Origin of the sequence: Haloferax denitrificans ATCC 35960, assembly GCF_000337795.1 — an archaeon.
Lineage (GTDB): Archaea > Halobacteriota > Halobacteria > Halobacteriales > Haloferacaceae > Haloferax > Haloferax denitrificans.
Genome location: NZ_AOLP01000017.1, coordinates 1 through 110,628 on the forward strand (window position 1 = coordinate 1; position 110,628 = coordinate 110,628).

Consider the following 110,628-nt stretch of genomic DNA (forward strand, 5'->3'; position numbering starts at 1 on the left):
GCGCCACGCGTCGGCGAACTCGGAGAGTCCCGCGGTCGGCGTCCCGCGGGCCCGGTCGGCGTGCGCGGCGAGCGAGGCCGAAAGCGGGTCGTCGCCGCCGCGCGCGGCGAACGCGCTGGCCCGCTCGACCGAGGGCTCGATGCGCATCCGAAGCGCGATGCGGCCGACGAGTTCCGGCGCGTTCCCGAGCGCCCGCGTCCGGCGGAGCGTCGCCAGCCAGACGGGAAGCGTGTGAACCGCGTGGGTCGCGCCGAGCGCGGCCGCGAGCGCGACGAAGACGACCGTGACGGTCGGAAGCCGGGCCACGAGGGCGACGAGTCCGCCGAGCAGTCCGGCCGGAAGCGCCGCGCCGTAGCCCGCGGCGACGACCGTCTCGGGGGCGAGTTCCGCGTCGAGAAACGCCAGCGAGCGGCGGAGCTCGTCGCTCGGCTCGGCGTCGACGGAGTCGGGCGAGAGCCGCGCGAGCGTCGTCGCGGCCGCGCGGGCCAACCGGGACGCATCGGAGTCAGCGCCCGCGCTCGTGGCCGTCTCTGTGTCCGGGTTCAGCATCCCGAATCACGCTCCGAGCGGGCCGCGGCGAGGTCGTCTGGAGCCGTCCGTTCCGTCTCGGCGAGCGAGTCGAGGTGGGCGGCGCGGGCGTCGAGCGCGTCGAGCACGTCGGCGTACGACTCTCCGGGGCGAGCGAGCGACTCGACCGCGAGGCTGTCGCCGCGCGCGACCGACCCCGTGGGTTCGAGGGCGCGCCCGTCGTGTTCGAACAGCGTCTCGAACGCCGCGTCGTCGCCGACGGGGCGGACCTCCTCGACGCGGGCGACGCGGTGTGCGTCCGCGTGCTCGCAGGTGACGACGAGGTCGGTGGCGGCGAACGACGACGCCGGGACGTCGAGGTCGGAGACGACGCGCTCGCGCACGTCGGCGGCTCCGTCGCCGTGGATGGTTCCGAGGACCGCGTTCGCGTTCGCGCCGACGCGCATCGCCTCGTAGAGGACGGCGGCCTCCTCGCCCCGGACTTCGCCGAGCGCGAGCGCGCCGTCGCCCAGTCGGAGCGCCGCGTGGAGCGCCTCCTGCGGCGTCGGCTCCGGGCCGCCGGTCGTGTCGGTTCGGAGCGTCTGCACGTCGCGGTCGGCGTCCAGCAGGCTCGACGCCGGAAGTTCCGGCGTGTCCTCGATGAGCACCGTGCGAACGTCGCGGGGGAGTTCCCACAGGAGCGAGCCGAGGAACGTCGTCTTGCCGGCCCCGCGGGAGCCGGCGACGAGGACCGAGGCCCCGCGTTCGACCGCGAGCGAGCAGAGCGACGCGGCGTCGGCCGACAGCGTCCCGTTGGCGACGAGCGCGGGGAGCGTCAGCGGCGTCTCGTCGTGGCGGCGGAACGCGAAACCGAGGCCGTCGCTGGCGGGCGCGGTCACGCCCGCGACCCGGACGGTCGCGCCGCCGGCCTCGACGACGGTGTCGAGCGTCGGGTCGGCGCGGGAGAACGACGCGCCGCTCACGCGGCGCAGGCGGGAGGCGAGCGACTCCGCGCCGCCGGGTGCGAGGCGGACGTTCGTCGGCATCGAGACGCCGTCGACGACGACGCGAATCGGGTTCTCCTCGGCGGGCGTCGAGACGTACACGTCCGAGACCGCGGGGTCAGAAAACAGGTCGTCGAGGACGCCGTTGCCCGTGGTGTGCTTCGCCAGAATCGCCGCGAGCGTCTCGACCGGGTCGTCCGCGTCCGCGACGAGGCGGACGGCGCGGCCCGGCGCGCGCGGCCCGGCGTCGACGGTGCCGCGGGCGAGTCGGTCGTGGGCGGCTTCGAGGGTCCGCGCGGCGCGGTGGCCGAGCGTCGATTCGGGCGGCGTGAGGTGGTAGACGGGACCGTTCGGGCGGTCGTAGCGGCGGGCGACCGCGCCGGTGTCGAGGTCGGTCGCCCCGACGAGTCGCCCGTCGGCCGGCGGGCGGGGGTCGACGCGGGAGCGCGCGAGCGTCGGCCCGACGACCGCCCGGAGCGCGTCGCCGTAGTCGGCGCTTCGAGACGCGCCCTCAGCGAGTCCTGTCTCGACGGCCGCGCGGCGGACGGGCCCGGCGCGACCCGTCGCCTCGTGGGCGGCCCCGAGCGGGTCCTCGCGGGCGCGGTCTGCGAGGCGGTCGTCGCGGAACCGGACGCGCTCTGCGAACCGGCCGGCGGCGACGAGCAGGCCGGTCGCGTCGGCGTCGTACCGGCGTTCGAGTCCGTCGGCGCGGACGACGAGCCGGTCGGCGTCGCGGGTTTCGAGCGCCTCGACGACCGCCGCGCGACAGGCGGCCGAGGTCGAAAGCGACCCGCGGTGCGGGCAGTCACCGGCGTCGACCGCGAGCGTCACGGTGTCGTCGTCGGGACGGTCAGTAGGCGTCGAGAAGGTGGGTTCACAGCCGCAGTCGGCGGCGGAATCGCGGGACGCGTTCCGACTGCCGGTCGCGTCGGCGAGTCGGTCGCCGAGCGCGTCCGGGAGCGCCGCGGCGACGGTTTCTGAGAGGGAGCCGATGGAAGGTGAGCCGAGGGGCATACGGGGGCGTGGTCCCGTCCGGGTATTTGAACCTACGCCGCCGACGAGTTGGCGGTCGCGGGGGCGATGACGACGACCGAACCGGCCGCGTCGGCTTCGAGCGTCAGTCTGAGCCGGTGTTCGCCCGGCCCGAGGACCGAGGCGGTCGCCGGCGACGCGAGTCCGAGGGCCGCCGACGCGACGGACGACGGTCGGGCCGCCGGCGACACCCGCCGCCAGTTCGACGCCGTCGCCGCCGCGAACCGTGAGGTTGGAGACACCGGCGGCCCGCCACGACCCCGGCGGGAACGTCGAGGACGACGTGCCGCCGCGCGCCCGCGACGCCGGCCGGCGTCGGGTCTTCCGCCGCCGCGAGCGCCGTCGCGGCGTGCGCGATTTCGTCGGCCATCGAGCCGACTTTCACGGTCGTCGCGTCCGCTCGGGCCGCGTCGGCCGCCGGGAAGACGACGCCCGCGATGGCGACCGCGAGCAGACACGTGAGGACGACGCGAATCACAGCGCGTCGCGGAGGCGAGCGGCCAGTCCGCGGTCGGCGGAGTCGCCGCGGGAATCGGTGGGTGCGCGAGAGTCGGTGGATGCCCGGGAATCGAGCGCGGCGCGAGACTCGGATGCGGGGCTGGCGGCGGTGCCGGTCCCCTCGGCGCGCTGGGAGTCACCGCCGTCTCCGCCATCCGACCGGCCGACGTGCGACGCCGCTTCCGTGGCGAGCGCGTCAGCCGACCGCGACCCCGCGGGCGACGCCGTCTCGTCGACGAGTTCCGATTCGAGCGACTCGGCCTTGGCGAGCGCGGCGTTCGCCCGGCGTTCGACGTCCTCGTTGACCGCGCGGACGCCGCCGAGGTAGCCGCGCATCGCCTGCGTCGCGGCGTCCATCTCGTCGAGGCGCTCGGTGAGCGACTCGACCGCCGATTCGAGTTCGGAGACCCGGCGCTCGACGGCCGCGAGGTCTTCGAGCGACGAGAAGTCGGCGTCGCCGTCGGTGATGGTGCGTTCGACCGCGTCGAGCCGCGCGGCGAGGTCGGCCGTGCGGTCGGCCGTGTGATCGGTTGTGCGGTCCGCCGCGGGCGGGGCGCTGGAAGCGGACGAACCGAGCGTGGCGTCGGCAACGGCGTCGGAGTGAGTCGGGTCGGGCGTCATGGGTCGGCGTGGTCCCGTTATCTGTCATAAAGCTCCGGGTCAACGGCCGGGTCGAACGCCCCGGTGAGTTAACAGTACTCATGTGAGGAATGTTCAAGGCGACCGAGCGAGTGAATCATGTATGAAAACCGTCCTGATTGGTGTGGGGCAGGCGGGTGGGAAGCTCGCGTCGGCTCTCCAGTCGTTCGACCGGCAGATGGGGTTCGGCGCGGTGCTCGACGCGGTCGCGGTGAACACCGCGAAGGCGGACCTCCAGTCGCTTCCCGTCGAGACCGTGCTCATCGGCCAAGACCGCGTCAACGGCCACGGCGTCGGCGGCGACAACGAACTCGGTGCCGCGGTCATGGAGTCGGACCAAACCGAGGTCATGTCCGCCCTCGACGGTCGCGTGACGGCCGAGGCGGAGTCGATTTTCGTCGTCGCCGGACTCGGCGGCGGCTCCGGCTCGGGCGGCGCGCCCGTCCTCGCGAAGGCGCTCACCCGCGTCTACGACGTGCCGGTGTACGTCCTCGGCATCCTGCCCGGGGAGGACGAGGGGGCGCTGTATCAGGTGAACGCCGGTCGGTCGCTCAAGACCGTCGCCCGCGAGGCCGACGCCGTCCTCCTCGTCGACAACGACGCGTTCCGCTCGGCCGGCGAGTCGATGAGCGAGGGCTACGACGCCATCAACGATGCCATCGCTCGCCGCGTCGGCCTGCTTCTCGCGGCCGGCGAGGCCACCGAGGGCGTCGGCGAGAGCGTCGTCGACACCTCCGAGGTTATCAACACCCTCCGTTCCGGCGGCATCGCCGCGCTCGGCTACGCGAGCGCCGAGGCCTCCCCGAACGCCGAAGACAACATCAACGCGGTCATGAGCACGACCCGCCGCGCCGTCCTGACGGGCACGAGCCTGCCCGACGCGAGCGACGCGGACTCCGCGCTGGTCGTCATCGCCGGGGAGCCGGACACCATCCCGCGGAAGGGCGTCGAGCGAGCGCGTCGCTGGGTCGAAGACGAGACCGGCAGTATGCAGGTCCGCGGCGGCGACTTCCCGCTGGAAAGCGGCCGGCTCGCGTCGCTCGTCCTCCTCGGCGGCGTCGAGCGCTCCGAGCGGGTCGAGTCGTTCATGGAGCGCGCCCGCGAGGCCGTCGACAAGGCGGAGACCGAACCCCGAGAGGACCCCAAAGAGATGTGGCACAGCGACGACCTCGACGACCTGCTGTGACAACCGACTGCGGCCGTTTGAGGTACGAACGACTAGCGAACGAGAACTTTTGAAAACGATTGTCCATCGATTCCGCGGCGACTATGCAGTCTGCGAATGTTTTTTCCGTCTCCCCGCCCACCCATGGTGTGTGTTAACAATGTTTTCTCACGGGGGAGCGAAACGATGCGTGTGAGACTATACTCGGCGCAACGCCGGGGTCGCCATGTCTGAGTCGACCTCGGGCCCGCTCCGGCGAAGTATCGAAGTCGAGTACTGGGTCGTCGAGGAGGACGGGTCGTTCACCGACCCGGGCGGGCTCGTCGACGCCTCGCCCGGGGCCGAACGGGAGTTCGTCGAGCCGGTGTTGGAGGTGAAGACGACGCCGTGCGACTCGGCCGCCGAGTTGCGAGAGGAGCTGTACGAACGGCTCGGCGACGTCCTCGCGCGGGCCGAGGAAGTCGGCAAGCGACTCGTCCCGCTCGCCACGCCGCTCAGCGAGGAGGCGGTGACGGAACTGGAGAGCGACCGGACGCGCATCCAGAACCGCGTCGTCGGGTCGGACTTCCAGTACGCGCGACACTGCGTGGGGACGCACGTCCACGTCGAACAGCGTCCCGGCCGCGAAATCGACCAGTACAACGCGCTCGTTGCGCTGGACCCCGCGCTGGCGCTCGTGAACTCCTCGCCGTACTACGACGGGAAGCGGTTGGCGGCGGGCGCGCGGTCGAAGCTGTACCGCCGGATGACCTACGACGACGTGCCGCATCAGGGTCGGCTGTGGCGCTACGCCGACGACACGCGGGAGTGGTCGCGCCGCCTCGAACGCCGGTTCGAGGAGTTCCTCGTGCGCGCCGAGGCGGAGGGCGTCGACCGGGCGACCATCGAGGCGAACTTCGACCCCGAGAGCGCGATCTGGACGCCGGTGCAACTCAGAGCCGAGTTCGGCACGGTCGAGTGGCGCTCGCCGGACTGTTCGCTCCCGAGCGACGTGGTCAGACTGGCGAACAGCGTCGCGGGCGTGGTGAAACACCTCGACGACGCGACTCTCAGAATCGACGGCGACAGCGGGCGCGTGACGGACGAACAGGTCGTCCTCCCCGAGTTCGACGCGGTGCTCCGGTACGTCAACGCCGCCATCGAGGACGGACTGGACTCCGCGGAGGTGCGGTCGTACCTCGACCGGATGGGCTTCGACGTGGACGCCTACAGCCCGGTGTCGCACGAAATCGACGGCCGCGAGACGGTCACGCCCGCCAACGCGCGCGAGCTACGACTGACTCACGCGGACCGGCTCGAACGGGACGTTCGGAGCGCAGTGCGACAATAAGAGGAGAGACCGCCGACCGCTTACTGCTGGATGAGGCTCGCGCCGTCGAGGTCGGTGCGGCTGTACTCGACGTCCATGAGGTCGAGGATGGTCGGGGCGATGTCGTAGAGGTCGGCGTCCTCGATGACCGCGCCGGGGTCGTCGACGTACAGCGTCGCGTTGTCGAACGAGTGCATCCCGTTGCGTGGGCCGACGCCGAACACGTCGTCGTGGCCCTTGAAGCCGGACTTCAGGTCGAAGCCGTGGTTCGGGATGACGACGAGGTCGGGGGCGATGTCGTCGTGGTCGCCGCGGAAGGCGTCTTCCTTGACGACGACGCGGTCTGCGACCTTGTTGCCGTCGGGGCCTTCGAGCGCTTCGAGTTCGGCCTTGAGTTCGTCGCGGACCGCCTCGTACTCCGACTGCGGGACCGACCCGCGGGGCTCGCGGCCTTCGAGGTTGACGAAGAACCGACCGGGGATGAGCGAGTACGCCTTCGAGTCCTCGTCGATGTCCGAAAGCGAGTCGTGGTCGTCGTCCTCGTAGGAGAGCCAGCCGTTCTCTTCGAGCCACGTGTTGCAGTGGACCTCGTAGTCGAGGGAGGTAAAGCCGTGGTCGGACGCGACGATGAGCGTCACGTCCTCGGGGAGGGCGTCGCGGATGCGGCCGAGGTAGTCGTCGACGGTGCGGTAGAACTCCATGAAGGCGTCTTTGTTCTTCCCGTCGCGCTCGTAGTCCTTGAACAGGAAGTGGTTGACGCGGTCGGTCGTCATGAAGACGCCGAAAAAGAGGTCCCAGTCGTCCTGGTCGATGTAGCGCTCGAACGCCTCGTAGCGCCGGTCGAGCGTCTTCCGGGCGTCCTCCATGAACGCGGTCTTGTCGTCGTCGTGACCGAGCTTCGCGTTCACGTCTATCTTGTAGTTCATCTCGGAGAGCGCGTCGCGGAAGTCGTCGGGGTAGGCGGCCTTGTCGACGCCGGGAGAGAGGAAGCCCGAGACCATGCGCTGGACGTTTCGCTGGGGCGGGAACGTCACGGGGACGTTCATCACGGTGGCCTTGCGGCCGGCGTCGGTGACGCGGTCCCAGACGCGGGTGGCCTGCACGTCGCGGCCCATCGGGACGTACGTGTCGTAGGAGCCGACCTCGCGGTCCTGGAAGCCGTAGACGCCGGTCTCGCCGGGATTGACGCCGGTCGTCAGCGCCGGCCAACACGCCGAGGACTCCGGCGGGACGATGCTGTCGATGTCGCCCGCAGAGCCCTCGTCGGCCAGCGCCGCGAAGTTGGGGAACTCGTCCGGATGCTCAGAGAGGAGAGTGAACGGGACCCCGTCGATGCCGATGAAGGCGACGCGGGGGTGGTCTTTGCCGCGGAGACGGTCGAACAAACCCATACCTCACGGTATCCAAGACGAACCATAAGAAGGTTCGTCTCTCCGCCGGAGTTTGCGACGAGAGACGACGGATACGCGGCCGCTGTCGGAGAAAGCGGCGAATCTCTCCGGGCGACCGCGCGACACTGGTCCGCCGATGACCTGTCAGGCGCGAATCAGGCCATCGACAGCCTGCGACTCCCCGCGAATGTCACACTCGCGGTTGCCCCGCGGAGAGCGGGCGCTCCCGCGCGACCGCGGTCCGACCGCTGGTCCGAAGCTCGCTCGCGGCGACGAACGCCAGCCCCCACGCGACGAGCGCGACGGCCCACATCGAACCCACGCTGGACACCTGCGTCGGGAAGGCGAGCGAGACCGCGCCGAAGTAGACGGCGAGACCGCCGGTCAGCCACGCGACGACGCGGTGGCCGGGCGCGCCGGCGGCCGCGACGAGGCCGAGCAGTAACAGCCCGATAGCCATCGCCGCCATCTCCATGTAGTGGCCGGCGACGGCGTGAACGTCACCGGTCGCCTGCAGGCCGAACTGGTTGCCCGCGAACGCGAGCACCGGGAGCGCCGCGCCCGCGACGAGGCCGAGGAGCGCCGGGCTGTAGTCGTCACCGACCGAGACGACGTCGCGGCCCGCGGGGTGGAACAGCATCATCAGCCCGGTGAGCACGAAGAAGGGGACGACCTCCTCGACCGGCCCGCCGCCGACGATAGTCCCGATGAGCACGAGCGTCGTCACCGCGAAGGCGACCTGCATGAGCGCGACGCGCTTCAGCGGCCGGTACAGTTGGCTCGCGACACCGAGGACCAGTATCCAGACGTTCGCCGCGATGACCATCAGGTGCAGGCGGTGCTCGGCGAGCACGTCGCCGCCCGCGCCCCAGCCGACGACGGCGAACGACAGGAGTTCGCTGACGAAGACCGCCGCCATCACCAGCGTCACGACCGCGAGCAGGTAGAACGCGTACAGCCGGGCCCGACCGAACGCGGTCGCCGCGTCTCCGGAAGCGCCCGAAGCGTCGCCACTACTGTGTGTATTGGTGTCAATTGACATAGTTCGTGTGAGAGTACGACGGCCGAGAGAATAACCGTTATTCGGGGGTTTCAGACCTGTTTCTCGGTGGGACGCTCAGTCCGGCGAGGAGTTTGCACCGCGTCGGGCGAAGGAGCGAAGTGCCGCGCGGGACAACGACAGGGCGTGAAGGAGTTCGAGCGTAAACAGCTCTTGGAGCGCGTCAATCGGGAGGGTGCGACCGTCGGTGCACAGATTCCCGACCGCATCGAGGTCCAAGGCGAGGAGATAGACCTCAGGGAGTTCGTCTTCGAGATAAAGCGCCGCGACACCGTTCCGTCGGGCGAGAAAGAGCGCGTCGACCAGGCGAAGCGGAACCTCCGCCGCGAGCGCCTCGAACGGCTCCAACGAATCGAGGACAACGAGGTGAGCTACGACGAGGGGCGGCGGCTGGCAGAGGATATCGTCGGCATCGACCGGGCGCTGAACGCCCTCGAACAGCTTCGGCCGGTCGACCTCGAACAGGAGGAGAGCCACCAGAACGCCGCGGACCAGAAGCGCTGGATGAACTTCCTGAAGAAGGCGCTGGGCCGCGACGGCGGCAAGGGCAAACGGGGCGGTCGATGAGCCGAAACGACGAGATAGCGACCCTGCTGGAGGAGTTCGCCGACCTGCTGGAGGCGAAAGACGTGGCCTACAAGCCGTCGAGCTACCGCCGCGCCGCCGAGAACGTCCGCGAGTATCCGAAACCGGTCGAGGAACTCGCCGCGGAGGGCGAAGACGCGGTGCAGGAGATCGACCGCGTCGGCGACGCCATCGCCTCGAAAATCGTCGAGTACGTCGAGACGGGCCGCATCGAGGAGTTGGCGGAACTCCGCGAGGAGTTGCCGGTCGACATGGCCGGGCTGACGAGCGTCGAGGGCGTCGGCCCGAAGACGGTCGGCAAACTGTACGAGGCGCTCGGCGTCGCCGACCTCGACGACCTCGAAGCGGCCGCCCGCGAGGGGCAGATACAGGAGGTCAAGGGGTTCGGCGCGAAGACGGAGGCGAACATCCTCGACGGCATCGAGTTCGCCCGCGAGGCGACCGGTCGCGAACTGCTCGGGAGGGCGCGACCCGTCGCCGACGACCTGCTCGCGTACCTCGGCGACCACGACGCCGTCGGGCGGGTCGAACCCGCGGGGTCGATGCGGCGGTGGCGCGAGACGGTCGGCGACATCGACGTGCTCGCCGAGAGCGCCGACGCCGCGGCCGTCATCGACCGCTTCCTCGCGTGGGACCTCGTCGGCGACACCATCGAGGCGGGCGAGCAGAAGGCGAGCGTCCGGGTGAACGGGATGCGGGTCGACCTCCGCGTCGTCGACCCCGCGGAGTACGGCGCGGCGCTCCAGTACTTCACCGGGAGCAAGGACCACAACGTCCACCTCCGCAACATCGCCATCGACCGCGGCCTCAAGATGAACGAGTACGGGATGTTCGACATCTCGGACATGGCCGACCCCGACGACGGCCCGCGGGCCGGAACGCGCGTCGCCGGCGACACCGAGGAGTCGATGTACGCCGCGCTCGACCTCCCGCTGGTCCCGCCGGAGATGCGCGAGGACACCGGCGAAATCGAGCGCGCCGCCGACGGCGACCTGCCGGACCTCGTCGCGGAGGGCGATCTCCGCGGCGACCTCCACACCCACACGGACTGGTCCGACGGCGACAACACGGTCGCCGAGATGGTCGCGGCCGCCGCGGAGCGCGGCTACGACTACCACGCCGTCACCGACCACGCCACCGGTCCCGGAATGGTCGGCGGCGTCGGCGTCGAGGACGACGACCTGCTCGACCAGATTGACGAGGTCCGCGCCGTCGCCGACGACGCCGACATCGCGGTGTTCACCGGCGTCGAGGCCAACATCGACGCCGAGGGCGGCATCTCCGTCGCCGACGACGTGCTCGACCGACTCGACGTGGTCGTCGCCTCGCCCCACAGCGCGCTCGACCAGGACCGCGAGACGGCCACCGAGCGACTCGTCACCGCGATGGAACACCCCGCGGTGAACGTCCTCGGCCACCCGACCGGCCGACTCATCAACCAGCGGCCCGGCCTGCCGCTCGACTACGAGCGACTCGCCGAGGCCGCCGTCGACAACGGCGTCGCGCTCGAACTCAACGCCAGCCCGTACCGCCTCGACCTGAACGGCGAGGCGCTCAAAATCGCCGTCGAGGCGGGCGCGACGGTCGCAATCGACACCGACGCCCACCGACCGGGCGAACTCGACCACGCCCGCTACGGGGTCCACACGGCCCGTCGCGGCTGGGTCGAGACCGCGGACGTGCTGAACGCGCGGTCGGTCGAGGAACTGACCGACTTCCTCGCGTGACCGACGACGTTGGGGCCGACCACCCCGGTACGGTCGCCTCGGGCGTCGACCACGCCGTTCCCGACGACACCGCGCTCCTCTTGGACGTGATGCTCGGCAAACTCGCCACGTACCTGCGGATGTGCGGCTACGACGCCGAATACGCCCTCGACGGCGGGGACGAAACAGAAGACGGAGCGGACGGCGCGCGCGACGCCCGAGCCGACCCCGGCGACGACGGCCTGCTCGCGCGGGCGAACGCCGAGGGACGCGTCCTCCTCACCCGCGACGTGCGACTGGCCGAGCGAGCGCCGCGGAGCGTTCTCCTCGCCGAACGGGAGCCAATCGCGCAACTCCGCGAACTCGAATCGGTCGGCTTCGCGGTGTCGCTGGACGAGGAGCCGTCGCGCTGTGGCGTCTGTAACGGCCGCGTGGAGGCCGTCAGTCGCGGCGAGTCGGTTCCCGACTACGCGCCCGATCCGGCGGAGACGGCGCTGTGTCGGTGTCGGGACTGCGGACAGGTGTTCTGGCGCGGGAGCCACTGGCGCGACGTGGAAGCGAGATTGAACGGCGAAGAACAGTAATCGGAAACGGTCGTCGGAGTCAATCGGTCGGCGGCGGGACTACTCGCGGCGACGCGGGAACCACTCGTCGCAGGCTTCCATGTCCTGCATCATCTCGTCGTGGGCCGAGCAGTAGGGCTTGAGTCCGTCCGAGGTTCGGACGTACTCGAAGTACGTGCAGTTGCCGCAGTAGCGGTCGCCGACGGTGGCGTTCGCCGGGCGGTCCGCGTCGGGGTGGTCGGCCGCGCCGGCCGGCGAGCGCGCGGACTCGCTGGACTGGACGGTGTCGACGCCGGAGCGGTTCGTCGCCGCGCCCGTCGAACCGGCCGACTGAGTCGCCTCCGCCCCGTCGGACGAGGTCGACGCCGAGGGTTCGACGTCGAGCGGGGTGATGTCCTGCGTCGACGCGCCGCCGTCGGTCGCGCCGGCGCTCGCGGTCGCCCCCGACCCGGCGGTCGAGGTCGACTGGTTCGTCTGCGTCTGGACGTCGCCGTCGGGCGTGCCGCCGAGGAAGCCGATACCGCCGAGGCCGCCGCCGCCGGAGTTCTCGACTTCGACGACGCGGGTCTCGCCCTTCTTCGTCACCTGCACCGTGGCGGTGCCGCCGGGGTCGTTCCGCGTCTTGAAGTTGGCGACGCCGACGAACAGACACCAGAACGTCGTGACCGTGCCGAAGAAGTAGACGGCGACGGTTTCGAGCGTGAGGTCGGTGAGGCCGGCCCCGCAGGTCGCGCCGGTCCACTGGCACGGGTACGCGTGCGAGAAGAGCGCGACGCCGAGGACGGCGATGCTCGCGCCGATGAGCGACGCGGCGCGGGTTCGACGGCTCGCGGGGAGGACCGCGAGGACGCCGAGGAAGACGGCGGGAACGCCGATGCCACCGAGGATGCCCCCGAGTTCGCGCGCTTCGCCGAGGGTCGCCCCGCCGGACGTGTACACGTCGGTGGTCGCGACGACGATGCCCGCGACGACCAACAGCACGCCGAGGAGGAACCCCCCGAAGCCCAGGGACAGCCGTCGGAGACTCGGCCCGCCCCGGCCACCGTGGTACGCCTCCGAAAGACTAGTCATGGCCCCGACTACGAAACCAGTCCCTAAAACGATGCGTCAGACGAGTATCTACTTCTCGACACGTCGCAGGCCGTCGACGCGCGCACGGCGACCCGATACGCCGCCGGCGGCGCGACGGCGACACATGCGAATCTCGAAGGGATTATCATGCGCGGTGGCTAATCCTCGCGCATGGCTGACGAGGAAGCAGACGAGGCACCCGCCGTCGAACTCGGTACGGGCGCGTCCGTCGAAGGTGCGCCCCTCGCGCGCGTCGCCTCCCGACTGACGTGGCCCCAAGAAAAGAGCAGTATCCTGAACAAAGAAGGCGACGCGGTCATCCGCACGCCCGACGGCCCCCAGAGCCTCGAAGACGTGCTCGCCGAGGCCGACGAGACGTACTTCGAGACGCGACAGGCCTTCGTCGACGACGTGCTCGACATCGTCGGCCGCGACCCGGTCCAGACGGAATAACGGTGTTACGCCGCCGGCTCGCCGGTCTCCCGTGGCTCTACCGCGCCCTCATCGTCGGGGGCGTCGTCGGGGCCGCGTGGAGTCTCTGGCCGCTTCCCGCCGGCGACCTCACCTACCGCGCGGTCCACGACGCCCTCCTGTTCATCCTCGTACCCGGAGCGCTCGCGCTCGCTCACGGCCGCAACCTCGGCTGGAACGTCGACCGCGCGGCGCTCCGAAACACGCTTTTGCTCGCGCTGTTCGTCCTCCCCTTCTACCTCGTCGGGTCGAGCCTGCCGTCGATTCGGGCGTACTACCCGATGTGGCACACCTCGACCGCGCTCGCGGACTTCCTCCCGCACGCCGCCCAGCAACTGCTCGTCGTCGTCGCGGCCGAGACGTACTACCGCGGCCTACTCTGCGTCGGCGTCCGCGAAATCGGTCGGAAGAGCGCGCTCATCAGTCCGGTTCTCTACGCCTTTCACCACGTCGGCAAGCCGCCGATAGAGATTCTCCTGTCGGCCCCGACGGACGTGCTGTTCGGCCTCGTCGACTACGAGAGCGACTCGATTCTCCCCTCCATCGTCGCCCACGGCGGCGGGCTCATCCTCTTGGACTGGCTCGTGCTCCACCCGCCGCTGTTGCCCCCCGACCGGGTCGCCGCGGCGCTCCAGTGGCTCCCGATTCCGCTATGAGCGACGACGATCGCAAGGACCGGTCCGCGGAGGACGCCGAGCCGTCTCCATCGCTCGGTCTCGCCCGCGGCACCGTCGAACTCGTCGCGCACGACCCGCGCTGGCGCGAGGCGTACGAGCGCGAGGTCGAGCGCCTGCGGCCGCGACTCTGTGCCACCGCCGAGAACGGCGTCCGGTTCGAACACGTCGGGAGCACCGCGGTTCCGGGGCTGGCCGCGAAACCCATCGTCGACCTACTCGTCCTCGTCTCCGACCGCGACGACGCCGGCGACATCGCGCGGACACTCGGAGCCGCGGGCTACGAGGAACGTCCCGACGACGTTCCCGACCGCCGGTTTTTCGTCCGCGGCCCGCCCGACCGGCGAACTCACTACCTCTCTCTGACCGAAGTCGGAAGCGACTGCCACCGCGAACAGGTCGCCTTCCGCGACGCCCTTCGCGCGGACGACGACCTCGCGGCCGAGTACGAGCGACGCAAGCGCAGACTGGCCGAGGCGCACCCGGACGAGCGGAGTCAATACACGGCCGCGAAGTCATCGTTCGTCGAATCGGTGCTCGGCGACGTGCTGTACTCGGGTGACGGCGACTCGCTCGTGTAGGGTGAGCACACTACCATAGCTTTTCCCCGCCGGAGAGTCAAGGGAGGAACATGGCACTCCCAATCGACCCCAGCGCCATCAAACCGGAAGACATCGGCGAGGAACGCGTCGTCCTCGAGATGGAACACGAAGCGGCAATCGAGCGCGTCCGCGAGGCGTTCACCGACGCCGGGTTCGGTGTCGCCACCGAATTTTCGCCCTCCGAGATGCTCAACGAGAAGGTCGACGCCGGCCGCGACCCCTACTACGTCCTCGGCGCGTGTAACCCGAACATGGCGGACCGCGCGCTCGACGCCACCGACAAGAAGATGGGCGGGCTGTTCCCGTGCAACGTGGTCATCTGGGAGGAAGAGCCGGGCAAGCAGGTCGTCTACCACCTGAGCATCATGCGCGTCGCCCGACTCATCGGCATCGCGCCCGATAACGACGAGATGGCCGACATCATCGCCGACACGGGCGAACTCGTCCAGCAGGCGCTCGCCAACCTCGACGCGGCCGAGGCGTAGGCGAGATATCGAGCGGACGCAGTCGTCTCGGCTTACAACCCGTCTCGCGCGTCGAGCGCGTCCGCGATGCGCTTCACGTCGCCGCGAATCTTGTACAGCAGGTAGAGCGCGACGAGCGCCGCGACCACGGGGAGGAGCGCGAAAATGCCGTAGATGAGGATGATGATGAGCAGTTCGGGACCGCCGGGGACCTGTAACGGGAGCATACGCGGACGTATTACTCGGCTGTCAGAAATACGTTTCTCAGGCGAAGTCGAAGATGTCGGTCTGGAGACCGGCGGCCATCGTCGACTTCCGGCGGAGGTCCGCGATCGACACCGGGAGGTACTCCGCCACGTCGCGGACGGCGTCGCCGAACGTCTCGGCGTCGGCCGTCTCGCCCTCGAAGGCGTGGCGGATGGACTCGCGTATCTGCCAGACGCCGACCGGCCCCCAGTAGTCGTCGGAGACGTGTCTGATGACGAGCGCCTTCGCCTGTCGCTCGCGCTCTTTGAGGTGTTCGAGGACGCCGAGCCGGGAGGCGTGGTACGCGCCGGCCGTCTCGTTCACGTAGCCGGTCCGCCCCTCGTAGCCCTCGCGGTCGGCCGCGAGGTACATCCCCGCCTCGGGGTCGGGGTTCCAGACGCTCCCCGGCGCTTTCAGCTCGATGAGTTCGAACTCCCAGCGCCCCGGCGCGAGGATGACCCAAAAGGCGTTGCCGATGAACTCGTTGCGGTAGATTTCGACGCCGTCGACGCTCTCCGCGTGTTTGACCTGCCCGCGGAGGTACTGCCCGAGCGTGTCGTCGACGGCGGTGATGGACCACCGCGTCGGGACGAGTCGGCGCTGTTCGGTCTGGCCGAGCGCGCCCGCAGAGAGGATGGTGTTGATGTCGTACACGTCGAAGCCGCGGCGGTAGAGATACGTCATCGCGCCCTCGGCGTTCCAGTCGTCGTCTTCGAGCGTCTTTTGCACCAGTTTGGGGACGTGCGGGTTCTCCGCGAGGTCGGCCGAACGGGCGCGGGCCCGCGGGCCGACGGGCGTCGCCACGTCGTCGGCGCGGGCGTCGAGGTCGAGCGAGGGCTTCCCGTCGAGGCCGATTTCGACCGTCACGGGGCGGTCGGCGATGGCGACCTCGCGTTGCGTCCCGAGGAAGCCGTCCCACGAGTCGGCGACGTTCGTCACCTTCGTCCCGCGATTCGAGTTCAGAAGCGAGGTGCGCCGCTGGAACACGTCGTCGATGCTCACGCCCTCGTCGTACCACGCGGCGCTCGTCTCGAAGGAGGCGGCGTCCTCGTCGTGACCGACCGGCGAGAGGATGCCCGTCGAGACGTTCGGGTAGTTCGACCGGCCGACGAAGATAGACGGGGAGACGCCGCCGTACAGCGAGTCCCCCTGCACCGTCTCCTCGAACCGGTCTTGGAACGTCTCGAGGTGGTCGAGGATGCCGTAGGACTTCTCCTCGGCGAGTCGCCGCCGCTCGGCGCGCTCGTCCCGCTCGATGTCCATGTACTCGTCGAGCCGCATTCACCGGATGTGGGTCGCCCGCGGGTATGAACCTTCGGCGACGCGTCCGGTCAAAACGAGATGCGACTCGTGCGGACGGGCTTCAGGTGTGGATGCCCATCGCTTCGATCTGTTCTTGGTAGCGGTTCCGGATGGTGACTTCCGTCACCTGCGCGACCTCGGCGACCTCGCGCTGGGTCTTCTTTTCATTGCAGAGAAGCGACGCGGCGTAGATTGCGGCGGCCGCGAAGCCGGTCGGCGACTTCCCGGAGAGAAGCCCCTGTTCCGCGGTCGTCTCGATAATCTCGTTGGCCTTCGACTGGACCTCCTTCGAGAGGTCGAGTTCGGACGAAAACCGCGGGACGTACTTCTTCGGGTCCACCGGCCGCATCTCCAGCCCGAGTTCCTGCGAGATGTAGCGGTACGTGCGCCCGATTTCCTTGCGCTCGACGCGCGACACCTCGGAAATCTCTTCGAGCGAGCGCGGAATACCCTCCTTCCGACAGGCGGCGTACAGCGCCGAGGTGGCGACGCCCTCGATGGAGCGGCCGCGAATCAGGTCCTCGCTGAGCGCCCGGCGGTAGATGACCGAGGCGACTTCCCGAACCGACCGCGGGACGCCGAGCGCCGAGGCCATGCGGTCGATTTCGCTGAGGGCGAACTGGAGGTTGCGCTCGCCGGCGTCCTTGGTTCGAATGCGCTCTTGCCACTTGCGCAGGCGGTGCATCTGCGACCGCTTCTTCGAGGAGATAGAGCGGCCGTAGGCGTCTTTGTCCTTCCAGTCGATGGTCGTCGTCAGCCCCTTGTCGTGCATCGTCTGCGTGGTCGGCGCGCCCACGCGCGACTTCGACTGGCGCTCGGAGTGGTTGAACGCCCGCCACTCCGGGCCGGGGTCGATGCGCTCTTCTTCGATGATGATGCCGGTCTCCTCGTGAATCAACTCGCCGTCGCCGGTCCGAACGACTTCCTCGGGGTCGAGGTCGTCGAGGTCCAACTCCTCTTCGGATGTCTCGTCGTCCTGTGACTCGTCTCCCCATCGAGTCCGGTCGTGCTCACGCTCCCGCTGGCGGGTAGGCCGTTTCATCGCATTTATATATTGTCTATTTCCTTGCACTTCAACCTTTGGCGGCGTTCGTCGGAGTGTCACCGCGGCCGCAACGACGAACGGAGCGCCTTTACCGAATCACCGGTGAGGTGACGGTATGCCGACCGTCGAGTGCGACCCCGACGAAGCCCGACGACGACTCGAAGCCGCGGGCGTGTCCGTCTCGCCCGGAAACACCGACCACGAGCGCTGGCGCGCCGAACACGGCGACGCCAGCGCGGTCGCCTACGACGGGAAGGTCGTCGTGCAGGGGTCGAGACCGACCGACCTGCTCGCGCTCATCCGGCCGACGGGCGGCCGCGCGCACGTCTACTTCGACGGCGCGAGCCGGGGAAATCCCGGCCCCGCCGCCATCGGGTGGGCCATCGTGACGAGCGACGGCATCGTCGCCGAGGGCTCACAGCGAATCGGCGAGACGACCAACAACCGCGCGGAGTACGAGGCGCTCGTGGAGGCGCTGTCGGTCGCAGAGGAGTACGGCTACGACGAGGTGGACGTCCGCGGCGACTCGCAGTTAATCGTCAAGCAGGTCCGCGGCGAGTGGAACACCAACGACCCCGGCCTCAAGGAGCGCCGCGTGAAGGCCCGAGAGCTCCTGTCGGCGTTCGACCGCTGGTCGCTGGAACACGTACCGCGAGAGATAAACGACCGCGCCGACTCCCTAGCCAACGAGGCCCTCGACGATGCCTGAGTCAGAACTCCCCGAAGACGTGCTTTCCGAAGCCGAGCGGCTGACGCGACTGGCCCGCGACGCCGTCGACCCCGACGAGGCGGAGGCGTATCGGTCCGCCCGCGACGACATCGTAAGCGAGTACGAGTTCCGCGCGCGACACCGCGAAGAGGACGACGTGTTGGTGCTCCACCCCGACGAGTGGGTCGACGACGACGGGGTCGTCGACCCCACGGAGATAGACGACGTCGACCGCGGAATCGAACGCCCCCTGTCGGGGGCCGGAGAGGACCACGAGTGGGGCGCGGTCGAAGAGCACAACGCGGCGTACGTCGCGGCCGTCGCGGAGGAACACGGCGCGGACCACGCGGCGAACGCCCGGGCGTTCGCGGACTACCTCGGGAATCACTACGTCCGGCGAATCGAGATGGCTGGCGCTCCCGAAGTGCGCGAGTTCGTCGAAGAATATTATCCACGCAACGCGTGGCCGACCGCTGAACAGCGGTCGTTGTTACCGGAGTCGCTCGAGTTGCTCTTCGACGCCGCAGACGCCGAAGTGCCCGAATACAGCTGAGCGAACCCCGCGGTTCGTGCGGTGTGTTCTGCCGATTACAGCTTGCCTTCGACGAGCTCCGAGACCATCTCGGCGCGCTCGTCGTCGGTGACGAACTTCGAGAGCATCCAGTCGAAGCGGTCGAGGACCGCCTGGAGGCCGTCGTCGGTCAGTTCGTACTGGTTCGTCCGCTTGTCGAGTTCGCTTTTCTCGACGAGACCCATCTCGACGAGGTCGTCGAGGTTGGGGTACAGACGCCCGTGGTTGACCTCGGTGTCGTAGTACGATTCGAGGTGACGCTTGATAGCCAGGCCGTACATCGGCTCCTCGGCGAGAATGACGAGGATATTCTGTTGGAACGCGGTGAGGTCCCGAGCCGCACCGGATTTGTTGCCAATTGTTTGTGCCTCTGACATGCATATGGAAATGTCATCGGCCTATTTAAACTTTGTCAACGCGCAGTCTGTTTCGTCGCCGAATGTAGGGGCACGATACGATGAATTTGGGGCGGAGCGGACACGAGTGTCGGGAATTGCACAGAGCCGAGTCGTGGCGACGAACGAAAGACAGTGGGCGGTGTCCAAGCGGGCATATCTGGGGAATATCTCACACGCATAGCAGGAGTGTCGTGGGATTCGGGGGAGAATACCTCTACATATAGAGGGGTTCAAAGTGGCCGACGAGGCCCGAGTAGTATCCGTAGGAGACCAATCCCGAAAGGACTTTTGCCCGCATCGAGGATGGATTCGGTATGGTGAACCTCTGGGAAGACATGGAGACCGGACCGGACGCACCGGACGAAATCTACGCAGTCGTCGAGTGTCTCAAAGGCGAGCGCAACAAATACGAGTACGACAAGGACATCCCCGGCGTCGTCCTCGACCGCGTGCTTCACTCCAACGTCCACTACCCGTCGGACTACGGCTTCATGCCGCAGACGTACTACGACGACGAGGACCCCTTCGACGTGCTCGTCCTCGTCGAGGACCAGACGTTCCCCGGCTGTGTCATCGAGGCCCGCCCGGTCGCGCTCATGAAGATGGACGACGACGGCGAGCAGGACGACAAGGTCATCGCCGTTCCCATCGAGGACCCCCGCTACGACCACATCGAGGACCTCGAAGACATCCCCCAGCAGACGCTCGACGAGATTGACGAGTTCTTCTCGACCTACAAGAACCTCGAGGCCGGCAAGGAAGTCGAGACGCTGGGCTGGGAGGACAAGCAGGCCGCCAAGGACGCCATCGAACACGCGATGGACCTCTACGAAGAGAACTTCGCGTAAGCGACTTCACCGCGCGTTTTTTCGGACGCCGAACTAACCCACAGTGTCGACCACGGCGACGACGCCGGAACTGCGACCGCCCCGAAACCGACCGCCGCCGGCGACACGGATACCCGACAGTTATCGCCGACGCGCCCGCCGATGAATTATGCGCATGGGTAATTTTTAGTCCCTCTGTCCGGTAGCTTGAGACACGAATGGCAGCCAAGCAACCCCGCCTCGGGCTTCAGCACCCGACCGTCGTTCCCACGAACTTCACGCCCGCCGACGAGGCGGACGAAGACGCCGAGGACGCGACCGACGACGCGTAACGCCGTATTCTCGCGCGACGACCGCCGAGAGCGACAGCGCCGTCCGGACTGACGAGGGTCCCGCACCGACCTCCGGACGGACAGGACCCGACCGACTGAACCGTGAGAGACCCCGCCGTCGGCCTCGTGTTTTCGTTCCGTGTTCACACACCACATTCATGAGGGAACCCCTTTTTATCTCGCCGCTGTAAGGCGTTGGTAATGCCTATCTGCGACGTGTGCGGCAAAGACGAGAGTCTGCCGTACCGCTGTTCGCGGTGTGGCGGGACGTTCTGTTCCGAACACCGCCTCCCCGAGAACCACGACTGCGCGGGGCTCTCCGACTGGGACGACCCCGCCGGCGTCTTCGATAGCTCCTTCGACGACTCCGTGAACAATCAGGGCGGCCGCGGCGGCGGACTGCTGAGTTCGCTCACGGGCGCTGGCGGCGTGCTCGGCTACTTCCGCGGGAACGTCGCGTACCTGTTCCTCGCGCTGATGTGGCTCACGTTCTTCGCCCAGCTCGTCTTAGAGCAGTTTCTCGGACTGCCCAACCTCTCGATTAGCGCCTTCTATCTCACGAGCATCCACCCCGAGTACGTCTGGACGTGGGTCACCTCGATATTCGCCCACGGCGGCTTCTATCACATCGTCGGTAACTCCATCGTGCTGTTCTTCTTCGGCCCGCTGGTGGAGCGCTACGTCGGCTCGCGGAAGTTCGCGGCGCTGTTCCTCGTCAGCGGGATGCTCGCCGGGCTGGCGCAGGTCGGCTCGTCGATGCTCCTGTCTCCCGGAAGCCTGAGCGCCGTCGTCGGCGCGAGCGGTGCCATCATGGCCGTTCTCGGCGTCCTGACCGTCCTCAACCCGGGGCTCCGAATCTATCTGTACTTCATCATCCCCGTGCCGCTGTGGCTGTTCACGCTCGGCTTCGCCGGCATCTCGGTGTTCTTCTTCGTCAGCCAGAGCGCCGACGGCATCGCCCACTTCGCGCACCTCATCGGCCTCGTCATCGGCCTCGCCTACGGCCAGCACGTGAAGGGCCGCCGGAGCGTCCCCTCCCAGCTCTCGCTCGGCGGGCGCGGTCCGGGTGGCCCGGGCGGTCCCGGCCGCGGCCGGTTCTGAGATGCGACCGGCCCGCCCCGACCTCGCGCCGCGCCCCGGGCTCTCGCGCGACGAGATGGAGTCGCTCCAGCGTCGCGTCGCCGAGGCCGCCGTCTTCGAGGACGACCTCCCGTTCGACCCGACGCGCGTCTCGCTCGACACCCCGGAAACGGGGAACCAGACGCTCACGGGCGCTGTCGCACCCGGCGGAGACACCGACACCGACGGCGACGCCGACACCGACACCAACTCCCCGCCGCTCGTCGCCGGCATCGACCAGTCGTTTCTGGACGACCGCGCGCTGAGCGCCGTCGTCGTCCTCCGCGGCGGCGAGGTGGTCGAGCGCGTCCACGCCGTCTCCGACCTCGATTTGCCGTACATTCCCGGCCTGCTGTCGTTCCGGGAGGGCGGCCCCATCCTCGACGCGCTCGCCGAACTCGACTGCGACCCCGACCTGCTCGTCTTCGACGGCTCCGGGCGCATCCACTTCCGACAGGCGGGCCTCGCCACGCACCTCGGCGTCGTCTGCGACGCGCCGAGCATCGGCGTCGCCAAGTCCCTCCTCTGCGGGACGCCGGACGAGGACGTGGACGGCCGACCGGAGGGCTGGCGAACCCCGATTCGCGCCGACGACTCGGTCGACCCCGTCGGCGGCCATCCCGACGGCCCGGAGACGACAATCGGCTACGCCTTCCAGTCGCGGCAGTACGACTCGCGCCCTATCGTGAACCCGCTGTACGTCAGCCCCGGCCACCGCCTCTCGGCGGCGACGGCCGTCGACCTCGTCTCCCGGCTCTCGGGGTCGTACAAACTCCCCGAGCCGACCCGGCTGGCCGACGCCTACGCCGACGAGGCGAAGGCCCAGTACGAGGACTGAGAAGGGCTGAGCGCGACCCAATCGTGGCGAACCGCGTACACTTAACAGCGCGCGGTTCGACCTACCGACGTGCATCAAAAGACGGTCCTCATCACCGGTTGCTCCTCGGGAATCGGGCGCGCGACGGCGCTCGACTTCCTCGACGAGGAGTGGGAGGTCTACGCCACCGCCCGGAACCCGGCCGACATCGAGACGCTGGGGGAACGCGGCGCGAACATCGCGACGCTCGACGTGACCGACCAGGGGGACGTCGACCGCGTCGTCGACCGCATCGCCGACGAGCAGGGGCGCATCGACTGTCTCGTCAACAACGCCGGCTACGGCCAGATGGGCCCCGTCGAGGACGTGCCGACCGAGAAGGTCCACGACCAGTTCGACGTGAACGTCTACGGCCCACACCGACTCATTCGGGCCGTGTTGCCCCACATGCGCTCGCAGGGCGACGGCACCATCGTCAACGTCTCCAGCGTCGTCGGCCGCGTCGCCTTCCCCGGAACCGGCGTCTACGCCGGCTCGAAGTTCGCCCTCGAAGCGATGACCGACGCGCTCCGCACCGAGGTCGAGGAGTACGGTATCGACGCCGTCCTCATCGAGCCGGGCCCGGTCGAGACGCAGTTCTCGAATCGCGTCGAAGCCGAGGTCAACGGCAACGGCGACGAGGCCGACGGCCTCGACCGCTCCGGCGCGTACGAGAAACTCTACAAGCTGTTCGACGACTCGCAGGCGCTCGGCGGGGGCGGCCCCGGCGCGATTCCGCCCGAGCGGGTCGCAGAAGACATCGTCGACGCCGCGAGTTCGACCAAGCCGCGGGCGCGCTACCAGCCCGGCACGGTCGCCCGCGTCGGCGTCCTCGCCCGGTTCCTGCCCGACGCGTGGCGCGACGCGCTCTACGGCTTCGCACGCAAGCTTCCCTGAGACGCGCCGTCGCGGTCGGCCTTCGAAAGCGGTCGTCTCGACGCTAGTCGAGACAGGTCGCGACGACCCGAAGGGCGTCTTCGCCCTGTACCTGTTCTGCGAGCAGTGGCACCCGTTTCACGTCGCGGCCGCGGAAGAGATTCGTCGCCGAGCGGAGCGCGTCCTGCTGGACCTGCCAGCGACGCTGACAGAAGCCGCAGTTCTCCAAATCCGGCGACTCTATCCACTTGGGGTCCACGTTTGCCACGTCCTCGACGGACTCCATGACGCGGTTGACGACGAGCGTCTGGACGGGGATGCCGAACTCGTCGAGCCGCGAGACGAGTCGCTTGGACTCCACGACGCTCATCTCCTCGGGAATCATGACGACGCGGAAGTCGGTCCGCGTCGGGTCCCGGAGGACCGCGCGCAGGCGCTCGATGCGCTCGCGGAGGTCGTCGAGGTCCGCCATTCCGGCCTGCGGGTCGTCGGGGCCGCCGCCGAACATCCCCTTGAGGTTGTCCATCATCCCGGAGAAGCGCTGGCGCATGCGGGCGATGCGGCCGAGCATGGAGTCCATCAGCTCGGGGAGTTCGAGCAGGCGGAGCGTGTGGCCGGTGGGCGCGGTGTCGACGACGACGCGGTCGAACCGCGGGTCGTCCATGTATTCGAGGAGCTGTTGCATCGCCGCGGCCTCGTCCGCGCCGGGCATCGGCCCGCCCATCCCCATCGGCCCGTCGCCGCCGAGGAGTTCTTCGAAGCCGCCCATGTCACCGCCCATACCGCCGAACGGGGAGTCAGCGTCACCCGAGCCACCGCCGGCGAAGGGGTTGTCGTCGTCGTACTCGCCGGTCTCGAAGTCGGTCTCGTCGTCGAACTCCTCGCCCGCGCCGTCGCCGCCCGCGAACGGCCCTTCCATGACCGAGTCGGGGTCGATTTCGGCCGCGTAGAGGGGAATCTCCTCGCGGATGCGACTCGGCTTGTCCGGGACCGGCACGCCGAGCGTGTCGGACAGGGAGTGTGCGGGGTCCGTGGAGACGACGAGCGTCGCGGTGCCGTCGGCCGCGCTGGCGAGCGCCGTCGCCGCGGCCATCGTGGTCTTTCCGACGCCGCCTTTCCCGCCGTAGAGGACGTAGTCGGGCGCGTCGATGCCATCAGGGAGGCCCTCGGTGTCGGTCGAGGTGACCTCGTCGGGGTCGGTGACCTCCACCTCGATTTCGGCCGGCCCGTCGTCGCCGGCGTCGTCGTCTTCGTCGGCGTCGGGTCGCTCCGTCGGCTCAACGTCGATGTCCATGTCGGACCCGACACCGCGGGGCTTTGTGTACTTCTCGGTCTCGGAACCGCCGGTGGACTTTTGCCCGGTCGCGTCGGTGCCGGCCGCGGCCCGACCGCTCGGTGCCGCCCCAGACCGCTTTTGTCCCGACCGCCCGTGGTCGGTCGTATGCGCGAGTTCGCATCCGACCCGCCCGAGGAGGTCCGCGTCGGCGACGCCCTCCGCGAGGCGGGCCACACCGTCGCCGTCGCGGAGTCCTGTACCGGCGGCCTCATCGGGTCGCTCCTGACCGACGTGCCCGGCTCCAGCGACTACTTCGACCGCTCGCTCGTCACCTACTCCTACGACGCCAAGCGCCACGAACTGGCGGTCTCCCGGGAGTCGCTGGACGAACACGGAGCCGTCTCCGAGCCGGTCGCCCGCGAGATGGCCGCCGGCGTCCGGGACGTGGCCGACGCGACGTGGGGGGTGGCGACGACGGGCATCGCCGGGCCCGAGGGCGGCCTCCCCGGCAAGCCGGTCGGCACCGTCTTCGTCGGCGTCGCCTTCGCCGCGCCGTGGGGGTCCGGCGACTCGTACGCCCGCGTCGAGCGCTTCGAGTACGACGGGTCGCGGACGCAGGTGAAAGAACAGATTGCGCGCGGGGCGCTGGCGCTCCTCCGCGGGGAAATCGAGTCCACCACGTCCGACTGAATCGGCCGGACGGTCGCCGTCTGCCGGTTCCGTGGGAAAGCTTTGTATCCCGCCGGGCCAGTCTGCATCCATGAACAAGAAGGGACACGTGCTCAACGCCATCCTGTTGGCGCTCGGGCTCGGCGTCATCCTCACCGTGGACCCCCGGTCGTTCGAACCGACGGCCGACTCGGCGTTCCTCCTCGCCCAGAAAATCGGCCAGCTATCGCTTCCGGTCGTGCTCGGCGCGCTGTTTCCCGACGTCGACACCGCCTTCGGCAAGCACCGTAAGACCCTCCACAACCTCCCGGTGTTGGCGATATTCCTCGTGTTCCCGCTCGTCTTCGGCAACCTCCAGTTCGTCTGGATTGGCGTCGCCACCCACTACGTCCTCGACATGGTCGGCTCGAAGCGCGGCATCGCGCTGTTCTACCCGCTTTCGCCGCAGGAGTACGACCTGCCGACCGGCGTGGCGACGAGTTCGAAACACGCCGACGCGGTGACCGTCGTCGTCACGGTCGCCGAACTCGGCGTCCTCGCGGGCATCCACTACTACCTCTTTTCGCTCGACGTGTCCCTCGCGGACGCCGCGGCGTCGTTCACCGCGGTGGTCTGAGGGCCGGGCGGCCGCGATGCTGACGCGTTCTAGCGTGCTCGGAACACCGCTCCGCGAAACTCAGTAGACGCTCAGTAGACGCTCACGTCGTCGAACCGGCCGTCGTAGGCGATGTGGCTCGGGTGCGTCGGCTCCATCCCCGAAAGCAGGAGTCGGTCGACCTTCCCCCACGAGTTCTCGTAGCCGAGGTGGGCGAACTCGACCGCGCCGCGGAACGCGTGGGAGACCCCGGTGCGGCGGACGACCCGGCGGTCCGCCCCCTCGCGGAGCGCGGCGACGAGGTCGGCCTCGGAGTCGATGTCGCGGTCGAACTCGGTCCACGCCTCGCCGACGGTGCCGCGGAGGTGCGCGTAGGACGACGCGAACCCCGGCAGTCCCGCCTCGCGGGCGATGTCGCGGCCGCGGCGGTTGCCCCGCGGGAGCGCCTTCGTGTTGTACGTCTCGACGGCGTCGATGTCGTCGCGGCGGGCGACCACGTCCTCGGCGGTGAGGCTCACCGTCAGGAACTCGGGGTGGGGGACGAGCGTCGCCGCGCCCTGCCGGTCGAACTCCGCGAAGGCCCCGTCGAGGGTGATGAAGTCGGGGACCGGCTCCGAGAGACCGACCGCGAGGACGTGTTTCCGGTCGCGCCACGACCCCGTGAACACCTCGCGGGCGGGGACGACGAGCAGGTCGTCGTCGGAGAATCGCGCCGCGCGGGCGCGGGCGTCGGGCAGGCGGACGAAGTGCGGCGCGTAGACGAGCACGTCGATGCCGCGGGCTTTCGCGCGCGAGACCACCCGCTCGTCGAGAATCTTCACGTGCATATCGACCCGCGTCGTCGTGGTCGCGCTCACACGATACGGTCGGGCCAGCCACCAGTTAGTGGTTGCTATTTGTCGAACGGCGGCCGGTCGAAGAAACGGTTTTGTGGCTCACGGCCGTCGGTGGGAACATGTCCCGGTGGAAGTGCGGAATCGAAGGGTGTGACGGTCGGTTCGAAGACGTGGAAAGCGCGGTCATCCACCAGACGGTGGACCACGAGCGCCACGAGTGCAAAGTGTGTGGGACCGTCGTTCCGGAGGGCTACTTCGCGATTCGACACGCCTTCGACGAGCACACCCGCGCCGAGTTCGTCCGCGCGTACGACGCCGATTCCTCGGCGGTCCGCATCCGCGAGGACGTGAAAGACGCCGTCGAGGCGGACGCGGACCTCAACAGCGTCGTCGAGACGCTCCGCGAACAGGGCGCGCTGTAGGCCCACGCGAGACGGGGGGTCGCAGTCGCGATGGGGCGCGACGCGGCTCGCCCGAGACGGCGCTCCTCGGGGACTGTCGGGGGACATGGGAGTCACCGAGGGCGCGCGGCTCGTCGCGCGCGTCGAGTCGAGTCGAAACTGAGAGAGAAGAAACCCTCGTCGGGGCGGACGCTTACCGCTCTTCGGAGTCGAGGACGCGAATCTGGTCGCCGCGGACGGTGACCGGAATCGGGACCGTCGCCTCGTAGAGTTCGACGGTGACCTGGTCTTTCGTCTCGTCGATGCGCTGGACGCGCGCCTTCTCGCCTTTGAACGGGCCGGCGATGAGTTCGACGATGTCGCCCTCCGCGATGCCCTCCACGTCCGGCGTCGGCGAGAGGAAGTGCTCGACTTCGGCCATGCTGGAGGTGCCGACCGCGCCGCCGCTCTCGACGAGGCCGCGAGCGTGGGGAATCTCTTCGAGGACGCGCGTGACGATGCCGTCGTCGTCGGCCTCGACCATCACGTAACTCGTGAGCGAGTCGGGCGCGAGGACGGCGTGAATCTCGGCGAACTCCTTCGTCGCGATCATGTCCGCAACCGTCTGTTCTTGACGAGCGGTGGTCTTCACGGCGAAGATGGGCATCTCAGACTCCTCCGGGGAGGAAGCTCATAACCGCGAAGATGATGAAACCGAGCAGTCCGACGAGGAAGATACCCGCGCCGGCGATTTTGGAGATCTGGGAGAACTCCTGCCACGACGGGGTGCTCGCGAGTTTCAACACGCGAACGTAGCTGTTCAGGTCGTACTTAACGTCCATGTTGCTGGAGGCTAAGGCGTCGGGCTTTTTCTATCTATTGATGCACCGACGGGCCGAGCGGGCGCTCGCGAACGGGGCGACCCGACGAGTTCGACCCGGTGCCGCCGCTCGATAACGGGCGGGACGCGAGACGTGGCGGGCCATCGAACCGGAGCGGATGCGGGAGCGAAAGCGAGTCCCCGCGGCCGACGGGGCGGCGACGCCGACTACTCGACGTAGTCGATGTCTTCGAGACGCTCTTCTGCCTGCGCCTGCGCCTCGCCGTTGCGACCGTAGATTTGGGGCGACTCGACGCCGGTGACGACGATCATCGTCCGCATCATACCTTCGAGTTCGTCGTCGACGGAGGTCCCCCAGATGATGCGCGCGTCGGGGTCGATGCGGTCGTAAATCTCCTCGACGACGCCCTCGGCTTCCTCGATGCTCATGTCGGAGCCGCCGGTGACGTTGACGAGCGCGGAGTTCGCGCCGGAGATGTCCACGTCGAGAAGCGGCGACCGGAGGGCGGACTTGACGGACTCTTGGGCCTTGGACTCGGAGTCGGACTCGCCGAGACCGATCATGGCGACGCCGCCGCGCTCCATGACGGTCTTCACGTCGGCGAAGTCGAGGTTGACCAGTCCGGGCTTGGTGATGAGTTCGGTGATGCCCTTGACCGAGCGCATCAGCACCTCGTCGGAGACCTTGAACGCCTGCCGGACGGGGAGCTTGCCCACGGCGTCGAGCAGGCGGTCGTTCGGGACGACGATGACCGTGTCAGAAACGTCTCGGAGCCGTTCGAGCCCGGCCTCGGCGTTCGTTCGTCGCACCTCGCCTTCGGCCGTAAAGGGCGTCGTGACGATGGCGATGGTGAGCGCGCCCGACTCGCGGGCGGCCTTGGCGACCACGGGGGCCGAGCCGGTGCCGGTGCCGCCGCCGAGACCGGCGGTGACGAACACCATGTCGGAGCCCTCGATGGCGTCGTAAATCTCCTCTTGGGACTCGAGGGCGGCCTCCTCGCCGACCTGCGGGAGCGAGCCCGCGCCGCGGCCCTGGGTCTTCTGTTCGCCCATGAGAATCTTCGTGTCGGCCCCGATTTCCACGAGGTGTTGCACGTCGGTGTTGGCGGCGACGAGCTTCGCCCCCTTGATTCCCTCCTCGTGCATCCGGTTGACGGTGTTGCCGCCGGCACCGCCGCACCCGACCACCGTGATGTTGGTCTGGAGGTCTTTGAGAACCGCTTTCAGTTCGTCGTCAGTCATCGTCCCGGACCGGTTGATGTTGGTCGAGCCGTCGACCTGAGCCGACCCATCCCCCACGTCCTCGGCCTCGGCCTCGTCAATTGCGTCGCCGACGATAGAGTCCATATTTATGGAGACGGTTTACGGAGGACGACTAATTATCTTTCCCCCTTCCGTCAGACATCTGTCTGACGAGCCGCCGATTCGTGCCGAAACGTGACATGTGAGCCCGCGGCACAGGCCGTCTCTCGGGGCGAAATCGGTCGGTCGCGTCCCGATGACGACTACACCGTGAACTCGACGAGTCGCTCTTTCGACACGTCTTCGGGCGCGACGGCCTCGCCGTCGACTTCGACCGACTGCCCGGCCGAGAGCTTGCCGAACGCCGGGCCCTCGGGGACGCCGAACTCGCGTGCGGCGGCGGGGTCGAAGGCGCGCGTCGCCGCCGTGACCGCCCCGTCGTCGCGGACGACGCTGTCGTATTTCTCGCGCAGTACGTCGCAGAGCCGCGACACGAGTTCGTCGTAGCCGTCGCCCGCGACGGCCGCGCGACCCACCGCGCGCGTCCCGCCTTCGGTCGTGTGGAAGGCGACGGTGGTCTCGCGGACGGCGTCGAGCGCGGCGTCGAGGTCGATGCCCTGCGCCTCGCCGAGCAGGCCGTCTGGGAGCGAGACGACCTCGTAGTCGTCGGCGTCGATTCGCGCGCCGAATCGGAGGCCCTCTTCGATAGTCGTGACGGCGGCTTCGAGGGCGGCGACGCGGTCGAGGGGGACGCCCGAGGTCTCGCGGACCCACGTCTCGGAGACGACCCGGAACCCCTCAGCTTCGAGGGCGGCCGCGAGGTCGCTCCGGTCGCCGTCGACCAACGCGAGGTCGGCCGCGGAGGCCTCGAACGCCCGCCGGAGCACGTCGCGGTTGTTCCCGGGCGCGCCCATCGCCTTGAGTTGCCAGTCGGCGGCGATGTGGCCGACGCGCCAGTCGGTCTCGCGGAGGACGCGCTCGAACCGCGGAGCGTAGTGGCCGCCGCCGAAGCCGACGAGTTGGCGGTCCGCGTCGGGCGCGACCCCCTCGATGTCGAGGACGGCCGCCGCGACCGCGCGGGCTCCCTCGGGGTCGTCCCACTGCTCGTCGTCGCTCCCGAGTTCGACGAACATCGAGGGGACCGTCGGCTCGGTCGGGCCGTGGTGGGTCGCCTCGATGCCGACCTCGTAGCCGTCGGGCGCGCGCTCGCGGAGCGCCTCGACGACGGCGCGCTGGGCGTTGGGACACGCGCGGGCGAACCGCCCCGGCTCGCCGCCGTAGTCGGCGGGACCGAAGTTCCCGGTGAAGTGCGCGGTCAGGAGCGCGCCGGTCTCGCCGGAGTGCCGGGAGACGACGACGAGAAAGTCGAGGTCGGCGTCGAACGCCGCGGCCGGGTCGTCGAGGTCGATGTGCAGGTCGTCGAACTCGCGGAGTTCGAAGCCGTCGCGGAAGAAGACGGTGCCGCCGCCGTCGGCGTCGGGTCGGTCCCCGTCGGTCCGTTCGTCCCAGTCGGCGAGTTCGAGCAGGCGCTCGCCGATGTGAACCGATGCGCTGTCGGCGCGGCTGACGACGATTCCAATCACGATACGAGGGTCGCCGAGGCCGGCGAAAAGGGCGTCGGAAGCGGCGAGGGGAGCCGGTCAGTCCTCGACCGCGGCCGGGACCTCGGTCGCGCCGTGGTCGCCGCGGACGCGCCGGACCGAGAGCTTGGCGACCGCGGCGAGTTGCCTGCGCCGCCGGACGAAAAGCGCCGTTCCGACGACCAGATAGACGACCGAGAAGCCGACGAGCGAGGTCGGACCGTCGAAGGTGACCGCGCCGAGGCCCGGAACCGGGAGCGTGAGCGCCAGTCCGGTCACGGAGTAGACGAACTGGGCCAAAAACAGGCCGAGGAGGGCGACCGCCTCGCGGAGGCTGATGGAGAACGTGACGAGGATGGCGATGGCGAAGTAGCTCTGGGCGGCCGTCAACCAGAGTTCGCCCATCTGGTGCGTGTCGAGCGGGAGCGGGGCGTAGGAGCCGACAGAGAGGCTGTAGACGAGGACGAGCGTCCCGATGAGGAGCGTCCACTGGTTGAGCTTCGAGGAGATGAGCGCGTTGAAGCCGGCGGTCGCCCGCGCCTTGTTGACGAGGTAGGCCACGACGATGAGTTCGGGGCTCTCGCTCGCCAGCGGCGCGACCCACTGAATCATCAGAAAGGAGGGAATGCCGACCGACTTCCCGAGGGCTTCGAGGCCGTGGGCGAACGGCTCGACGGCGGCGAGGATGACCGCGCCCGAGAAGACGAACAGCGCGAGCGTCGTGGCGATGCGCTTTGGTTTCCGATACGACTGGAGGTACGCGGGCACGCCGATTTGCTCTTCGTCCTCGTGCGGCGAGTTCATCGCCACGAAGATGTAGGCGACGTAGAGGCCGACGAGGACGAACATATCGACCGCGCCGATGCCCGCGCCGAGCGGGACGAAGAAGGCGAACACGGTCGCGGCGAAGAGGAACAGAATCTCGGTGGCGATGCCGTGGTCGAGACGGACCACGTCCGCGAGGAAGCCGGGTCGGGACTCGACCGCCTCGTCGCCGGTGTCGCGGGCGCGGTAGACGGTGAAGAGGGCGATTGCGGACCAGCCGATGCCGATGAGGATGCGGTTCGCCCCGGTCATGTTGGCGACCGCGAGGCTCGCGGCCTCGGCCGACTCGGGAGAGCCGGGGTTGATGCCTGCCTCCCACGCGTAGAGCGCGTCCACCGCGTACTCGGGGGCGACCGCGAGCACCGCGAGGATGGCGAGCGCGAACGCCCGCGGCACGTCGGCCTCGGCAGTCTCGGCGCCCCACGCGAGGAGGAACGAGGCGCCGAGGACGGCGATGCCGCTGAGGGCGACGGTGACGCCGGTCGTGAGGTCAACGCCGAGCGCCGTGTGGAGGGCCAGCCACGGGACCGTCAGGAACGCGGCCCCGAACACCGCTGTCAGCGGGTGACCGAGTTGTCGTACCATCGTCACTACAAGCGCGAAGCCGAAGCCGGTAGCTCTTGTGCTTCGGAATCGGCCAGCGACGGGCGCGAGAGACGGTCGAAAGCGCCCGGCGGGTGCGTCAGGGGAGAATCAGCCAGAAGAACACGAGATAGCCGGTGACGAGGATGCCGCCGTCGAGCCGGGACACGTCGCGGTTGCGGAGCATCAGCGCGATGACCCCAAAGGTGAACACGAGAAGCGCCGGGAAGTCCAGCGAGATGGTGCTCGCGGGGACGTTCACGGGGACCATGATGGCGAGGATGCCGAGGACGGCGACGACGTTGTAGATGTTCGAGCCGACGACGTTGCCGATGCTGAACTCCGACTCGCCGCGGACCGCGCTGATGACCGACGCCGCGAGTTCGGGCAGTGAGGTGCCGAACGCGAGGACCGTCAGCCCGATGAACCGCGGACCGAACCCGAAGGATTCGAGCAGTCCCTGTCCGCCCTGAATGAGCCAGTTCGAGCCGACGAACAGGAGGAGGAGGCCGAGACCGAGGTAGACCACGTCCCTGAGTTGCGCCGACACCTCGTCTTCGTCCTCGATGTCGATCTCGTCCGTGCCGAGGGCGTCGGCCTTCGCCGAGCGCGCGCGGTACAGGAGGTAGCCCGTGAACGCGACGAGGATGACCAAGAGGACGCCGCCGTCGACGGCGCTGAGGTTTCCGTCCATCCCGAGCGCGACGAGCGCGACCGCCGCGGCAATCATGAACGGGACGTGTCGGCGGAGCGTCGTCGTCGAGACGCCCATCGGCTGGATGAGCGCCGAGATTCCGAGGACGAGACCGATGTTGGCGATGTTCGAGCCGACGATAGCGCCGAGTCCGAGGTCGGAGCTGTAGCCCAACCCGCTCAGCACCGCGACGAACAGTTCAGGAGTGGTCGTCGCGAACGCGACGATGGTCACACCGACGATGGCCGCCCGGAGGCCGAGACCGATGGCGAGCCGAGACGCGCCCTCGACGAGCGCCTCGGCCCCGAGATAGAGCGCGACGATACCCGCCACGAGGAGCGCGGTATCGAAGGAAAGCAGGGTTGCGAGTGCCGACATACGCGGGAGTAGACCAACGGGAGACCAAAAGCGCGCCGGTACACCGCGAGTCCGCGAGGACCGACGCGGGAGCGCGAGGCGGGGCGAACCGCCCCCGACGGCGGCTGTCGGGTCCCGGCGGAATCCGACGCTGGCGGGCGAGTTATATCGCCGGCAGGTCACCACCCGCCCATGCAAGTTTACGGTCTGGTCGGGAATCCAGTCGGCCACTCGCTGTCGCCGCCGATGCACGAGGCGGCCTACGGGGAAACCGGTCTCGACGCGCGGTACGTCACGTTCGAACCCGCCCGCGACGACATCGCGGCGGCCGTCGACGGCGCGGACGCCCTCGGCGTCTCGGGGCTGAACGTCACCATCCCGTTCAAACGGGACGTGCTCGAACTGGTCGACCCCGACCCGCTTGCCGAGCGCATCGGCGCGGTCAACACCATCGACTTCGGCGCGGAGACGCCGACGGGCTACAACACCGACGCGGCGGGCGTCACGCGGTCGTTCGACCGCCACGGTGTCGACCTCGACGGAGCGGACGCCGTGGTCGTCGGTGCCGGCGGGGCGGGTCGCGCCGCCGCGTTCGCCCTCGCCGACGCCGGCGCGTCGGTCCACGTCGCCAACCGGACCGCCGAGAGCGCGGTCGAACTCGCCGCGGCCGTCCCCGGCGCGACCGGCGGCGGACTCGACACGCTCGACCGGATTCGGGAGGCGGACGTCCTCGTCAACGCGACGAGCGTCGGGATGGAATCGCCCGACGAGACGCCCGTCTCCGCGGAGTACCTCCACGGCGGCCTCGCCGTGCTCGACGCGGTCTACACGCCGCTTGAGACCCGACTGCTCCGCGAGGCGGCCGCGACCGGCGCGACCACCATCGACGGCGCGTGGATGCTCCTCCTGCAGGGCGTCGAGGCGTTCGAGCTGTGGACCGGCCGCGACGCGCCCGTCGAGGCGATGAACGCCGCGCTCCGAAGCCACCTCGAAAGCGACTGAGGCCGCTGGTTTTTAAATAACGGGATTGCATAGGAGAAGGTAACATGGGCTTGCTTGACACTATTTCGTCGTTCTTGAAATCCCTCGTTGGTGGCGACTCGTCGTCTTCCTCGACGGACGGACGTGACGACACGGCGACCGTTACGGTCGAACGCGACACCAGAACCGAACGGGAGGAACCGAACGTCGAGACCGAGGCCGCGGTGAAGGAACCCGTCGACGAGGCGGAATCGGCGGCCGACGATGCGGTCGAACCCGAGGCCGACGCCGAGTCCCACGCGGACGACGAGGACGCCCGCGACGACACCGAGGTGGCGGCCGACGCCATCGAGGAGGCCGAGCCGGAGGCCGAAGAAACCGAATCGGAGCCTGAGTCCGAGCCCGAACCCGAGGTCGAGGTCGAGGACGAAACCGGCGAACCCGAGGGCGAACCCGAACTCGAAGACGAAGCCGAAGACGAGGACGAGGACGAGGACGAGGACGAGGGTACCGACGAGTCTGAATCCGCCGACTCCGACGAAGACGAAGCCGAAGACGAGGACGAAGAAGAGGTCGAAGAGGAAGACGCGACCGAGGACGAGGGCTCCGATGAGGCGGAGGTCGAAGACGAAGAACCCGACGACGAAACGGCCGACGAGCCGGCCGCCGACGCCGACGCGCCGACCGTCGACACGATTCGCGGCATCGGTCCGGCGTACGCCGAGCGCCTCTCGGAAATCGGCATCGAGACCATCGCGGACCTCGCCGCGGCCGACGCCGACGAGGTCGGCGACGAAATCGACGTGTCGCCGAAGCGGGTCCAGCGCTGGATCGACCGCGCCGGTGACGCGTAACTGACGCGCGCGCCGGACGACCGAGACGGTTTTTCACCGGCCGGCGACCGCTTCCGACACCACGTAGATGCGTCGCGAAACCGTTTACTCGGCGGACGGACTGGTGTGGGTAATGACCGCACCGACCGTCGTCACCGACCGCGACGACTTTCGCGCGGCCGCCTCGGTCGCGCCCGCCGGCGCGCGGGTCCCCGTCGAGGTCCGCGTCGCCGTCTCGGACCCCTTCGACGCCTATCGACGCGCCCGCCGGGACGCGGGTGGCTTCTTCTACGAGACGACCGGCGGGCAACCCGGCTGGGGTGCCTTCGGCGTCGACCCCGCGGAGCGCCTGACCGCTGACGGCCCGACCGACGACGACTGGGGCGACCCCGGCGACGACCCCGCGCCGAGCCTCGCGGCGCTCGAATCGCTCGTCGACTCGGAGACGCTCGTCCGCGGCGACTGCGACGTGCCGTACCCCTGCGGCCTGTTCGGCTGGCTCTCGTACGACGCGGCCCGCGAGCTCGAATCGCTCCCCGAGCAGACGACCGACGACCGGGGGCTTCCGCACCTGCAACTCGGCCTGTACGACCTCGTGGCGTCGTGGGAGGAACCACGCCCCGACGACGGCGAGACGACGCTCCGCGTCACCTGCTGTCCCGCCGTCGAGGCCGACGCTGACCTCGACGCCGTCTACGACGAAGCGCGGGCGCGGGCGACCGACCTCGCCGTCGAAGCTGTCGAGGGCGACCCCGCGCCCGTCTCCGCGCCCGTCGAGACCGACGAGGCGACGTTCGAGAGCGCCTGCGGCCGCGAGGCGTTCGCCGGCCGCGTCCGCGCCGCGAAGCGGTACGTCCGCGATGGCGACACCTTTCAGGCGAACCTCTCACAGCGACTCGTCGCGCCCGCCGCGGTCCACCCGGTGGACGCCTACGCGGCGCTCCGAGAGGTTAACCCCGCGCCGTACTCGGGATTGCTCGAACTCCCCGGCGTCGACCTCGTGAGCGCCAGTCCCGAACTCCTCTTGCGCGTCGAGGGCGACCGCCTCGTCACCGAACCCATCGCCGGCACCCGCCCGCGGGGGGCGACGCCCGAGGAGGACGACGCGCTGGAGGCCGACCTGACGACCGACGAGAAGGAGCGCGCCGAGCACGCGATGCTCGTCGACCTCGAACGCAACGACCTCGGGAAGGTCTCCGAATACGGCTCGGTCGAGGTGACGGAGTACCGCCGCGTGGACCGCTACTCGGAGGTGATGCACCTCGTCTCGCTGGTCGAAGGGACCCGGCGCGAGGGGACCAGCCTCGCCGACGCCGTCGCCGCGGTGTTCCCCGGCGGGACCATCACGGGCGCGCCGAAGCCCCGGACGATGGAGATTATCGACGAACTCGAAGCCACCCGGCGCGGCCCCTACACCGGGAGCATGTTCGCCGTCGGCTTCGACGACCGCGCGGTGCTGAACATCGTCATCCGGACGCTCGTCCGCTTCGGGGACGAGTACCACCTCCGCGTCGGCGCGGGCATCGTCCACGATTCGGACCCCGACAGCGAGTACGACGAGACGCTGGCGAAGGCGCGGGCGCTCGTCACCGCCATCGACGAGGCGCTCGGCGAGCGCGCGAACATGGCCGTGGGGGCAGAGCGATGACGCGCATCCTCGTCGTCGACAACTACGACTCGTTCGCCTACAACCTCGTGCAGTACGTCGGCGAGGCGGTCGCGGAGGCGCGGGATGGAGACGAGAGCGCGGACGAGTGGGTGGACGGAGACGCATCGGACGACGTGCTCGTCTACCGCAACGACGCGGTCTCGGTCGACGACGTGCGCGACATCGACCCGGACGGCATCGTCGTCTCGCCCGGCCCCGGAACCCCCGCGGAGGCCGGCGTCTCGGTGTCGGTCTTCCGCGACCTCGACTACCCTACGCTCGGCGTCTGTCTCGGCCACCAGTCGCTGTGTGCCGCCCTCGGAAGCCCCGTCGGCCACGCGCCCCACGTCGTCCACGGGAAGCCCTCGCTCGTCGAACACGACGGCGCAGGGGTCTTTTCCGGCCTCCCCGACCGAATCGAGGTCGGTCGTTACCACTCGCTCGCGGTCGAACACGACGACGTACCCCCCGAGTTGGCGGTGACGGCCTACACGGTCGCAGAAGGGTCCGAACCCGGCGGTCCCGATACTGACGAGGGCGACGAACCCGCGGTCGTGATGGGCGTTCGCCACCGCGAGAAGCCCCACGTCGGCGTCCAGTTCCACCCCGAGAGCATCCTCACCGACTCGGGGAAAGACATCGTCCGCAACTTCGTCGCGCTCGCCGCGGGCGACGGCCCGGCGGCAGAGGCGTGGGAGGGTGAGCAATGAGCGACCACGAGGTCGGAGTCGGAGACGGCGACGGCGATACCGGTGGGCGGTCGCTTCGCTACCACGTCGATGGCGAACTCGTCCCCGCCGAGTCGGCGTCGATTCCGGTCACGGACCGCGGCTTTCTCTACGGCGACGCGGCCTTCGAGACGCTCCGCGCCTACGGCGGCGAGGTGTTCCACTGGGACGCTCACGCCGACCGGCTCGCCGAGACGTGCGACGCGCTCGGGATGGACCACGGCCTGTCCGACGCCGACCTCCGCGCGCGAATAGACGAGACGCTGGCGGCGAACGGCCTCGACGAGGCGTACGTCAGGCTCTCGGTCACCCGCGGCAGTCAGGGCGGCCGCCTCACGCCAGCCGAGGCGGTGGACCCCCGCGTCGTCGTCATCGTGGAACCGCTCGCCCGCGGCGGCCGCGGCTCCGACCCCGTGTGGGACGGCCCCGCGACGGTCCAGACGGTCAAGACCCGGCGCGTGCCGGACCGCTCGCTCCCCGCGCGGGCGAAGACGCACAACTACCTCAACGGCATTCTCGCCCGCGTCGAACTCCGGGTCACCGGCGCGGACGAGGCGCTCATGCTCGACGCCGACGGCTACGTCACCGAGGGCGCGACGAGCAACCTCTTTTTCGTCGACGACGACGCGCTCTGCACGCCGAGTCTCGACGGCCCGGTCCTTCCGGGAATCACCCGCCGCGTCGTCCTCGACCTCGCCCGACAGGAGGGAATCCCGATTCGGGAGCGACGCTTCACGCCCGACGACGTGCGCGACGCGAACGAGGCGTTCCTCACGAACTCGACGTGGGAACTCCGGCCTGTGGAGACGGTCGACGGCATCCAAGTGGGCGACGGCCCGGTGACGAAACTGCTCTCGCGGCTCTACGACGACTACGTGGAGCGACGCCACTACGGCGGCGGCTCCGGTGGCGACGACGGCGACGAGAACTGAGTCGTTCCGCCGCGCTCGGCCTCAGAACTCGACGTTCGAACTCGAACTCCGGTCGGCGGGGTCGGTCTCGATTTCGCCCTGCCCGACGTAGTCGTACTCGTCGTCCGCGAGGAAGACGTGGTCGCCGTCGACCGTGATTTCGAGGTCGTCGAGCACCGCGCCCTCGCAGGGGCCGTAGTTGCAGTAGCCCGTGTCGGCCTCGAAGTACGCGCCGTGGTTCTGGCAGATGACCTCGCCGTTGCGCATCGGCGCGCCCGAGCCCTTGTCGAGTTTGATGTGCGTCAGGTGCATGCAGTAGTTCAGCCACCCTTGGACGCCGTCGTCGGTGCGCACGAGGATGGCCTCGCGCTCCTCGGCGTCGGCGTCGTCGGCCGCGCGGACCCGAAAGAGAAAGGTCGTGTCGTCGGGCACGTCGCCGACCGCGCAGATTCGTTCGAGGTCGCTCATTGTGCTCTCGTTGGGTCGGGGTCGAAAATCTCCTTCGAAAGCGGTCAACTGGTGGGCGGTCGCTCTTGCTGTGAGAACGGGAGGTAGAGTTGAACCACGCGAATCTCGCTTCGCTCGATTCTCTGGTTCAAACCTACTGAGCTATGAGGCTGACCTCGTGGGTCGCGCCGAGCCGAGACTCGGCGCTCAGGAGTTGAGGTCAGCAAAACCATAGCGGGAGGTAGATTTGAACTACCGATCTCCGGGTTATGAGCCCGGCGGAATCTCCTGGCTATCCCATCCCGCTGAATCAACAAACGAGTCTGCTATTGTTAAGACTTCTGTTTCGGGAGCCGTGTGTCAATTTTCACCGTGAGTCGCGCTGACTCGAACGGGTCGCGACGCGCCACGTGAACAGGCTCTCTGCGACGTAGTTCAGGAGCATCGACGCGCCGATAGCGAGGGGGAGCGGGATGAGTTCCCAGAGGTCGAGCCCGGCGACCGGAATCGACAGCGGCACCTCGCCGAGCGCCCGGACGACGAGCACCTGTACGAGCAGGCCGCCGCTCCGCACGAGGTTGGACTTCACGAAGCGCCGGACCTTCGCGGTGAGCAGGTCCGAACCGGCCCCCGCGAACGTCCAGCGGTCGTTGATGACGAACATGACGATGATTGCGAGCTCCGCGCCCGCGAGCTTCGCGAGTTCGTTGGCGACGCCGAAAAAGACGATGAGGAGACTGCTCAGAGAGAGGTCGAACACCGCGCCGACCGCGCCCACGGAGGCGAACTTGCCGAACCGGACGCCGGACGCGAGTTCCGAGAGGCGGTCAGTCATCCGTGACCTCCGCCGAGAACCGCTCGACGAGGCTCCGCTCGTCGCTCCGAGCGTCGAGGAGTTCGTGGAGGCGGTCCTCGCGGATCGTCCGGGCGCGGTGGCGCGACCGGAGGAGCCCGCGGGCCATCTTGAGCGTCGTGTCGACCGGCGAGACCGTCGAGTTGGGCTGGTCCTCCCAGACGACCGGCACCTCGGCCACGCGGTGGCCGAACGCGCCCGAGACGGCGATGAGTTCGATGTCCCACGCGAACCCCGACTCGTACAGGTGGGTCCGAACGTCGTTCCACGCCGCGGCGGTGACGGCCTTCGCGCCGCACTGGTAGTCGTACAGCGGGACCTCGGTCAGGTGGCGGGCCAGCCACGCGAAGCCGTCGCCGAGGTAGCGCCGCGCGACCGTCTGGTGGGAGGCGACGGTCGCGTTCGGGTGCCGGCGCGACCCCACGGCGAGGTCGGCACCGTCGCGGACGGCGGCGACGACGTCGGCCATCGATTCGGCCGGCGTGCTCCCGTCGGCGTCGGCGAACGCGAGGACGTCCGTGCGGAGCGACTCGAACCCGGCGGTGATGGCCGCGCCCTTGCCGCGGCGGGCGTCGACGGCGTTCACGTCGGCGACGGCGGGGAGGTCGTCGAGGGCGTCGAGCGTCTCTGAACGCGGCGCGTCGAGTTCGACGCGAACCGCATCGGGGTCCAGCGCCTCGACGAGGGCGTGGACGTAGGGGACCAGACGCTCGGGGTCGGGCCGATAGGCGGGGACCACCACCCCGACAGACTGCGACATGCACGACCATTCACTCAATGGGGTAAAAAGCAAACCGCTCTGTGGCGCACCGGCCATCACAAAACGTATTGCATCCGCGGCGCAGTCATCGGACAGATGGAGTACGCCCTCGTTGTCCGGTGGTTACTGCTGTTCGCGGCCCTCTGGGCGGTCGGTCTCCCCCTCTCGGCCCGCCTGTTCCGACGACTTCCGGGCCGCGGTGCCGGGTTCGCCCTCCCCGTCTCGCTCGTCGTCTTGACCCTCCCGGCCTACTACGTCGGCCACTTCTCGTTCGGCCCCGCCGCCCTCGTCGCCGGCGTCGGGACGCTCCTCGTCGCCTCGGCGGTCGCGGGTCTCGACCTCGGCGCGCTCCGCCGCGGCGACCTCCGACTCGCGCCGGGCCTCGACATCGACCGGCGCGCCGTCGCCGACGCGGCCGCGGTGTTCCTCGTCGCCTTCCTGTTCGCCGTGGCGCTCCGGGCGCTCGACCCGGCGGTCCACGCCGGCGGCGGCGAGAAGTTCCTCGACTTCGGCCTCCTCCAGTCGCTCGCCCGCGCGTCGGTCCTCCCGCCGGAGGACATGTGGTTCGCCGGCGAGCCGGTCCGCTACTACTACGGCGGCCACCTCGTGTCGATTCTCCTCGCGCGGCTCACCGCTACCGACCCGTCGTTCGCCTACAACCTCGCGCTCGCCGGCTTCTTCGGCCTCCTCGTCACCGCGGCGTTCGAACTCGGACGGGGCGTCGCGACCGCCGCGGGCGCGAACGGCCGGCTCGCCGGCCTGCTTTCGGCGTTCTTCGTCGGCTTCGCCAGCAACCTCGTCACCGCGGGGCGCTTCCTCCTCGCCGCGCTCCCCGAGGGGCTCCGCCGCCCCGTCGCGCAGGCCGTCGCCGAGCGCTCGCAGTACACCGTCTCGCAGGTGCTCGCGGGCACGTCGAGCTTCTCGTACTGGGACGCGAGCCGCGTGATTCCGGGCACCATCAACGAGTTCCCGCTTTTCGCGTGGCTCAACGGCGACCTCCACGCCCACATGATGGGCACGCCGTTCCTCCTCCTCGCGGCCGGCCTCGCCTTCGCGTACTTCCGGACGCCGGAGGAGGCGGTCGGCGAGCGCCGACTCCTCGTCGCCGCGACGACGCTCGTCGGCGCGCTCCAAGTCATCGTCGACACGTGGAGCTTCCCGTCGGTGTTCGGCGTGCTGTTCCTCGGGACGGTCTTCGCGCCCGCACGCCCGTGGACGTTATTTCCCGGTCGGGAGCGCGTTCGCTCGGTCGTCGGCGACAGCCCAGTCGCCGGTGAAGTGGCCCGCCTCGTCGGCGCGGCCGCGGCGGTCGGGCTCGCGGGCGTCGCCGCCGCCGGCCTCGCCAGTCCGTTCCTCCTCGGCGCGGTCGCGGGCGGGGGAAGCGCCCGGACGGTCGAGCTTCTGTCGCCCGACCAGCGAAGCGGGTTCGGCGCGCTGGCGCTCGTCCACGGGGCGTTCCTCGCGGCGTTCGCGGGCTACTACGTCCGCCGCCTCGGGGGGCAGAACGGACTCGGCGGGCGCGAGTGGGCCGTCCTCATCGGGAGCGTCGCGGCGCTGACCGTCGTCGCGGCCGCCCAGTCGTTTGCCGCGCTCGCGCTCGTCGCGCCCCTCGTCGCCGTCGGCTGGGTGCTCCTCCGGTTCGCCGACGACCCGCGGTTCGAGACGGTGCTCGTCGTCGCCGGCGCGGGCCTCGTGACGCTCGTCGAACTCGTCTACGTGAACGAGCAGGCCGGCCCCGGTCGGATGAACACGGTGTTCAAGACGTACATGCAGGTCTGGGTGCTCTGGGGGAGCGCGATGGGAGCCGTGTTGGCCGGCTTCGTCGGCGACGCGGTCGCCGCGAGCGACGTGTCGCTCCCGAGGGTCGACCTCGGCGTCCGCGGGGGCGCGGTCAGCGCCGTCGGCGTCGGCTTCGTCGTCCTCCTCGTCGCCTCCACGTCGGTGTACGGGGGGCTGGCCGTCGCCGACCACACCGGCTCGCCCAGAGAGGAGGAGACGCTGGACGCGACGGCCTTCGCGGAGTGGCGGCACGGAAACGAGTCGACGGCCATCGCGTGGCTCGACGAGACCGTCGAGGGCAACCCGACGATGCTCACCGCGCCGGGGACGACGTGGTCCGAGACGGTGACAGACGAGCGCGAGACCGTCATGTACGGCTGGCGCGGGAACCCCGAATCGAGCCTGACGGGCGTGCCGACGGTCGCCGGCTGGGCGCACGAAGTCGGCTACCGCGGCCCCGAGGCGTACTACGACCGCGTGCGCGACGTGGACGCGATGTACGTCGGAAACGAGTCGACGCGGGCGCGGCTCATCGAGCAGTACGACGTGCAGTACGTGTGGGTCGGACCGGGCGAGCGCGCCCGCTACGGGGAGATAGAGACGGACGTGGCGTGGCTGACGCCGGTCCACCGGTCGGGGTCGGTCGCGGTCTACGAGGTAGAAGAAGCGAGACTACCTTAGGCCGCGCCGCGCTCGCGGACGACCTCGACGGCCTCGGCGTCGACGCCCTCGGTTTCGAGCCAGTGCGGGACGAACTCGCGCTTTTCGAACGCCTCGCGCTCGTCTTCGGTGCCGACGGTGCACCACAGCTGGACGCGGTCGGGACCGTGCCAGTCGCCCTGTCGGTCGACGGAAAACAGGACGTACTCCTCGCCGTCGTGCTCGATGACGCCGTCGCGCCGGACGCCGGGGTCGCCGTGGATGATGAGCTTCTTCATGTGCCGGGATTGGCACAGTCACCGCTTAATCGCTTCGGCTTCGGACGTGCCCCGCGAGACGGGGGCGTCGCGGTCGTCCCTCTCCGTGGCCTGCCCACACGTAACACGGTGAACGCCCGGTCGCGGCGGGTTCAGGCGCCGCGTCGAACCAAACGGGTTTTAACGGGCCACACCAAAACCCACCACAAGGTCGATATCTATGCAGATGCCACGCCGTTTCAACACGTACTGCCCGAACTGCAAGGGACACCACGAACACGAAGTGGAGAAAGTCCGGACGGGACGCCCGACCGGGATGAAGTGGAACGCCCGTCAGACGCGACGCGGCAAGGCCACTATCGGTAACGCCGGTAAGTTCTCCAAGGTCCCCGGTGGCGACAAGCCGACGAAGAAGACCCACCTGAAGTACATCTGCTCCGACTGCGGCAAGGCCCACATGCGCGAGGGCTGGCGCGCCGGTCGCCTGGAGTTCCAGGAGTAAATCATGGCAGGAAACTTCTACAAGGTCGCGTGTAGCGACTGCGAGAACGAACAGGTCGTCTTCGGAAAGGCCTCCTCGGTCGTCAACTGCGCCGTCTGCGGGACGACCCTCGCCACGCCGACCGGCGGCAACGCCGAGTTCCACGGCGAGGTCGTCGAGACGGTCGAGCGTCGCGACAGCGACGAACTTGAGGCGTAACTCCCTGGAGGACCTCGTATGAAGTACAGCGGATGGCCTGACCCCGGCGAACTCGTCGTCGGAAAGGTAGACGATATCGCGGACTTCGGCGTCTTCGTCGACCTCGAAGAGTACGAAGACAAACGCGGCCTCTGCCACATCAGCGAGGTCGCCAGCGGATGGATCAAGAACGTTCGCGACCACGTCCGCGAGGGACAGACAGTCGTCGCTAAAGTGCTCGAAGTCAACGAGAGTTCCCAGCAGATAGACCTCTCGATCAAGGACGTCAACGAGCACCAGCGCAAAGAGAAGATTCAGGAGTGGAAAAACGAGCAGAAGGCCGACAAGTGGATGGCGCTGGCGTTCGGCGAGGACATCGCCGACGACCGCTACCAGTCCATCGCCGACGCCCTGCTCGCCGAGTTCGAGTCGCTCTACGACGGCTTCGAGCAGGCCGCGATTCACGGTATCGAGGCGCTCGAAGGCGTCGAACTCGACGACGACGAACTCGAAGCCATCGTCGACACCGCGCGTCAGAACGTGTCGGTGCCCTACGTCAACGTCACCGGCTACGTCGACCTGCGCTCGCCCGCGGGCGACGGCGTCGACGACGTGAAAGAGGCCCTGAAGGCCGCCGAGGGCGACGGCGAAATCGGCGACGAAATCGAGCTGTCTGTCACGTACGTCGGCGCTCCCGAGTACCGCGTCAAGGTCAAAGCGCCCGACTACAAGACCGCCGAGACGGAGCTCGAATCGAGCGTCGCTCGCGCCCGCGAGGTCATCGAGGCCGCGGGCGGGACCGCGGAGTACCACCGCGAACGTAGCGGCGACGAAGAGTAATCGCATGAAATCGGACATCCGGGTGTGTAGCGCGTGGCGCGACCGCCACAACCGCCCGGTGTACTCGCTTTCTGAGACCTGTCCGGAGTGCGGCGCACCCACGGAGAACAGCGCGCCCGCCCCGTACAACCCCGAAGACCCCTACGGCGGGTATCGCCGCGCGCGGAAGCGCCGTCTCGCCGAGGAGTCGGAGTAGCCGGCTCCGGCTACCGACGCTCTCTTAACCGGCGCGTCCGCCACTACGTGCATGGACGACATCGAAATCGAGGCTGTCGAGGAGGTCGACCTCACCGACCCCGTGCTCATCGAGGGGCTACCGGGCGTCGGGAACGTCGGCAAACTCGCCGTCGAGCACCTGCTGGAGGAGTTCGAGGAGGCCACGCTGGTCCGCCGCGTCTACGCCGACGTGTTCCCGCCGCAGGTGACCATCGACGAGGGCGTCGCCGAGCTGACTCACGTCGCGATTCACGCCGTCGAGACGCCCGGCGAGGGGCCGGACCTCCTCCTTCTCACCGGCGACCACCAGGCCCAGTCGAACGAGGGGCACTACCACCTCACCGACGCCTTCCTCGACATCGCCGAGGAGTTCGGCGTCGAGCGCCTGTTCGCGCTGGGCGGCGTCCCGACCGGCGAACTCGTCGACGAGCCGTCGGTCCTCGGGGCCGTCGCCGACGAGTCCCGCCTCGACGAACTCGAGGACGCGGGCGTCGAGTTCCGCGAGGACGAACCCGCCGGCGGCGTCGTCGGCGTCTCCGGGTTGCTTCTCGGCCTCGGCGGTCGCCGCGGGCTCGACGCGACCTGCCTGATGGGCGAGACGAGCGGCTACCTCGTCGACCCCCAGAGCGCGCAGGTCGTCATCGAAGTCTTACAGGACCTCCTCGACTTCAGCGTCGACTTCGAGTCGCTCGAAGAACGCGCGGAGGAGATGAAGGAGGTCGCCGCGAAGATTCAGGAGATGCAACAGCAACAGCAGGGAACCATCGCCAGCGACGACGACCTCCGGTACATCGGCTAAGGCCGCGCCGGCGTCGCGGGCCGTCGTCTCTCGTCTCGACGCTTCCTCTTCTCTTCGCGTCTCGTCTCGTTTTCGAACTGAAGTCTCAGGCTTCGATGATGTCGTCGTCTGCGAACTCCGGAACGACGATTTCGCCGTCGAGCGACTGCACCGCCCGGCCGCCGACGCGAATCTCCGCGCCGACCCGCACGCGGACGGTTCCCGGGCGGTCCACGAAGTGGCCCTGTTCGATGCGGAGTTCGTCCGGCACGGAGTCGAACGCGCCGACTTGCCGGAGGTACGCGCCGCAGGCACCGGCGGCGGTGCCGGTCGCGGGGTCCTCGGAGATGCCGATGCCGGGCGCGAAACACCGCGCGTGGAGCGTGGAGTCGCCGTCGATGGCGTCGAAGGTGTAGGCGTAGACGCCCGCCGCGTCGTGTTCGGCGGCGAGGGCGGCGATGGCGGCGTCGTCGGGGTCCGCACCCGAGAGGTGTTCGAGGAAGTTGACCGGGACGACGAGGAAGGGAAGCCCGGTGGAGGCGACCGCGACGGGGAGGTCCGCGCCCACGTCGCGGAGGGCGGCGTCGTCGACGCCGAGCGCCGCCGCGAGGCGGTCGTAGTCGAGTTCGAGCGGGCGCACCGTCGGCGCGTCCTGGGTCATCCACACCTCGCCGAGGTCGCCGAGTTCGATGTCGAGGGTGCCGACGTTCGTCTCCAGCGTGTGCGTGCCCGGTTCGAGTTCGCGCTCGGCCGCGAGGTGGGCGTGAGCCGCGATAGTCGCGTGCCCGCAGAGGTCGACTTCCTGTTGCGGCGTGAAATAGCGGATGCGGCGGTCCGCGGCGGCCGACGAGCAGACGAACGCCGTCTCGCTCGCGCCGAGTTCGGCGGCGACGGCGCGCATCTGTTCCGCGTCGAGGCCGTCGGCGTCGGGGACGACCCCGGCCGCGTTGCCGGACAGCGGTTCGGTCGTGAAAGCGTCGAGGAGGAGGGCGCGTCGGCTATCCATGGAAAGGCGCACTGCACGGCGATGTATCAAACCAGCGGGTCGGCGGTCGAGTCGTGTGAGAAGGGAGGAGGGCGGTACGAGCGGGCGCGGTTCGGGCGCGAGTTGGTCGACCGCGACCGATTCACGCGCGGGTCCACCGGACGCGGCCGCTCGTTTGAGCCGCGCCGTCGCCCTGCATCACTTCGCGCATGTTCATACAGCCGGGACACCCGACGACCTCGTCCATGTCGTTGCCGAAGACGCGGACGAAGTCGCGGGAGACGAACTCACCACAGTTACCACACGTGTGCATTCCTGTTTCACCTACAAATCCGCATACTCCTGCGCTCGATATAACTATGCCCCTTGTTAACATGCGTTAGTGTCCGCCTGAACGACGGATTTCCCGGTTAGTTGTTGAATAACGCCGGTTCGAGCGGTTTTGGCACGCCGACACACGGGCGGGGCGAGTCGTACAGATTAAAGGGCGTCAGGCGCGGCAGTACGCACGGTGAACGGAAGATATGGGCGACCTCCCCGACGAGTTTAACTGTACTATCACGAACTGGGAGTACATCTACGGCCTCTGCCGCGACGTTTCGGACGAGGTCAAGACATCCGAGTTCGAACCCGACGTCATCGTCGCGTTGGCCCGCGGCGGCTGGTTCGCGGGCCGGTGTATCTGTGACTTCCTCGGGCTGGACGACCTGACGAGCCTGAAGATGGAACACTACGTCGGGACGGCCCAGAAGTCGAACGAGCCGGAGGTCCGCTACCCGATGCCGGAAGGGAGCGTCGAGGGCAAAGACGTGCTCATCATCGACGACATCGCCGACACCGGCGGCTCCATCAAGCGCGCACACGAGTACGTCAACGAGCGCAACGCGGGCGAGGTCCGGACCGCGACGCTCCAACTCCTCCAGACCAGCGAGTTCGAACCCGACTACGTCGGCGAGCGCCTCGAAGCGTGGGCGTGGGTCGTCTACCCGTGGAACTTCATCGAAGACATGATAGACCTCACCTCGGGCGTCATGGCGAAAGCCGACGACGACACGTTCGAACTCGAAGACGTCCGCCACTACCTCGCGGAGTTCCACGACGTGGACCGCATCGAGATGGAGATCGCCCAACCCGACCGGATGCCGGAAGTCATGTCCGAGATGGAGCGCCGCGGCTACGTCGAGTCCACCGGCGACGGCGCGTGGCGACTCCTCGAAAACGACGGCGTCGGAGCCTGAACGCGGGGTCGCTCGCTCGCTCCGGCCTCGTTCGACTGCTTCGACGCTGTTGAATTCTCTTGAGGTCGACAGGGCGAGTGTGACTCAGACGGCGGATGTAGTGCGCAGTTGCGACCGCCCGTAGAGACGCCGTCGCGGCTCACGGGCGAAAACAGGACCGGATGTCGGGCGAAGCGGCCGTCGAATCGTACGGACGTCCGGCGGTCGGTCGCTCAGGCACCCATGTTCGCCACTTTCTCGGCGAACTCGGCGTGGAGGTCGGCGTGGTGATGGACGACCTTCCAGTCGCCTTTCTCCTTCCGGTAGACGTTGGTCGTCCGGCCCTCCAGAGACATCGGTTCACCCGCAAACGTCCACGACACCGACTCAGTACAGAGTTCGTACGCGGCGTCGCCGATGACGCGGATGGCCTGGTCCGACCGGGTGACCGTGCCATCCGAACTCGCCGATGCGACGCCGGCGAAGGACCCGGAGACGGCCTCCCATCCCGTTTCCCGCCCACCGATTGGATGCATGGTCGTCACGTCGTCCTCGTGTGACCAGATGTCCGCCATGGAGTCGGCGTTCCCGTTCGCCATCGCTTCTAGTGCCCCGTAGAACTGGTCGGATGCGGCTCGGACGTCGTCTTCGGCTGCTACGCGTTTTGTAGACATTACAAACCTCACCGTAACGACGACTCCTGAGCATATATACTAAATCGATGATATTTCGTACGGTCAGCTATTTCGGACGTTTAGCCGGTTCGACTCCGACGGCTCGTTTCGGCAAGAACGAGACAGAGAGGCTGTACACGCCGGTAGCAGACTGTTCGCACGGACACTGGACACAAGACTCGCACCGGGAATTCAGCACAGCCTCGATAAGCTATCATCAGACGAGAATTTCAACAGGACCACGTATCCGGCCGCTTCGACCGTCTGCTTCGACGTCCCTCCGACCCCTCACAGTCGCCCACCGCCCGGTCTCGCCCGAAGCGAAACGTTCGTTTGCGTGACGCTCGTCGGCACGCGCATGTCGCTGTTTTCTATCTTCGTCAGCGCGCTTCTCCCGATTCTCGCCATCGGCGCGGTCGGCTTTCTCCTCGGCCGCGTCCGCGACGTGGACCCCGAGCCGCTCAACACGGTCACGGTGTACGTCCTCGCGCCGGTGCTCGTGTTCTACAGCCTCGCGACGACCGAACTCGCCGGAGAGACGCTGGCGACCATCACCGCCGGCGTCGTCGCCTACCACGTCGCCATGCTCCTCGTCGCGGGCGGCGTCGCCCGGCTCGCGGGCGTCTCCGAGCCCCTCCTCGGCGCGCTCGTTCTCGTCGCCGCCTTTCCGAACTCGGGGAACTACGGCATCCCCGTCAGTTCGTTCGCCTTCGGCGACACCGGCCGCTCGACGGCCGTCGTCTACCTCGCCGTCCAGAGCGTCCTCATCTACACGTTAGGCGTGTACATCGCCGGTCGCGGGGCCGACCGCGACGGCGGCGCGCCGGGGTGGCGCGTCGGCCTCGAACGCATCGTCCGCATCCCGCTCGTCTACGCCGTCGTCGCCGCGCTCGCGGCCCGCTGGCTCGGCGTCGTCCCGCCGACGGGCGTCCCCGCGATGGAGACGCTCAGGCTCGTCGGCGACTCGTCGATTCCGATGATGCTTCTCATCCTCGGCATCCAGCTCGCGGGAGCCGACCTCGGCTCGACGCTCTCGGAGGTCGGCGTCGTCGCCGCGCTCAAGATAGTCGTCGCCCCCGCGGTCGCGGTCGGCGTCGCGCTCGTCGCCGGCTTCGGCGACCCGACGGTCGCGCGGACGTTCGTCCTCGAATCCGCGATGCCCGCCGCGGTCACGCCGCTCATCCTCGTCGCGGAGTTCGGCGACGCCTCGGGGACCGGCTCGGCCACCTCGCTCGCGGAGTTCGTCTCCGCGGCCGTCTTCGCGACGACGCTTCTCAGCGTGCCCGCGCTGTCGGTGCTCATCTACCTGTTGAACCACGGCGTCGTGGTGTAGCCCCGGATTCGCCACGATTTTGTGCGCTCTGCCCGACCTTCGAGTATGAAAATCGGATTCATCGGTGGCAGTGGTATCTACGAGGCGCTCCCGCTGGAGAACACCCGCGAAGAACCCGTCGAGACGCCGTTCGGCGAGCCCTCGACGACGCCCGTCGTCGGCGAGTTCGGCGACACCGGCCGCGAGGTCGTCTTCCTCCCGCGACACGGCCCGGACCACCAGCACTCGCCGACGACGCTTCCCTACCGCGCGAACATCTTCGCGCTCAAGAAACTCGGCGTCACCCACGTCCTCGCCAGCAACGCCGTCGGGAGCCTCAAAGAAGACCTGCCGCCCCAGACGCTCGTCGTCCCCGACCAGATTTACGACCGCACGAAACACCGCCCGCTTACGTTCTTCGACGAGGGCATCGTCGTCCACCAGCCCTTCGCGATGCCGTACGACGAGGAACTCGTCTCCATCCTCGCCGAGGCCGCCGCGGAGGCGACCGACGCGCAGGTCCAAGAAGGCGGCACCTACGTCTGCATCGAGGGGCCGTCGTACTCCACGAAGGCCGAAAGCGAGCACTACCGCGCGCAGGGCTGGGACGTCATCGGCATGACGACCATCCCGGAAGCCAAACTCGCCCGCGAGGCCGAGATGGCCTACGCGACCATCACCGGCGTCACCGACTACGACGTCTGGAAGGAAGACAGCGAAGTCACCCTCGACGAGGTGCTGAAGAACGCCGCCGCCAACGAGGAGGCCATCAAGGAGACCGTCGAGGCCGCCATCCGCAAGATTCCCGACGGCCACGAGACCGACAGCCACTCCGCGCTCGACGGGACCATCAACACGCCCGACGACGCCATCCCCGCCGAGACGAAAGAAAAGCTCGCGCCGCTCATCGACCAGTACGTCGACTGAGCCGGCCTCAGTCGTTCAGTTCTGCGGATTCCCCCGAGTCGTCCTCCGACTCCGCGACCTCGGTTTCGCCACGCGCCGCCTCGTCGGTCGGCGAGAACTCGACCGCGTGACAGCCCGCGCAGTACTCGTTTTCGCCGCTGTCGGTCGTCGCGAGCGGGACGCCCGCGACGACGAACTGCGTGCTGAACTCCCGGACGACGCCTCGGTCGTCGGCCTCGCCGCAGACGACGCACTCGCGGACCGACCCCGGCGACGTGACCACCTCGCGGACGCGACCGAACGAGGTCGGACTGTACGAGACGTAGCCGGGGACGTAGCAGTGCAACCAGAAGATGGGAAAGAAAAACAGGAGCGCCCACGTCCAGATAGCCGACTGGGGGAACAAGATAGCCGCCGCGAGCGCCGCGAACAGCGTCGACGTGATAAGCGAGACCGCGACCGTCAGCCGTCTGAGCGTGCTGGAGAGCAGGGTCGGATGGGGCACGACCGAGACTGACGGCTGGTCGGATAAAATAGCTAGTCGTCCGCGATGGCCTCGGCTTCGAGTTCGGGGTCGTCGGCGTCGTCACCGTCGTCGGCGGCGGCGTCGGGACCGCGGTCGACCGCCTCCGGGTCCGCTCTGTCGGCGTCCGCCGCGTCCGAATCGACCTCCGACCCCGCGCCGGGGTCGGCGTCGAACACCTCGGGGTTCCGAATCCAGAGGTCGCCGAACAGGTCGTCCTGCTTGAGGTAGACCGTGCCCCGGTGGGACAGAAACAGGAGCGCGAGGTAGGTCGTCATCACGGTGTCGGCCACGTCGCGTATCTCGGCGAACAGCACCTCGTCGCGGCCCTTCTCGTAGTGGGTGGCGAGCACGTCGCCGACCGCTTCGACGACCGCCTCGATGTCCTCGTTGTGGGCGGTCCCCGTCACGTCGTCTTCGGTGGGTTCGCCCGCGCCGCGCATCTCGCCGGGCGTGTGGTAGTCGAGCGTCTGCGTTCCGCGGGAGAAGCCGCGCGGCGACTCGGAGGTGTCGTACTCGCGGCGGCGCTTCCACCACGACCCGCGTTCGACCTCCCGGAGTTCGCGGACGAGTTCGTCCAGCGTCTCCGGCGACCCGCGGGCGTTCTTGCGTTCGAGCCGACGGTCCATCTCGTCTTCCAGCGCGTCGATGGGGTCGAAGCCGGGTTGCCCGCCGCCGTCGCCGGGGTCGCCGGGGTGGCCCTCGTCGCCGCCCTGTAGCGCGAGTTCCCACGGTTCGAGTTCCTCCTCGTCGGGTTCGTCCGGCGCGAGGAGTTCGTCGGACTTCATCCGAAGGAGAACGCTCGCGTAGAACAGCGCCCGGCCGGTCGTTCGGAGGTCCATCGCGTCGAGGCGATTCAGGAAGGCGTCCGTGACCTCCACGATGTCGATGTCCCACGGGTCGATAGTCCCCTCCTTGGCGAGTTGGACGAGGAGTTCGACCGGTTCGACCTCGTCGTCGTCGGTCTCCGAGACGTCCTCGGGAAGCACCTCGTCCATCGCGTCGGGTTCGGCGGGGGCGGGAGAGCCGTCAGGGGCGGCGTCCGAAGCGGCGTCGTCGCCGGCGAACGAGAAGACCGCGTCGTCGTCGCTGTCGCTCGCGTCGCGTTCGCCGCGCCCGCGGGAGAGGTTCAGTTCGGGAATGTCGTCAGTCATCCGCCGGAACCTCCGCTTCCACGTCGGCGTCGGCCTCGCCGTCGTCACCACCGTCCGCGTCATCGGAGTCGTCGCCGCCGCTGTCGTCGCCGCCCGACCCGTCCGCGTCGCTTCCGTCGCTTCCGGCCTCGTCGCCGCCGAACTGGATGCCCGTGACGGCGCTGACGTTGTCGCCCTGCATCGTCACGCCGATGGCGCGCTCGGCGCGTTCGAGGAGCGCGGAGCGGTGCGAGACGACGACGAACTGCGCGTCGCCCGCGAGGTCGTCGACCATCTGACCGACGCGCTCGGCGTTCGCGGCGTCGAGGAAGGCGTCCACCTCGTCGAGCGCGTAGAACGGCGCGGGATTGTGCCGCTGGATGGCGAAAATGAAGGCGAGCGCCGTCAGCGACTTCTCGCCGCCGGACATGGCGTCGAGGCGCTGGATGGGCTTGTCGCCCGGTTGGGCCTTCATCGTCAAGCCCTCCTCGAAGGGGTCTTCGGGGTTCTCCAACTGGAGGTGGCCCGTCCCGTTCGACAGGCGCTCGAAGATGTCGGTGAAGTTCTCGGCGATGGCGTCGAACGACTCCATGAACGTCGCCTTCTTCTGGGACTCGTACTGGTCGATGCGGTCGGCGATGGCGTCGCGCTCTTCGACCAGCACGTCGCGGCGCTCCCGGAGGTCTTCGAGGTCGGCTTTCACGTCGTCGTACTCGTCGATTGCGAGCATGTTGACGGGTTCGAGCGCCTCCATCTCCTCGGTGAGGCGCTCGATTTCGGATTCGACGGTGTCGTGGTCGGGAATCTCCTCGGGGTCGTAGTCGCCGACCTGCGACTGGAGTTCGTCGATTTCCCACTCGAGGCGCTCGGCGGCCGAGCGCATGCTTTCGAGCTTCGATTCGACCGCGTTCACCCGGTCTTTCTTCTCGTCGCGGGCGCTCCGGGCCTCGCGGAGGTCGTCCTGTAGCTCCGTGCGGTCCTCCTTGAGGTCGACCAGTTCCTCCTCGAGTTCGGCGACCGCCTCGCGCTTGGCTTCGAGGTCGCCCTCGCGCTCCTCGATTTTCGACTCCGCCTCGGAGATGGAGTTTCGGGCCTCAGCCTTGCGGTTCTGGGCGGCCTCGACCGTGTCGTGGAGGTCGTCGACCGCGTCTTCCGCGTACTGCTTTTCGAGCTGAACCTCGTTGAGCCGGCCGTCGAGCGTGGACATCCGGTCTTCGAGGTCGTCGATGTCCGCGCGAATCTCGTCGGCGCGGGCGGTGAGCTTCGGAATCTCGGAGTCCGCGAGCTCGGTCTCGATGTCCTCGATTGCGGCCTCGACCGTCTCGATTTCGTCGTCGAGGTCGGCGATTTCGTCGTCGAGGTCGGACATCTGTTCGTCCACCGACTCGCGTTCGGACTGGAGTTCGTCGAGGCGGTCGTTCAGCCGGTCGATTTCTGCTTCGGCGTCCTCGATATCGCCTTCTGCGTCCTCGATTTCGCGCTCGATTGTCCGGACGCGGTCGGCGGCGTCGGAGGCCCGCCCGCGGGCGTCGTCGAGGTCGTCGTCGATGTCCCGAATCTCCTCGTTGAGCGAGCGACGGCGGTCTTCGAGCTTGGTAATCTCCTTGGCGAGGCGTTCGAGTTTGCCCTCGCCGGACTTCGAAAACGAGTAGCGAGAGCCGCCGCCGGAGCCGCCGGTCATCGCGCCGGAGCGCTCCACGAGGTCGCCGTCGAGGGTGACCATGCGGTAGTCGCCCATCAGGTCGCGGGCGGTCTCCATGTCCTCGACGACGAGCGTCGACCCGAGGACGTACGAGAAAATCGACTCGTACTGCGAATCGTAGTCGACGAGGTTGCGCGCGAAGTCCACGACGCCGGGGCGGTTCGGCTTGCGCGGGAGGCCCCGGTTGTCCATCTTCGTGATGGGCAGGAACGTCGCGCGACCCGCGTTGCGGGACTTCAGGTGGTCGATACAGGACGACCCGACGCCGTCGTCGTCGACGACGACGTTGGCGAGGCGACCGCCGGCGGCCGTCTCGCAGGCTTTCGCGTACTCGCCGTCGACCGAGCCGAGTTGGCCGACCGCGCCGTGGACGCCGGAGATTCCGGCGTTGAGGATGGTCGTGACGGCGCGGGGCCACGAGTTGTCGCCGTCTTTGCCGGCGCGGGCTTCGAGGCGGGCGTACTCGGACTGCTTGGTCTGGAGTTCGTCCGTGACCTCCGAAAGCTCGTCGTTCAGGTCGGCCTTCTCGGCCTGCAGGTCCTCGATGACGCCGTCTATCTTCGCCTTGTTCTTCTCGGCGGTGTCGAGTTCGCTGTGCAGGTCGGAGATTGTCGCTTTCAGTTCGGGGACGCGCTCGCGGGCGCGTTCGAGTTCGTCCCGCGTCTCCGAAATCTGGTTCGAGCGGCGGCGCGCGTCGTCGAGCAGGCGGTCCTTGGCGCGCTGGCGGTCGTTCTTCTCGTCTTTGAGCTCGTCGAGCGTCTCCTTTCTCGCCGCGAGTTCGGACTTCAGCTCGTCGAACTCGGTGTCGACCGAGTCGATTTCGGCCTGCACCTCGGAGAGTTCGACCCGCTTCGACTGGATGTCGCTTTTGACCGACGCCTTCTCGACTTTGACCTCGCGGACGTCGTCTTCGAGGTCGTCTATCTGCTCTTGCTTGCGGTCGATGTCGATAAACGCCTTGCGGCGCTCGGCCTCGGCGTCGTCGCGCTTTTCCTCGGCCGCTTCGATGGCGTTCTCCAGCCGGGAGATGTCGCCTTTTATCTCCTCCATCTCCGACTTGATGCGGAGCTGTTCGTCCTCGCCTTTCCGCTCGATTTCGCGGGTGAGGTCTTCGAGGTCCTCTTCGAGGCGGGTGACCTTCCCCTGTCGCTCGTCGAGTTCGGCCTGCAACTCTTCGAGGTCGGCCTCGGTGGACTCGATGCGCGATTCGGTCCGCGAGAGGTCGTCGCGCTTGTCTTCGAGTTCCGCGGCCTTCAGGTAGCCCTCGTACTCCCCTTTCTCCTCGCGGAGTCCCTTGTAGGTGAGCGCGGTCTCGCGCTCGTCGGCGAGCTGGTCGAGGCGCGTCTCCTTTTCCTCGATGCGGAGGTCCGCCTCGTCGACGCGCTCTTCGACCGCCTCCAACTCCTCGAAGGCGGCGTCTTTCTTCTCGTCGAACTCGGCGACGCCCGCGATTTCGTCGATGATGCCCCGTCGCTGGTAGGGCGTCATGTTGATGATTTCGGTCACGTCGCCCTGCATGACGACGTTGTAGCCCTCGGGGGTGATGCCCGCCTGCGCGAGCAGGTCCTTGATGTCCGAGAGGTTGACCGAGCGCTCGTTGAGGTAGTAGTACGAGTAGTAGTTGTCCGGCGTCTCCTTGACGCGGCGCTTGATGGTTATCTCCTCGGCGTTTCCGACCTTGTCGGTCCCGGCGGCGTTGACGACCTGCGAGCGGTCGAGCGTCCCCTCGGAGTTGTCGAGGACGACCGTGACGCTGGCCTCTTTGGGCTGTTTCGCGGCCTCGTCGCTCCCGTCGGCGTGACCGGGGTTGTAGATGAGGTCCGTCAGCTTCTCGGCGCGAATCCCGCGGGTTCGGGCGAGGCCGAGCGCGAAGAGGACGCCGTCGATGATGTTCGATTTTCCGGAACCGTTCGGGCCCGTAACGACCGTGAAATCCTCGTAGAACGGGATGCGAGTCGGCCGCCCGAAGCTCTTGAAACCGTCAAGGACGAGCTCTTTGATGTGCATGGGTTGGTGTTCGCGCGGGCGACGCCCGCAGGTGGAGCGCGCCGCATGAACACGGGGCGCGCTCGCTCGGACGGCGCGCCCGATTACGCGACGATGATGTCGTCGTCGGGCGTCTCGCCGTCGCCTTCGTCAGTCTCGTCGGCCTCGTCGGGTTTAGTCTCATCGCCGTCGGCCGACGCCACCTCGTCGGCTTCGGCGGTCTCCGCAGTGGCGTCCGCGGCGGAGTCGTCTTCGGTCTCCCAGTCGCCGCGACGGGTCGCGGCCCGCGAGGGGACCTCCACGTCGTTGGCGTCTTCGAGCTGTCGAAGCCGTTCTTTGGTCTCGACGAGTTCCTCGGTGAGCCCGTTCACGGCGGCCTGCAGTTCTGCGACTTTGGATTCGAGTTCGTCCACCCGGTTACTCATGGGTAACATAGCCCCGCGCGTGAGACATAAATGTGCGTCAGACAATCACCGAAAATGTGATACGTGTGCGGGTGGGGACGCCCCCGGACCCGCGTCGTCGGTCGCTCTGGGCGTCGCCGGCCTGCCGTCGGCGGGCGCTCAGTCGCGGTACGATTCGGTCGTCGTCGCCCGGAGCGACCGGACCGCGTCGAGGTACTCCTCGCGGCCGCGCTTTTCGGCTTTCGCCTCGCGGACCGCCGCCATCGCCTCGTGGCTGGTGAGCAGGTCGACCAGCGTGCAGGCGGTGAGTTTCGCGGGGATGACGTAGGCCATCTCCTCGTCGACGACGCGGAAGTCGCGGGCGTGGACCGCGCCCTCGAAGCCGCCGGTCCACGGGTGGATGCCGGGGACGAGTTGCGTGATGTCGCCCATGTCGGTCGACCCCGAGAGGTGCGGCGACCCCTCCGTGACCGCGTCGGGGCCGACGATGTCGCGGGCGTTCTCGTCGTAGAACGCGACTATCGTCTCGTCGGTCCGAAGCGGCATGTAGCCGGGGTAGTCCTCGATTTCCACGTCGCCGCCGACGCCCATCGCGCCGGCGGCGAGCGCCCGGTTGACCGACTCGTTGGCGTCCGCGACCGCTTCGACCGAGGCCGCGCGGACGTACGACTCCATCGTCACCTCGGCGGGGACGACGTTGACGCCGTCGCCGCCGCGGGTGATGATGGGGTGGACGCGGACGTGGTCCTCGTCGCGGAAGCGCTCGCGCTGGGCGTGGACCGCGTTCATCCCGAGCATCGCGGCGTTGAGCGCGTTGACGCCCTCTTCGGGGGCCGCGCCGGCGTGCGCCTCGGTCCCGCGGTAGGTGACGAACTTGCCGACGAAGCCGTTGGTCGAGAAGTCGCTCGTAATCGTCCGCTCGGGCGTGTCACTGCCGGCGTGCATCATCGCGGCGGCGTCCCAGTCGTCGACGTAGCCGCGGCGGATGAGTTCCTGCTTGCCGCCGAAGAACTCGATGTCGCCGGCTTCGAGCAGGTCGCGCCGGTAGTCGAGGTCGAGGTACTCCTCGGCCGGGACGGCGACGAATTCGACCGCGCCGTCGAGGTCGTCGACGACGCCGCTTCCGACGAGGCCGAAGGCGGTGCCCACGAGGTTTGCGAGTTGGGCGTTGTGGCCGCAGGCGTGGACCGCGCCGGTCTCGGGGTCCGCGAGCGGGTGGTCCGGGTTGACGAGCGCGTCGAGTTCGCCGAGGACGGCCGCGACGAAGTCACCGGAGCCGGCGCGGGCGCGAGCGCCGGTAATCGCCAGCTCCGTCTCCACGTCGAGGTCGAGGTCTTCGAACAGCGAGACGACCTTCTCGGTGGTCTTCACCTCCTTGTAGCCGAGTTCCGGTTCGGCCTGCACGTCCTTCGCGAAGGCGATAATCTCGTCCGCGCGGTCGTCGATGGCGTCGCAGACGCGGGCTTTGAGGGCCGCGGTTCGGTCGTCGCCGGTCATCGCGTCTCACTCCGGCGCGCGCGGCGGTCGGTCGCGGAGGTTGTGGGGGTTGCGAGGGTCACGGACGTTGCGGGGGTCGCCATCAGATAATCCCCTGTGCGGAGAGCACGGCCTGCGAGATGAGCGCGGAGCCGAAGAACGTCCCGAAGAAGACGAACACGGCCACGAGGACGAGCTTCCAGCTGACCTCCTTCATCTTCCCGGTCTGGAGCCCGATAGACAGGCCCGCGTAGGCGAGAATCGGCGTCGTCGTCGCGAGGAAGTCGACCTCGCCGACGGCGGCGAGAAACGGCGCTTGCACCGGCGAAAACGGCAGTGCGAGCGCGAACGCGAGAATCATCGCGTAGGCGAACGCCGGCAGGTCGAGCGGAATCAGCCGCCCCATGAGCAGGGCGACGAGACCGATGAGGACGATGAGCGCCATGCCGGGGAGCGCGGCGACGAAGCCGGTGCCGGTGGCGATGAAGTTAGCCGTCAGCGTCAGGAACGCGACCACGAGCAACATCTTCAGCGACTCGACGGAGAACTCCGGGGTGGACATCGACATCTCACTCACCTCCGTCGGTCGCGGCGGTGTCGCGACCGAACACGGGCGCGAGGACCGCGTACAGGCGCGTGATGACCGGGAGACCGACGAGGATGACCATGTAGAGTCCCGTGATGCCGGTCAGGAGGTTGCTCGTCGCGGCGAAGCTCAGAATCTGGTCCTCGGCGACGCCCGCGCCGCCGGCGGCCGCCGCCAGCGACGTGGAACAGGCGGTCATCATGCTCGCCGACCCCATGCCGCAGGCCATCGACAGCGCGAGCGGGTGGAGTCCCGTCGCGGGGGCGAAGCCGCCGAGCAGGCCGAAGAAGACGGTTCCGAGGACCGTTCCGGTCATGTAGGTGCCGAGGACGCCGCGACCCTCGGGCGACTCGATGCCGTACTTGTCGGTGATGACGCCGAGGGTCGGTTCGCGGGCGATGCTGACCGCCGCGCCGATGGACTCGCGTTTGAGGCCCAACAGCAAGGCGAGCGGGAGCGCGATGAGAATCGTGCCGAGGTTGCCGAACTCCTGTAAGACGAACGCCGGCCCGGCCGCCACGAGGTCGTAGAACGACGGCGCGACGAGCGTCCCGTACTTGACGCCGAGCGGCATCAGCGCGATGACGAGAAGCGGCGAGGCGATGCGGCTCACGTCCTCGTCGACGACCGACCGGAGGGGTTCGATGACCGACCCGAGGACGCTGTAACTGAGGCCGAGGCCGAGGACGACCGCGTACAGAAGCGGCAGGAGCACGACCTGTCCCGGTCCGAGCGGGAACGTTATCGTGCCGATGAGTTCCGCGACGACGACGATGAGAAGGACCGTCAGATGCGTCCGGAGATGCGCCGAGAGCCGACCGGCGGTCCGAATCGGTGCCCATCTATCAGCAGTGGTATCGTTTGTCATATGTGAACAAAGTCTGTGAATCGTGGAGATGAAACGCCGGTATATAAAACCCCGTTAGTGATTGTCTGTCGGATATGACGGCCGCGCGCCGGGACGCCGCCCGCGGCCGAGCGGCTCTGCGGCCAGTCCCGTTAGTCTTTAGCCCACCGCCGTCGAAGCGCGGCCAATGACTGCGCAAGCGCTCGAACAGCGCGAACTCGCGGTCGTCATCGGGTTGGAGGTCCACGTCCAACTCGAGACGGCCACGAAGATTTTCTGTAGCTGTTCGACCGAGCCTGCCGAGGACGAGGAGCCGAACACCCGCGTGTGCCCCGTCTGCCTCGGGCTACCGGGCGCGCTCCCGGTGCTCAACGAGGCGGCGGTGGAGTCGGCGGTCAAAATCGGCAAGGCGCTGAACGCCGACATCGCCGAGGACACCCGGTTCCACCGGAAGAACTACTACTACCCCGACCTGCCCAAGAACTTCCAGATCACCCAGTACGACGCGCCCATCTGCGCCGACGGGACGCTCGAGGTGTCCGTCGAGGGCACCCGCCGCGACATCGGCATCACCCGCGCCCACCTCGAAGAGGACCCGGGAAGCCTCCAGCACAAAGGCGGCAGTATCGACACGGCGGACTACACGCTCGTCAACTACAACCGCGCCGGCACGCCGCTGGTCGAAATCGTCACCGAGCCCGACTTCCGGAGCCCCCAAGAGACCCGCGCGTTCCTCGCCAAACTCGAAGAGGTGCTCGAATACCTCGGCGTGTTCGACGCCACCCGCGACGGCTCGCTCCGCATCGACGCCAACATCTCGCTCGTCCCCGCCGACGAGGTCGACGACGACGGCGCGATTTCCGACGAGGCGCTCGAAGCGGCCAACCGCACCGAGGTCAAGAACATCTCCAGCCACAAGGGCGCAGAGAAGGCGCTGGCCTACGAGGTCACCCGCCAGAAGAACGCCATCAAGCGCGGCCGCGCCGTCGAACAGGAGACGCGCCACTGGGACGAGTCCCGCGGAATCACGGTCTCGATGCGCTCGAAGGAAGAAGAAAAGGACTACCGCTACTTCCGCGAGGCCGACCTCCCGCCGCTCCAGGTCGCCCACTGGAAAGAGGAGATTCCGATTCCGGAGCTTCCCGACGCCCGCCGCGAGCGCTTCCACACCGAGTACGGCATCGACGAGGAGTCCGCCTCGAAGCTCACCTCGACCAAGGAGGTCGCGGACTTCTTCGAGGACGTGGCCGCCGAGTTCGACGCCGACCTCGCCGCGACGTGGGTCGCCGACAACCTCCTCGGCGAACTCAACTACCGCGACATGCACATCACGGACGTGTCGGACCGCCTCGACGAGTTCACGCGGCTCGTCGAACTCGTCGCCGCCGACGAGGTGACGACGAAGAACGCCGAGGAAATCGTCCTCCGCGAGATGCTCGACGAGGGCAAAGACCCCGACACCATCGTCGACGAGGAGGGTCTCGGCAAGGCCGACGACGACGAAATCGGCGGCTTCGTCCAAGAGGCAATCGACGAGAACCCCGACGCCGTCGAGGACTACCACGACGGCGAGGGCGGCGCGCTGAACTTCCTCGTCGGACAGGTCATGCAGAAGTCCAAGGGGAGCGCCGACCCCGGCACGGTGAACCAGTTGCTCCGCGAGCGACTGGACGAGTAACGCGACCGACCGCAGAAAGCGACGCCGCACCGACGCGGCGCGCGTCAGGTTCGCTCTGTCCTTCGACCCTCGATTCGTCGCGCCGCTCAGCCGAGCACGTGGTTCACGTACTGGTCGAACCGAACGAACTCCGTCGAGTCGCAGGCGGCGCACTGGTCGGGGGCACTGTAGTGGTACATCCCTTCCTCGTGCCTCACCGACCCGGCGTAGACCGCGTGGCAGTCGGTGCAGACGTATCGGTCCGGTAACTCAGGCGTGTGAGCCATAGCTCTCTATTGTACCCGGTCATACATGATTCTACCTTGCCAAAAGGCGACGGCCGTGGCTACGACCCGTCGGCGTCGCGCGGGGAGCCGAGAGTAGTCGAAGGCGGCCGAGGCTAATCGTCGCCCGCCGACGGCGTCGCCCCGCGGTCGAGGACGCCCTCGCGCCACGTGCCGAGTCGGAACCACGCGACGGCGACCGCGAAGGAGGCGACAGCGCCGATAACGTAGGCCCACCAGAGGCCTTCGACGCCCCGCGCGAGGCCGGAGACGGGACCGATTCCGGGAACTGTGACGGTCCACGCGAACGCGACCGCGAGGGCGACCGGCACGCGGAAGATCCACCGCGAGAGGAACGACAGCGCCATCGCGGCCTTCGTGACGCCCGCGCCGCGGAACGCCCCCTGAATCACCATCACGCCGCCGAAGAACGCCCACGACGGGGCGACGATGCGGAGGAACGTCACGCCCTCGTCGACGACGGCCTGTTCGCCGATAAACAGGCGCATCGCCTCGGCCGGGAAGGCCACGACGAGCGCCGCGGCCGCAAAGAGCAGTCCCATCGTCCCCGCCATCGCGGTCCACGTGACCGAGGCGGCCCGGTCGGGCGTCCGCGCGCCGAGGTTCTGCCCGACGCCGGTCGCCGTCGCCTGCCCGACCGCGCCGGAGACGGTCCACGAGACGGACATGAGGCGGACGCCGATACCGTAGGCCGCGGTCGGCGTCGGCCCGAACCGGGCGACGAACGCGGCCATCACGACCGCCGAAAAGCTCCGCGCCCAGCCGTCGAGGGTCGCGGGATAGCCGATATCGACCAGCTTTCTGAGGCGTTCCGGGTCGGGTCGGAGGTCGGCGAGTCGGAGCCTGACGCCCCAGTCGCCGCGCAGGAGGATGTAGACGCCGGCGGCCGTGGCGAACAGTCGGGCGATGAGCGTCGCAATCGCCGCGCCGCGGGTTCCCATCCCCGCGAGCGGTCCCCAGCCGAGGATGAGAATCGGGTCGAGAACGACGTTGAGGCCGGCGGAGGCGACCATGAGCCACATCGCGGTCTTCGTGTCGCCCGCGCCCTGGAGCGCCGCCCGGAACGCGAAAAACAGGAACGTGAGCGGCAGTGCGAGGAAGACGACCTCGATGTAGGCGAGCGCCTCGGTGAACACGGCACCCTCCGCGCCGATGAGTTCCAAAAGCGGATATCTGAGCGCGAAGCCGCCGACGGCGAGGACGATCGAGACGGCGAGGGTGAGAAGCACCGTCTGGCCGACGACGCGGTCGGCCTCGCGGTCGTCGCCCGCGCCGACGTGTTGCGAGACGAGGGCGATGGTCGCGGCGGTGATGCCCATCGCGGTCGAGACGAACATCCAGCTCGTCGGGAACATGAGCGAGACGGCGGCGACGGCGTCCGCGCCGACGCGGCCGACCCAGAACACGTCCGCGAGGTTGTACAGCGTCTGGAGGAGGTTCCCCGCGACGAGCGGCCACGAGAGCGAGAGCAGTTTGGGGGCGATTTTCCCCTCGGTCATGTCGATTCGCGAATCACCCGACACGGTCTCAGGTTCGGCGGGCAGGGGTTATCGGTTCTGGTGTCGCGGGCACGTTCGGGTGTCGCAGTCGTCTCGGGTGTCGTCGTCGGTCCCAGCGACGAGTCGGCAGAGCGAATCGGCGAAATCCGCCGGGAGACGCGGCGTGTCGCGGACGCGTCGGCAGACACACACCTTCGCGCGCGAGGGCGCTCACCCGCACGCCCGTATCCGCGCGCGTTGAGGCCGCTACTGCACGAATTCGGCACGAAAGGTTTAGGACAACCCCCGACATATCGCCGCTCAATGAGCAGGGGTCCGGAACTCATCATCACGGAGAAGGACAACGCCGCGAGGCGCATCGCCGACATCCTGAGCGGCGAGACCGCCTCCGCGGAACGGATGAACGGCGTGAACGTCTACAAGTGGGGCGGCAAGCGCTGTATCGGGCTGTCGGGCCACGTCGTCGGCGTGGACTTCCCGCCGGAGTACAACGACTGGCGCGACGTGGAGCCGGTCGAACTCATCGGCGCGCCCGTCGAGAAACATCCCACGCAGGAGAACATCGTCGCCGCGCTCCGCCGGCTCGCCCGCCGCGCGGGGAAGGTCACCATCGCGACCGACTACGACCGCGAGGGCGAACTCATCGGCAAGGAGGCGTACGAACTCGTCCGCGACGTGAACGAGGACGTGCCCGTCGACCGCGTGCGGTTTTCCTCCATCACGAAACGCGAGGTGACGGAGGCGTTCGAGAACCCCGACGACCTCGACTTCAACCTCGCCGCCGCGGGCGAGGCCAGACAGATTATCGACCTCGTCTGGGGCGCGGCGCTCACGCGCTTCCTCTCGCTTTCGGCCCGTCAGCTCGGCAACGACTTCATCTCGGTCGGCCGCGTGCAGGGGCCGACGCTGAAGCTCATCGTCGACCGCGAGCGCGAAATCGAGGCGTTCGACCCCGAGGACTACTGGGAGCTGTTCTCCAAGCTGACGAAGGACGCCGACGGCGACGCCGAGTCCTTCGAGGCGCAGTACTTCTACCTCGACGACGACGGCACCGAAGCCGAGCGCATCTGGGACGAGGAGTCCGCCGAGTCGGCCTATCAGACGCTCCTCGGCGTCGAGGCCGCGGAAGTCGCGTCGGTCAACCGCCGCACGCGGACCGACACGCCGCCCGCGCCGTTCAACACCACGCAGTTCATCCGCGCCGCCGGCTCTATCGGCTACTCCGCCCAGCGGGCGATGAGCATCGCCGAGGACCTCTACACGGCCGGTTACATCACCTACCCGCGGACCGACAACACGGTGTACCCCGACGACCTCGACCCCCGCGAACTGCTCGGCGCGTTCGAGGGCGACCGCCGGTTCAAGGAGGACGCCGAATCCCTCCTCGAACAGGAGGAAATCGAACCCACCGAGGGCGACAACGAGACGACCGACCACCCGCCGATTCACCCGACCGGCGAGCTCCCCTCCGCGTCCGACCTCACAGACGACGAGTGGGACGTGTACGAACTCGTCGTCCGGCGCTTCTTCGCCACCGTCGCCGAGGACGCCGTCTGGGAGCACCTCCGCGTCGTCGCCGAGGTCGAGGGGCTCTCGCTGAAGGCCAACGGCAAGCGCCTGCTCGAAGCCGGCTACCACGACGTCTACCCGTACTTCAACTCCACCGAGTCGTTCGTGCCCGACGTCGAGGAAGGCGAGTCGCTCGTGCTGTCCGACACGCACCTCGACGCAAAGCAGACCCAGCCCCCGCGGCGCTACGGCCAGTCGCGGCTCATCGAGACGATGGAACAGATGGGCATCGGGACGAAGGCGACCCGCCACGACGTGATTCAGAAGCTCTACGACCGCGGCTACATCGAGAGCGACCCGCCGCGGCCGACCCGGCTCGCGCGGGCCGTCGTGGAGGCCTCCGAGGACTTCGCGAAGCTCATCGTCAGCGAGGAGATGACCTCGCAACTCGAATCCGACATGCTGGCTATCGCCCGCGGCGAGGCCACCCTCGAAGACGTGACCGAGGAGTCCAAAGAGATGCTCGGAGACGTGTTCGAGGGGCTGATGGAGTCCCGCGAGGAGCTCGGCAAACAGCTCCAGGACTCGCTGAAGGCCGACAAGACCGTCGGCACCTGCCCCGACTGCGGCGGCGACCTCGTCGTCAGAAAGAGCCGTCGCGGCTCGTACTTCATCGGCTGTGACTCCTACCCCGACTGCACCTACACGCTCCCGCTTCCCTCCACGGGCAAGCCGCTCATCATGGAGGACTCCTGCGAGGACCACGACCTCCACCACATCAAGATGCTCGCCGGCCGCAAGACGTTCGTCCACGGCTGTCCGCTCTGTAAGGCCGAGGAGGCCGACGAGGAAGACGACCTCGTCATCGGGACGTGTCCCGAGTGCGGGGAGGAAGAAGGCGGAGAGCTAGCTATCAAGCGGCTCCGCTCCGGATCCCGGCTCGTCGGCTGTACCCGGTACCCCGACTGCGACTACTCGCTTCCGCTCCCCCGTCGCGGCGACATCGAGGTGACAGACGAGTCCTGCGAGGAACACGACCTCCCGGAACTCCGGATTACCTACGAGGGCGACCGCGAGCCGTGGGAACTCGGCTGTCCCATCTGCAACTACCGCGAGTACCAAGCCCAGCAGAACGGCGAGGGGGGCTCCGAGTTAGAGAGCATCAGCGGTATCGGCGCGAAGACCGCCGAGAAACTGAAAGACGCCGGTATCGAGGACGTGAAGACGCTGAAGGCGTCCGAGCCCGACGACATCGCGGCGAAAGTCGAAGGCGTGGGTGCGGATACGGTTCGGAAGTGGCAGACGGCGGCGGACTAACTCTCGATCCAGACGTAGCGTTTTTCGCGGCCGTTTTCGACCGAGACTTCGGGGAGTCGGGCGAGCCAAACGCCGACTGAACTCGCCCGGCGTTTCGCACTACTCCGCGATAGCTCCGACTCGGACGCGATGAAATCAACGAGCTCGCCGTGTCCGAGTGACCCCGACTCCGAGAGCGGGTGCGCGAGCCGCTCGATTATCTCCGCGTTTCGAATCCCGTCGAGAAGGAGGGGTTCGGCCTCATCAGTGAGTTCCGCCGTTCGATAGGCGACGTATCGAGCGCCGCTTCGGGTGAGCGACCAGCGGCGCTGTCTGTGGGTGCCCTCGTCGGGCCACTCTTGATGAACGAACCCGAGAATCCAGCCCGCAATCGCGTACAGGTCCGCGTGGCGGGGCGACACGCCCGCGGACGCGACGATATCGTCTTTTTCGCCGCGGGAGTCACCGATGGACAAGAGAACCGTGTCGAGGGTTTCGAACGAATTGGCGAGTGGGATTCGTTTCGACGGAATCGGACCCGTCTCGTCGGCCTCCCCGAACAGGTTCCAGAACTCTTCGTCGGGTTCGAACTGAGTACTCTGCCGGCGAACGCCGACGCGAAGGTCGACCATCGACTCGAACAGCTCGGGGCCGTCCACCAAGTGTATCCCCGCTCGTTCGGCGCTTTCGGCGGCTGGTGTGGTAAACGAACTCGTCGTGACGACCGTCCCGGTGTCGCATCCCCTATCGGCCAGTGCACCCTGAAATCGCTGTATTGCGGGCGAACCGACCGTGTTGCGTGGGTCGTACTGCTTCGCCTGAACGCCGAGCGAAACGTCCAAAAGCGAGTTTCTGATGCGTCCATCGATGTCGATACCGCCGTCCTGACGGAACGCGGTGACCGAGAACCGCGCCGGGGGAAGCGACTCTGAGAGCACCGACTCGCAGAGTAGCTCGAACTCCTCTGCGGACAGGGCCATCGCTCGGCGTTCGACGTACTCAGTCGCCGCGACAGCGTCCATCGTACACCGCATTTGGTGACAGGTAGGTTAAAATTCACCCTTGGCCGTATGTACGTCCAATTCATCCGCACGCTTTTTACGCCCCCTCAAGCATAGAGCGACCAATGAGCTATCCGTGGGAAGACTGGGACCATATCACCAAAATCGACCCTGACAAGGACCTCGTCGACGGCGAGACGTTCGAAGACGTGTGTGAGACGGGCACCGACGCCCTCGAAATCGGCGGCACGCTCGACATCACAGAAGAGAAGATGGAGCGCGTCATCGAGGCGACCTCGAAGTACGACGTGCCCATCTATCAGGAGCCGTCGAACCCCGGCGTCGTCATCGACGACGACGCGCTGGACGGCTACCTCATCCCGACGGTGTTCAACGCGAGCGACTCGTTTTGGATTACCGGCGCGCACAAGGAGTGGGTCCGCATCGAAGACGGCCTCGACTGGGACCGCACCCACACCGAGGCGTACATCGTGTTGAACCCCGAGTCGTCCGTCGCCGAGTACACCGACGCCGACACCGACCAGTCCGCCGATGACGTGGCCTCGTTCGCCCGCGTCGCCGAGAAGATGTTCGGCCAGAAAATCATCTACGTCGAGTACTCGGGCACCTACGGCGACCCCGAGAAGGTCGGCGCGGCCCACGACGCGCTCGACGACGCGACGCTGTTCTACGGCGGCGGCATCCACGACTACGAGTCGGCCTACGAGATGGGCCAGCACGCCGACGCGGTCGTCGTCGGCAATCTCCTGCACGACGAGGGCGTCGACGCGGTGCGCGAGACGGTCGAGGGCGCGAAGGACGCGACGGCCGAGCTCGTCGCCGAGTAATCCCCACGGGCGCGGGTTCTGTTTCTACGCCGACGCTACCGACTCCGCTGACTCTGTCGACTCCACCGACTCCGCTGACTCCGCCGACATCATCGATTCCGCAGACTCCGCCGACTCCGCGTTCACGCCGTCGGCGTGCGACTCGCGAGCCGCGTCGACGCCGGGCGACGGCGCATCCGGCGCGCCGCGACCGAGGAGCGTCGCCGACACGACGAGAAAGAGGAACGACGCGGTCGCGGCGAGGAGGGCTCCGGCGACCGGCACCGCGGCGCAGAGGGCGACGAGTAGACGGGCCACGAAGACGACGAGCGCGACGGCCGAGGCGACGCGGACGAACGAGCGGTCGAACGCGAGGGTGCGCGTGACCGGAATCGCCGCGGCGAGCGACCCCTCGCGGGCGAGGGCGACCGCCGCCGCAAGCGAGAGATACGAACCCGCCAGCGAGGCGAGGCCGGCCGCGACGAGTCCGGCGGTGTCGAGCGCGGTGAGGCCGAGAAGCCCGAGCATCTCCGGGTGGGTCGCGTACGAGAGCATCGCAATCGACGGCCCCGACCCCGGAAGGGCGGCGGTCGCGAGGGCGAGCGCGGGGAGTTGGAGCGCGACGAGCGCGGCCGAGAGGCGAGCGCCGTCGACGGCCATGCCGGCGAGGTCGTCGAACGACGGGAGCGCGGCCGCCTCGCGGTCGCCGGCGCGAACGAGGCGGACGACGTAGCCCGCAAGCAAGATGCCCGCGAGCGGCGTGGCGAGCGACGCGAGCGTCGAGAGGACGCCGATGACGGCCGTGTCGACCGAGGTGTCTTCGGCGAGCGGGAGTGCGAACGCGGCTTCGAGGTCTGAAACGTCCATGTCCGAGGCGAGATGGTCGCGGGTTCGTATATAAATCTCAGCGCCGGAGCCGTCGCCGTGACCCGGCGCGCGGCCGGTTCACTCCTCGTCGGTCGGTTCGCCGTCCCAGTAGCCGACTTCGGCGTCTCGCGGGAAGTAGCCGTGGAGCGTTCGGGCGGTCTTGTCACCGCCCGGCGGCGCGCCGCAGAACACCCCGACTTTGTCGGAGTCGGGGTAGACGGTCACGTCGGGGTGGTTCATCGTCGAGAGCGCGAGGTACCGGAGCGGTTCGTCGCCGTCGTTCTCGATTTGTCTGACGTAGTCGGCCCCCGCGGGGAGCGCGACGTAGGTGTCCGGTTCGAGGTCGAGGTCGGCCGCGCCCTCGCGCGTCAGGAGCGTGCCCGACCCCGAGAGCACGTACAGCGCCTCCTCGTTACCCTCGTGGTAGTGCGTCGGCCACGGCCGCTTGCCGGGCGGGACTTCGTAGAGCGAACAGCCGAGGTCGCGGCCGCCGGCGCGGTCGGCGAGTCGCTTCCGGCGGAACGCGAAGCGGTCGCCGCGTTCGCTTGCGGACCAGTCGAGGTCGGCGGCGCGGGCGGCGGTCGGTGCCGGGTCGGACTCCGAGGGCGCGTCGCCGTCGTCGGCGTCGGCGTCGGTGTCAGCATCGTCGTCGGTGCGCGGTTCGTCCGCCGGCGCGTCGGATGAGTCGGGAGCCATACCGGGGCGACGCGCGCCGCGGACTAAGTACCGCGGGAGCGACTGCCACGAGAAGTCGTGTCTCGCGTTCGACTCAGCGGGCGAGAGAGTGGACGGTCGAACGCCTCCGAGCGAGGCGAAGACACGATGTTTAAGACGAACGGTCGGGAACCACGTCGTATGCGAAACCGAACGTACACGGCCGACGCCGAGCCCGGTGACACGGTCACCGTCGCCGGCTGGGTCCACGAAATCCGTGACCTCGGCGGCATCGCGTTTCTGATTCTCCGGGACACCTCCGGCAAGATTCAGGTCAAGTTCGAGAAAGACGAGATGGACGACGACCTCGTCGAGACGGGTCTCGGCGTCCACCGCGAGAGCGTCATCTCCGTGACCGGCGAGGTCGCCGAAGAGCCGCGCGCGCCGACGGGCGTCGAGGTCACGCCCGAGAGCCTCGACGTCATCGCCGAGGCCGAGGCACAGCTCCCGCTCGACCCCTCCGGCAAGGTCGACGCCGAGCTCTCGACGCGCCTCGACAACCGCACGCTCGACCTCCGCAAGGACGAAGTGAAGGCCATCTTCGAGATTCGCGCCGAGGTCCAGCGCGCCGTCCGCGAGCAGTTCCGCGACCTCCGCGCGACCGAGATCAACACGCCGAAAATCGTCGCCACGGGGACCGAAGGCGGCACCGAACTCTTCCCCATCACGTACTTCGGCAAAGAGGCGTTCATGAACCAGTCGCCCCAGCTGTTCAAACAGCTGATGGTCGGCTCCGGTCTGGAGCGCGTCTTCGAGGTCGGCCCCATCTTCCGCGCCGAAGAGCACAACACGCCCCGCCACCTCAACGAGGCGACCTCCATCGACTTCGAGTCGGCGTTCATCGACCACACGGAAGCGATGGACGTGTGTGAGGCCGTCGTCACGGCCGCCTACGAGGCCGTCGAGGAGAACTGTCAGGACGAGCTCGAAGCGCTCGGTCTCGAAGACGAGTTCGAAGCGCCGTCCGGCGAGTTCCCGCGGCTCACCTACGAGGAGGCCATCCAGCGCATCAACGCCACGGGCGAACTCGACGAACAGCTCGTCTGGGGCGACGACCTCCCGACCGAGGGCGAGAAGGCGCTCGGCGAGGACGTCGGCGAGCACTACTTCATCACCGACTGGCCCAGCGAGATCAAGCCGTTCTACATCAAGGACCACGACGACGACGAGACGCTCTCGACGGGCTTCGACATGATGCACCCGAACATGGAGCTCGTCTCGGGCGGCCAGCGTGAACACCGCTTCGACCACCTCGTCGCCGGCTTCGAACAGCAGGGTCTCGACCCCGACGCGTTCGAGTACTACACGAAGATGTTCAAGTACGGCATGCCCCCGCACGCCGGGTTCGGCCTCGGCGGCGAGCGGCTCATCATGACGATGCTCGGACTGGAGAACATCCGAGAGGCTGTGCTGTTCCCGCGCGACCGGCAGCGCCTGTCGCCCTAGGCGACGGCGCAACACGAGCGCGGGAGCAACGAGCAAATCTTCGATTTGCGAGTGAGTTCCCGCGAGACAGACAACGCCTGAGTCCGTAGACGAAGGCGTTTCTGCGAGTGGGTGCTCGTCGGACGAACGACGTGAGTCCGACGGTGTTCCCGCGAGACCGCCAGCGTCTCTCTCCGTAGAGACGCACCTGACGAGTGGGAACAGGGAGCAACGCCGCGCGTTGCGAGTGAGTTCCCGCGCGACCGCCAGCGCCTGAGCCCATAGGGCGAAGACCTGACGGACCAACGAGACGAGCGCACGCGAGTCTCGTCAGCCCGCCAGCGCCTGTCGCCCGAGGCGACGGCGTATCCGACGACGCGCCCCGTTTTTTGCGAAACAGTCGTTATCTCCCGGACACGTTAGAGCACCATGCACGACCGTCGTCGCGGGGGAGACCGATGACCGACTCGAAGCGAATCGTCGACGACGCCGGCGACGACGAGGACTCGGCGCTCGAACAGTTGGTCGCCGGTGCCGTCATGGCGCTCATCTTTCTGGTCGGCTTCGGCCTGCTCGCGCTCGGGGAGCCGTGGTTCTGGGTCGTCTTCCCGGTCGGCTTCGCGGGCGTGCTCCCCGCCGCGATAGCCCTCGTGCGCATCTACGAGTCCCGCCGCGGCGACGACGCGGACGAGTCGATGACGACCGAGACCGAAGACGCGCTCGAAACGCTCCGGCGGCGCTACGCGACCGGCGAACTCTCAGAAGAGGAGTTCGAGGCGAAAGTCGAGCGGCTGTTGGAGACCGAGACGGTCGCTGACGCTCGGGAGTCGGCCACGGCGCGCCGGCGCGAGGGCGAATCGAGCGAGGCGGAGCGGGAGACGGAGTTCGACCGCGATTGAGTGCGAACCGCGAACGAGGCGGGTTCGACTCGGACGCGACGAAACGCAACACCGTTAACCGACCCCCGTCGTAGAAACACCGATGAGCGACGACGCGACGGCGTTCGTGCCCGGCCACGTGACGGGGTTTTTCAGCGCCCACCCCGCCGACGACCCGGCGGTCGCCGGCTCTCGCGGCGCGGGGCTGACGCTCTCCCACGGCGTCACCGTGACGGTCGAACCGGCGCAGGAGACCACCGTCAGCCTCGACGGCGAGGCGGTCGAGATGCCGCCCGTCGCGGACGTGCTTCGAGCGCTCGGTGTGACCGCCGCCGTCGACGCCGAAAGCGACCTCCCGCTGGGCGCGGGCTTCGGCGTCTCGGGCGCGATGGCGCTCGGGACGGCGCTCGCGGCGAACGCCGTCTTCGGGTGTGGCCGGTCGGAGAACGAACTCGTCACCCTCGCGCACGTGGCCGAGGTCCGCGCGGGGACCGGACTGGGCGACGTGGTCGCGCAGGCCCGCGGCGGGATGCCCGTCCGGGTCGAACCGGGCGCGCCGGACTACGGCCGGATGGACGGCATCCCCGCGCGACCCGAAATCGAGTACGTGGCGTTCGGCGGCCTCTCGACGGCCGACGTGCTGTCCGGGGACACGACTGCGCTCACCGCCGCCGGCGAGACGGCGCTCGAAGCGCTCCGCGCCGAACCGACGCTCGACCGGTTCGTCGCCGAGTCGCGGCGGTTCGCCCGCGACGCAGACTTGCTCACCGACCGGGTCGAAGCCGCCATCGAGGACGTGCGCGCGGCCGGCGGCGACGGCTCGATGGCGATGCTCGGCGAGACGGTGTTCGCGGTCGGGTCGGGGCTGTCGGACGCCGGCTACGACCCGGAGCGCTGTCGCGTCCACCCCGCCGGCTCGACGCTTCGGAGCGAGTAGGCGGCGACCGGGCCGCTCGCGGGACGACCGGGGCGGTGGCGGACGACGGGAGTCTGCCCGCCCGTCCCGATGAGAAAACGTGTTACTCCCGCGGCGACGACCCACCACCAATGAGCGACATCGAGATTCCCGAGAGCCACCCGAGATACCAGTCGCTTCTCACCCGCCACCGCATCGAGGAGGGCGTCGAGAAGGGTATCACGAGCCGGCAGGGACTCATCGCGCAGGGGCGCGGCGAGGCGTTCGACTACCTCCTCGGCGAGCGGACGATTCCGAGCGCGGACGAGGCGGCGCGGGCGGCCGCGGCGCACCTCCTGCTCGCGGACCGGCCGGTCATCTCCGTCAACGGGAACGTCGCGGCGCTCTGCCCCGGCGAAATCGTCGACCTCGCCGCGGCCGTCGACGCCGACATCGAGGTGAACCTGTTCAACCGCACCGACGAGCGCATGCGGGCCATCGCCGACCACCTGCGCGACCACGGCGCGGACGAGGTCAAGGGACTCACCGCCGACGGGCGGATTCCGGGCATCGACCACGAGCGCGCGAAGGTCGACGCCGACGGCATCGGGAGCGCCGACGTCGTCGTCGTCCCGCTGGAGGACGGCGACCGGGCCGAGGCGCTCGGCGCGATGGACAAAGTCGAAATCGTCGTCGACCTCAACCCGATGTCGCGGTCGGCGCGGGTCGCCACGGTCCCCATCGTGGACAACATCATGCGCGCGGTGCCGAACATCGCGGCTCACGCGCGCGACTTGCGGGACGCCGGCGCGACACGCGAAGAACTAGAAGCCATCGTCGCCGAGTTCGACGCGGCGGAGGCGCTCGAAGCGGCCGAGCGGGCGATTCGGAGCGGAAGCGACGAGTGAGGGGTGGGGACCCGACCGGTCGCAAAGCTATTTCTGAGCGATACGAGACGTGTCGATATGGACCGTCAGCGAACGCTCGCAGTCGTGATGTCGGTCGTCGGTTTCGGAGCCGTCGTCGCCGGAATCTATCAGGAACTGCTCCACGTCGCACCGGGATACGTCGGGACGATAACGACGGGGTGGGGTGGCCGACTCAACCACGAGGAGTACCTGCTGGCGCGGCTCGGGGGCATCGGCGTCGTCGGGGCGCTGGTCGCACTCCGGTGGAAGTACGCCGCGGTCCTCCCCGTCGCGGTCGGCGGTGTCGAAATCGGCTATGCGCTCGTAGCCGTGTCTCACTACGTCCGGGAGCCGGGACTCTACACCACGGTCCAGACGTTCGACGGGACGACGCGACTCGTTCTCGGGGCGGAGCCGTTCTTACTCGTCGCCGGCGGCCTCCTGTTCCTCGGTGCCGGCTTCGTCGCGTGGCGAACTCACGGTGAGCGCGCCGCGACTGGACGAGAGTTCACCGACGCGAGACGCGAACAGCATCTCGCGGGATTCCGCGATGAGTGATAGCCAGCGACCCCGCCCACAGAAAACATTTCCACGGTGACATTCATAGCGACCAGTATGCCCTCCACCGATTCGAGCGCGCCCGACGAAGGCGAGGCGACGAACGCACAGGACGCGTCGACCGACGACGCCACCGACGAGGGCGACGAGCGCGAAAAGTCGATTCTGGACCGCCTCGTCGACGTGCTGTGGATTCTCCCGTGGTGAGGTGAGCCGCTATCCGAACCCGCTCACTAGCACCGCGAGCCACTGCGCCGGGTCGCGTCGCCGACGGACCTCGACCGTCTCGACCCACTTGACCCACTGGAACCCGCGGCGGTTCGGCGCGACCAGTCGGAGCGGCGCGCCGTGGCCGTGAGAGAGCGGGTCGCCGCCGACGTGCGTCGCCAACAGCATCTCGCGGGCCTCCGCGATGGGGAACGACCACCGAAAGCCCGTCACCGACCGGACCGTTACCCACCGCGCCGACGAGTGAACACCGGCGGCATCGAGCGCGTCGCCGAGTCTCACGCCGGTCCAGTTCTGCTCGGTGTACCACCCGCTCGTGCAGTCCAAGAGGGCCGACCGCGTCTCGGCGGGCGCGAGGTCGCTCCGGTCGAGTTCGAGCGGGCGGTCGACCAGCCCCGTGACCGAAAGCGACCAGTCGGCTGGGTCGACGGGGTCGGGGTCGTCGGCGACCCAGCTCGTCACCGGAAAGGCGTCGTTGCCCTCGCCGGGCGGGAGCGGCCGCGACCCGGTGAACCGGCGGCCGACGCCCCGGAGCGACCCCGCCGTCTCGGTCGCCCGGTAGGTCGCCGCGCCGAAGACGAGTATCGCGCCGTACTGGAGCGCCCGGCGACGCGCCGCGAAGTCGACCCGGCGGGGCGGGCGGAAGCGCGCTCGAAGGTGGACGAACAGAATCGGGACCACGAGCAGGCCGAGGCCGATGTGGACGTTGAGAAGCGTCCAGAAGGCGATTCGGACCTCGACGCCGAGTACCCACGCGACGCCGGTGCCGAGGGCCGCGAGCGCGACGACCGCGAGGAGGACAGAGAGCGCGGAGTGGCGGTCGCGGAGCCGCGAGTCGAGCACGCGGTGGCGGACCCGGTAGAGTTTGAAGCCGACGAGCGCGACGAGCGAGAGACCGGCGACGCCGTGGGCGACGAACAGGAGCCCGTTTGCCGGGTGGCCGGCCCCGAGGCTCAACACGCCCGAGAGCGTCTCGAAGACGACGAGCGCGAAGATTGACCAGTCGACCGCCCGCGGCGGCGGTTCGAACCGCCGGAGGGCGCGAGCCGCGCGGCTTGCCATGAGAAGTGATAGCATTTCGAACGCCAATAGGGTGTCGAGGGGGACGGCGAGAATGGAGACGAGAACGAAACGGAGCGCCGGCTCAGTCGTCGGCTCAGTCGTCGGCCGTCAGCGCCGGTGGGAGGTCCGCGTCGAATCGGTCTCTGTCGTGCGGTTCGGAGAAGTCGAGGTCGGGGCCGACGCCGTAGATGCGCTTGGGGTTGATGTCGCCGTGGCTGACGAAGTAGTGCCGGACGATGTGGTCCATGTTGACCGTCTTCTCGATGCCGGGGAGTTGGTAGAACTCCTTCGTGTAGTTCCAGAGGTTGTCGTACTCGTGGATGGCCTTCTTGTTGCACTTGAAGTGCGTGTGGTAGACGTGGTCGAAGCGAATCAGCGTCGCGAACATCGCGATGTCCGCCTCGGTGAGCACGTCGCCCGCGAGGAACCGCCGGTCGTCGAGCACCTCGTCCCAGTGGTCGAGCGCGTCGAACAGCTCCTCGACGGCTTCTTCGTAGGCCTCCTGCGTCGTCGCGAACCCGGCGCGGTAGACGCCGTTGTTGACCGGCTCGTAAATCTCGTCGATGAGGCGGTCGACCGCCTCCTCGTAGCCGTCGGGGTTGAGGTCCACGTCGTTGTCGGCGAGGGGGGCGAACGCCTCGTCGAGCATCCGCATTATCTCGCGGGACTCGTTGTTGACGATGGTCTCGCGCTGTTTGTCCCACAGCACGGGGACGGTGACGCGCCCGGTGAACTCGTCGTCGGCGCGGAGGTAGATATCGCGGAGGAACTCCTCGCCGTACAGCGGGTCCGGGAGGTCCTCGGAGAACTCCCAGCCGTCGTCGATGCGGACGGGTTCGACGAGCGACAGCGAAACCGCGTCTTCGAGGCCCTTCAGCGCGCGCGTCATCGCGGTGCGGTGGGCCCACGGACACGCGCGGCAGATGTAGAGGTGGTACCGGCCGGCCTCGACCGGGAACCGCTCGTCTTCGCCGACCCAGTTGCGGAAGTCGGTCGTCTGGCGCTCGAACTCGCCGTCCTCGTTGTTGGCGACGAACTTGTCGGTTCGCCACTCGCCTTCGTAGAGCATGTTCATGCGACCACGACCTGGAGTGCTTGCATAGCCGTCCGTTGGGACGTGAGCACCAAAAGTTGGGAGGCGACATCGGTGTAACCGGTCGTCGAACGGGGTCGCCATCGCGCGGTCGCCATCTCGTGACAGTAATATGTTAGGATTGCCCCGGTTCGACGTGGTTCGGTTACACAGTCGTCGCCGCCTGACTAACCCAGTGGCTGTCAGTTTGAGTAAAAGTCATCATAGTTCATGGTAATTGTTGGGACGTCACATGGTGGTACTAGACATCGAGACGGAGGATGGACAGCGCGAGGCGCTTCGCCGGATGCTCACGATTCGGGCGTTCGACACGAAGGCGGCCGACCTATTCAGCGACGGCGAACTCCCCGGGTTCGTCCACCTCTACGTCGGTGAGGAAGCGGTCGGGGTCGGCGCGTGTTCGGCCCTCGAATCGGACGACTACATCACGAGCACCCACAGGGGACACGGCCACTGTATTGCGAAGGGACTCGACCCGGACCTGATGATGGCCGAGCTGTTCGGCAAGGCCAACGGCTACTGTAACGGCAAAGGCGGGTCGATGCACATCGCGGACGTCGACGCGGGGATGCTCGGGGCGAACGGCATCGTCGGCGCGGGGCCGCCGCTGGCGACGGGTGCCGCGCTCACCTCGCACCTGAAGGGCGAAGACACCGTCGCGCTGGCGTTCTTCGGCGACGGCGCGGTCGCACAGGGACAGGTCCACGAGGCCATCAACCTCGCGGCGACGTGGGACCTGCCGGCGGTGTTCCTCGTCGAGAACAACCAGTACGGCGAGGCGACGCCGGTCGAGAAACAGCACAACGTCCAGAACCTCAGCGAGACCGCGGAGGCGTACAACATCCCCGGCTTCACCGTCGACGGGATGGACATCACCGCCGTCTACGAGGCCGTCAAAGAGGCGCGCAAGCGGGCCGCAGACGGCGAGGGACCGACGTTCATCGAGGCCGAGACGTATCGCTACCACGGCCACTTCGAGGGCGACCAACAGCCGTATCGGACCGAGGAGGACGTGGCCATCTGGAAGGACCGCGACGCCATCGAGACGTTCAAGCGACGGCTCGTGGACGCGGGGACGATAACCGAAGACGAGTTCGACGAGATGAAAGCCGAAATCGACCAGCAGATCGAAGACGCCGTCGGGAAGGCGAAGGACGCGGCGTACCCGGACCCGAGCGAGGCGTACGAGGACATGTTCAACGCGGCCGTCCCGGAGATTAGCGACTTCTCCAGCGGCATGCGGGCCGACGGAGGTGAGGACCGATGAGCACCGAGACCAGTAGCGGGACCGGCCCGGACCGGACGGAGGAGATGACCATCCGGGAGGCGATTCGACTCGCCCTCCGCGAGGAGCTCGACCGCGACGACGACGTGTTCGTCATGGGCGAGGACGTCGGCGCGTTCGGCGGCGTCTACGAGGTCACGGGCGACCTCGTCGAGCAGTTCGGCGAGGAACGCGTCCGCGACACGCCCATCAGCGAGGCCGGCTTCATGGGCGCGGCGGTCGGCGCGGCGGCGACCGGGACGCGGCCGGTCGTCGAAATCATGTTCTCGGACTTCATCGGCGTCTGCTCCGAGCAGATAATCAACCAGATGGCGAAGAACCGCTACATGTTCGGCGGCAAGACGGAGATGCCCGTCACCGTCCGAACGACCGAGGGCGGCGGGAGCGGCGCGGCCAGCCAGCACTCCGGGACGATTCACACGTGGTTCGCCCACTTCCCCGGCGTGATGGCCGTCGCGCCCGCGACACCGGCGTCCGCCAAGGGGCTCCTGAAGTCGGCCATCCGGTCGGACGACCCGGTCATCGTCTTCGAGAACAAGCAGATATACGAACAGAAGGGCGAGGTGCCGCTCGACGACGACTTCACCATCCCAATCGGCACCGCGAGCGTCGAGCGCGAGGGCGAGGACGTGACCGTCGTCGCCACCCAGCGCATGGTCGGCGAGTCGCTCGAACTCGCCGAGGAACTCGCGGGGCAGACGAGCGTCGAGGTCGTCGACCTCCGGTCGCTCTACCCGATGGACACCGAGACGCTGGTCGAGAGCGTGAAAAAGACCGGCCGCCTCGTCATCGCCGACGAGAGCCCGCTGTCGTACGGGACCCACGCCGAGGTGGCGACGCGCGTCATGGAGAACGCGTTCTACAGCCTCGACGCGCCCATCCAGCGGGTCGGCGTCGCCGACGTTCACATCCCCTTCAGCCCCGCGCTCGAAGAGGAGGTGCTCCCCCACGGCTCCGACGTGGAAGCCGCAATCAACCGCATCGTGTAAGTGACGACCACTATCGGTCTCGTCGTCAACCCCGCCGCCGGCCGCGACATCCGCCGGCTCACCGGCGGCGCGAGCGTCAGTAACAACTACGCGAAACGCCGCACCGCGGGCTGTGTCCTCGCGGGGCTGACGCTCGTCGACGACGTGGAGGTGCTGGTCATGCCCGACAACACGGGGCTGGCGAACCGCATCGTCGACGACGCGCCCGACGGAATCGGCGTCGAGTTCGTGGAGATGACGGTCACCGCGTCGGGACGGGACAGCCGAGCGGCCGCGGCCCACTTCGCGGACCACGCCGACGCCGTCGTCGTCCTCGGCGGCGACGGCACGACGCGGGACGTGGCCCAGACCATCGGCGACGTGCCGGTGGTGAGCATCTCGACGGGGACGAACAACGTCGTCCCGACGCCCGTCGACGGCACCGTCGCGGGCGCGGCCGCCGCGCTCGTCGGAAGCGGAGCCGTCTCCGCCGCGGAGACGACGACGCGCCACGGGACCGTCGAGGTCGACGTGGTCCGGTCCGAGGAGACGACGGTCATCCGCGGCCTCGCCACCGTCGGCGTGCTCGACCGACCCTTCGTCGGCACGCGGGCGATTCTCGACCCGAGCGACATCGTCGGCGGCGTCGTCTCGCGCTCGTCGCCCGCGGAAATCGGGCTCTCGGGCATCGCCGGCGGCCTCGTCACGCACCGCCCGGACGAACCCGGCGGCGTCGGCTTCCGACTGGCCCGTGACGGGGCGGACAGGACAGACGCGCCGGATGCGACGGACGCGGCGACCGACCCGGCGACGACGGTCAGAGCGATTACCGTCCCCGGACGCCTCTCGACGGTCGACGTGGCCGAACATCGCGTCCTCGACGACGGCGAGGACTACGCGTTCGAGGTCGACCGCGGGGTGATAAGCGTCGACGGCGAGCGGGAACACGAGGTGCGAAACGGGACCGTCCGCCTCCGCCCGGTGACAGACGGCCCGCGACTGGTCGACGTCGAGGCGGTCCTCGAACGGGCGGCCGACGACGGGCGCTTCAGGCTCGGGTGAGCCGGCGGGGCCGAGTCGGTTCGGCCCGCCCGACCGGTTCGACTTGCGATTGTTCGACCTCCGATTTTTTCACCGACCGCCGGCGGCGATGACGAGCGACCACGGGTTCTCGACGTGTTCGACGAGCGTGCCGAGCATGCGGGCGGCGTCCGCCCCGTCGACGATGCGGTGGTCGAACGACAGCGAAAAGGAGATGACTCGGCGGACGGCCACGTCGCCGTCGTCGGTCGGCACGGCCTCCCGGCGAATCGTGTTGACGCCGAGGATGGCGACCTGCGGCGGGTTGATGACCGGGTCGAACGACTCGACGCCGAGGACGCCGAGGTTCGAGACGGTGAACGTGCCCCCCGAGAGGTCGTCCATCGTGAAGTCGCCCGACAGCGCCCGCTGGGTGACCTCGGCGCGGGTCTCGGCGAGTTCGGCGAGCGACAGCGAGGCCACGTCGCGGACGACCGGCGCGATGAGTCCCTCGTCGATATCGACCGCGATGCAGACGTTGTGCTCCTCGTGGAGCCTGTGGACGCCGTCCTCGAAGGTCGCGTTGAACTCGGGGTGCTCGTCGAGCGACGCCGAGAGCGCGAGGAGCAGTACGTCCGTTATCGACACGTCCACGCCGAGGGCGTCGTCGGCGGCGTTCGCCGCGGCGAGCAGTTCCTCCGCGTCGGCGCGGCGGTCGACCGTGACGTGGACCGCCTCGCGGTAGCTCTCGCCGAGGCGGTCGGCGATGGTGCGGCGCATCCCCGACAGCGGGCGTTCCGTCTCGACCGGTTCGCTCGCGGCGGTCGCGTCGGTCGCCTCGGACCCGGCGGCCGCCGCGGAGTCGGTTGCCGCCGCGCTCGCGCCGCCCGCCGCCCGCACGTCGGACTCGGTGATGCGACCGTTCTGCCCCGTCCCCTCGACGGCCCCGATGTCGACGCCGAGCTCGCGGGCGAGGCGGCGGGCGCTCGGCGGAGCGAACACGCGCTTGTCCGCCGTGTCGGCGTCCGCTCCGGAGTCGCCGGTTGCGGCGGGCGTCTCGGACTCCGCCGCGGCTTCCACGTCGCTCTCGGTGATTGCCCCCTGCGGCCCGGAGCCCTCGACGGTCGTGAGGTCGACTCCGAGGTCGTCCGCGAGCCGCTTCGCGCGCGGCGACGCGCGGACCTCGCCGTTCCCCGACGGGCCATCCGACCCGCTCGGGCGTTGCTTCGCGACAGACGAGGCGTCTCCGGTCGCCGCCGCCGTCTCGGTCGCCTCGGCCGCGCCCGAGTCCGCCACGGAGTCGTCGGTCGCGGCGGGTTCGCTCCCGCCCTCGCCGACGCCCGCATCCGATTCCAACCCGGAGATGTCCTCGTCCGCCCCGGCGACGATTGCCAGCGCGCCGCCGGGCGCTGTCGACTCGCCCTCGGCGAGCACGACGCGCCGCAGAACGCCGTCTTCCTTGGCGTCAATCTCCGCGGTCGTCTTCTCCGACTCGATTTCGGCGATTGGCTCGCCCTCGGTGACCTCGTCGCCCTCCGAGACGAGCCACGCCGAGAGCTCACCCGACTTCATCTCCAGTCCCAGTTTGGGCATCTTGACTACGTACGCCATGACAGTAACATACACAATAGACCGTGATATAGCTAGGTCGCCGCGGCCGCGACCACCAGACTTTACTACTAGGTGGTATCACTAGGTAGTATGTCGTTCGACGGATTCACCGACGCGACGGAAGCACAGGTCACGCGCGCGATTTCGGACTCGTGGATGGAGGAGTTCCGCGAGCGCACCGACACCGAGGTCATCGTCGTCGGCGGCGGCCCCTCCGGGCTCGTCGCGGCCAAGGAACTCGCCGAACGCGGCGTCGACGTGACCATCGTGGAGAAGAACAACTACCTCGGCGGCGGCTTCTGGCTGGGCGGCTTCCTGATGAACAAGGTGACCGTCCGCGACCCGGCCCAGCGCGTCCTCGACGAACTCGGCGTCCCCTACGAGGAAAGCGACGAGGCCGACGGGCTGTACGTCGCCGACGGCCCGCACGCCTGTTCCGCGCTCATCAAGGCCGCCTGCGACGCCGGCGCGAAGATACAGAACATGACGGAGTTCACCGACGTCGTCCTCCGCGAGGGCGACCGCGTCGGCGGCATCGTCATGAACTGGACGCCGGTCCACGCGCTCCCGCGGGAACTCACCTGCGTCGACCCCATCGCGGTCGAGTCCGACCTCGTCCTCGACGCGACCGGCCACGACGCGGTCGTCCTCTCGAAGCTCTCCGAGCGCGGCGTCCTCGACGTGAGCGGCATCGAACACGCCAAGGAACACAACACGGGTATGGACAAGACCGCCGACGGCGAGTACGGCGCGCCCGGCCACGACTCGCCCGGCCACGACTCGATGTGGGTCTCTGAGAGCGAAGACAGCATCGTCGACGCGACGGGCGTCGTCCACCCCGGCGTCGTCGCCTCCGGCATGGCCGTCGCCACCGCCCACCACCTGCCGCGCATGGGGCCGACGTTCGGTGCCATGTTGCTGTCCGGTCGGCAGGCGGCGCAGTCCTGTCTCGACGAACTCGGCCGCGACGCGCCCGAGGTGAGCATCTCCGGTCCCGCCCCGGCCGACGACTGACCGCCACCCTGCGGTCCGATTGTCGGCTCCCCCGACGCCTCTGACACGTTTTTCGGGTCGCTCCCGACCCAGTCCGACCCAATCCGACCCGGTTCGACTTCCATTACCGCTGGACCGTCTCGCGTTCCTGCTCGTGAACCCAGCCGAGCGCTCGCCGGATTCGCGCCCACCCGCGGTTCCACACGAGCAGGGAGCCGGGGAGGACGCCGACGGCGAGCAACGCGAGGTAGTACTGCAACTCGACGACCGGCGGGTACGTCACCGACGCGAGCACGTCGAGGAGCCGCAGTGCGAACCAGAGCTGTGCCGCGACGAAGTGGCCGATGACGAAGGTGCCGACGAGCCGTTCCTGAACGCCCGCGGGTTCGGTCCGCCCGCCGATTCGACTCCGGTAGAGCAGATACCCGACGACGAGCGGCTGGAAGACGACACAGCCGAGCGCCCACAGGAGACTCGCGTCGCTCCCCCGCTCGGCGGCGTCGAGCGACACCCAGTAGCCGACGAGCCCCAAGAACAGGAGGTGAAACGCGTTGAAGGGCGCGCCGAGAAGCTCCGCGAGGAACGAGGCCATACCACCGGTTGACACGGGTCCGACATATCGTTTCTGTCGGCGAATCGAGTCACGCGGCGACGGTCGTTACTCCACGACGCCCGCACGAACCCGCGCGAAGCCGAGCGCGTGCGTCGTCCGGTGCGTCACCCGACAGCGCGATTCGAGCGCCCGATGGGCCGCGACGAGCCGCCGGTTCAGCACCTTCGTCGGCGACGCGCGCATCGTGCGCGACCCCGGCGGCGCGGTGACGCGGACGAGCGCCCGAAACACCGGGTTGAGCGGTCGCCAGCGCCGGTCGGTCGTCTCCGCGAGGTCCACGAGACAGAGCCGCCCGCCGGAGCCGACGAGGTCGGCCCACGACGAGACCACGGCCGCGGGGCCGGCGAACATCCCCGAGACGAACGTGGCGAGGACGGCGTTCGGGGCGTCAGGGACGCCGGCGGCGTCGTTCGGTCGGACCGGCGGGCGGGTCGCGTCGGCGCGGACGAGGTGGACGTTCGGGTACTCGCGGGTCCGCTCGCGGGCCACGTCGAGGACGCCGGGAGAGAAATCGACGCCGACGACGGTTCCCGCGGGACCGACGCGCTCGGCGAGGTACGGGAGGTTCGCGCCCGTGCCGCACCCCATCTCGACGACCGTCTCGCCCGGGTCGAGCGCGAGCGCGTCGGCGGCTTCGGTTCTGACGCTCCCGACGCCGGGCGCGCGGCGGGCGAGCGCGTCGTAGAGCGTCGCCCAGCGAGTGTAGAACGACTGGGCGACAGCCGACGGCGAGCGAGCGCGGGAACGGGAACGGGAGTTGGACTGTTCGGCTGTCATGGGACGGGAGCCTCAGAGCAGGACGCGGACCACGTCGGCGACGGCGGGCGCGTCGGGGCCGAGGATGTACGTGATGGGTTCGATGCCGTAGCCGCCGCTCTGGTAGACGACGAACGTCTCCGGGAGGTCGCGGTCGGCGAGCAGTTCGCGGACCGGGTCGGTCGGCGCGTCGGGGTCGAACTCGATGCACTCGTAGCCCGCGGCTTCGAGGTCCTCGATGACGCCCGCGTCGTAGACGATGTTGAGCGCGGCGTTCACGTCGGCACCGGCGGCGCGGGCCGAAAGCAGGACGCCCGCGACGTGGCCGCTGACGCCGAACTCGGGTTCGCCGGGGACGGTCGCCTGTCCCTTCACGTCGAAGATTCGGCCGGGGATGGCGGCGATGTCGTCCACGCTGTCGGCGTCCGGAAGCGACTCCACGAGGTTGGAGCCGACGTTCGGGATGAGCCCCGCGAAGCCGGAGGTGTTCGTGAGCATGCGGAGGCCGCGGCGGACCGACGAGCGGACCTGCTCGACGGTTCGGAGCCGGCCCTCGGGGTCGTGGATGCTCCGGAAGCCGTCGTGGGAGGCGAGTTCGGGCATCTCCTCCTCGTGGAGGTCAGACAGCAGGTCGCCTTCCTCCAGTTGGCGGATGAGGACCTCGGCCTCGACGAGCGCCTGCACGGGCGTCATGTCGCCGGTGGCGAGGCCGTCGCCGACGCGGGAGACGAGGTCGACGACGCGGGGGTCGGTGGCGACCCGCTCGTTCGTGCTGACCTCGCCGTGGGCGTACTTCGAGACGGCGCTCTGGCTGATGCCGAGCGCCTCGGCGACCTCCGACTGGGTGAACCCGCGGTCGCGGAGGTCCTCCGCGAGGAGCGCGCGGAACGTCGGGAGGAACGCGTCCACGACGATTTCTTCGATGAACTTCATTCGTCGCCACCGAACTCGGGGTCGGAGCTGAGCCGCGACGCCTGCGGCCCGCGCTGGCCCTGATACTTCGAGCCGCGTTCGACCCCGTAGGGGCGGTCGGCGGGCGACTTCATCTCCGTGAACACGAGCTGTGAGATGCGCATACCGGGAGTGAGCGCGACCGGCGCGGTGCCGAGGTTCGACAGTTCGAGCGTGATTTGCCCCTCGTAGCCGGGGTCGACGATGCCCGCGGTGGCGTGGATGACGACCGCGAGGCGTCCGAGCGACGACCGGCCCTCGACGGTCGCCAGCAAGTCGGCGGGAATCTCCACGCGCTCTTTGGTCGTGCCGAGGACGAAGTCGCCGGGGTGGAGGATGAAGTCGTCGCCCTCCGGGACGTGCGTCTCGCGGACGTACTCGGAGACCTCGCTCTCGCGGTTCGGGTGGATACAGGAGATGTTCGTGCGCTGGAACTCCAGGAATTCGGTGCCGAGACGGAGGTCGACGCTCGCGGGCTGGACCTGCATGTCCACGTCGTCTATCGGGTCGACCACGAGGTCACCCTCGGCGAGGCGGGAGAGGATGTCCGAGTCGGAGAGTATCATACTCGAAGGGAGCGCGTCGCGGACAAGTAAATCCACCTTCTCGGCGCGGCTCAGACGAGTTCGAACAGGAGGCCGACGAGGCTCAGGCCGACGGTGACGACGGCGGCCGACTCCACGTCGAGGTCGCGGGCGCGGGCCAGCCCGTAGGTCCGGACGTACGTCGCCCACGCGACCGTGACGACCACGACGGCCCCGCTGACGAGGCCGAAGCCGGAGAGCGCCGACTGCATCGCGGCGACCGCGGCGTCGGGCGTCGACGGGAGGTCGATTCGCGGGAGGGCGTAGGCGAGGTAGCCGGCGAGCGCGAGGGCGCGGACCGCGCTCGGGACCATCCCCCACGCGGCGACCGTCAGCGTCTCGCCGAACCCGCCCTCGCCGCCGACGAGCGACGTGCCGAGGTGGAGCATCGCCCCCTCGAACAGCCAGAACAGCGGCACGCCGACGAGCATCGCCCACGGCACCCACGAGATTTCGTCCCAGACGAGGTCGCCGAGGCGCTCGTCGAGCTGTTCGGGCACCGACGGGTCACAGCCCGCCGGGGCGCCCATGTCGTCGAACGGGCCGCCTTCTTCGTAGTTCTCGCACATCCAGTCCGGCGCGTGGTCGGGGTTATCGACGCTGACTCGCTGGTCGAGCTGTTGGGTGAACGTGACGAGGATAGCGCCGGTGGCGGCGGCGACGACGAGCGTCACGAGCGCGACGACGGCGAGCGCCCGCCGGGTGTCGAGCGGTCGCGGCCGCGACGCGAAGTACTCGCGCGGCTTGCGGAGGGGGGTTCGGGGACCTGCCATCGGTCGAACCACGGAGATGTCGGGGAAATGTCTTCTGCCCCGCACGTGACGCCCGCGATGGGAGGACATTTACCGCGTCGGCGGGGAGTAGCGGGCATGAAACAGGCCATCGTCGCACGCGCCGACCTCGGCATGGGCCGGGGAAAGCTCGCCGCGCAGGTCGCCCACGCCTCGCTGTCCGCCTACGAGGACACCGACTCGCAGACCCGGAAGCGCTGGAAGGGCGGCGGACAGAAGAAGGTCGTCCTCAAGGCCAACGGCGAGTCCGAGCTGTTCGCACTCGCCGACAAGGCCGAGCGGGCGGGCATCCCCCACGCCATCATCCGCGACGCGGGGCACACGCAACTCGACCCCGGCACGGTGACGGCGCTCGCCGTCGGCCCCGCCGATGACGACGAAATCGACCGCGTGACCGGCGACCTCTCGCTGTACTGATGCGCGAGGCACACCCGCTGGAGCGCGCGGTCGGCATCGACAGCTACGTGAGCGACGCCGACGGCGTCGGCGGCCGCCTCCGCGTCGCACCCGAGGACTTCCGCGTGCGCGAACTCGAACTCGACTCGCTGAACGTCCGCCCGCCGGACGCGCCGACCGGCGACTTCCCGAACCTCGTGCTCCGCGTCACCCTCCGCGGCTGGGACACGAACGACTTCGCGGGTCGGCTCTCTGACGAACTCGACGCGAGCAGAGAGCGCGTCTCGTGGGCCGGCACGAAGGACAAACACGCCGTGACGACCCAGCTTTTCACCGTCAACGGCGGCGACGCCGCCGACGTGCCCGAGATTCCGAACGCCGACATCGAAGTCGTCGGCCGCCTCGGGCGCACGCTGAACTTCGGCGACCTCGCGGGCAACGGCTTCCGCATCCGCGTCCGCGACCCCGAGAACCCCGACAACGCCGCGGCGGTCACCGACGCGCTCGCCGACTTCGGCGGCCGCGAGGGCCGCGTCGGCGTCCCGAACTTCTTCGGTCACCAGCGGTTCGGCAGTATCCGCCCCATCACGCACAAAGTCGGCCTCCACGTCGTCCGCGGCGAGTGGCGCGAGGCCGTGTTGGCGTACTGCGGCGGGCCGACCGAGGACGAGCCCGAGGAGACCCAAGCGGGCCGCGCCGTCGTCGACGAGGAGGCCGCGTCGGCCGACCCCGACTGGCACCGCGCGCTCGACCGGATTCCGGGCTACCTCGGCTACGAGCGCGGCATGCTCCACCGACTCGCCGAGGACGGCGCGGAGACCGACGAGGACTGGCGCAACGCGCTCGAATCCGTCCCGTCGAACCTCCAGCGGCTGTTCGTCAACGCCGCGCAGTCCTACGCGTTCAACCGGATGCTCTCGGAGCGCCTCGACCGCGGCCTCCCGTTCGACGAACCCGTCGAGGGCGACGTGGTCTGCTTCGCCGACCGCGACGCCCCCGAGGGGTTGGAACTCCCCGACGTGAGCCGCCTCCAGAGCGCGACGGGCCGCCGGGTCGAGGTCATGGGCCGGCACATCGAGCGCGGCCGCGCGTTCGTCACGGCCCCGCTCGTCGGCACGGACACCGAACTCGCCGAGGGCGAACAGGGCGACATCGAGCGGGCCGTCCTCGACGACCTCGACCTCGCACCCGGCGACTTCGACCTCCCCGGCAACTTCCGGTCGAGCGGGACGCGACGGGCGATTCTCGTCCGCACCGACCTCGACGTAGAGCGCGAGGGCGACGACGCCGACGGCGCTGACGGCACTAACGGCGCTGACGACCTCGTCTTCGACTTCGCGCTCCCTCACGGCTCGTACGCGACGGCCGTGATGCGCGAGTACCTGAAGGCCGGACCGCTCGACCTCTGAGAATCGAACCGAGACGCGAACGTACAATCGAACCGAGACGCGGACCTACTGTTCTACGGCGTTCGCGGCGGGACTGGCTCCCGCCTGCCGCGTCGCGTCCGCGGTGCGCGTGGTCGCGTAGCCGATGGCCGCGAAGGGAAGCGAGAGGAGCGTCGCGGCGACCGCGAATCCGACCGCGAGGCCGACGGCCACCGGGTCGAAGCCGGCGGCCTCCGCGGCCGGCGGGAAGTACGACCACGCGGGGACGGCGAACGCGAGCGCCGAGACCGCCGCGCCGAGGCGGAACCGGCCGCGGGCGCTGGCGACGCCGAGGGCGTAGCCGACGGCCAGCGGGAGCGCCAGCGTGGCGGTCCGGGCGACCGCGGGCCCGGCGACGAGCGACGCGACGGCACTGGCGAGGGCCACGGGTGCCATCGCGTACAGCGACCCGGTGACGACGCCCTCGGCGTTCGAGCGGCCGGCGAAGACCGCACCCGCGGCGGCGAGGAGCGCGACGCCCGCGCCGGCGACGACGACCGGCCGGTCGCGCGCGAAGATAACCACGAGCGGGACGGTCGCCGAGGCGACGAGCGCGAACGCGATTTCGGCGGTCGTCCGCGTGTCCGCGGGGTCACGGTGGGCGACGAAGGCGCGGAAACTCCCGGCGGCGACCCACGCGAAGGCGGCGAACAGCGCGGTCGAAAGCGGCGCGGCCCGGCTGAGATACGAGGCGACCCCCCGACCCGTGTCGAGCGCCGACTGGCCCAGTTGCGTCGCGAGGCGGACGGTCGTCTCGGGGTCGGCCGCGAGCGCGACCAGCCCGACGAGGCCGGCGAGCGCGAGCGGCGACAGCGACGCGAGAAGGGCGCGGCGGCGCATACGGAGTGGTCTCTCGGACACGGGGACGAATATGTTTCGCCGAGCGAGTCGCACGCCGGGAGCCGCGGCGCGTCCGACCCGACCCGCATAAACGACCTTTTGTACGCGCACGTCCGACACGTCGATATGCACTGTCGGCGGTGTGGAAACCCGTTAGAGAAGCCGGGAGACTACTGTCTCACCTGCAACACCGCCAACTGCGACGCCGTCGTGGCCGTCTTCGAGGCCGACCGCGCGACGCTGACGTTCCTCGACGAAGAAGACGTGCTCGGCGAGACGACGGTCACGACGATACCCGAGTCGGACGACGAGACGAAGGTGGTCCAACTCCGCAACTTCGCCGGCCTCGTCGCCGACGAGATTCGGCGCAAGCGCCCCGAAACCGTGTACGCCGCGGGCGAGCGCGACCCGTTGCGCGAGACGCGCGCGCAACTCCACCACGAGTTCTACCGCGTCTCCGACGACGACCCCGTCCAGCGCGTCCTCGACACCCGCGGCGAGCGGACGCTGGAGGTCGTCGACATCCCGCCCGCGGAGAAACTCGGCGGGAGCCACAGCACGCTCATCGGCGGGCGACGGGGCCGCCGGGCAATCGGCGTCGTCGCCGGCCACCCGCACGTCAAGAAGGTCATCCCCGGCCCCATCGACGCCGGCGGCACCGGGTCGCGGACGGGCCTCCGGGCGAAGGTCACCCGCGCCGACGACAACGGGAACGTCAGGCTCCTGCTCCGCGACGGGTCGAGCGTCCAAGAGAACCGCATCGTCACGACGGCGATGAACCGCGAGACGGGCGAGCGCGTCCGCGACGACCTGAACGAGGCGCTTCGAGAAGACGGGTTACAAGACGAGTAGCGGGTGGGAGCGCCGAGCCGGAATCGAGTGAGCGACTCAGGCCGACTCGGTCGCGCCCTCCGGGGCCGTCTCGATGCGAATCGGCTCCGTCTCGCTCGCCTCCCCCCGCGACTCGTACCACGCGACCGTCTCGGCGATGGCGTCTCGCAGGGGGGTCGGTTCGACGGCGTCGCCGAACGCCTCGCGGAACTTCGCGTCGCGGACGACGTACGGCTCCTCGAAGGCGTACCGCATCTCCGAGAGCTCCTTCAGCGGTGCGCTCAGGTAGCCGCCGAGGGTCAGCGCGACCCCCGGCGCGGCGATGATGCGCGGGAAGCCGGGGTCGACGTCGGCGGCCTCGTAGACGAGGTCGACGAAGCGGCGCGTCGACACCGTCTCCGGGTTCGGGACGTGCCAGACCTCGCCGAGCGCCTCGTCGCGCTCGCCGAGGAGGACGAGCGCCCGCGCGAAGTCGGGGACGTAGGTGTAGGTGTGGGCGAGTCGCGGGTCGCCGAACACCTTCGCGCGCTTGCCGGCGACGGCGGCCCCGAACACCTGCTCGCCGACGACCGACTCGCGGACGCGCGGACCGAAGAAGTCGCTGGCGCGGCCGATGGTCGCCTCGACGCGGCCCGCCTCGTGGGCGTCGAGGACGATGTCGGCGCACTCGGCTCTGGTCTGTCCCTTCGGGCCGGTCGCGGCATAGGGGAGGTCCTCGGTGAGCCGCACTTGCACCGGGCCGTACATGTAGAGGTTCTCGGCGACGACGAGGCGCGCGCCGGCGGCTTCGGCCCCCGCGACGATGCCGCGGGTGAGGTCGGGGAACAGTTCGGGCCAGTCGTCGTACGGCGGTTTGGCGCAGTGGTAGACGACATCCGCGTCCGCGAACGCGGCGACGGCGCGGTCGGGGTAGAGCACGTCGGCGAGGCGGCTCTCGACGCCCTCGGGGAGGAAGTCGGGTTCGTGGCGGGTCACCGCGGCCACGTCCTCCCCGCGTTCTCGGAGCTGTTCTATCACCGCGAGTCCGACGGGACCGGCACCCACCACCACGTGTTGTGTCATGACCTCCCGTACGCGCGCCGGCGACAAAGCGGTGTCTAGGCCCGTCAGGTCCCGAGACGACTCGTAGGGTTTATCCATACCGGCGAGGTAGTTCGCGGTACTATGGCCGACAACAAGGCACGATCCGTCGGTAGTTCCGGGCGCTTCGGCGCGCGGTACGGCCGCGTCGCTCGACGCCGCGTCAAGGAAATCGAAGCAGAGATGCGCAACTCCAAAGTCGACGGCGACGACGTCACTCGCGTCGAAACCGGCGTCTGGAAGAACGAGGAGACCGGCGAGATTTTCACCGGCGGCACCTACCGACCGCAGACCCCCGCCGGCAAGCAGGTCCGTCGCTCCATCCGCGCCGCGCTCACCGGCGAGGACGAATAACTCCCAAGTAGCCTCGACGCTTTCCATCTCACAATGAGCTACAAGTGTTCCCGGTGCAAGCGCGATGTCGAACTGGACGAGTTCGGTGGCGTCCGCTGTCCGTACTGCGGCCACCGCGTCCTGCTGAAAGAGCGGTCGCCTAACGTCAAAGAAGTCGCCGTCGAGTAGCGTGCGCCCAGCGCACAGCGCTTCGCTCGAATTCGACTATTCTACCGAGCGGCGCGCGCGCGTCGTCGAGCGAAGCGTCGCCGTCGAAGAGGGCGAGATAGACGACGCTCGGTCCGGCGCGCGCGTCACCCGCGAGGAGCGGACCGTCGTCGTCACCGTCGAGGCCGGCGACCTCGTCGCGCTCCGCGCGGGCGTGAACTCGTGGATACGGCTCGTGGAGACCGCAGAGCGCGTCGCTTCGGCGGGGAGCGCGCTGTCGGAGTCCGCGTAGGAGACCGCGGGTGTTTTAGGGCCGGCGTCCCGTCGGTTCGGGTATGCAGGGAAGTCTACCGCCGGAAGCCCAGGAGAAGCTCGAAGAACTGCAGAACCTTCAGGAGACCGCCCAGAACGTCTCCGAGCAGAAGCAGTCCTCCGAGACCGCGCTCAACGAGGCGCAGACGGCGCTCACCACGCTCGAAGAGATCGACGCGGACTCGAAGATGTACCGCGAAGTCGGCGAACTCCTCATCGAGACCGACTACGAGTCGGCCAAAGACGACCTCGAAGAGAAGGTCGAGAACCTCGAAGTGCGCGTCGAACAGCTCACGAAGCAGGAGACGCGCGTACAGGAGAAGTTCGAGAGCCTGCAGGAAGAACTCCAGCAGATGCTCCAGGGCGGCGCGGGCGGCGCGGGTCCGATGGGCCCCGGCGGCGCGTAAATGCCACAGCCGACGGACGAAGAGGTGGTCGAGACCGCCGCGGAGGCGGCTGAAGGCCTCATCTTCGCCCGCTTCAAGCAGTCTCGCGTCAAGGACTTCGACGTCACCGTGACGTTCGAAGACGGCGTCCTCGACGTGGACGTGTACGTCAACGCGCCCGACGACGCCGACGACGCGGAAGCGGTCGCCGAAGAGGCGGCGTTGACGGCGCAGGAGGCCGTGGACGAACTGTTCGCGGCCGCCGACGAAGAGTAAGGGACGTTCTCGCGGGCACCCCCCGCACTCGGTTTCTCCCGGCGAGCGGCCGCGCTGTCGCGGCCATCGCGCGGAACGAACGCGAAGCGATTCGCTCACGGAACTTTGGATTCCGCAAGTATCACCGCGGGTCGGTGTGAAACCACCCGACACAATTAAACATGATAGTGATGTATGTTACCTCATGTCAATACGGAGAACCCCGAGAGGGACGACCGCGTTGGACCGGTTACGAGAGCGATACAGCGAGGCCGACCTCACCTGTTCGAAGTGCGGCTTCACCGACGACGACGGCGAGTGGTCGGCCAAGACGACCGGGTCGAGCGTGTTCTACCGGCGCGTCTGTCCGAGTTGCGGCGCTATCGAGACGCGAACGCTCTCGCTGAAGTAGTACGGCGGGCGGTCGCTCGTCGCTCGAATCGACCCGCGAGTGACGACGCCGGAACCGCAGAGAACGAGAACATAAACGAGAACGAGAGGTGAGAGAGCGCCGGACGAAGACGAGCCTCTGACCGCCGGCCGCCGGCCGCCGGCGTCGCCTACGCGAGGAAGAACACGAGCAGGCTGACCGCCATCGCCGCGAGGATGAGCGCGATTGCGAGCGCCCCGCCCATCGAGACGACGACGTTGGCGTGGCTGGCGAGCGTCTCGGTGCGGTCGTTGCCGAAGATGGTCACCTCGGCGCGCTCTGTCGCCATGCCGGCGACGACGGGTTCGGCGTCCGCGAGCGCGTCGTCGACGAGGCGCTCGATAGTCGCGCAGAGTTCGTCGGGGTCGATGGCCGCGCCGACCTGATTTTCCGCCTCGACGGTGTTGACGATGTGGGTGTCCGTCGTCATCACCTCGGCCACGTCGGCTCTCGCCTCCGGGCCGGTCGTCAGCCCCTCGACGATGCGGTCGCGCAGGCCCGGTTCCATGTTGTTGCCGTCGATGAGGACGTACGCGGTCGTCTGGTCGCCGACGGTCGTCGCGGCCACGCGGATGCCCAGCGGGCCGATTCCCTCCCGCGTCGTCCAGTCGGTCGGGTCGAACGCCGTTCCCAGCGAGAGCGACCCGGACGGCGACGCCGAGAGCTCCTCGCCCGCGAGTCCGGCGGCGGTAATCATGTCGAACGACCGCTTGCTCCCCGGCGTGACGTGGCCGAGGTCGGGGCCCTGAAGCCCGTTGTTGCAGTTGTGGGCGTCGACGAGAAGCACGTCGCGCAGTCCCGACGTGCGGGCCTCTGCGGACGCCGACAGGCCGACCGCGTACTCGACGTCGTCCGCGAACTGCGGGGCGTACGTCGAGACGAGAAGCGCGTCGTCGCCGAAGCGCTGACCGAGCATCTTCGCGTCGCCGGACTGCACGCGGACGCTCTCGGTCACCTCGGAGCTGTACTCGATGCGCTCGTAGGCGTCGTCGGCCGCGTCGAGGACCACGTCCACCTCGCGTTCGGTCACGAGGTTGAAGTCGTGGCCCGCGGTCGCGTGGGGCGGGAACACGAGTCCCTCGCCCCGGCGGGCGACGCGCTCGGGAAAGTTGCCGCCGCCGATTTCGCCCATCGGCCCGGGGTGAATCATCGGGAGGACGAACCGCGCCTTCTCGGTGCCGTCCTCCCGCTCGAACGAGAGCACGGTGACGGGGACGATGGCCTCCTGTCCGAGCTGTTCGAAGAAGTCCTCCAGTTCGCGGGTGCCCTCGGCGATGTGGCCGATGAAGCCGCGGATGAAGTCGAGGACCGACACGCCGAGCCCGCGACGCCACGGGCGGTCGACGATGCGGAGGAAGACGTAGACGCCGATGGCGTACATCACGCAGGTGATAGCGAGGAGCTGGAAGTGGCTCAGCGCGATGGCCGACAGCTCCGGCGGTGCCCGGTCGGGGCGGGCGAGGTAGGGCATCAGATAGGCGTCGAGGATGGGGCCGCCGACCTCGAAGAAGCGGAGCGTCCCGCTGTAGACGAACAGGAGCGCGGCGGACGTGAGCGTCTGGATGCTCGCCGGGACCGCCGCGATGAGCAACGACGACCGCGAGACGGCCATCACGATGAGCAGGCGGAAGGCGAACACCGACGCGAGGGCGACCACGAGCGCGTCGAAGATGAACGTCTGGCCGAGGCCCGTGAACACGGAGACGATGGCGGCTCCGGTGAGGAACGTGACGATGATTACCTCGCCGGCGAGCGCGAGGAGCGACGAGCGGTTGTGCGTCAGCTTCCCGCCGACGAACCGGTCGACGCCGGTGGTGCCGAACGCCGCGACGACGGTCGGAATCCCGATGAAGAAGATGCCTTCCCAAGCGTCTCTCCCGAGGAAGAAGATGCCCCGCCACGACCCGGCGAGGTCCCCGGAGTCGAACGCGCCGATACCCGCCATCGCGGCGACGAGCAGGGCGAACCCGAGACTCGTGTACCAGCTGGGCGCGCGGAAGATGAACCGCGAGAGCCCAGCGAGGTCGCTCTGGGTGGAGGTCATTTCCCGAACAGACAGAACGGAGGCCGGTAAATGTCTCGGCTTGATTCCGGGAAACGACCATGAAAGAGAGCGCGTCGTGTCGCCGGAGTGCGGTTTTCCGCGGCGGCGACAGGAGAAGTGAGTGCGGCGACAGGAGAGAACGCGACGAGTCACCGCGGAGAACGCGGTCGCGGTCGCGTCGAAGACGGCCGACCGCTCAGCTCTCGATTACCGCTCGCAGATGTCGATGAAGTTCTCGAACACTTCCTCGCCCTCGTCGGTGTGGGCGACTTCCGGGTGCCACTGGACGCCGTAGAGGTCGCGGTCGGTGTCGCTCATGGCCTCGATGGTGCACACGTCGCTCGTGGCGGTGTGCGTGAAGCCCTCGGGGACCTCCTTGACCTCGTCGGCGTGGCTGGCCCAGACGCGGGTCTCGGGGGCGAGCGAGCCGATAAGGGGGTCGTCCTCGTCGAGGATTTCCACGTCCACGTCGGCGTAGCCGCCGTAGTCGCCGGAGCCGACGCGACCGTCGAGTTCTTCCGCGAGAATCTGCATGCCGAGACAGATGCCCAAGACGGGCACGTCGAGGTCGAGGTAGTCGGGACAGCGGCCGATGCGGTCCATGTCGGGGCCGCCGGAGAGGACGATGCCGTCCGCGTCGATGTCCGCGGGGTCGGTGTCGTTGTCGACGAGTTCGGTGTCGACGCCGAGGTCGCGGAGCGCGCGCCGTTCGAGGTGGGTGAACTGCCCGTGGTTGTCGATGACGACGATGCGGGTCATGTCCCGGATTGGACCACCGTGCCTAAAAGTCAATCGAAGAGTGGTCGAGATACGCGTATCCGTGCATCAGATTGGCGCGTCAGGGACAGTCGGGTCGCGATTCACTCGTCGCCGGCGCGGTCCCGCGCCGTCTGAAACCCGAGTTCGTCGAGTTCCTTCGTCCGACGACCCTCCCGCTCGGCGAGTGCCTCGACGTCGGGCGAGGCGTCGTCGTCGATGCGCGCGAACGACTTGTGGACCTTCGTGTGACACCACCGACAGAGCGCGACGGTGATTTCGTGAGAGGGCTTGTCGCCGTCGCCGTCGCCGTCACTGTCACCGCCACCGTGGGCACCGTCACCGTCGCGGCCGCCGTACGAGAGGTGGTGCGCTTCGAGGAGCGGGCGGGCGGTCGAGTCGTGGGCCATGCGGACCTCTTCGAGGCCGCACCGGACGCATTCGCGGCCGCTCGTCGTCGAGGCGTAGTGCGGGCAGTCGCGGAAGTCACAGCCCTCGGCGGCCGCGACGCAGTCGTAGTCCGCTCGGGCGCGCTCGCGGGCGAACGCCGGGTCGCGGTCGGCGTACTCGCGGGCGAGCCGGCACGCGCCGTCGCTCGTGAGGTGGTCGCAACGGCCGGCGTGGTCGTAGGGGTCGTCGACCCCCACGGGCGTCCCTGTCGGCGTCCGCTCCATGGGGCGCGTTCGGGGCGGGGCAAGCCTAAACGTTGCTCTCGGCGGCGGACGGCCCGCCGTCTCGGCGGTGGTTTCATCACGTCCGCCGTCGAAGCCGGCCCCGTGAGACTCGTTCACCGACAGAACGGAGACCAATCGACCCTCGCGTCGAACGTCGAGACGGCCGACTCGTTTCTCTCGCAGGCGCGCGGGCTGATGTTCCGCGGCTCCGTGCCGGACGACTACGCCCTCGTCTTCCGGTTCGACGACGCCGACCGCCACAGCCTCCACATGGTGTTCGTCCCCTTCGACATCGACGCGCTCTGGCTCGTCGGCGACGAGGTGACGAAGAAAAAGCGGCTGTCGGCGTGGACGGGCATCGGCTTCGGCATGGCCGACACCATCATCGAACTCCCCGCGGGCGCGGCCGACGGCGTCGAACCCGGCGACTTAGTCGAGATATCGGAGTGACTCGCCGGTCTCGAATCAACGCCCGTCCAGCGCGGTCCCCGGAGAGACACCAATTTCTGTCGGAACCATCTCTTTTATCCCTTCATCGACAAATGTGTTCAACTACTATGTCGGAACCTACCACACCGACGGAGGATAGAGTAAGTCGTCGCGAGACGGCTGGCTGTGAAATTCGACGGTTCTAACCCACAAGGACACGATTCTACCGTGAACGAACGATTCGGGAAGACCCCCGAGCTACGCACTTCTGATTCAGTACAGCTCTTAGACACCACGCTCCGCGACGGCGAACAGGCCCCCGGCGTCTCCCTGACGCCGGCCCAGAAGGCCGACATCGCCCAGGCGCTCGACCGCGCCGAAGTCGATTACATCGAGGCCGGAAGCGCCTGCACCGGCCCCGGCGAGCGCGAGACGATAAAGCGCGTCACGTCGCTCGGCCTCGACGCGACGGTGACGAGTTTCGCCCGCGGCGTCAAGAACGACGTCGACCTCGCGCTCGACTGCGACGTCGACGGCATCACGCTCGTCGTCCCGGCGAGCGACCGACACGTCGAGTCGAAGGTCGGGACGACCCGCGAGGACGTCGTCGAGACGACCGACGAGCTCGTCGCCTACGCCAAGGACCACGGCCTCTGGGTCGAGGTCATCGGCGAGGACGGCTCGCGGGCCGCCCCGGAGTTCCTCGAATCGCTCGCCCGCGCCAGCCACGACGCCGGTGCCGACCGCTTCTGTTTCGCCGACACGGTCGGCCACACGAGCCCCGAACACACCTACGAGGTCGTCTCCCGACTCGCCGAGTTGGGTCCGACCTCGACGCACACCCACGACGACCTCGGCCTCGCGATGGCGAACGTCCACGCCAGCCTCGCCGCGGGCGCGGACCTCGTCCACACCACGGTCAACGGCATCGGCGAACGCGCCGGCAACGTCGCGCTCGAAGAGGTCGCCATCGCGCTCGACCACTGCTACGACGTCGAGACGGTGAAGCTCGACGAACTGTACGCGCTCGCCCAGAAGGTCGCACAGGCCACGGGCGTCGCGCTCCCGCCGAACAAGGCGGTCGTCGGCCAGAACGCGTTCACGCACGAAAGCGGCATCCACACCGACGGGACGCTCAAGGACGACGCGATGTACGAGCCGTACCCGCCGGAGACGGTCGGCCGCGAGCGCCGCCTCGTCCTCGGGAAGCACGCCGGCCGCGCCGGCGTCAAGGCCGCGCTGGAGGAACACGGCGTCGACGCCACCGACGAGGAGGTCGCGGCCGTCGTCGAGCGCGTGAAGGAACTCGGCGACCGCGGCAAGCGCGTCACCGACGCCGACCTCCTCGCGTTCGCAGAGGACGTACAGGGCCGCGAGCGCGCCCGACAGGTCGAACTGCTCGACCTCACGGCCGCCTCGGGCGGCGGCACGCCGACCGCGAGCGTCCGCCTCCGCGTCGAGGACGAGGAACGCGTCGCCTCGGGCACCGGGGTCCGGCCCGGTCGACGCCGCGGTGAAGGCCGTCCGCGAGGCGCTCGGCCCCGACGCTGACGCCCAACTCGACGAGTACCACGTCGACGCCATCACCGGCGGCACCGACGCCGTCGTGACCGTCGAGGTGACGATGTCGCTCGGCGACCGGAGCGTCACCGTCGCCGCTTCGCACGCCGACATCACGCGGGCGAGCGTCCAGGCGATGGTGAACGCGCTCGACCGACTGCTCGCGCCGAACCACACGTCGCCGACGCCCGCGTCGGCCGACGACTGAGAAAACGACCCTGTCGCGTCCGCGTTCGCTCCCTTTCTCGCGGACGGCCGATTTCGCTCTGAGACCCCAGTTTCTCCGAGTTACTGCGTCTCTTTGGCGACGAGGTACGTCCAGCCGCCCCGGCGCTCGAACCCGATAGCGTCGTCGCCGAGTTCCGTCTCGGCGAAGTCGGCGACGCGGCCGGTCCGGACCGTCGTCACGTCGATGCGTCGCGTCCCGCCCCGTTCGCTCGTGTCCGCGCTTGCTACGTTCGCACTCATACCATCGCTGACGCGGGCAGGGGATATGTATCGAATCCTAGGAGAGTGAAAGTGAAATCGAGGGACAGCGAGGCCCCGTGCGGAAGACTCACTAGTCACGTGTAACGGCGGCACTCACTCCACCCGTCAACTCGGCTAGTCGGGACCGGGGAGGACGAGAATGACGGTGACGACCACGACGAACGCTGCGCCGAAGTAGCCGGCAACCCGGTAACTCTCGATGAGCAAGAGCAAAAACAGGAGGGAGATGATGACGTCGAGTTTGTATTTGTGCGTGGCGTCCATACGGTCCGTCATTCATGTCTGATTAGTAACTCTTTCGACAGGCGAAGCGCGGTCCGTCGGGCGTATCAGAACCGATTTGCAAGCCAGTCTGAACTATCGAAATGATGGTTGCATTCACGGAGCGCGAGCGGGCGGGCGTGTACAAGTCGATATACGCGCGGCGGGACATCCGGCGGTTCGGCGACGACCCGGTGTCCGAGGAGACGCTGGCGCGACTGCTCGACGCCGCGCATCACGCCCCGAGCGTCGGCTTCTCACAACCGTGGGACTTCGTGGTCGTCGAGGACGACGAGACGAAGGCGGCCGTCGCGTCCATCGCGGAGCGGGCGATTGCGGCGGCCCGTGAGGGCTATCGAGAGCCCCGAAAATCGGAGTTCGGCCGACTGAAGCTGGAGGGCATCACCGACGCCCCGGTGAACATCTGCGTCACGTGCGACCCGACCCGCGACGCGCCGCACGTCCTCGGGCGCAACACCATGCAGGCGATGGACGCCTACTCGACGTGTCTCGCGGTGCAGAACCTCTGGCTGGCCGCGCGGGCCGAGGGCGTCGGCGTCGGCTGGGTGTCGTTTCTCTATCCACACGAACTCCGCGAGGTGCTCGGCATTCCGCACCACGTCGAGCCGATTGCGTATCTCTGCGTCGGCTATCCCGAGGACGGCTTCCCGGAGAAGCCGGTTCTCCAACAGGAGGGCTGGCGCGAGCGCATCGACACGAGCGAACTCGTTCACTGGGGAAAGTGGGAGTCGAGAGAAGATATCGAGGAGTGACACGGTGGCGCGACGAGACGCGCCGCTCGAAATGTTGTGGCCGCGGAAAAGCGCCGAGGGTGAGATTTGAACCTCACTCGCTCACTGCGTTCGCTCGCTGGTTCAAATCTCGGGTCGTCGCACATCCTCGTCACGCGGGGCGAGAGACATGAACGTCTCTCGCGGGGTGACGTTCGGAAGAAGCGCCGAGGGTGAGATTTGAACCGCAGTCGCTCCCGTGCGGTCGCTCCTTGATTCAAATCTCAGGAGTCGTACACGCGGCCACGGAGTCGCGGCGCGACCAGACGCGCCGCTCAGAACATTGTGGCCGCGAGAAGCGCCGAGGGTGAGATTTGAACTCACGTGTCCGAATGGACAGTAGATTTCGAATCTACCGCCTTGGCCGGGCTAGGCTACCTCGGCTTCCATCGTTGTCTCTCTCGCGGATAGTTTAATCCGTTTCGATTTCCGAGGGCCGCGGCGGGGAGTGACATGGGTGCGGTCGGCGGGTCTGCACCGGGAGGAACCGGGAGCGGGCGAGGTCGGCGACGGACGACGGGCGACCGACCGACCGACCGACCCAACCCCACCGACCAACGGGAATAAGTCGCGCGCAGACCCGAGAGGTGTATGGACATCGACACGGCCAGCGAGACGTGCGACGAGGTGCTCGACGCCGTCTCGGAGGCCGTCATCGCCGACCGAGCCTTCCTCGAAACCGTCCTGACGGGCGTCCTCGCCCGCGGTCACGTCCTCCTCGAAGACGTTCCGGGAACCGGGAAGACACTCACCGCGCGGAGCGTCGCCACCGCGCTCGGGCTGTCGTTCTCCCGCGTGCAGTTCACCCCGGACCTCCTTCCGGCCGACGTGACCGGGACGAACATCTACGACGAGCGCGAGCGGAGCTTCGAGTTCTCGCCCGGCCCCATCTTCGCCAACGTCGTCCTCGCCGACGAAATCAACCGCGCGCCGCCGAAGACGCAGGCCGCGCTCCTCGAAGCGATGGAAGAGGGACAGGTGACCGTCGACGGCGAGACCCACCAGCTTCCGAAACCGTTCTTCGTCATCGCCACGCAGAACCCCGTCGAACAGGAGGGGACGTTCACCCTGCCCGAGGCGCAGGTCGACCGGTTCGTCGTGAAGTCGGCCATCGGCTATCCCGACCTCGACGGCGAGGTCGAACTCCTCCACCGGCGCGCCGGCCGGAGCGAACAGAGCCCGAGCGTCGAGCGCGTCCTCGACCGCGACGCCGTCGCCGCCGTCCGCCGCGCGCCCGAGTCGGTCCGCGTCGAAGACGACCTGCTCGAATACATGGCGAAACTCGCGCGGGAGACCCGCACCGACCGGCGGGTCCGCATCGGCGTCTCGCCCCGCGGGACCCAGCGACTGTTCGAGGCGACTCGCGCCCGCGCCGTCATCGAGGGCCGCGAGTTCGTCACGCCCGACGACGTGAAACGCGTCGCGCAGTCCGTGCTCGCCCACCGCCTCGTCCTGACGCCGGACGCGCGGGTCGAAGACGTGCGGAAATCGGACGTCGTCGACGACGTGCTCGGTCGGGTGACCGTGCCGACGCTGGAGTAGGGGGAGGGCGGGGCGAATGTTTCAGCGCCTCAGCGCCCGACGACCGCCACGAGCGCGACGACGCCGACGAGGAGTAAGACGACGGCCGTGATTGGCTGGCCGCCGGCGGCCGCCCGGTCAGCGCCGTAGACGACGGCCGCGCCGACCGCGAGCACGACGAGCGTCGCCGCCGCGTGGACGAGTTCGAGCCGGAGCGTGTCGGTCTCGCGGCCGAGGTGGTCGCCGACGGAGCGCGCGTTGTCGGCGAGGTCCCACGCGAGTATCGACCCGACCGCGGCGAGCAACAGCGCCTCCGTCCCGGCCCCGCTCGCGCCCGCGAAGAGGAGCGAGAGGAAAAACAGCCCGCCCGCGGCGTCGACGATGCGCCGCGAGCCCCGGACCAGTCCGGCGGCGAGCGCGACCGTCGCGGCGAGACCGCCGACCGCCGCCGTCGACGTGGTGAAGCCGAGCGCGAGGACGGCGAATCCGGCGGCCGACAGCGCCATCGCGGTCCCCGGCCGAGTCGGCTTGCGGGTGATTTCGCTCACCGCGACCACCCCGCTTCGGCCCGCGCGAGCGCGACGCCGAGCGGTTCGTCACCCCAGTCGACGACGCGGACGCCGCTCCGCCGGAGTTCGCGGAGCCGCAGGTCGCGCTCGATACGTGCGAGTCGCGCGCCGACGGTCGCGGTCGTCGTCGGGTCCGGGGAGACGACCGTCACGGCGTGGCCGTAGGCCTCCAACCGGCGGGCGACCGAGACCGCGTAGTCGTCCACGAGCGGCGAGCAGAAGACGACCTGCGCGTCGCTGGCGAGCCGCCGACGGAGCCGTCGGAGGGCGACGGAGGGGAAAAAGGCCCCGTCCGGCGGCGTCGGCGCGAACGCCGGGTGAGTGGCGAACAACCGGCGGGCACGAGTGCGGTGGTCGACGCCCGACGAGGGGGCGAGCCAGCACTCGTCGGGGCCGAACGCCGCGACGCCGACGCTGTCGCCGCCGTCGAGGAGCGCCGAGAAGGCGACGCTCGCGGCGTCCACGGAGCGCTCGACCGCGGTCTCGGCCCCGCCGTCGGGGGCGACGTGCGCCTCCGCGCGGGTGTCGACGACGAGCACGACGGCCGCGGCGCGCTCCTCTCTGAACTCCACCGTGGCGAGTTCGCCCGTGCGGGCGCGGCGGTTCCAGTCGATGCGCCGAATCGGGTCGCCGTGGCGGTACTCGCGGATGGAGGCGAACTCCAGTCCCGACCCCGGCACGTCGGTCTCGACGCGCCCGGCGTACTTCGAGGTGAGGCCGCGGAGCGGCAGGTCGGCGGTCGCGGCGAGTTCCGGCTCACACCGGAGCGTCGTCTCGGCGTCGACGGTCTCGCGGGACTCGACGGCCCCGCTCGGGTCGCGGACGACGACGACCGTCTCGCCCCACGCGTGCTCGCCGCGGACGGCCGTGACGGTGTAGGTCGCGGTGGCGGTCGCGCCCGGTCGAAGCGCCGTCCCCAGTCGGGCGGGTCCGTCGGCGACGCCGAGCGCCGGCGGCACGCCGTCGACGACGCGGAGGTCGAACAGCGTCCGCGGCCCCTCGTTGGTGACGCGGAGCGTGACCTCGACCTCGTCGTCGGGGTCGGGCGTCGCGTCGGAGAGGTCGCGCTCGACGCGGAGCGACACCTCGGGAATCGACGCGACCCGGACGTAGGCGAGGACGACGACGCCGAGGCCGGCCGCGAGGAGGAGCGACGGCTCGCGGGTGAACACGCCGGCGGCGGCCGCGACGAGGACGAGACCGTCGAGGCCGGTCCAGCGCTCGGTGTCGAAGCCGCGGCTCATCGTCGCTCACCCGCGGGGTCGTCGGCGGTGCCGACTCGCTCTATCGCGGCGACGGTCCGCTCGGCGCGGTCGGCGAGCGACGACCGGCCGGACAGAAACAGGCGGACGCGCTGTCGGAGCGGAATCGAGACGGACGCGCCGAGAAAGCGCGCGGCGACCGGGTCGTCGGTCCACCCGCCGGTTTCGAGGAGCGCGGCCGCTTCCTCGGGGGCGCGACCGCCGCGGGCGACGAGCGCCCCTTTGGCCCGCGCTTCGAGGCGGTCGACGACGCGCTCGCGGGCGGCCCAACGGGTTCGCCGACCCGCCGCCGACACGAGGTCGTCGTCGAAGTCGGAGCCGGGCATCGGGACCGAAATCCGCGCTTCCGGGTCGCCGGTGACCGTCGTGTTCGGGGTCGTGTCGCGGCGGCGCTGGACGTACCGAAGCCCCTGAATCGCCGCCAGCGCCCCGACGAGGCCGAGGAAGACGTCCGTCAGTTCGAGGCCGAGCGAGACGCCGGCGACGACGGCGAGCCCCGCGACGGTGGCGACGACGCCGACGAGTAAGAACAGCCGACGCGTCAGCGTCACCGGTCGGCCTCCGTCGAATCGGCGTAGGCGTCTTCGATGTTCCTGAGCGCGTCGACGGCCCGGCGCTCGCGCGCCGACGTCGCCTCGAAGCCGCCGTAGCGGACTTCCTCGAACAGCGTCGTCAGGGCGCTCACGTCGTCGCGGTCCATGCCGGCGGCGACGGCCGAGTCGGCGAACTCGGCGGGCGTCGCGGCGCGGCGGTTCGGCACGTCGAGGAGCGCGGTCATCTCGCCCCACGCGCGGAACACCTCGTTTTCCACGTCGGCGTCGCCGTCCTCGATGCGCTGAGCCGCGGCCCCGGCGGCGCGGCCGACGGCGGCGACGGTCGGCCCCTCGTCCTCGACGGCCGGGGCGACGTCGTCGTCGGCCGCGGGGGAGTCGCCGGTCCCCGTCACGAGCATGAACACCGCGACGACGAGCGCGGCCGCGAGCAGGAGGCCGAACAGCACTGTGGGCGGTGAAACGCTCTGGGCCGCGCCACCGCCGCCGAGACTGCCACCGCCGCCGGCGGGGAGAAACGAGACGTTCCGCGCGGCGGCCGCGGCGCGAGACGAAAACGAAAAGTCGCGGCGACACGCCGTGAGGAGGGCGAAAAGCAGGACGACCGGCGGTCCGACCGCCGCGAAGATGGCGAGCGGCGGGAGCAGAGAACCGGTCTCGCGGTAGGCGTACGCGCCGAGGAGGACGAAGACGAGGGCGACGGCCGCGAGGATTCCGGGCGAGAGCAACCACGGGAGACACGGCGTCGGGATGCTGAGACTGCCGGACGAACCGCCGGTCGGTTGGACGCCGGTTCGGTCCGTGTCTCCGGCGACTGCGCCGCCGGTCTCGCCGCCACCGAAGCCTATCGGGCCGCCGCTGGCGACGACGGTCGAGTCGATGGTGGCGGCGACGACGGAGAGGGCGACGACCGCGAGGAGGGCGAGCGCGAGCGCGCGGAGGGCGGAACGGTCCACGGGAGTAGGTAACAGTAACCGGGGTAAAGACATTTCGAGGGACGGAGCGGTCGTCGGAGGGACGACTGTCATCCCGCCGACCAGCCGAGTCGAGCAGAGCGTCGGTCGCGCTGTGTCGGTCGCGCTGTGTCGGTGGTGCCACACGAAGGTCCGCAGACGACGCGGCCGGACAGACCACTCCGACAAGTGAACTACTCGTCCGTGTGGCGGACGAAAGTCGGGGCTCGACACCCACACACCACGTTTGCAAGTGAATTGGCGTGGAGCGAGGTGTCGGGGCGCACCCACAGACACCACCGTTGCACGTGAAGCGCGGCGACGCCGCGGAGGGGGTGGCACCGGCGACTGCGCGGGGAGAGCACCGGTGCAAGTGAACCGCGAACGGGACCCGTTCCGCACCACCCACCACCGTTGCAGGTGATTCTTCCTGTTTCAGGTCGCCTACGCGCCGCTCGCCGCAGACTCGTCTGGCCGGGACTCGCATCGTGAGCGCCGGTTCATGTCAACGCTTTAGTTGAACGCATGCTCTGTTGTTCTACTAGTCACTCTCGCGTACTCTCGTTCACTTGCAACAGTGGTGTGTGTCTGTTCAAACGAGTTCACACGGACCACGATACGCGGTAGCAAGAGACATTCGAGAGACGACGAGTCGAGACGAGAACACGCCGCCCATCACCCACCGACACCACCGCCGCAATTCACATGAATCAGATGAAATCGGGGTTTTAAATAAGGGGACGCTACAACGGACCGACGCTAATGCGCCGGTTCGAGCGAAAACAAAACGTCTTCACCAACAAGGACGCCCTCGGGGAGTCCTACAAGCCCGAGCGCATCGAGGAGCGCGACGACGAGATTTCGGAGTACATGGACGCGCTCCAACCGGTCGTCGACGGCTGGGAGCCGAACAACGTCTTCCTGTACGGCAACACCGGCGTGGGGAAGACCGCGGTCACCGAGTTCCTCCTCGAAATGCTCCTCGAAGACGTCTCGCAGTACGACGACGTGGACCTCAGCGTCATCTCCATCAACTGCAAGACCCTCAACTCCTCGTACCAGGTGGCGGTCGAACTCGTCAACGAGCTTCGACCGCCGGGCGCGGAGATTAGCTCGACCGGCTACCCCCAACAGACCGTCTTCAAGAAGCTGTTTCAGGAGTTGGACGACGTGGGCGGGACGGTGCTCATCGTCCTCGACGAAGTCGATTCTATCGGCGACCGCGACGAACTCCTCTACGAACTCCCGCGGGCGCGCTCGAACGGCAAGCTCGAAGACGCCAAGGTCGGCCTCATCGGCATCTCGAACGACTTCAAGTTCCACGACCAGCTCGACCCGCGCGTGCAGGACACCCTCTGCGAGCGCGAACTCCACTTCCCGCCGTACCAAGCGCCCGAACTCCAGAACATCCTCGAATCGCGCGCGGAGGTCGCCATCGCAGAGGACGCCTGCGAGGAGGGCGTGTTGAACCTCTGTGCGGCGCTCGCCGCCCGCGACAGCGGGAGCGCGCGACAGGCGCTTGACCTCCTGCGACTGGCGGGCGAACACGCCGAGAACAAAGACGACGAGCGAATCACGCTCGACCACGTCGACATCGCCCGGCAGAAACTCGAACAGGAGCGCGTCGTCGAAGGGATGCGCGAACTCACCGAAAACGGCCACTTCGCGCTCCTCGCGGTCGTCTCGAAGGCCGCCCACGACGAGACGCCGTGTCGGATGCGCGACCTCTATCAGGAGTACCTCCGGCTGTGTAACTCCGCCGGCATCGACCCGCTCGCCCAGCGGTCGGTCCACAACCACCTCTCGGACCTCCGGATGCTCGGCATCCTCTCGGCCGAGGAGAACCGCACCGGTTCGCGCGGGAACTACTACAGCTACGCGCTCGACGTCCCCTTCTCCAGCGCGATGGAGGCGCTGTCCGACGTGCTCGCTCTCGACTCCGTCCTCGACGAGATTCGAAAGACCGCGACGCAGGCCGAGGCCGCCTGAGTTTCGTCGGACGCACTCCACCGACCGAACACCACGGCTCCCCGAACGCCCGCTCTCGTTCCGACACCCCACTGAGGCGTGCTGTTCCGGGGCGTGGCAGTTCGAGACGGTGGTAGTTTCTTGGTCCGCCGGACAGATGTGTAGGGCATGACGAATCTCCCCCCGCGGCTCTCCACGGGAATATCCGGACTCGACGCGGTACTGGACGGCGGGCTGGTGCCGAACCGGACGTACATGGTCCGCGGGGAATCGGGGGCGGGAAAGACCATCGTCGGCTACCACTTCCTGACCGCCGGACGCGAAAACGACGAGGACGTGCTTTTCATCTCCTTCGAGGAGTCGGACGCCGACCTCCGGGCGAACGCCGAGACGCTCGGATTCGACCTCTCCGAGGTTCCCATTCTCGACTTGGGGCCGTCGCCCGAGGCGTTCCTCGACGACGAGGCCTACACGATGCTGTCGCCGGGCGAGGTCGAAGGGAAGTCGACGGCGAACGAACTCCGGGAGGCAATCGAGGAACACGACCCCGACAGAGTCGTCATCGACCCGCTGAGCCAACTCGGTCGCCTCTCGTCGGACAGATACCAGTTCCGCCGGCTCGTCTCGTCGCTCCTGAGCTACCTCAAGCAGTCGGGTGCGACGACGCTGTTCACGAGCCAGCCGTCGAGCGGCGGCACCGACGAGACGCTCGCGTACCTCTGTGACGGCTCGATATCGCTGTCTCGGTCCGATTGGGGGCGGTCGGTCCGCATCGAGAAGTTCCGCGGGTCGGACTCTCAGACGGGGCCGCACGGCATGCGAATCGACGGCGGTCACGGGATGCGCGTCTTCCCGCGGCTCGTCCCCGACTCGCACCACCGCGAGTTCACTATCGAGCCGCTCTCGTCGGGTATCGACGACCTCGACGCCCTGCTCGGCGGCGGCATCGAGCGGGGGAGCATCACGCTCGTCAGCGGCCCGAGCGGCGTCGGCAAGTCCACCACCGGGGCCGCCTTCGCGCGGGCGACGGCCGAACGCGGCGAGCGCGCCGCAGTCTATCTCTTCGAGGAAAGCAAACGGAGCTTCCGACACCGCTCTGAGTCCATCGGCATCCCGATAGACGACCTCATCGAGGCGGGTGGTCTCCGGGTCGATGCGGTCGAACCGCTCTCGCTTTCGACCGACGAGTTCGCCCAGCGGGTGCGCGCCGAGGTCGAGGCCAACGACACGAAATTCGTGCTGATAGACGGCACCGCCGGCTACCAACTCAGCCTCACCGACGAGCGAAGCGACATCCGCCGCGAACTCCACGCGCTGGCGCGGTACCTCAAGAACATGGGCGTCACCGTCGTGTTGACCGAGGAGGTACAGCAGGTCACCGGCGCGTTCCACGCCTCGGACAACCACGTGAGCTACCTCGCGGACAACATCCTGTTCATTCGCTACATCGAGGTTCGCGGCGAGATTCGCAAGGCCGTCGGCGTCCTCAAAAAGCGGTTCGGGGGCTTCGAACCGACGCTCCGGTCGTTCGAAATCGGGACGGACGGCATCACCGTCGGCGAACCGCTCGACGAGCTTCGAGGCATCCTCACGGGCACGCCGACGTGGAACGAGGCTGAGTGACCGTGCGCGACGACGCGTCCCGGAACGGAGCACGTTCCGCGCGTGACGCGTCCGGCGAGGAACGGATACTCCTCGCAGTTCGCGGCGCTCGCGACCGCGAGCTACTGGCGGACCTCCTCGACGCGTACGAGGTCGTCGTCTGGGAGCGCGGCCGCGAGGACGGACCCCCACTCCCGGAGTTCGACCTCTGTATCGTCGACATGGCGACCTACCCCGCCGTCGCCGCCGACCTCGAAGCGCGCAAATCGGACGCGGGCGACCGCTTCCTGCCAGTCGTGTTGACGGTCGAACAAGACGAACAGCGCGTCGCCGCGCGACGCCTCAGCGACGTTCCCGACGACGTGCTCGCGGTGCCCGCGCCGAGCGCGGTCATCCGGTCGCGGGTCGAGTCGCTCCTCCAGACCCGACGGCAGTCGCTCCAACTCGCGCTGTACCGCCGCGCGATGGACAGCGCGACCGTCGGCATCACCATCACCGAGGCCGACGGCGACCAACCGCTCACGTACGTCAACGACGCCTTCGAGGAGATGACCGGCTACGACCGACAGGAGGCAGTCGGCCGGAACTGCCGATTCCTACAGGGGGCCGAAACCGACTCCGAGCCGGTCGAGACGCTTCGCGAGGCGGTCGAAAACGGTGAGAGCGCCGCGGTCAGTCTCACCAACTACCGGAAGGACGGGACGCCGTTCTGGAACGAACTGAAGATATCGCCGGTGTACGACGACGGCGAGCTCACCCACTTCGTCGGGTTCCAGACCGACGCGACCGTCCGCCACGCGCTCAGGAACCAACTCGTCCACGAGACGCAGACGCTCAAACAGCTCTTCGAGACGAGCCCGGTCGGCATCGCGGTCCTCAACGAAGACGAGGTCATCGTGCGCGCCAACGAGGCGGCCCACCGGATTCTCGGTCTGCGGCGGTCGGTCGTACTCGGACAGCCGTACGACGCGCCCGAGTGGGACCTCGTCGACGAGTGGGGGAACCCGCTCGGCCGCGAGGACCTCCCCTTCGACCGGGTTCGAGAGACCGGTGAGATAGTCAGAGGCTACGAACACGGTATCGACGTCGCCGACGAGCGCCGATGGCTCGTCGTCAACGCCGCCCCCCTGACCGGAAGCGGGGGAGAGCGAATCGGCGTGATCGCCGCCATCGAGGACTTGACAGCACAGAAGCAACAGGTGCGCGAGCGCGAGCGATTGCTCGACCTGTTCGACCAGAGCCAGCGAATCGCCTCGGTCGGTGCGTGGGAGGTCAACACACGGACCGGAGACGTCCTGTTCACGAGCGGGCTCGCCGAACTCGTCGGCGTCGACTCGGGGGAGACGTTCGACCTCGAAGAGGCGTTTTCGTTCTACCATTCCGAAGACGAACCCGAGGTCAGAGCGGCGTTCGAGCGCCTCGTTGCGACCGGCGAAGAGCAGTCGGTCGAGTGCCGGCTGGTGACGACGGACGGCGAGGTGCGTTGGGTGAACGTCCGCGGCGTCACGACGCCGGAAACCGACGGCCCCGTCTTCCGGGGAACCGTCCAAGACATCACCGAGCGGAAGGCCCGCTCGAAGGAACTGGAGCGCTACGAGCGCATCGTCGAGACGACCGCCGACCCGATTTACACGCTCGACGACAACCTTCGGTTCGTCCTCGCGAACAGCGCGACCGCCGACCTGCTGGGCTGTGACCCCGACGACCTCGTCGGCGAACACGTCTCGGCGATGTTCGGCGAGCGACACTCTCAAGCGCTCTTGGAAGCCATCGCGTCGCTTCTCGCCGGAGAGAGCGTCGAAGAGAGTATCGAGACGGTCGTCGTCGACCAAACCGGTGCCGAGCGGAAGTTCCAGACGACCATCGCGTCGAAATCGTCGGACGGCGAGTTCGATGGCATCGTCTGCGTCGGCCGCGACGTGACCGAACTCCAAGAGCACGAACGCCGGCTCTCGGTCCTCGACCGCGTCATCAGACACAACCTCCGGAACAAGATGAACATCGCGCAGGCGCACGCGATGATGGTGCTAGAGCGGACCGACGACGGCGACGTGCGCGAGTCGGCGGCGGCAATCGAGCGGGCGACGAGCGAACTGCTCTCGCTCGCCGAGACGGCCCGGAAGTTCAGTTCCGCGCTCGACCCCGACGTGACAGAGCGAGTGCGACCGCAGAACGTCGCCGACTGCGTCCGCAACGTGGTCGAGGGCGCTCGGCTCAGCTACCCCGACGCGACCATCACCGTCGACTCGCCGGCGGACACGCGAGCGTGCGCCCACGAGACGTTCGAACTCGCGGTGAACGAACTCATCGACAACGCGGTCGTCTACGGCGGCGACGAGGTCAAAATCGAACTCTCGGTCAGCGAGGACGACGGCCCGGAGCAGGTCGTCATCCGCGTCGCCGACGACGGACCGGGGATTCCGTCGCTCGAACGCGAATCGCTCAACTCCGGTCGGGAGTCGCCGCTTCGGCACACGAACGGGCTCGGACTCTGGTTCGTCCGCTGGGCCGTGACGAACAGCAACGGCTCGATGGAAATCGTGGACAACGAGCCGCACGGGACGGTTATCGAGCTTCGACTGCCGAAGGCCTGACGCCGAGTCTTCGTTCGGCCGGCTCAGGCGGCGGCGACGAACGCAGAGACGGCGGAACCGACCGCCGTCGCCCCGAGCATCACGCCGAGTCCGAACCCGAGAATCCGGGCCATCGCCCGCCGAGCGTCCGCTTCCGTCCAGCCCGTTCCGGTGTCGAGGTGCGCCTGCATCGACTCGATGCCGCGGCCGAGCGCGACCGCCCCGGACCACCCGAGGAGGCCGAACCCGAACGCGAGCGAGCCGAGCGCGAACGTCGTCTCGACGCTCGCCGAGAGGTCACCGACGACCAGCCGAGCGGCCAGCCAGACGGCGGCGACGAGCGCGCCCGCGAGGGCCGCGGTGCCGACGGGGCGGAACCGAACCGCCGCCCGTTCGAGCGCGGGACGCGCGTCCGCATCCGCGTCCCCCGGCTCCGGTGGCGCTGACACGGGCGGTCAGTCGACCGCTTCGCGCATCCGCGGGTCGAGCGCGTCGCGCATGCCGTCGCCGAGGAGGTTGAACCCCAGCACGGTGAGCGCGAGGAAGAACCCGGGGAAGAACGACCACCACCAGACGCCGGTGAGCAGGCCCTGACTCACGCCGTTCGAGAGCATGAGGCCCCACGAGGGCGTGCCGGCCGCGGCACCGAAGCCGAGGAACGACAGCGCCGCGAGGTCGATGATAGCCAGTCCGAAGTTGAGCGTGCTCTGGACCGTGATGGGCGCGAGGCAGTTCGGCAGGACGTGCCGAACCAGCACGCGCGGGTCGGCCGCGCCGAGCGCGACCGTCGCGTCGATGTACTCGTTTTCGAGCACGGTCAGCGCGGCCCCGCGGACGACGCGGGCGAACCGCG

Annotated in this window: 118 protein-coding genes, 2 tRNA genes and 2 pseudogenes (1 of these 122 only partly in view); 61 read left to right on the forward strand and 61 right to left on the reverse strand. The window is 68.6% G+C overall.

Features of this window, described 5'->3' with window-relative positions:
• The 4 genes and pseudogenes from C438_RS13670 to C438_RS13685 all read right to left on the reverse strand — a co-directional run.
• Nucleotides 1-549: pseudogene (locus tag C438_RS13670) on the reverse strand (pilus assembly protein); the annotation flags it as partial.
• The gene (locus C438_RS13675; RefSeq protein WP_004970065.1) at nt 543-2,525 is read right to left on the reverse strand and encodes an ATPase, T2SS/T4P/T4SS family; all 1,983 of its coding nucleotides are present in this window, start codon (nt 2,523-2,525) and stop codon (nt 543-545) included. The gene C438_RS13675 and the pseudogene C438_RS13670, both read right to left, overlap by 7 nt.
• 103 nt (nt 2,526-2,628) lie before the next feature.
• Entirely contained in the window at nt 2,629-3,021 is a 393-nt protein-coding gene (locus C438_RS20195; protein WP_449271566.1) for a DUF7311 family protein, read from the reverse strand.
• Complete coding sequence (locus tag C438_RS13685) at nt 3,018-3,662, reverse strand: DUF7310 family coiled-coil domain-containing protein (protein WP_004970067.1); 645 nt, start codon at nt 3,660-3,662, stop codon at nt 3,018-3,020. Before C438_RS13685 ends, C438_RS20195 begins: the two co-directional genes overlap by 4 nt.
• Nucleotides 3,663-3,783: 121 nt before the next feature.
• On the opposite strand from C438_RS13685, the gene cetZ2 reads away from it, so the two are divergent.
• Nucleotides 3,784-4,866, forward strand: coding sequence for a tubulin-like protein CetZ2 (gene cetZ2 / locus C438_RS13690; RefSeq protein ID WP_004970068.1), 1,083 nt, complete (start codon nt 3,784-3,786; stop codon nt 4,864-4,866).
• Nucleotides 4,867-5,071: 205 nt separating this feature from the next.
• Nucleotides 5,072-6,175, forward strand: a complete 1,104-nt coding sequence (locus tag C438_RS13695; protein WP_004970069.1) for a glutamate-cysteine ligase family protein — start codon at nt 5,072-5,074, stop codon at nt 6,173-6,175.
• 20 nt (nt 6,176-6,195) lie between these two features.
• Here the strand turns inward: C438_RS13695 and C438_RS13700 are convergent, their stop codons facing one another.
• Together C438_RS13700 and C438_RS13705 are read right to left on the reverse strand one after the other, a co-directional pair.
• Nucleotides 6,196-7,545 carry an alkaline phosphatase family protein gene (locus C438_RS13700; protein WP_004970071.1) on the reverse strand — a complete coding sequence of 450 codons (1,350 nt, stop codon included), beginning with the start codon at nt 7,543-7,545 and terminating at the stop codon, nt 6,196-6,198.
• A 190-nt stretch (nt 7,546-7,735) separates the two neighbouring features.
• On the reverse strand, nt 7,736-8,587 hold the full coding sequence (locus C438_RS13705; RefSeq protein ID WP_004970072.1) for a hypothetical protein: 852 nt from the start codon (nt 8,585-8,587) through the stop codon (nt 7,736-7,738).
• A gap of 144 nt (nt 8,588-8,731) precedes the next feature.
• On the opposite strand from C438_RS13705, the gene C438_RS13710 reads away from it, so the two are divergent.
• From C438_RS13710 to C438_RS13720, 3 genes are read left to right on the forward strand one after another with little or no spacing between them, the layout of a single operon-like run.
• The gene (locus C438_RS13710; RefSeq protein WP_004970073.1) at nt 8,732-9,172 is read left to right on the forward strand and encodes a DUF5788 family protein; all 441 of its coding nucleotides are present in this window, start codon (nt 8,732-8,734) and stop codon (nt 9,170-9,172) included.
• Nucleotides 9,169-10,917: a DNA polymerase/3'-5' exonuclease PolX gene (gene polX, locus C438_RS13715; RefSeq protein WP_004970074.1), complete on the forward strand. Its 1,749-nt coding sequence runs from the start codon at nt 9,169-9,171 to the stop codon at nt 10,915-10,917. Before C438_RS13710 ends, polX begins: the two co-directional genes overlap by 4 nt.
• Nucleotides 10,914-11,480 carry a Mut7-C RNAse domain-containing protein gene (locus C438_RS13720; RefSeq protein WP_004970075.1) on the forward strand — a complete coding sequence of 189 codons (567 nt, stop codon included), beginning with the start codon at nt 10,914-10,916 and terminating at the stop codon, nt 11,478-11,480. Before polX ends, C438_RS13720 begins: the two co-directional genes overlap by 4 nt.
• A gap of 39 nt (nt 11,481-11,519) precedes the next feature.
• Here C438_RS13720 and C438_RS13725 read toward each other — a convergent pair whose 3' ends face one another.
• Nucleotides 11,520-12,530, reverse strand: coding sequence for a DUF7139 domain-containing protein (locus C438_RS13725; RefSeq protein ID WP_004970076.1), 1,011 nt, complete (start codon nt 12,528-12,530; stop codon nt 11,520-11,522).
• A gap of 171 nt (nt 12,531-12,701) precedes the next feature.
• Between C438_RS13725 and C438_RS13730 the strand changes: the two genes are divergently transcribed.
• The 4 genes from C438_RS13730 to C438_RS13745 are packed head-to-tail and all read left to right on the forward strand — an operon-like array spanning nt 12,702 to nt 14,762.
• A complete protein-coding gene (locus C438_RS13730) occupies nt 12,702-12,983 on the forward strand; it encodes a DUF5789 family protein (protein ID WP_004970077.1) in 282 nt (93 codons plus the stop codon).
• A gap of 2 nt (nt 12,984-12,985) precedes the next feature.
• On the forward strand, nt 12,986-13,657 hold the full coding sequence (locus C438_RS13735; RefSeq protein ID WP_004970078.1) for a CPBP family glutamic-type intramembrane protease: 672 nt from the start codon (nt 12,986-12,988) through the stop codon (nt 13,655-13,657).
• Entirely contained in the window at nt 13,654-14,256 is a 603-nt protein-coding gene (locus C438_RS13740) for a GrpB family protein (protein WP_004970079.1), read from the forward strand. The genes C438_RS13735 and C438_RS13740 overlap by 4 nt, the downstream gene beginning before the upstream one ends.
• Before the next feature lie 50 nt (nt 14,257-14,306).
• Complete coding sequence (locus C438_RS13745) at nt 14,307-14,762, forward strand: DUF302 domain-containing protein (protein WP_004970080.1); 456 nt, start codon at nt 14,307-14,309, stop codon at nt 14,760-14,762.
• A 32-nt stretch (nt 14,763-14,794) separates the two neighbouring features.
• Here C438_RS13745 and C438_RS19740 read toward each other — a convergent pair whose 3' ends face one another.
• The 3 genes from C438_RS19740 to C438_RS13755 all read right to left on the reverse strand — a co-directional run bounded on the left by C438_RS19740 (nt 14,795) and on the right by C438_RS13755 (nt 17,331).
• Nucleotides 14,795-14,968, reverse strand: coding sequence for a hypothetical protein (locus tag C438_RS19740; RefSeq protein ID WP_004970081.1), 174 nt, complete (start codon nt 14,966-14,968; stop codon nt 14,795-14,797).
• 37 nt (nt 14,969-15,005) lie between these two features.
• A complete protein-coding gene (gene nreA, locus C438_RS13750) occupies nt 15,006-16,268 on the reverse strand; it encodes a DNA repair protein NreA (protein ID WP_004970082.1) in 1,263 nt (420 codons plus the stop codon).
• Nucleotides 16,269-16,350: 82 nt separating this feature from the next.
• A complete protein-coding gene (locus C438_RS13755; protein WP_042663705.1) occupies nt 16,351-17,331 on the reverse strand; it encodes a transcription initiation factor IIB in 981 nt (326 codons plus the stop codon).
• Between the two features lie 118 nt (nt 17,332-17,449).
• Here C438_RS13755 and rnhA point away from each other — a divergent pair, with 118 nt between their 5' ends.
• Together rnhA and C438_RS13765 are read left to right on the forward strand one after the other, a co-directional pair.
• Entirely contained in the window at nt 17,450-18,043 is a 594-nt protein-coding gene (gene rnhA / locus C438_RS13760) for a ribonuclease HI (protein WP_004970084.1), read from the forward strand.
• Nucleotides 18,036-18,596, forward strand: a complete 561-nt coding sequence (locus tag C438_RS13765; protein WP_004970085.1) for a DUF7108 family protein — start codon at nt 18,036-18,038, stop codon at nt 18,594-18,596. The genes rnhA and C438_RS13765 overlap by 8 nt, the downstream gene beginning before the upstream one ends.
• A 35-nt stretch (nt 18,597-18,631) precedes the next feature.
• On the opposite strand, the gene C438_RS13770 is transcribed toward C438_RS13765, so the two are convergent.
• Nucleotides 18,632-18,991: a PadR family transcriptional regulator gene (locus C438_RS13770; RefSeq protein ID WP_004970086.1), complete on the reverse strand. Its 360-nt coding sequence runs from the start codon at nt 18,989-18,991 to the stop codon at nt 18,632-18,634.
• A 335-nt stretch (nt 18,992-19,326) separates the two neighbouring features.
• Between C438_RS13770 and C438_RS13775 the strand changes: the two genes are divergently transcribed.
• The 4 genes from C438_RS13775 (at nt 19,327) to C438_RS13790 (ending at nt 23,043) form a co-directional block, all read left to right on the forward strand.
• Nucleotides 19,327-19,860 (forward strand): inorganic diphosphatase, encoded by a 534-nt coding sequence (locus tag C438_RS13775; protein WP_004970087.1) that lies wholly within the window; start codon nt 19,327-19,329, stop codon nt 19,858-19,860.
• A gap of 512 nt (nt 19,861-20,372) precedes the next feature.
• Entirely contained in the window at nt 20,373-21,272 is a 900-nt protein-coding gene (locus C438_RS13780) for a rhomboid family intramembrane serine protease (RefSeq protein WP_004970089.1), read from the forward strand.
• A 1-nt stretch (nt 21,273) separates the two neighbouring features.
• Nucleotides 21,274-22,128, forward strand: coding sequence for an endonuclease V (locus tag C438_RS13785; protein ID WP_049918122.1), 855 nt, complete (start codon nt 21,274-21,276; stop codon nt 22,126-22,128).
• A 69-nt stretch (nt 22,129-22,197) separates the two neighbouring features.
• Nucleotides 22,198-23,043 (forward strand): SDR family oxidoreductase, encoded by an 846-nt coding sequence (locus tag C438_RS13790; protein WP_004970091.1) that lies wholly within the window; start codon nt 22,198-22,200, stop codon nt 23,041-23,043.
• Nucleotides 23,044-23,086: 43 nt separating this feature from the next.
• Here C438_RS13790 and C438_RS13795 read toward each other — a convergent pair whose 3' ends face one another.
• Nucleotides 23,087-24,316, reverse strand: coding sequence for an ArsA family ATPase (locus C438_RS13795; RefSeq protein WP_004970092.1), 1,230 nt, complete (start codon nt 24,314-24,316; stop codon nt 23,087-23,089).
• A 147-nt stretch (nt 24,317-24,463) separates the two neighbouring features.
• On the opposite strand from C438_RS13795, the gene C438_RS13800 reads away from it, so the two are divergent.
• Both C438_RS13800 and C438_RS13805 read left to right on the forward strand, forming a co-directional pair.
• The gene (locus tag C438_RS13800; protein ID WP_004970093.1) at nt 24,464-24,988 is read left to right on the forward strand and encodes a CinA family protein; all 525 of its coding nucleotides are present in this window, start codon (nt 24,464-24,466) and stop codon (nt 24,986-24,988) included.
• A 70-nt stretch (nt 24,989-25,058) separates the two neighbouring features.
• Entirely contained in the window at nt 25,059-25,583 is a 525-nt protein-coding gene (locus C438_RS13805; protein WP_004970094.1) for a metal-dependent hydrolase, read from the forward strand.
• Nucleotides 25,584-25,654: 71 nt separating this feature from the next.
• On the opposite strand, the gene C438_RS13810 is transcribed toward C438_RS13805, so the two are convergent.
• Nucleotides 25,655-26,419, reverse strand: a complete 765-nt coding sequence (locus C438_RS13810) for a PHP-associated domain-containing protein (protein WP_004970095.1) — start codon at nt 26,417-26,419, stop codon at nt 25,655-25,657.
• Nucleotides 26,420-26,517: 98 nt separating this feature from the next.
• Here C438_RS13810 and C438_RS13815 point away from each other — a divergent pair, with 98 nt between their 5' ends.
• Nucleotides 26,518-26,820: a DUF7565 family protein gene (locus C438_RS13815; protein WP_007274363.1), complete on the forward strand. Its 303-nt coding sequence runs from the start codon at nt 26,518-26,520 to the stop codon at nt 26,818-26,820.
• Nucleotides 26,821-26,992: 172 nt separating this feature from the next.
• Here the strand turns inward: C438_RS13815 and C438_RS13820 are convergent, their stop codons facing one another.
• From C438_RS13820 to C438_RS13845, 6 genes are all read right to left on the reverse strand, one after another.
• Nucleotides 26,993-27,445, reverse strand: a complete 453-nt coding sequence (locus tag C438_RS13820; RefSeq protein WP_004970097.1) for a transcription elongation factor Spt5 — start codon at nt 27,443-27,445, stop codon at nt 26,993-26,995.
• 1 nt (nt 27,446) lies between these two features.
• The gene (locus tag C438_RS13825; RefSeq protein ID WP_004044219.1) at nt 27,447-27,620 is read right to left on the reverse strand and encodes a protein translocase SEC61 complex subunit gamma; all 174 of its coding nucleotides are present in this window, start codon (nt 27,618-27,620) and stop codon (nt 27,447-27,449) included.
• Between the two features lie 206 nt (nt 27,621-27,826).
• A complete protein-coding gene (ftsZ, locus tag C438_RS13830; protein WP_004970098.1) occupies nt 27,827-28,966 on the reverse strand; it encodes a cell division protein FtsZ in 1,140 nt (379 codons plus the stop codon).
• A 158-nt stretch (nt 28,967-29,124) separates the two neighbouring features.
• A complete protein-coding gene (locus tag C438_RS13835) occupies nt 29,125-30,444 on the reverse strand; it encodes a D-aminoacyl-tRNA deacylase (protein ID WP_004970099.1) in 1,320 nt (439 codons plus the stop codon).
• Nucleotides 30,445-30,501: 57 nt separating this feature from the next.
• Nucleotides 30,502-31,818 carry a Na+/Ca2+-exchanging protein gene (locus C438_RS13840; protein WP_004970100.1) on the reverse strand — a complete coding sequence of 439 codons (1,317 nt, stop codon included), beginning with the start codon at nt 31,816-31,818 and terminating at the stop codon, nt 30,502-30,504.
• A gap of 130 nt (nt 31,819-31,948) precedes the next feature.
• Nucleotides 31,949-32,920, reverse strand: coding sequence for a calcium/sodium antiporter (locus C438_RS13845; protein WP_004970101.1), 972 nt, complete (start codon nt 32,918-32,920; stop codon nt 31,949-31,951).
• Between the two features lie 171 nt (nt 32,921-33,091).
• Between C438_RS13845 and C438_RS13850 the strand changes: the two genes are divergently transcribed.
• The 5 genes from C438_RS13850 (at nt 33,092) to C438_RS13870 (ending at nt 38,021) form a co-directional block, all read left to right on the forward strand.
• Entirely contained in the window at nt 33,092-33,901 is an 810-nt protein-coding gene (locus C438_RS13850) for a shikimate dehydrogenase (protein ID WP_004970102.1), read from the forward strand.
• A gap of 44 nt (nt 33,902-33,945) precedes the next feature.
• Complete coding sequence (locus tag C438_RS13855; RefSeq protein WP_004970103.1) at nt 33,946-34,734, forward strand: helix-hairpin-helix domain-containing protein; 789 nt, start codon at nt 33,946-33,948, stop codon at nt 34,732-34,734.
• Between the two features lie 112 nt (nt 34,735-34,846).
• A complete protein-coding gene (gene pabB, locus C438_RS13860; RefSeq protein ID WP_049918076.1) occupies nt 34,847-36,361 on the forward strand; it encodes an aminodeoxychorismate synthase, component I in 1,515 nt (504 codons plus the stop codon).
• A complete protein-coding gene (locus C438_RS13865; RefSeq protein ID WP_004970105.1) occupies nt 36,358-37,071 on the forward strand; it encodes an anthranilate synthase component II in 714 nt (237 codons plus the stop codon). Before pabB ends, C438_RS13865 begins: the two co-directional genes overlap by 4 nt.
• Nucleotides 37,068-38,021, forward strand: coding sequence for an aminotransferase class IV (locus tag C438_RS13870; RefSeq protein WP_004970106.1), 954 nt, complete (start codon nt 37,068-37,070; stop codon nt 38,019-38,021). Before C438_RS13865 ends, C438_RS13870 begins: the two co-directional genes overlap by 4 nt.
• A gap of 21 nt (nt 38,022-38,042) precedes the next feature.
• Here C438_RS13870 and C438_RS13875 read toward each other — a convergent pair whose 3' ends face one another.
• From C438_RS13875 to C438_RS13890, 4 genes are all read right to left on the reverse strand, one after another.
• Nucleotides 38,043-38,468 carry a Rieske (2Fe-2S) protein gene (locus C438_RS13875; RefSeq protein WP_004970108.1) on the reverse strand — a complete coding sequence of 142 codons (426 nt, stop codon included), beginning with the start codon at nt 38,466-38,468 and terminating at the stop codon, nt 38,043-38,045.
• 211 nt (nt 38,469-38,679) lie between these two features.
• A tRNA-Met gene (locus C438_RS13880) sits at nt 38,680-38,754 on the reverse strand.
• 60 nt (nt 38,755-38,814) lie between these two features.
• On the reverse strand, nt 38,815-39,282 hold the full coding sequence (locus C438_RS13885) for a GtrA family protein (RefSeq protein WP_004970109.1): 468 nt from the start codon (nt 39,280-39,282) through the stop codon (nt 38,815-38,817).
• Nucleotides 39,275-40,060, reverse strand: a complete 786-nt coding sequence (locus C438_RS13890; protein WP_049918077.1) for a glycosyltransferase — start codon at nt 40,058-40,060, stop codon at nt 39,275-39,277. Before C438_RS13890 ends, C438_RS13885 begins: the two co-directional genes overlap by 8 nt.
• Nucleotides 40,061-40,156: 96 nt before the next feature.
• Here C438_RS13890 and C438_RS13895 point away from each other — a divergent pair, with 96 nt between their 5' ends.
• On the forward strand, nt 40,157-42,520 hold the full coding sequence (locus tag C438_RS13895) for a DUF2298 domain-containing protein (protein ID WP_004970112.1): 2,364 nt from the start codon (nt 40,157-40,159) through the stop codon (nt 42,518-42,520).
• Here C438_RS13895 and C438_RS13900 read toward each other — a convergent pair.
• The gene (locus C438_RS13900; RefSeq protein ID WP_004970114.1) at nt 42,517-42,777 is read right to left on the reverse strand and encodes an HAH_0734 family protein; all 261 of its coding nucleotides are present in this window, start codon (nt 42,775-42,777) and stop codon (nt 42,517-42,519) included. The two genes, C438_RS13895 and C438_RS13900, sit on opposite strands and share 4 nt — an antisense overlap.
• Nucleotides 42,778-42,976: 199 nt before the next feature.
• Here C438_RS13900 and C438_RS13905 point away from each other — a divergent pair, with 199 nt between their 5' ends.
• Genes C438_RS13905 through C438_RS13925 form a run of 5 tightly spaced genes read left to right on the forward strand, consistent with a single transcriptional unit; the run spans nt 42,977 to nt 45,290 of the window.
• Nucleotides 42,977-43,258 (forward strand): 50S ribosomal protein L44e, encoded by a 282-nt coding sequence (locus tag C438_RS13905; RefSeq protein WP_004044234.1) that lies wholly within the window; start codon nt 42,977-42,979, stop codon nt 43,256-43,258.
• Nucleotides 43,259-43,261: 3 nt separating this feature from the next.
• Nucleotides 43,262-43,456: a 30S ribosomal protein S27e gene (locus C438_RS13910; RefSeq protein WP_004044235.1), complete on the forward strand. Its 195-nt coding sequence runs from the start codon at nt 43,262-43,264 to the stop codon at nt 43,454-43,456.
• A gap of 18 nt (nt 43,457-43,474) precedes the next feature.
• Entirely contained in the window at nt 43,475-44,275 is an 801-nt protein-coding gene (locus C438_RS13915) for a translation initiation factor IF-2 subunit alpha (protein WP_004970118.1), read from the forward strand.
• 4 nt (nt 44,276-44,279) lie between these two features.
• Entirely contained in the window at nt 44,280-44,471 is a 192-nt protein-coding gene (locus tag C438_RS13920; RefSeq protein ID WP_004970119.1) for an RNA-protein complex protein Nop10, read from the forward strand.
• Nucleotides 44,472-44,522: 51 nt separating this feature from the next.
• Nucleotides 44,523-45,290: a proteasome assembly chaperone family protein gene (locus C438_RS13925; RefSeq protein ID WP_004970122.1), complete on the forward strand. Its 768-nt coding sequence runs from the start codon at nt 44,523-44,525 to the stop codon at nt 45,288-45,290.
• A gap of 85 nt (nt 45,291-45,375) precedes the next feature.
• Here the strand turns inward: C438_RS13925 and C438_RS13930 are convergent, their stop codons facing one another.
• Both C438_RS13930 and C438_RS19745 read right to left on the reverse strand, forming a co-directional pair.
• Nucleotides 45,376-46,275 carry a PhzF family phenazine biosynthesis protein gene (locus C438_RS13930; protein WP_004970124.1) on the reverse strand — a complete coding sequence of 300 codons (900 nt, stop codon included), beginning with the start codon at nt 46,273-46,275 and terminating at the stop codon, nt 45,376-45,378.
• 121 nt (nt 46,276-46,396) lie between these two features.
• Nucleotides 46,397-46,567: a DUF7563 family protein gene (locus C438_RS19745; protein ID WP_004970126.1), complete on the reverse strand. Its 171-nt coding sequence runs from the start codon at nt 46,565-46,567 to the stop codon at nt 46,397-46,399.
• 211 nt (nt 46,568-46,778) lie between these two features.
• Between C438_RS19745 and C438_RS13935 the strand changes: the two genes are divergently transcribed.
• A complete protein-coding gene (locus tag C438_RS13935; protein WP_004970128.1) occupies nt 46,779-47,492 on the forward strand; it encodes a phosphoribosyltransferase in 714 nt (237 codons plus the stop codon).
• 212 nt (nt 47,493-47,704) lie between these two features.
• Here C438_RS13935 and C438_RS13940 read toward each other — a convergent pair whose 3' ends face one another.
• Complete coding sequence (locus C438_RS13940; protein ID WP_239640690.1) at nt 47,705-48,145, reverse strand: YybH family protein; 441 nt, start codon at nt 48,143-48,145, stop codon at nt 47,705-47,707.
• Between the two features lie 337 nt (nt 48,146-48,482).
• Here C438_RS13940 and C438_RS13945 point away from each other — a divergent pair, with 337 nt between their 5' ends.
• Both C438_RS13945 and mtnP read left to right on the forward strand, forming a co-directional pair.
• The gene (locus C438_RS13945; protein ID WP_004970131.1) at nt 48,483-49,478 is read left to right on the forward strand and encodes an AEC family transporter; all 996 of its coding nucleotides are present in this window, start codon (nt 48,483-48,485) and stop codon (nt 49,476-49,478) included.
• A gap of 45 nt (nt 49,479-49,523) precedes the next feature.
• Nucleotides 49,524-50,384 (forward strand): S-methyl-5'-thioadenosine phosphorylase, encoded by an 861-nt coding sequence (gene mtnP / locus C438_RS13950; RefSeq protein ID WP_004970133.1) that lies wholly within the window; start codon nt 49,524-49,526, stop codon nt 50,382-50,384.
• Nucleotides 50,385-50,391: 7 nt separating this feature from the next.
• Here the strand turns inward: mtnP and C438_RS13955 are convergent, their stop codons facing one another.
• From C438_RS13955 to C438_RS13985, 7 genes are all read right to left on the reverse strand, one after another.
• Nucleotides 50,392-50,868, reverse strand: a complete 477-nt coding sequence (locus C438_RS13955; RefSeq protein ID WP_004970135.1) for a hypothetical protein — start codon at nt 50,866-50,868, stop codon at nt 50,392-50,394.
• Between the two features lie 32 nt (nt 50,869-50,900).
• Complete coding sequence (locus C438_RS13960; RefSeq protein WP_049918125.1) at nt 50,901-52,040, reverse strand: segregation and condensation protein A; 1,140 nt, start codon at nt 52,038-52,040, stop codon at nt 50,901-50,903.
• A complete protein-coding gene (smc, locus tag C438_RS13965; protein ID WP_004970139.1) occupies nt 52,033-55,728 on the reverse strand; it encodes a chromosome segregation protein SMC in 3,696 nt (1,231 codons plus the stop codon). Before smc ends, C438_RS13960 begins: the two co-directional genes overlap by 8 nt.
• Nucleotides 55,729-55,811: 83 nt before the next feature.
• Nucleotides 55,812-56,132, reverse strand: coding sequence for a DUF7518 family protein (locus C438_RS13970; RefSeq protein WP_049918080.1), 321 nt, complete (start codon nt 56,130-56,132; stop codon nt 55,812-55,814).
• A 138-nt stretch (nt 56,133-56,270) separates the two neighbouring features.
• On the reverse strand, nt 56,271-57,608 hold the full coding sequence (locus C438_RS13975) for an amidohydrolase (protein WP_004970143.1): 1,338 nt from the start codon (nt 57,606-57,608) through the stop codon (nt 56,271-56,273).
• An 82-nt stretch (nt 57,609-57,690) separates the two neighbouring features.
• Complete coding sequence (locus C438_RS13980) at nt 57,691-58,155, reverse strand: hypothetical protein (RefSeq protein ID WP_004970144.1); 465 nt, start codon at nt 58,153-58,155, stop codon at nt 57,691-57,693.
• A 1-nt stretch (nt 58,156) separates the two neighbouring features.
• Nucleotides 58,157-59,041 (reverse strand): DUF3100 domain-containing protein, encoded by an 885-nt coding sequence (locus C438_RS13985; protein WP_004970146.1) that lies wholly within the window; start codon nt 59,039-59,041, stop codon nt 58,157-58,159.
• A 166-nt stretch (nt 59,042-59,207) separates the two neighbouring features.
• On the opposite strand from C438_RS13985, the gene gatB reads away from it, so the two are divergent.
• Nucleotides 59,208-60,698 carry an Asp-tRNA(Asn)/Glu-tRNA(Gln) amidotransferase subunit GatB gene (gene gatB, locus C438_RS13990; protein ID WP_004970148.1) on the forward strand — a complete coding sequence of 497 codons (1,491 nt, stop codon included), beginning with the start codon at nt 59,208-59,210 and terminating at the stop codon, nt 60,696-60,698.
• An 86-nt stretch (nt 60,699-60,784) separates the two neighbouring features.
• Here gatB and C438_RS13995 read toward each other — a convergent pair whose 3' ends face one another.
• Nucleotides 60,785-60,964, reverse strand: coding sequence for a hypothetical protein (locus C438_RS13995; RefSeq protein WP_049918082.1), 180 nt, complete (start codon nt 60,962-60,964; stop codon nt 60,785-60,787).
• 113 nt (nt 60,965-61,077) lie between these two features.
• Entirely contained in the window at nt 61,078-62,505 is a 1,428-nt protein-coding gene (locus C438_RS14000; protein WP_004970150.1) for an MATE family efflux transporter, read from the reverse strand.
• A gap of 279 nt (nt 62,506-62,784) precedes the next feature.
• On the opposite strand from C438_RS14000, the gene C438_RS14005 reads away from it, so the two are divergent.
• Nucleotides 62,785-65,307, forward strand: a complete 2,523-nt coding sequence (locus C438_RS14005; RefSeq protein WP_004970153.1) for a DNA topoisomerase I — start codon at nt 62,785-62,787, stop codon at nt 65,305-65,307.
• On the opposite strand, the gene C438_RS14010 is transcribed toward C438_RS14005, so the two are convergent.
• Complete coding sequence (locus C438_RS14010; RefSeq protein WP_004970155.1) at nt 65,304-66,308, reverse strand: restriction endonuclease; 1,005 nt, start codon at nt 66,306-66,308, stop codon at nt 65,304-65,306. The two genes, C438_RS14005 and C438_RS14010, sit on opposite strands and share 4 nt — an antisense overlap.
• 104 nt (nt 66,309-66,412) lie before the next feature.
• Between C438_RS14010 and C438_RS14015 the strand changes: the two genes are divergently transcribed.
• On the forward strand, nt 66,413-67,135 hold the full coding sequence (locus tag C438_RS14015; RefSeq protein WP_004970156.1) for a phosphoglycerol geranylgeranyltransferase: 723 nt from the start codon (nt 66,413-66,415) through the stop codon (nt 67,133-67,135).
• Nucleotides 67,136-67,159: 24 nt separating this feature from the next.
• Here the strand turns inward: C438_RS14015 and C438_RS14020 are convergent, their stop codons facing one another.
• Both C438_RS14020 and C438_RS14025 read right to left on the reverse strand, forming a co-directional pair.
• Entirely contained in the window at nt 67,160-67,981 is an 822-nt protein-coding gene (locus C438_RS14020) for a DUF4013 domain-containing protein (protein ID WP_004970158.1), read from the reverse strand.
• Nucleotides 67,982-68,059: 78 nt separating this feature from the next.
• On the reverse strand, nt 68,060-68,677 hold the full coding sequence (locus tag C438_RS14025) for a cupin domain-containing protein (protein ID WP_004970161.1): 618 nt from the start codon (nt 68,675-68,677) through the stop codon (nt 68,060-68,062).
• 159 nt (nt 68,678-68,836) lie between these two features.
• Between C438_RS14025 and aspS the strand changes: the two genes are divergently transcribed.
• From aspS to C438_RS19750, 6 genes are all read left to right on the forward strand, one after another.
• Complete coding sequence (gene aspS, locus C438_RS14030) at nt 68,837-70,141, forward strand: aspartate--tRNA(Asn) ligase (RefSeq protein WP_004970163.1); 1,305 nt, start codon at nt 68,837-68,839, stop codon at nt 70,139-70,141.
• A 437-nt stretch (nt 70,142-70,578) separates the two neighbouring features.
• Nucleotides 70,579-71,019, forward strand: a complete 441-nt coding sequence (locus C438_RS14035) for an SHOCT domain-containing protein (protein WP_004970165.1) — start codon at nt 70,579-70,581, stop codon at nt 71,017-71,019.
• Nucleotides 71,020-71,101: 82 nt separating this feature from the next.
• Nucleotides 71,102-71,935 carry a pantoate kinase gene (locus tag C438_RS14040; RefSeq protein ID WP_004970166.1) on the forward strand — a complete coding sequence of 278 codons (834 nt, stop codon included), beginning with the start codon at nt 71,102-71,104 and terminating at the stop codon, nt 71,933-71,935.
• Nucleotides 71,936-72,045: 110 nt separating this feature from the next.
• On the forward strand, nt 72,046-72,801 hold the full coding sequence (locus C438_RS14045; RefSeq protein ID WP_004970168.1) for a 4-phosphopantoate--beta-alanine ligase: 756 nt from the start codon (nt 72,046-72,048) through the stop codon (nt 72,799-72,801).
• 57 nt (nt 72,802-72,858) lie between these two features.
• Nucleotides 72,859-73,359, forward strand: coding sequence for a hypothetical protein (locus C438_RS14050; protein WP_004970170.1), 501 nt, complete (start codon nt 72,859-72,861; stop codon nt 73,357-73,359).
• A 57-nt stretch (nt 73,360-73,416) separates the two neighbouring features.
• Nucleotides 73,417-73,566, forward strand: coding sequence for a hypothetical protein (locus C438_RS19750; protein ID WP_004970171.1), 150 nt, complete (start codon nt 73,417-73,419; stop codon nt 73,564-73,566).
• Between the two features lie 9 nt (nt 73,567-73,575).
• On the opposite strand, the gene C438_RS14055 is transcribed toward C438_RS19750, so the two are convergent.
• Complete coding sequence (locus tag C438_RS14055; RefSeq protein WP_004970173.1) at nt 73,576-74,649, reverse strand: molybdopterin-dependent oxidoreductase; 1,074 nt, start codon at nt 74,647-74,649, stop codon at nt 73,576-73,578.
• A gap of 94 nt (nt 74,650-74,743) precedes the next feature.
• A complete protein-coding gene (locus tag C438_RS14060; RefSeq protein WP_004970175.1) occupies nt 74,744-75,724 on the reverse strand; it encodes a glutathione S-transferase family protein in 981 nt (326 codons plus the stop codon).
• Between the two features lie 250 nt (nt 75,725-75,974).
• On the opposite strand from C438_RS14060, the gene C438_RS14065 reads away from it, so the two are divergent.
• Genes C438_RS14065 through C438_RS14075 form a run of 3 tightly spaced genes read left to right on the forward strand, consistent with a single transcriptional unit; the run spans nt 75,975 to nt 79,057 of the window.
• Nucleotides 75,975-77,009 (forward strand): thiamine pyrophosphate-dependent dehydrogenase E1 component subunit alpha, encoded by a 1,035-nt coding sequence (locus C438_RS14065; protein WP_004970178.1) that lies wholly within the window; start codon nt 75,975-75,977, stop codon nt 77,007-77,009.
• Nucleotides 77,006-78,016 (forward strand): alpha-ketoacid dehydrogenase subunit beta, encoded by a 1,011-nt coding sequence (locus C438_RS14070; RefSeq protein ID WP_004970180.1) that lies wholly within the window; start codon nt 77,006-77,008, stop codon nt 78,014-78,016. The genes C438_RS14065 and C438_RS14070 overlap by 4 nt, the downstream gene beginning before the upstream one ends.
• The gene (locus C438_RS14075; RefSeq protein WP_004970182.1) at nt 78,017-79,057 is read left to right on the forward strand and encodes an NAD(+)/NADH kinase; all 1,041 of its coding nucleotides are present in this window, start codon (nt 78,017-78,019) and stop codon (nt 79,055-79,057) included.
• Between the two features lie 69 nt (nt 79,058-79,126).
• On the opposite strand, the gene C438_RS14080 is transcribed toward C438_RS14075, so the two are convergent.
• Nucleotides 79,127-80,626: a 2-oxo acid dehydrogenase subunit E2 gene (locus C438_RS14080; protein ID WP_049918084.1), complete on the reverse strand. Its 1,500-nt coding sequence runs from the start codon at nt 80,624-80,626 to the stop codon at nt 79,127-79,129.
• Nucleotides 80,627-80,716: 90 nt separating this feature from the next.
• Here C438_RS14080 and C438_RS14085 point away from each other — a divergent pair, with 90 nt between their 5' ends.
• A complete protein-coding gene (locus tag C438_RS14085) occupies nt 80,717-81,640 on the forward strand; it encodes a sulfide-dependent adenosine diphosphate thiazole synthase (RefSeq protein WP_004970185.1) in 924 nt (307 codons plus the stop codon).
• 103 nt (nt 81,641-81,743) lie between these two features.
• Here the strand turns inward: C438_RS14085 and C438_RS14090 are convergent, their stop codons facing one another.
• The 5 genes from C438_RS14090 to C438_RS14110 form a co-directional block, all read right to left on the reverse strand.
• Complete coding sequence (locus C438_RS14090) at nt 81,744-82,211, reverse strand: hypothetical protein (protein WP_004970187.1); 468 nt, start codon at nt 82,209-82,211, stop codon at nt 81,744-81,746.
• A 66-nt stretch (nt 82,212-82,277) separates the two neighbouring features.
• Nucleotides 82,278-83,009, reverse strand: a complete 732-nt coding sequence (locus C438_RS14095; RefSeq protein ID WP_004970188.1) for a class I SAM-dependent methyltransferase — start codon at nt 83,007-83,009, stop codon at nt 82,278-82,280.
• A gap of 12 nt (nt 83,010-83,021) precedes the next feature.
• Nucleotides 83,022-83,921, reverse strand: a complete 900-nt coding sequence (locus tag C438_RS14100) for a thiamine-phosphate synthase family protein (protein WP_004970190.1) — start codon at nt 83,919-83,921, stop codon at nt 83,022-83,024.
• Nucleotides 83,918-84,505, reverse strand: a complete 588-nt coding sequence (gene dcd, locus C438_RS14105) for a dCTP deaminase (protein ID WP_004065038.1) — start codon at nt 84,503-84,505, stop codon at nt 83,918-83,920. Before dcd ends, C438_RS14100 begins: the two co-directional genes overlap by 4 nt.
• 50 nt (nt 84,506-84,555) lie before the next feature.
• Nucleotides 84,556-85,296 carry a Yip1 family protein gene (locus tag C438_RS14110; RefSeq protein ID WP_004970194.1) on the reverse strand — a complete coding sequence of 247 codons (741 nt, stop codon included), beginning with the start codon at nt 85,294-85,296 and terminating at the stop codon, nt 84,556-84,558.
• Nucleotides 85,297-85,392: 96 nt separating this feature from the next.
• On the opposite strand from C438_RS14110, the gene pth2 reads away from it, so the two are divergent.
• Nucleotides 85,393-85,731 (forward strand): peptidyl-tRNA hydrolase Pth2, encoded by a 339-nt coding sequence (gene pth2, locus C438_RS14115; protein WP_004970196.1) that lies wholly within the window; start codon nt 85,393-85,395, stop codon nt 85,729-85,731.
• Nucleotides 85,731-87,119, forward strand: coding sequence for a tRNA pseudouridine(13) synthase TruD (gene truD / locus C438_RS14120; protein ID WP_004970197.1), 1,389 nt, complete (start codon nt 85,731-85,733; stop codon nt 87,117-87,119). Before pth2 ends, truD begins: the two co-directional genes overlap by 1 nt.
• 45 nt (nt 87,120-87,164) lie before the next feature.
• Here the strand turns inward: truD and C438_RS14125 are convergent, their stop codons facing one another.
• Nucleotides 87,165-87,977 (reverse strand): hypothetical protein, encoded by an 813-nt coding sequence (locus tag C438_RS14125; protein ID WP_004970199.1) that lies wholly within the window; start codon nt 87,975-87,977, stop codon nt 87,165-87,167.
• A gap of 126 nt (nt 87,978-88,103) precedes the next feature.
• Here C438_RS14125 and C438_RS14130 point away from each other — a divergent pair, with 126 nt between their 5' ends.
• Nucleotides 88,104-88,829: a DUF2103 domain-containing protein gene (locus C438_RS14130; protein ID WP_004970201.1), complete on the forward strand. Its 726-nt coding sequence runs from the start codon at nt 88,104-88,106 to the stop codon at nt 88,827-88,829.
• Nucleotides 88,830-88,865: 36 nt separating this feature from the next.
• Here the strand turns inward: C438_RS14130 and C438_RS14135 are convergent, their stop codons facing one another.
• On the reverse strand, nt 88,866-89,870 hold the full coding sequence (locus C438_RS14135) for an NAD-dependent epimerase/dehydratase family protein (protein WP_004970204.1): 1,005 nt from the start codon (nt 89,868-89,870) through the stop codon (nt 88,866-88,868).
• Between the two features lie 102 nt (nt 89,871-89,972).
• Between C438_RS14135 and C438_RS14140 the strand changes: the two genes are divergently transcribed.
• From C438_RS14140 to C438_RS19400, 6 genes are all read left to right on the forward strand, one after another.
• Nucleotides 89,973-90,242 (forward strand): hypothetical protein, encoded by a 270-nt coding sequence (locus C438_RS14140; protein ID WP_004970206.1) that lies wholly within the window; start codon nt 89,973-89,975, stop codon nt 90,240-90,242.
• Nucleotides 90,243-90,275: 33 nt separating this feature from the next.
• On the forward strand, nt 90,276-90,410 hold the full coding sequence (locus C438_RS14145; RefSeq protein ID WP_004044283.1) for a DNA-directed RNA polymerase subunit P: 135 nt from the start codon (nt 90,276-90,278) through the stop codon (nt 90,408-90,410).
• Nucleotide 90,411: 1 nt separating this feature from the next.
• The gene (locus tag C438_RS14150; RefSeq protein ID WP_004970212.1) at nt 90,412-90,681 is read left to right on the forward strand and encodes a KEOPS complex subunit Pcc1; all 270 of its coding nucleotides are present in this window, start codon (nt 90,412-90,414) and stop codon (nt 90,679-90,681) included.
• A gap of 43 nt (nt 90,682-90,724) precedes the next feature.
• Nucleotides 90,725-91,108, forward strand: a complete 384-nt coding sequence (locus C438_RS14155) for a prefoldin subunit beta (protein ID WP_004970214.1) — start codon at nt 90,725-90,727, stop codon at nt 91,106-91,108.
• Nucleotides 91,109-91,363: a DUF3194 domain-containing protein gene (locus tag C438_RS14160; RefSeq protein ID WP_004970217.1), complete on the forward strand. Its 255-nt coding sequence runs from the start codon at nt 91,109-91,111 to the stop codon at nt 91,361-91,363. It abuts the gene before it with no gap.
• Between the two features lie 184 nt (nt 91,364-91,547).
• Complete coding sequence (locus C438_RS19400; RefSeq protein ID WP_049920613.1) at nt 91,548-91,754, forward strand: HVO_0649 family zinc finger protein; 207 nt, start codon at nt 91,548-91,550, stop codon at nt 91,752-91,754.
• A gap of 148 nt (nt 91,755-91,902) precedes the next feature.
• Here C438_RS19400 and C438_RS14165 read toward each other — a convergent pair whose 3' ends face one another.
• The 3 genes from C438_RS14165 to C438_RS14175 form a co-directional block, all read right to left on the reverse strand.
• Nucleotides 91,903-93,816 carry a DUF2070 family protein gene (locus tag C438_RS14165; protein WP_004970221.1) on the reverse strand — a complete coding sequence of 638 codons (1,914 nt, stop codon included), beginning with the start codon at nt 93,814-93,816 and terminating at the stop codon, nt 91,903-91,905.
• Between the two features lie 207 nt (nt 93,817-94,023).
• Complete coding sequence (locus C438_RS14170; RefSeq protein ID WP_004970223.1) at nt 94,024-94,575, reverse strand: GMP synthase subunit A; 552 nt, start codon at nt 94,573-94,575, stop codon at nt 94,024-94,026.
• 101 nt (nt 94,576-94,676) lie between these two features.
• The gene (locus tag C438_RS14175; protein WP_004970225.1) at nt 94,677-95,246 is read right to left on the reverse strand and encodes a DUF7097 family protein; all 570 of its coding nucleotides are present in this window, start codon (nt 95,244-95,246) and stop codon (nt 94,677-94,679) included.
• A 102-nt stretch (nt 95,247-95,348) separates the two neighbouring features.
• Between C438_RS14175 and C438_RS14180 the strand changes: the two genes are divergently transcribed.
• The gene (locus C438_RS14180; RefSeq protein ID WP_004970226.1) at nt 95,349-95,696 is read left to right on the forward strand and encodes a DUF192 domain-containing protein; all 348 of its coding nucleotides are present in this window, start codon (nt 95,349-95,351) and stop codon (nt 95,694-95,696) included.
• Between the two features lie 207 nt (nt 95,697-95,903).
• Nucleotides 95,904-97,443 (forward strand): annotated as a pseudogene (locus tag C438_RS14185) ((R)-citramalate synthase).
• A gap of 80 nt (nt 97,444-97,523) precedes the next feature.
• On the opposite strand, the gene C438_RS14190 reads toward C438_RS14185, so the two are convergent.
• A complete protein-coding gene (locus tag C438_RS14190; RefSeq protein WP_004970228.1) occupies nt 97,524-97,703 on the reverse strand; it encodes a hypothetical protein in 180 nt (59 codons plus the stop codon).
• 135 nt (nt 97,704-97,838) lie between these two features.
• Complete coding sequence (locus C438_RS19755; RefSeq protein WP_167321099.1) at nt 97,839-97,988, reverse strand: hypothetical protein; 150 nt, start codon at nt 97,986-97,988, stop codon at nt 97,839-97,841.
• A 104-nt stretch (nt 97,989-98,092) separates the two neighbouring features.
• On the opposite strand from C438_RS19755, the gene bluB reads away from it, so the two are divergent.
• Nucleotides 98,093-98,758: a 5,6-dimethylbenzimidazole synthase gene (gene bluB, locus C438_RS14195; RefSeq protein ID WP_004970233.1), complete on the forward strand. Its 666-nt coding sequence runs from the start codon at nt 98,093-98,095 to the stop codon at nt 98,756-98,758.
• A 317-nt stretch (nt 98,759-99,075) separates the two neighbouring features.
• On the opposite strand, the gene C438_RS14200 is transcribed toward bluB, so the two are convergent.
• Nucleotides 99,076-99,160, reverse strand: a tRNA-Ser gene (locus tag C438_RS14200).
• 207 nt (nt 99,161-99,367) lie between these two features.
• Between C438_RS14200 and C438_RS14205 the strand changes: the two genes are divergently transcribed.
• Nucleotides 99,368-100,318 carry an AAA family ATPase gene (locus C438_RS14205; protein ID WP_004970235.1) on the forward strand — a complete coding sequence of 317 codons (951 nt, stop codon included), beginning with the start codon at nt 99,368-99,370 and terminating at the stop codon, nt 100,316-100,318.
• A 29-nt stretch (nt 100,319-100,347) separates the two neighbouring features.
• Here C438_RS14205 and C438_RS14210 read toward each other — a convergent pair whose 3' ends face one another.
• The 4 genes from C438_RS14210 to C438_RS14225 are packed head-to-tail and all read right to left on the reverse strand — an operon-like array spanning nt 100,348 to nt 103,635.
• Entirely contained in the window at nt 100,348-100,854 is a 507-nt protein-coding gene (locus C438_RS14210) for a DUF7519 family protein (protein ID WP_004970237.1), read from the reverse strand.
• On the reverse strand, nt 100,842-102,110 hold the full coding sequence (locus tag C438_RS14215; RefSeq protein WP_004970238.1) for a DUF58 domain-containing protein: 1,269 nt from the start codon (nt 102,108-102,110) through the stop codon (nt 100,842-100,844). Before C438_RS14215 ends, C438_RS14210 begins: the two co-directional genes overlap by 13 nt.
• Entirely contained in the window at nt 102,107-102,679 is a 573-nt protein-coding gene (locus C438_RS14220) for a DUF7269 family protein (protein WP_004970240.1), read from the reverse strand. The genes C438_RS14215 and C438_RS14220 overlap by 4 nt, the downstream gene beginning before the upstream one ends.
• Entirely contained in the window at nt 102,676-103,635 is a 960-nt protein-coding gene (locus C438_RS14225) for a DUF4129 domain-containing protein (protein ID WP_004970242.1), read from the reverse strand. Before C438_RS14225 ends, C438_RS14220 begins: the two co-directional genes overlap by 4 nt.
• 759 nt (nt 103,636-104,394) lie before the next feature.
• Here C438_RS14225 and C438_RS14230 point away from each other — a divergent pair.
• The 3 genes from C438_RS14230 (at nt 104,395) to C438_RS14240 (ending at nt 109,796) form a co-directional block, all read left to right on the forward strand.
• Nucleotides 104,395-105,621, forward strand: a complete 1,227-nt coding sequence (locus tag C438_RS14230) for an orc1/cdc6 family replication initiation protein (protein ID WP_004065096.1) — start codon at nt 104,395-104,397, stop codon at nt 105,619-105,621.
• Between the two features lie 147 nt (nt 105,622-105,768).
• Nucleotides 105,769-107,223: an ATPase domain-containing protein gene (locus C438_RS14235; protein WP_004970244.1), complete on the forward strand. Its 1,455-nt coding sequence runs from the start codon at nt 105,769-105,771 to the stop codon at nt 107,221-107,223.
• On the forward strand, nt 107,220-109,796 hold the full coding sequence (locus C438_RS14240; protein ID WP_004970246.1) for a PAS domain S-box protein: 2,577 nt from the start codon (nt 107,220-107,222) through the stop codon (nt 109,794-109,796). The genes C438_RS14235 and C438_RS14240 overlap by 4 nt, the downstream gene beginning before the upstream one ends.
• A gap of 23 nt (nt 109,797-109,819) precedes the next feature.
• On the opposite strand, the gene C438_RS14245 is transcribed toward C438_RS14240, so the two are convergent.
• Nucleotides 109,820-110,224, reverse strand: coding sequence for a DUF7268 family protein (locus tag C438_RS14245; protein ID WP_004970249.1), 405 nt, complete (start codon nt 110,222-110,224; stop codon nt 109,820-109,822).
• A gap of 6 nt (nt 110,225-110,230) precedes the next feature.
• Nucleotides 110,231-110,628 carry the 3' portion of an ABC transporter permease gene (locus C438_RS14250; RefSeq protein ID WP_004970252.1) on the reverse strand. 538 nt of this gene lie beyond the right edge of the window, so 398 of the gene's 936 nt are visible here — the last part of the coding sequence; the start codon falls outside the window, past its right edge; it ends in the stop codon at nt 110,231-110,233.

Bases quoted from the DNA above. Each gene is read 5' to 3' on its own strand.
- C438_RS13675 (WP_004970065.1), bottom strand. From the start codon at position 2,525: ATGCCCCTCGGCTCACCTTCCATCGGCTCCCTCTCAGAAACCGTCGCC.
- C438_RS13685 (WP_004970067.1), bottom strand. From the start codon at position 3,662: ATGACGCCCGACCCGACTCACTCCGACGCCGTTGCCGACGCCACGCTC.
- cetZ2 (WP_004970068.1), top strand. From the start codon at position 3,784: ATGAAAACCGTCCTGATTGGTGTGGGGCAGGCGGGTGGGAAGCTCGCG.
- C438_RS13695 (WP_004970069.1), top strand. From the start codon at position 5,072: ATGTCTGAGTCGACCTCGGGCCCGCTCCGGCGAAGTATCGAAGTCGAG.
- C438_RS13700 (WP_004970071.1), bottom strand. From the start codon at position 7,545: ATGGGTTTGTTCGACCGTCTCCGCGGCAAAGACCACCCCCGCGTCGCC.
- C438_RS13705 (WP_004970072.1), bottom strand. From the start codon at position 8,587: ATGTCAATTGACACCAATACACACAGTAGTGGCGACGCTTCGGGCGCT.
- polX (WP_004970074.1), top strand. From the start codon at position 9,169: ATGAGCCGAAACGACGAGATAGCGACCCTGCTGGAGGAGTTCGCCGAC.
- C438_RS13725 (WP_004970076.1), bottom strand. From the start codon at position 12,530: ATGACTAGTCTTTCGGAGGCGTACCACGGTGGCCGGGGCGGGCCGAGT.
- C438_RS13730 (WP_004970077.1), top strand. From the start codon at position 12,702: ATGGCTGACGAGGAAGCAGACGAGGCACCCGCCGTCGAACTCGGTACG.
- C438_RS13740 (WP_004970079.1), top strand. From the start codon at position 13,654: ATGAGCGACGACGATCGCAAGGACCGGTCCGCGGAGGACGCCGAGCCG.
- C438_RS13745 (WP_004970080.1), top strand. From the start codon at position 14,307: ATGGCACTCCCAATCGACCCCAGCGCCATCAAACCGGAAGACATCGGC.
- C438_RS19740 (WP_004970081.1), bottom strand. From the start codon at position 14,968: ATGCTCCCGTTACAGGTCCCCGGCGGTCCCGAACTGCTCATCATCATC.
- nreA (WP_004970082.1), bottom strand. From the start codon at position 16,268: ATGCGGCTCGACGAGTACATGGACATCGAGCGGGACGAGCGCGCCGAG.
- C438_RS13755 (WP_042663705.1), bottom strand. From the start codon at position 17,331: ATGAAACGGCCTACCCGCCAGCGGGAGCGTGAGCACGACCGGACTCGA.
- rnhA (WP_004970084.1), top strand. From the start codon at position 17,450: ATGCCGACCGTCGAGTGCGACCCCGACGAAGCCCGACGACGACTCGAA.
- C438_RS13765 (WP_004970085.1), top strand. From the start codon at position 18,036: ATGCCTGAGTCAGAACTCCCCGAAGACGTGCTTTCCGAAGCCGAGCGG.
- C438_RS13770 (WP_004970086.1), bottom strand. From the start codon at position 18,991: ATGTCAGAGGCACAAACAATTGGCAACAAATCCGGTGCGGCTCGGGAC.
- C438_RS13775 (WP_004970087.1), top strand. From the start codon at position 19,327: ATGGTGAACCTCTGGGAAGACATGGAGACCGGACCGGACGCACCGGAC.
- C438_RS13780 (WP_004970089.1), top strand. From the start codon at position 20,373: ATGCCTATCTGCGACGTGTGCGGCAAAGACGAGAGTCTGCCGTACCGC.
- C438_RS13785 (WP_049918122.1), top strand. From the start codon at position 21,274: ATGCGACCGGCCCGCCCCGACCTCGCGCCGCGCCCCGGGCTCTCGCGC.
- C438_RS13795 (WP_004970092.1), bottom strand. From the start codon at position 24,316: ATGGACATCGACGTTGAGCCGACGGAGCGACCCGACGCCGACGAAGAC.
- C438_RS13800 (WP_004970093.1), top strand. From the start codon at position 24,464: ATGCGCGAGTTCGCATCCGACCCGCCCGAGGAGGTCCGCGTCGGCGAC.
- C438_RS13805 (WP_004970094.1), top strand. From the start codon at position 25,059: ATGAACAAGAAGGGACACGTGCTCAACGCCATCCTGTTGGCGCTCGGG.
- C438_RS13815 (WP_007274363.1), top strand. From the start codon at position 26,518: ATGTCCCGGTGGAAGTGCGGAATCGAAGGGTGTGACGGTCGGTTCGAA.
- C438_RS13820 (WP_004970097.1), bottom strand. From the start codon at position 27,445: ATGCCCATCTTCGCCGTGAAGACCACCGCTCGTCAAGAACAGACGGTT.
- C438_RS13825 (WP_004044219.1), bottom strand. From the start codon at position 27,620: ATGGACGTTAAGTACGACCTGAACAGCTACGTTCGCGTGTTGAAACTC.
- ftsZ (WP_004970098.1), bottom strand. From the start codon at position 28,966: ATGGACTCTATCGTCGGCGACGCAATTGACGAGGCCGAGGCCGAGGAC.
- C438_RS13845 (WP_004970101.1), bottom strand. From the start codon at position 32,920: ATGTCGGCACTCGCAACCCTGCTTTCCTTCGATACCGCGCTCCTCGTG.
- C438_RS13850 (WP_004970102.1), top strand. From the start codon at position 33,092: ATGCAAGTTTACGGTCTGGTCGGGAATCCAGTCGGCCACTCGCTGTCG.
- C438_RS13855 (WP_004970103.1), top strand. From the start codon at position 33,946: ATGGGCTTGCTTGACACTATTTCGTCGTTCTTGAAATCCCTCGTTGGT.
- pabB (WP_049918076.1), top strand. From the start codon at position 34,847: ATGACCGCACCGACCGTCGTCACCGACCGCGACGACTTTCGCGCGGCC.
- C438_RS13865 (WP_004970105.1), top strand. From the start codon at position 36,358: ATGACGCGCATCCTCGTCGTCGACAACTACGACTCGTTCGCCTACAAC.
- C438_RS13870 (WP_004970106.1), top strand. From the start codon at position 37,068: ATGAGCGACCACGAGGTCGGAGTCGGAGACGGCGACGGCGATACCGGT.
- C438_RS13875 (WP_004970108.1), bottom strand. From the start codon at position 38,468: ATGAGCGACCTCGAACGAATCTGCGCGGTCGGCGACGTGCCCGACGAC.
- C438_RS13885 (WP_004970109.1), bottom strand. From the start codon at position 39,282: ATGACTGACCGCCTCTCGGAACTCGCGTCCGGCGTCCGGTTCGGCAAG.
- C438_RS13890 (WP_049918077.1), bottom strand. From the start codon at position 40,060: ATGTCGCAGTCTGTCGGGGTGGTGGTCCCCGCCTATCGGCCCGACCCC.
- C438_RS13895 (WP_004970112.1), top strand. From the start codon at position 40,157: ATGGAGTACGCCCTCGTTGTCCGGTGGTTACTGCTGTTCGCGGCCCTC.
- C438_RS13900 (WP_004970114.1), bottom strand. From the start codon at position 42,777: ATGAAGAAGCTCATCATCCACGGCGACCCCGGCGTCCGGCGCGACGGC.
- C438_RS13905 (WP_004044234.1), top strand. From the start codon at position 42,977: ATGCAGATGCCACGCCGTTTCAACACGTACTGCCCGAACTGCAAGGGA.
- C438_RS13910 (WP_004044235.1), top strand. From the start codon at position 43,262: ATGGCAGGAAACTTCTACAAGGTCGCGTGTAGCGACTGCGAGAACGAA.
- C438_RS13915 (WP_004970118.1), top strand. From the start codon at position 43,475: ATGAAGTACAGCGGATGGCCTGACCCCGGCGAACTCGTCGTCGGAAAG.
- C438_RS13920 (WP_004970119.1), top strand. From the start codon at position 44,280: ATGAAATCGGACATCCGGGTGTGTAGCGCGTGGCGCGACCGCCACAAC.
- C438_RS13925 (WP_004970122.1), top strand. From the start codon at position 44,523: ATGGACGACATCGAAATCGAGGCTGTCGAGGAGGTCGACCTCACCGAC.
- C438_RS13930 (WP_004970124.1), bottom strand. From the start codon at position 46,275: ATGGATAGCCGACGCGCCCTCCTCCTCGACGCTTTCACGACCGAACCG.
- C438_RS19745 (WP_004970126.1), bottom strand. From the start codon at position 46,567: ATGCACACGTGTGGTAACTGTGGTGAGTTCGTCTCCCGCGACTTCGTC.
- C438_RS13935 (WP_004970128.1), top strand. From the start codon at position 46,779: ATGGGCGACCTCCCCGACGAGTTTAACTGTACTATCACGAACTGGGAG.
- C438_RS13940 (WP_239640690.1), bottom strand. From the start codon at position 48,145: ATGTCTACAAAACGCGTAGCAGCCGAAGACGACGTCCGAGCCGCATCC.
- mtnP (WP_004970133.1), top strand. From the start codon at position 49,524: ATGAAAATCGGATTCATCGGTGGCAGTGGTATCTACGAGGCGCTCCCG.
- C438_RS13960 (WP_049918125.1), bottom strand. From the start codon at position 52,040: ATGACTGACGACATTCCCGAACTGAACCTCTCCCGCGGGCGCGGCGAA.
- smc (WP_004970139.1), bottom strand. From the start codon at position 55,728: ATGCACATCAAAGAGCTCGTCCTTGACGGTTTCAAGAGCTTCGGGCGG.
- C438_RS13970 (WP_049918080.1), bottom strand. From the start codon at position 56,132: ATGAGTAACCGGGTGGACGAACTCGAATCCAAAGTCGCAGAACTGCAG.
- C438_RS13975 (WP_004970143.1), bottom strand. From the start codon at position 57,608: ATGACCGGCGACGACCGAACCGCGGCCCTCAAAGCCCGCGTCTGCGAC.
- C438_RS13980 (WP_004970144.1), bottom strand. From the start codon at position 58,155: ATGTCGATGTCCACCCCGGAGTTCTCCGTCGAGTCGCTGAAGATGTTG.
- C438_RS13985 (WP_004970146.1), bottom strand. From the start codon at position 59,041: ATGACAAACGATACCACTGCTGATAGATGGGCACCGATTCGGACCGCC.
- gatB (WP_004970148.1), top strand. From the start codon at position 59,208: ATGACTGCGCAAGCGCTCGAACAGCGCGAACTCGCGGTCGTCATCGGG.
- C438_RS13995 (WP_049918082.1), bottom strand. From the start codon at position 60,964: ATGGCTCACACGCCTGAGTTACCGGACCGATACGTCTGCACCGACTGC.
- C438_RS14005 (WP_004970153.1), top strand. From the start codon at position 62,785: ATGAGCAGGGGTCCGGAACTCATCATCACGGAGAAGGACAACGCCGCG.
- C438_RS14010 (WP_004970155.1), bottom strand. From the start codon at position 66,308: ATGGACGCTGTCGCGGCGACTGAGTACGTCGAACGCCGAGCGATGGCC.
- C438_RS14015 (WP_004970156.1), top strand. From the start codon at position 66,413: ATGAGCTATCCGTGGGAAGACTGGGACCATATCACCAAAATCGACCCT.
- C438_RS14020 (WP_004970158.1), bottom strand. From the start codon at position 67,981: ATGGACGTTTCAGACCTCGAAGCCGCGTTCGCACTCCCGCTCGCCGAA.
- C438_RS14025 (WP_004970161.1), bottom strand. From the start codon at position 68,677: ATGGCTCCCGACTCATCCGACGCGCCGGCGGACGAACCGCGCACCGAC.
- aspS (WP_004970163.1), top strand. From the start codon at position 68,837: ATGCGAAACCGAACGTACACGGCCGACGCCGAGCCCGGTGACACGGTC.
- C438_RS14035 (WP_004970165.1), top strand. From the start codon at position 70,579: ATGACCGACTCGAAGCGAATCGTCGACGACGCCGGCGACGACGAGGAC.
- C438_RS14040 (WP_004970166.1), top strand. From the start codon at position 71,102: ATGAGCGACGACGCGACGGCGTTCGTGCCCGGCCACGTGACGGGGTTT.
- C438_RS14045 (WP_004970168.1), top strand. From the start codon at position 72,046: ATGAGCGACATCGAGATTCCCGAGAGCCACCCGAGATACCAGTCGCTT.
- C438_RS14050 (WP_004970170.1), top strand. From the start codon at position 72,859: ATGGACCGTCAGCGAACGCTCGCAGTCGTGATGTCGGTCGTCGGTTTC.
- C438_RS19750 (WP_004970171.1), top strand. From the start codon at position 73,417: ATGCCCTCCACCGATTCGAGCGCGCCCGACGAAGGCGAGGCGACGAAC.
- C438_RS14055 (WP_004970173.1), bottom strand. From the start codon at position 74,649: ATGGCAAGCCGCGCGGCTCGCGCCCTCCGGCGGTTCGAACCGCCGCCG.
- C438_RS14060 (WP_004970175.1), bottom strand. From the start codon at position 75,724: ATGAACATGCTCTACGAAGGCGAGTGGCGAACCGACAAGTTCGTCGCC.
- C438_RS14065 (WP_004970178.1), top strand. From the start codon at position 75,975: ATGGTGGTACTAGACATCGAGACGGAGGATGGACAGCGCGAGGCGCTT.
- C438_RS14070 (WP_004970180.1), top strand. From the start codon at position 77,006: ATGAGCACCGAGACCAGTAGCGGGACCGGCCCGGACCGGACGGAGGAG.
- C438_RS14080 (WP_049918084.1), bottom strand. From the start codon at position 80,626: ATGGCGTACGTAGTCAAGATGCCCAAACTGGGACTGGAGATGAAGTCG.
- C438_RS14085 (WP_004970185.1), top strand. From the start codon at position 80,717: ATGTCGTTCGACGGATTCACCGACGCGACGGAAGCACAGGTCACGCGC.
- C438_RS14090 (WP_004970187.1), bottom strand. From the start codon at position 82,211: ATGGCCTCGTTCCTCGCGGAGCTTCTCGGCGCGCCCTTCAACGCGTTT.
- C438_RS14095 (WP_004970188.1), bottom strand. From the start codon at position 83,009: ATGACAGCCGAACAGTCCAACTCCCGTTCCCGTTCCCGCGCTCGCTCG.
- C438_RS14100 (WP_004970190.1), bottom strand. From the start codon at position 83,921: ATGAAGTTCATCGAAGAAATCGTCGTGGACGCGTTCCTCCCGACGTTC.
- dcd (WP_004065038.1), bottom strand. From the start codon at position 84,505: ATGATACTCTCCGACTCGGACATCCTCTCCCGCCTCGCCGAGGGTGAC.
- C438_RS14110 (WP_004970194.1), bottom strand. From the start codon at position 85,296: ATGGCAGGTCCCCGAACCCCCCTCCGCAAGCCGCGCGAGTACTTCGCG.
- pth2 (WP_004970196.1), top strand. From the start codon at position 85,393: ATGAAACAGGCCATCGTCGCACGCGCCGACCTCGGCATGGGCCGGGGA.
- truD (WP_004970197.1), top strand. From the start codon at position 85,731: ATGCGCGAGGCACACCCGCTGGAGCGCGCGGTCGGCATCGACAGCTAC.
- C438_RS14125 (WP_004970199.1), bottom strand. From the start codon at position 87,977: ATGCGCCGCCGCGCCCTTCTCGCGTCGCTGTCGCCGCTCGCGCTCGCC.
- C438_RS14130 (WP_004970201.1), top strand. From the start codon at position 88,104: ATGCACTGTCGGCGGTGTGGAAACCCGTTAGAGAAGCCGGGAGACTAC.
- C438_RS14135 (WP_004970204.1), bottom strand. From the start codon at position 89,870: ATGACACAACACGTGGTGGTGGGTGCCGGTCCCGTCGGACTCGCGGTG.
- C438_RS14140 (WP_004970206.1), top strand. From the start codon at position 89,973: ATGGCCGACAACAAGGCACGATCCGTCGGTAGTTCCGGGCGCTTCGGC.
- C438_RS14145 (WP_004044283.1), top strand. From the start codon at position 90,276: ATGAGCTACAAGTGTTCCCGGTGCAAGCGCGATGTCGAACTGGACGAG.
- C438_RS14155 (WP_004970214.1), top strand. From the start codon at position 90,725: ATGCAGGGAAGTCTACCGCCGGAAGCCCAGGAGAAGCTCGAAGAACTG.
- C438_RS14160 (WP_004970217.1), top strand. From the start codon at position 91,109: ATGCCACAGCCGACGGACGAAGAGGTGGTCGAGACCGCCGCGGAGGCG.
- C438_RS19400 (WP_049920613.1), top strand. From the start codon at position 91,548: ATGTCAATACGGAGAACCCCGAGAGGGACGACCGCGTTGGACCGGTTA.
- C438_RS14165 (WP_004970221.1), bottom strand. From the start codon at position 93,816: ATGACCTCCACCCAGAGCGACCTCGCTGGGCTCTCGCGGTTCATCTTC.
- C438_RS14170 (WP_004970223.1), bottom strand. From the start codon at position 94,575: ATGACCCGCATCGTCGTCATCGACAACCACGGGCAGTTCACCCACCTC.
- C438_RS14175 (WP_004970225.1), bottom strand. From the start codon at position 95,246: ATGGAGCGGACGCCGACAGGGACGCCCGTGGGGGTCGACGACCCCTAC.
- C438_RS14190 (WP_004970228.1), bottom strand. From the start codon at position 97,703: ATGAGTGCGAACGTAGCAAGCGCGGACACGAGCGAACGGGGCGGGACG.
- C438_RS19755 (WP_167321099.1), bottom strand. From the start codon at position 97,988: ATGGACGCCACGCACAAATACAAACTCGACGTCATCATCTCCCTCCTG.
- bluB (WP_004970233.1), top strand. From the start codon at position 98,093: ATGGTTGCATTCACGGAGCGCGAGCGGGCGGGCGTGTACAAGTCGATA.
- C438_RS14205 (WP_004970235.1), top strand. From the start codon at position 99,368: ATGGACATCGACACGGCCAGCGAGACGTGCGACGAGGTGCTCGACGCC.
- C438_RS14215 (WP_004970238.1), bottom strand. From the start codon at position 102,110: ATGAGCCGCGGCTTCGACACCGAGCGCTGGACCGGCCTCGACGGTCTC.
- C438_RS14230 (WP_004065096.1), top strand. From the start codon at position 104,395: ATGCGCCGGTTCGAGCGAAAACAAAACGTCTTCACCAACAAGGACGCC.
- C438_RS14235 (WP_004970244.1), top strand. From the start codon at position 105,769: ATGACGAATCTCCCCCCGCGGCTCTCCACGGGAATATCCGGACTCGAC.